General features: G+C 46.1%; 97 protein-coding genes and 1 riboswitch (2 of these 98 running past the window's edge). Of the genes, 67 read left to right on the plus strand and 30 right to left on the minus strand.

Annotation, left to right across the window (positions count from 1 at the left end; all coding sequences use genetic code 11):
* The 3 genes in view from ACSQ8O_RS08445 to ACSQ8O_RS08455 are tightly spaced (at most 26 nt apart) and all read right to left on the minus strand, a layout consistent with a single transcriptional unit that may run on beyond the window.
* Positions 1–435: the beginning of a GerAB/ArcD/ProY family transporter gene (locus ACSQ8O_RS08445; protein ID WP_436241200.1), read on the minus strand. Its footprint begins 654 nt before the window's first position; 435 of the gene's 1,089 nt are visible here — the first part of the coding sequence; the start codon lies at positions 433–435; the stop codon falls past the left edge of the window.
* 1 nt (position 436) lies between these two features.
* On the minus strand, positions 437–1,504 hold the full coding sequence (locus tag ACSQ8O_RS08450; RefSeq protein ID WP_436241201.1) for a Ger(x)C family spore germination protein: 1,068 nt from the start codon (positions 1,502–1,504) through the stop codon (positions 437–439).
* Positions 1,505–1,530: 26 nt separating this feature from the next.
* Positions 1,531–2,997, minus strand: a complete 1,467-nt coding sequence (locus ACSQ8O_RS08455; RefSeq protein ID WP_436241977.1) for a spore germination protein — start codon at positions 2,995–2,997, stop codon at positions 1,531–1,533.
* Between the two features lie 377 nt (positions 2,998–3,374).
* Here ACSQ8O_RS08455 and ACSQ8O_RS08460 point away from each other — a divergent pair, with 377 nt between their 5' ends.
* On the plus strand, positions 3,375–3,875 hold the full coding sequence (locus ACSQ8O_RS08460) for a DUF4871 domain-containing protein (RefSeq protein WP_436241202.1): 501 nt from the start codon (positions 3,375–3,377) through the stop codon (positions 3,873–3,875).
* 311 nt (positions 3,876–4,186) lie between these two features.
* Here the strand turns inward: ACSQ8O_RS08460 and ACSQ8O_RS08465 are convergent, their stop codons facing one another.
* Positions 4,187–5,611 (minus strand): hypothetical protein, encoded by a 1,425-nt coding sequence (locus ACSQ8O_RS08465; protein WP_436241203.1) that lies wholly within the window; start codon positions 5,609–5,611, stop codon positions 4,187–4,189.
* Between the two features lie 603 nt (positions 5,612–6,214).
* Here ACSQ8O_RS08465 and ACSQ8O_RS08470 point away from each other — a divergent pair.
* The gene (locus ACSQ8O_RS08470; RefSeq protein ID WP_436241204.1) at positions 6,215–7,870 is read left to right on the plus strand and encodes a carboxypeptidase-like regulatory domain-containing protein; all 1,656 of its coding nucleotides are present in this window, start codon (positions 6,215–6,217) and stop codon (positions 7,868–7,870) included.
* 883 nt (positions 7,871–8,753) lie between these two features.
* Here the strand turns inward: ACSQ8O_RS08470 and ACSQ8O_RS08475 are convergent.
* Positions 8,754–9,299 carry a helix-turn-helix domain-containing protein gene (locus ACSQ8O_RS08475; RefSeq protein ID WP_236286881.1) on the minus strand — a complete coding sequence of 182 codons (546 nt, stop codon included), beginning with the start codon at positions 9,297–9,299 and terminating at the stop codon, positions 8,754–8,756.
* Positions 9,300–9,487: 188 nt separating this feature from the next.
* Between ACSQ8O_RS08475 and ACSQ8O_RS08480 the strand changes: the two genes are divergently transcribed.
* The 3 genes from ACSQ8O_RS08480 to ACSQ8O_RS08490 are packed head-to-tail and all read left to right on the plus strand — an operon-like array spanning position 9,488 to position 11,414.
* Entirely contained in the window at positions 9,488–9,727 is a 240-nt protein-coding gene (locus ACSQ8O_RS08480; protein WP_236286879.1) for a PLD nuclease N-terminal domain-containing protein, read from the plus strand.
* A complete protein-coding gene (locus ACSQ8O_RS08485; RefSeq protein ID WP_436241205.1) occupies positions 9,724–10,629 on the plus strand; it encodes an ATP-binding cassette domain-containing protein in 906 nt (301 codons plus the stop codon). Before ACSQ8O_RS08480 ends, ACSQ8O_RS08485 begins: the two co-directional genes overlap by 4 nt.
* Positions 10,626–11,414 (plus strand): ABC transporter permease, encoded by a 789-nt coding sequence (locus tag ACSQ8O_RS08490; protein WP_436241206.1) that lies wholly within the window; start codon positions 10,626–10,628, stop codon positions 11,412–11,414. The genes ACSQ8O_RS08485 and ACSQ8O_RS08490 overlap by 4 nt, the downstream gene beginning before the upstream one ends.
* Positions 11,415–11,728: 314 nt before the next feature.
* Here ACSQ8O_RS08490 and ACSQ8O_RS08495 read toward each other — a convergent pair whose 3' ends face one another.
* Positions 11,729–14,062, minus strand: a complete 2,334-nt coding sequence (locus ACSQ8O_RS08495; protein WP_436241207.1) for a helix-turn-helix domain-containing protein — start codon at positions 14,060–14,062, stop codon at positions 11,729–11,731.
* A gap of 303 nt (positions 14,063–14,365) precedes the next feature.
* On the opposite strand from ACSQ8O_RS08495, the gene ACSQ8O_RS08500 reads away from it, so the two are divergent.
* The 13 genes from ACSQ8O_RS08500 to ACSQ8O_RS08560 all read left to right on the plus strand — a co-directional run bounded on the left by ACSQ8O_RS08500 (position 14,366) and on the right by ACSQ8O_RS08560 (position 34,532).
* The gene (locus tag ACSQ8O_RS08500) at positions 14,366–15,919 is read left to right on the plus strand and encodes an extracellular solute-binding protein (RefSeq protein ID WP_436241208.1); all 1,554 of its coding nucleotides are present in this window, start codon (positions 14,366–14,368) and stop codon (positions 15,917–15,919) included.
* Positions 15,920–16,012: 93 nt separating this feature from the next.
* Positions 16,013–16,912 (plus strand): ABC transporter permease, encoded by a 900-nt coding sequence (locus tag ACSQ8O_RS08505; protein ID WP_436241209.1) that lies wholly within the window; start codon positions 16,013–16,015, stop codon positions 16,910–16,912.
* 13 nt (positions 16,913–16,925) lie between these two features.
* On the plus strand, positions 16,926–17,795 hold the full coding sequence (locus ACSQ8O_RS08510) for a carbohydrate ABC transporter permease (RefSeq protein WP_436241210.1): 870 nt from the start codon (positions 16,926–16,928) through the stop codon (positions 17,793–17,795).
* 63 nt (positions 17,796–17,858) lie between these two features.
* Positions 17,859–22,628: an OmpL47-type beta-barrel domain-containing protein gene (locus ACSQ8O_RS08515; RefSeq protein ID WP_436241211.1), complete on the plus strand. Its 4,770-nt coding sequence runs from the start codon at positions 17,859–17,861 to the stop codon at positions 22,626–22,628.
* Between the two features lie 25 nt (positions 22,629–22,653).
* The gene (locus ACSQ8O_RS08520; protein WP_436241212.1) at positions 22,654–24,504 is read left to right on the plus strand and encodes a hypothetical protein; all 1,851 of its coding nucleotides are present in this window, start codon (positions 22,654–22,656) and stop codon (positions 24,502–24,504) included.
* 58 nt (positions 24,505–24,562) lie between these two features.
* Entirely contained in the window at positions 24,563–26,557 is a 1,995-nt protein-coding gene (locus tag ACSQ8O_RS08525) for a beta-galactosidase trimerization domain-containing protein (RefSeq protein ID WP_436241213.1), read from the plus strand.
* 106 nt (positions 26,558–26,663) lie between these two features.
* Entirely contained in the window at positions 26,664–26,891 is a 228-nt protein-coding gene (locus ACSQ8O_RS08530; RefSeq protein ID WP_436241214.1) for a spore germination protein, read from the plus strand.
* Positions 26,892–27,010: 119 nt separating this feature from the next.
* Positions 27,011–27,256 carry a hypothetical protein gene (locus ACSQ8O_RS08535; protein WP_436241215.1) on the plus strand — a complete coding sequence of 82 codons (246 nt, stop codon included), beginning with the start codon at positions 27,011–27,013 and terminating at the stop codon, positions 27,254–27,256.
* A gap of 177 nt (positions 27,257–27,433) precedes the next feature.
* Positions 27,434–29,272, plus strand: a complete 1,839-nt coding sequence (locus ACSQ8O_RS08540) for a cache domain-containing sensor histidine kinase (RefSeq protein ID WP_436241217.1) — start codon at positions 27,434–27,436, stop codon at positions 29,270–29,272.
* Positions 29,250–30,818, plus strand: coding sequence for a response regulator transcription factor (locus ACSQ8O_RS08545; protein ID WP_436241218.1), 1,569 nt, complete (start codon positions 29,250–29,252; stop codon positions 30,816–30,818). Before ACSQ8O_RS08540 ends, ACSQ8O_RS08545 begins: the two co-directional genes overlap by 23 nt.
* 221 nt (positions 30,819–31,039) lie before the next feature.
* A complete protein-coding gene (locus ACSQ8O_RS08550; RefSeq protein ID WP_436241219.1) occupies positions 31,040–32,671 on the plus strand; it encodes an extracellular solute-binding protein in 1,632 nt (543 codons plus the stop codon).
* 40 nt (positions 32,672–32,711) lie between these two features.
* A complete protein-coding gene (locus ACSQ8O_RS08555) occupies positions 32,712–33,644 on the plus strand; it encodes an ABC transporter permease (RefSeq protein ID WP_056609244.1) in 933 nt (310 codons plus the stop codon).
* Between the two features lie 15 nt (positions 33,645–33,659).
* Positions 33,660–34,532 (plus strand): carbohydrate ABC transporter permease, encoded by an 873-nt coding sequence (locus ACSQ8O_RS08560; protein WP_436241220.1) that lies wholly within the window; start codon positions 33,660–33,662, stop codon positions 34,530–34,532.
* Here ACSQ8O_RS08560 and ACSQ8O_RS08565 read toward each other — a convergent pair.
* Positions 34,529–34,822 (minus strand): hypothetical protein, encoded by a 294-nt coding sequence (locus ACSQ8O_RS08565; RefSeq protein WP_436241221.1) that lies wholly within the window; start codon positions 34,820–34,822, stop codon positions 34,529–34,531. The two genes, ACSQ8O_RS08560 and ACSQ8O_RS08565, sit on opposite strands and share 4 nt — an antisense overlap.
* Here ACSQ8O_RS08565 and ACSQ8O_RS08570 point away from each other — a divergent pair.
* Positions 34,791–36,206 carry an extracellular solute-binding protein gene (locus ACSQ8O_RS08570; protein WP_436241222.1) on the plus strand — a complete coding sequence of 472 codons (1,416 nt, stop codon included), beginning with the start codon at positions 34,791–34,793 and terminating at the stop codon, positions 36,204–36,206. The genes ACSQ8O_RS08565 and ACSQ8O_RS08570 overlap by 32 nt on opposite strands.
* Before the next feature lie 106 nt (positions 36,207–36,312).
* On the plus strand, positions 36,313–36,831 hold the full coding sequence (locus ACSQ8O_RS08575) for a DinB family protein (protein ID WP_436241223.1): 519 nt from the start codon (positions 36,313–36,315) through the stop codon (positions 36,829–36,831).
* Between the two features lie 541 nt (positions 36,832–37,372).
* Here ACSQ8O_RS08575 and ACSQ8O_RS08580 read toward each other — a convergent pair.
* The gene (locus ACSQ8O_RS08580; protein WP_436241224.1) at positions 37,373–37,804 is read right to left on the minus strand and encodes a VOC family protein; all 432 of its coding nucleotides are present in this window, start codon (positions 37,802–37,804) and stop codon (positions 37,373–37,375) included.
* A gap of 240 nt (positions 37,805–38,044) precedes the next feature.
* Between ACSQ8O_RS08580 and ACSQ8O_RS08585 the strand changes: the two genes are divergently transcribed.
* From ACSQ8O_RS08585 to ACSQ8O_RS08620, 8 genes are all read left to right on the plus strand, one after another.
* A complete protein-coding gene (locus ACSQ8O_RS08585) occupies positions 38,045–39,868 on the plus strand; it encodes a cache domain-containing sensor histidine kinase (protein WP_436241225.1) in 1,824 nt (607 codons plus the stop codon).
* Entirely contained in the window at positions 39,852–41,474 is a 1,623-nt protein-coding gene (locus ACSQ8O_RS08590) for a response regulator (RefSeq protein ID WP_436241226.1), read from the plus strand. Before ACSQ8O_RS08585 ends, ACSQ8O_RS08590 begins: the two co-directional genes overlap by 17 nt.
* A 139-nt stretch (positions 41,475–41,613) precedes the next feature.
* Entirely contained in the window at positions 41,614–43,008 is a 1,395-nt protein-coding gene (locus ACSQ8O_RS08595; RefSeq protein ID WP_436241227.1) for an ABC transporter substrate-binding protein, read from the plus strand.
* A gap of 97 nt (positions 43,009–43,105) precedes the next feature.
* A complete protein-coding gene (locus tag ACSQ8O_RS08600) occupies positions 43,106–44,002 on the plus strand; it encodes a carbohydrate ABC transporter permease (RefSeq protein WP_436241228.1) in 897 nt (298 codons plus the stop codon).
* 51 nt (positions 44,003–44,053) lie between these two features.
* The gene (locus ACSQ8O_RS08605) at positions 44,054–44,911 is read left to right on the plus strand and encodes a carbohydrate ABC transporter permease (protein WP_436241978.1); all 858 of its coding nucleotides are present in this window, start codon (positions 44,054–44,056) and stop codon (positions 44,909–44,911) included.
* Between the two features lie 14 nt (positions 44,912–44,925).
* Positions 44,926–47,028, plus strand: coding sequence for a heparinase II/III domain-containing protein (locus ACSQ8O_RS08610; protein ID WP_436241229.1), 2,103 nt, complete (start codon positions 44,926–44,928; stop codon positions 47,026–47,028).
* Positions 47,029–47,044: 16 nt separating this feature from the next.
* Entirely contained in the window at positions 47,045–49,450 is a 2,406-nt protein-coding gene (locus tag ACSQ8O_RS08615) for a hypothetical protein (protein WP_436241230.1), read from the plus strand.
* Positions 49,451–49,610: 160 nt separating this feature from the next.
* A complete protein-coding gene (locus tag ACSQ8O_RS08620; RefSeq protein WP_436241979.1) occupies positions 49,611–52,520 on the plus strand; it encodes a discoidin domain-containing protein in 2,910 nt (969 codons plus the stop codon).
* Between the two features lie 47 nt (positions 52,521–52,567).
* Here the strand turns inward: ACSQ8O_RS08620 and ACSQ8O_RS08625 are convergent, their stop codons facing one another.
* On the minus strand, positions 52,568–53,425 hold the full coding sequence (locus tag ACSQ8O_RS08625; protein ID WP_436241231.1) for a helix-turn-helix domain-containing protein: 858 nt from the start codon (positions 53,423–53,425) through the stop codon (positions 52,568–52,570).
* A gap of 127 nt (positions 53,426–53,552) precedes the next feature.
* On the opposite strand from ACSQ8O_RS08625, the gene ACSQ8O_RS08630 reads away from it, so the two are divergent.
* The 4 genes from ACSQ8O_RS08630 to ACSQ8O_RS08645 all read left to right on the plus strand — a co-directional run bounded on the left by ACSQ8O_RS08630 (position 53,553) and on the right by ACSQ8O_RS08645 (position 56,211).
* The gene (locus tag ACSQ8O_RS08630; protein ID WP_436241232.1) at positions 53,553–53,735 is read left to right on the plus strand and encodes a hypothetical protein; all 183 of its coding nucleotides are present in this window, start codon (positions 53,553–53,555) and stop codon (positions 53,733–53,735) included.
* A 21-nt stretch (positions 53,736–53,756) separates the two neighbouring features.
* A complete protein-coding gene (locus ACSQ8O_RS08635) occupies positions 53,757–54,740 on the plus strand; it encodes an aldo/keto reductase (RefSeq protein ID WP_436241233.1) in 984 nt (327 codons plus the stop codon).
* Between the two features lie 61 nt (positions 54,741–54,801).
* Positions 54,802–55,533 carry an SDR family NAD(P)-dependent oxidoreductase gene (locus ACSQ8O_RS08640; protein ID WP_436241234.1) on the plus strand — a complete coding sequence of 244 codons (732 nt, stop codon included), beginning with the start codon at positions 54,802–54,804 and terminating at the stop codon, positions 55,531–55,533.
* Positions 55,534–55,569: 36 nt separating this feature from the next.
* Positions 55,570–56,211: a ThuA domain-containing protein gene (locus ACSQ8O_RS08645; RefSeq protein ID WP_436241235.1), complete on the plus strand. Its 642-nt coding sequence runs from the start codon at positions 55,570–55,572 to the stop codon at positions 56,209–56,211.
* Positions 56,212–56,291: 80 nt separating this feature from the next.
* Here the strand turns inward: ACSQ8O_RS08645 and ACSQ8O_RS08650 are convergent, their stop codons facing one another.
* From ACSQ8O_RS08650 to ACSQ8O_RS08660, 3 genes are all read right to left on the minus strand, one after another.
* Positions 56,292–56,486, minus strand: a complete 195-nt coding sequence (locus ACSQ8O_RS08650; RefSeq protein ID WP_436241236.1) for a hypothetical protein — start codon at positions 56,484–56,486, stop codon at positions 56,292–56,294.
* A gap of 276 nt (positions 56,487–56,762) precedes the next feature.
* Positions 56,763–57,683 carry an IS3 family transposase gene (locus tag ACSQ8O_RS08655; RefSeq protein WP_436241947.1) on the minus strand — a complete coding sequence of 307 codons (921 nt, stop codon included), beginning with the start codon at positions 57,681–57,683 and terminating at the stop codon, positions 56,763–56,765.
* Between the two features lie 11 nt (positions 57,684–57,694).
* Entirely contained in the window at positions 57,695–58,015 is a 321-nt protein-coding gene (locus tag ACSQ8O_RS08660; RefSeq protein ID WP_436240722.1) for a transposase, read from the minus strand.
* A 394-nt stretch (positions 58,016–58,409) separates the two neighbouring features.
* Here ACSQ8O_RS08660 and ACSQ8O_RS08665 point away from each other — a divergent pair, with 394 nt between their 5' ends.
* From ACSQ8O_RS08665 to sdaAA, 3 genes are all read left to right on the plus strand, one after another.
* Positions 58,410–58,550 (plus strand): hypothetical protein, encoded by a 141-nt coding sequence (locus tag ACSQ8O_RS08665; protein WP_436241237.1) that lies wholly within the window; start codon positions 58,410–58,412, stop codon positions 58,548–58,550.
* A gap of 220 nt (positions 58,551–58,770) precedes the next feature.
* Positions 58,771–59,451, plus strand: coding sequence for an L-serine ammonia-lyase, iron-sulfur-dependent subunit beta (sdaAB, locus tag ACSQ8O_RS08670; protein ID WP_436241238.1), 681 nt, complete (start codon positions 58,771–58,773; stop codon positions 59,449–59,451).
* Positions 59,448–60,332: an L-serine ammonia-lyase, iron-sulfur-dependent, subunit alpha gene (sdaAA, locus tag ACSQ8O_RS08675; RefSeq protein ID WP_436241239.1), complete on the plus strand. Its 885-nt coding sequence runs from the start codon at positions 59,448–59,450 to the stop codon at positions 60,330–60,332. Before sdaAB ends, sdaAA begins: the two co-directional genes overlap by 4 nt.
* A gap of 54 nt (positions 60,333–60,386) precedes the next feature.
* Here sdaAA and ACSQ8O_RS08680 read toward each other — a convergent pair whose 3' ends face one another.
* From ACSQ8O_RS08680 to ACSQ8O_RS08700, 5 genes are read right to left on the minus strand one after another with little or no spacing between them, the layout of a single operon-like run.
* Entirely contained in the window at positions 60,387–61,301 is a 915-nt protein-coding gene (locus tag ACSQ8O_RS08680) for a TauD/TfdA dioxygenase family protein (RefSeq protein WP_436241240.1), read from the minus strand.
* 25 nt (positions 61,302–61,326) lie between these two features.
* The gene (locus ACSQ8O_RS08685) at positions 61,327–62,670 is read right to left on the minus strand and encodes an LLM class flavin-dependent oxidoreductase (RefSeq protein WP_436241241.1); all 1,344 of its coding nucleotides are present in this window, start codon (positions 62,668–62,670) and stop codon (positions 61,327–61,329) included.
* Between the two features lie 24 nt (positions 62,671–62,694).
* The gene (locus tag ACSQ8O_RS08690; RefSeq protein ID WP_056609281.1) at positions 62,695–63,531 is read right to left on the minus strand and encodes an ABC transporter permease; all 837 of its coding nucleotides are present in this window, start codon (positions 63,529–63,531) and stop codon (positions 62,695–62,697) included.
* A complete protein-coding gene (locus ACSQ8O_RS08695) occupies positions 63,524–64,402 on the minus strand; it encodes an ABC transporter ATP-binding protein (RefSeq protein ID WP_056609282.1) in 879 nt (292 codons plus the stop codon). The genes ACSQ8O_RS08690 and ACSQ8O_RS08695 overlap by 8 nt, the downstream gene beginning before the upstream one ends.
* Positions 64,403–64,437: 35 nt before the next feature.
* On the minus strand, positions 64,438–65,478 hold the full coding sequence (locus ACSQ8O_RS08700; RefSeq protein WP_436241242.1) for an ABC transporter substrate-binding protein: 1,041 nt from the start codon (positions 65,476–65,478) through the stop codon (positions 64,438–64,440).
* Between the two features lie 145 nt (positions 65,479–65,623).
* Between ACSQ8O_RS08700 and ACSQ8O_RS08705 the strand changes: the two genes are divergently transcribed.
* The 4 genes from ACSQ8O_RS08705 to ACSQ8O_RS08720 all read left to right on the plus strand — a co-directional run bounded on the left by ACSQ8O_RS08705 (position 65,624) and on the right by ACSQ8O_RS08720 (position 72,871).
* A complete protein-coding gene (locus ACSQ8O_RS08705) occupies positions 65,624–66,874 on the plus strand; it encodes a helix-turn-helix domain-containing protein (protein ID WP_436241243.1) in 1,251 nt (416 codons plus the stop codon).
* Positions 66,875–66,955: 81 nt separating this feature from the next.
* Positions 66,956–69,013 (plus strand): molybdopterin oxidoreductase family protein, encoded by a 2,058-nt coding sequence (locus ACSQ8O_RS08710; protein WP_436241244.1) that lies wholly within the window; start codon positions 66,956–66,958, stop codon positions 69,011–69,013.
* Positions 69,014–69,066: 53 nt separating this feature from the next.
* A complete protein-coding gene (locus tag ACSQ8O_RS08715) occupies positions 69,067–69,300 on the plus strand; it encodes a hypothetical protein (RefSeq protein ID WP_436241245.1) in 234 nt (77 codons plus the stop codon).
* Between the two features lie 178 nt (positions 69,301–69,478).
* Positions 69,479–72,871, plus strand: coding sequence for a cadherin-like beta sandwich domain-containing protein (locus ACSQ8O_RS08720; RefSeq protein WP_436241246.1), 3,393 nt, complete (start codon positions 69,479–69,481; stop codon positions 72,869–72,871).
* 72 nt (positions 72,872–72,943) lie between these two features.
* Here the strand turns inward: ACSQ8O_RS08720 and queF are convergent, their stop codons facing one another.
* The 3 genes from queF to ACSQ8O_RS08735 all read right to left on the minus strand — a co-directional run bounded on the left by queF (position 72,944) and on the right by ACSQ8O_RS08735 (position 75,581).
* On the minus strand, positions 72,944–73,441 hold the full coding sequence (gene queF, locus ACSQ8O_RS08725; RefSeq protein WP_056609292.1) for a preQ(1) synthase: 498 nt from the start codon (positions 73,439–73,441) through the stop codon (positions 72,944–72,946).
* 11 nt (positions 73,442–73,452) lie between these two features.
* Positions 73,453–73,496: riboswitch (PreQ1 riboswitch) on the minus strand.
* A 91-nt stretch (positions 73,497–73,587) separates the two neighbouring features.
* Complete coding sequence (locus ACSQ8O_RS08730; protein ID WP_436241247.1) at positions 73,588–74,574, minus strand: Gfo/Idh/MocA family protein; 987 nt, start codon at positions 74,572–74,574, stop codon at positions 73,588–73,590.
* Positions 74,571–75,581: a Gfo/Idh/MocA family protein gene (locus tag ACSQ8O_RS08735; protein WP_436241248.1), complete on the minus strand. Its 1,011-nt coding sequence runs from the start codon at positions 75,579–75,581 to the stop codon at positions 74,571–74,573. Before ACSQ8O_RS08735 ends, ACSQ8O_RS08730 begins: the two co-directional genes overlap by 4 nt.
* Positions 75,582–75,770: 189 nt before the next feature.
* Between ACSQ8O_RS08735 and ACSQ8O_RS08740 the strand changes: the two genes are divergently transcribed.
* From ACSQ8O_RS08740 to ACSQ8O_RS08810, 15 genes are all read left to right on the plus strand, one after another.
* The gene (locus ACSQ8O_RS08740; protein WP_436241249.1) at positions 75,771–76,610 is read left to right on the plus strand and encodes an AraC family transcriptional regulator; all 840 of its coding nucleotides are present in this window, start codon (positions 75,771–75,773) and stop codon (positions 76,608–76,610) included.
* Positions 76,611–76,791: 181 nt separating this feature from the next.
* Positions 76,792–77,937: a GNAT family N-acetyltransferase gene (locus ACSQ8O_RS08745; RefSeq protein WP_436241250.1), complete on the plus strand. Its 1,146-nt coding sequence runs from the start codon at positions 76,792–76,794 to the stop codon at positions 77,935–77,937.
* Between the two features lie 42 nt (positions 77,938–77,979).
* Positions 77,980–80,094 (plus strand): hypothetical protein, encoded by a 2,115-nt coding sequence (locus ACSQ8O_RS08750; protein WP_436241251.1) that lies wholly within the window; start codon positions 77,980–77,982, stop codon positions 80,092–80,094.
* A 247-nt stretch (positions 80,095–80,341) separates the two neighbouring features.
* Complete coding sequence (locus ACSQ8O_RS08755) at positions 80,342–81,367, plus strand: zinc-dependent alcohol dehydrogenase (RefSeq protein WP_436241252.1); 1,026 nt, start codon at positions 80,342–80,344, stop codon at positions 81,365–81,367.
* A gap of 18 nt (positions 81,368–81,385) precedes the next feature.
* Positions 81,386–82,345, plus strand: a complete 960-nt coding sequence (locus ACSQ8O_RS08760; RefSeq protein ID WP_436241253.1) for an ABC transporter permease — start codon at positions 81,386–81,388, stop codon at positions 82,343–82,345.
* 13 nt (positions 82,346–82,358) lie between these two features.
* Entirely contained in the window at positions 82,359–83,246 is an 888-nt protein-coding gene (locus tag ACSQ8O_RS08765; RefSeq protein ID WP_056609303.1) for a carbohydrate ABC transporter permease, read from the plus strand.
* Between the two features lie 194 nt (positions 83,247–83,440).
* Entirely contained in the window at positions 83,441–85,045 is a 1,605-nt protein-coding gene (locus tag ACSQ8O_RS08770) for a hypothetical protein (protein WP_436241254.1), read from the plus strand.
* A 109-nt stretch (positions 85,046–85,154) separates the two neighbouring features.
* The gene (locus tag ACSQ8O_RS08775) at positions 85,155–85,937 is read left to right on the plus strand and encodes an SDR family NAD(P)-dependent oxidoreductase (protein WP_436241255.1); all 783 of its coding nucleotides are present in this window, start codon (positions 85,155–85,157) and stop codon (positions 85,935–85,937) included.
* A gap of 48 nt (positions 85,938–85,985) precedes the next feature.
* Positions 85,986–87,713, plus strand: coding sequence for an IlvD/Edd family dehydratase (locus ACSQ8O_RS08780; RefSeq protein ID WP_436241256.1), 1,728 nt, complete (start codon positions 85,986–85,988; stop codon positions 87,711–87,713).
* A 53-nt stretch (positions 87,714–87,766) separates the two neighbouring features.
* Positions 87,767–90,205 (plus strand): hypothetical protein, encoded by a 2,439-nt coding sequence (locus ACSQ8O_RS08785; protein WP_436241257.1) that lies wholly within the window; start codon positions 87,767–87,769, stop codon positions 90,203–90,205.
* Between the two features lie 198 nt (positions 90,206–90,403).
* Entirely contained in the window at positions 90,404–91,783 is a 1,380-nt protein-coding gene (locus ACSQ8O_RS08790; protein WP_436241258.1) for an extracellular solute-binding protein, read from the plus strand.
* Positions 91,784–91,872: 89 nt separating this feature from the next.
* Positions 91,873–92,058, plus strand: coding sequence for a twin-arginine translocase TatA/TatE family subunit (locus ACSQ8O_RS08795; protein WP_436241259.1), 186 nt, complete (start codon positions 91,873–91,875; stop codon positions 92,056–92,058).
* A 144-nt stretch (positions 92,059–92,202) separates the two neighbouring features.
* Positions 92,203–93,051: an amidohydrolase family protein gene (locus ACSQ8O_RS08800; RefSeq protein ID WP_436241260.1), complete on the plus strand. Its 849-nt coding sequence runs from the start codon at positions 92,203–92,205 to the stop codon at positions 93,049–93,051.
* Between the two features lie 26 nt (positions 93,052–93,077).
* Positions 93,078–94,367 carry an aspartate aminotransferase family protein gene (locus tag ACSQ8O_RS08805; protein ID WP_436241261.1) on the plus strand — a complete coding sequence of 430 codons (1,290 nt, stop codon included), beginning with the start codon at positions 93,078–93,080 and terminating at the stop codon, positions 94,365–94,367.
* Positions 94,368–94,391: 24 nt separating this feature from the next.
* Positions 94,392–95,294 (plus strand): fumarylacetoacetate hydrolase family protein, encoded by a 903-nt coding sequence (locus ACSQ8O_RS08810; RefSeq protein ID WP_436241262.1) that lies wholly within the window; start codon positions 94,392–94,394, stop codon positions 95,292–95,294.
* Between the two features lie 77 nt (positions 95,295–95,371).
* Here ACSQ8O_RS08810 and ACSQ8O_RS08815 read toward each other — a convergent pair whose 3' ends face one another.
* Complete coding sequence (locus ACSQ8O_RS08815) at positions 95,372–95,929, minus strand: DJ-1/PfpI family protein (protein ID WP_056609321.1); 558 nt, start codon at positions 95,927–95,929, stop codon at positions 95,372–95,374.
* A gap of 148 nt (positions 95,930–96,077) precedes the next feature.
* Here ACSQ8O_RS08815 and thyA point away from each other — a divergent pair, with 148 nt between their 5' ends.
* Both thyA and ACSQ8O_RS08825 read left to right on the plus strand, forming a co-directional pair.
* Complete coding sequence (gene thyA, locus ACSQ8O_RS08820; RefSeq protein ID WP_056609324.1) at positions 96,078–96,872, plus strand: thymidylate synthase; 795 nt, start codon at positions 96,078–96,080, stop codon at positions 96,870–96,872.
* A gap of 33 nt (positions 96,873–96,905) precedes the next feature.
* Complete coding sequence (locus ACSQ8O_RS08825) at positions 96,906–97,388, plus strand: dihydrofolate reductase (RefSeq protein ID WP_436241263.1); 483 nt, start codon at positions 96,906–96,908, stop codon at positions 97,386–97,388.
* A 427-nt stretch (positions 97,389–97,815) separates the two neighbouring features.
* Here the strand turns inward: ACSQ8O_RS08825 and ACSQ8O_RS08830 are convergent, their stop codons facing one another.
* From ACSQ8O_RS08830 to ACSQ8O_RS08840, 3 genes are all read right to left on the minus strand, one after another.
* Complete coding sequence (locus ACSQ8O_RS08830; RefSeq protein WP_436241265.1) at positions 97,816–98,445, minus strand: YcnI family copper-binding membrane protein; 630 nt, start codon at positions 98,443–98,445, stop codon at positions 97,816–97,818.
* A gap of 98 nt (positions 98,446–98,543) precedes the next feature.
* Positions 98,544–99,215 (minus strand): response regulator, encoded by a 672-nt coding sequence (locus ACSQ8O_RS08835; protein WP_436241266.1) that lies wholly within the window; start codon positions 99,213–99,215, stop codon positions 98,544–98,546.
* Entirely contained in the window at positions 99,215–100,027 is an 813-nt protein-coding gene (locus tag ACSQ8O_RS08840; RefSeq protein WP_436241267.1) for a sensor histidine kinase, read from the minus strand. The genes ACSQ8O_RS08835 and ACSQ8O_RS08840 overlap by 1 nt, the downstream gene beginning before the upstream one ends.
* 206 nt (positions 100,028–100,233) lie before the next feature.
* Here ACSQ8O_RS08840 and ACSQ8O_RS08845 point away from each other — a divergent pair, with 206 nt between their 5' ends.
* The 3 genes from ACSQ8O_RS08845 to phnE all read left to right on the plus strand — a co-directional run bounded on the left by ACSQ8O_RS08845 (position 100,234) and on the right by phnE (position 103,777).
* On the plus strand, positions 100,234–101,265 hold the full coding sequence (locus ACSQ8O_RS08845) for a HoxN/HupN/NixA family nickel/cobalt transporter (protein WP_056609334.1): 1,032 nt from the start codon (positions 100,234–100,236) through the stop codon (positions 101,263–101,265).
* A 167-nt stretch (positions 101,266–101,432) separates the two neighbouring features.
* The gene (gene phnC, locus ACSQ8O_RS08850) at positions 101,433–102,206 is read left to right on the plus strand and encodes a phosphonate ABC transporter ATP-binding protein (protein WP_056609336.1); all 774 of its coding nucleotides are present in this window, start codon (positions 101,433–101,435) and stop codon (positions 102,204–102,206) included.
* Entirely contained in the window at positions 102,203–103,777 is a 1,575-nt protein-coding gene (gene phnE / locus ACSQ8O_RS08855) for a phosphonate ABC transporter, permease protein PhnE (protein WP_082595210.1), read from the plus strand. Before phnC ends, phnE begins: the two co-directional genes overlap by 4 nt.
* An 80-nt stretch (positions 103,778–103,857) precedes the next feature.
* Here the strand turns inward: phnE and ACSQ8O_RS08860 are convergent, their stop codons facing one another.
* Both ACSQ8O_RS08860 and ACSQ8O_RS08865 read right to left on the minus strand, forming a co-directional pair.
* Positions 103,858–104,109: a hypothetical protein gene (locus ACSQ8O_RS08860; protein WP_436241268.1), complete on the minus strand. Its 252-nt coding sequence runs from the start codon at positions 104,107–104,109 to the stop codon at positions 103,858–103,860.
* Between the two features lie 227 nt (positions 104,110–104,336).
* A complete protein-coding gene (locus ACSQ8O_RS08865; RefSeq protein ID WP_056609341.1) occupies positions 104,337–105,323 on the minus strand; it encodes a phosphate/phosphite/phosphonate ABC transporter substrate-binding protein in 987 nt (328 codons plus the stop codon).
* A gap of 140 nt (positions 105,324–105,463) precedes the next feature.
* On the opposite strand from ACSQ8O_RS08865, the gene ACSQ8O_RS08870 reads away from it, so the two are divergent.
* The gene (locus tag ACSQ8O_RS08870; RefSeq protein WP_436241269.1) at positions 105,464–107,068 is read left to right on the plus strand and encodes a bifunctional metallophosphatase/5'-nucleotidase; all 1,605 of its coding nucleotides are present in this window, start codon (positions 105,464–105,466) and stop codon (positions 107,066–107,068) included.
* A gap of 84 nt (positions 107,069–107,152) precedes the next feature.
* Here ACSQ8O_RS08870 and ACSQ8O_RS08875 read toward each other — a convergent pair whose 3' ends face one another.
* Together ACSQ8O_RS08875 and ACSQ8O_RS08880 are read right to left on the minus strand one after the other, a co-directional pair.
* On the minus strand, positions 107,153–107,398 hold the full coding sequence (locus tag ACSQ8O_RS08875; RefSeq protein WP_436241270.1) for an HD family phosphohydrolase: 246 nt from the start codon (positions 107,396–107,398) through the stop codon (positions 107,153–107,155).
* On the minus strand, positions 107,395–107,715 hold the full coding sequence (locus ACSQ8O_RS08880) for a YbjQ family protein (protein WP_171630093.1): 321 nt from the start codon (positions 107,713–107,715) through the stop codon (positions 107,395–107,397). The genes ACSQ8O_RS08875 and ACSQ8O_RS08880 overlap by 4 nt, the downstream gene beginning before the upstream one ends.
* Positions 107,716–107,813: 98 nt before the next feature.
* Between ACSQ8O_RS08880 and ACSQ8O_RS08885 the strand changes: the two genes are divergently transcribed.
* The 4 genes from ACSQ8O_RS08885 to ACSQ8O_RS08900 all read left to right on the plus strand — a co-directional run bounded on the left by ACSQ8O_RS08885 (position 107,814) and on the right by ACSQ8O_RS08900 (position 111,709).
* Positions 107,814–108,617 (plus strand): alpha/beta hydrolase, encoded by an 804-nt coding sequence (locus ACSQ8O_RS08885; protein ID WP_436241271.1) that lies wholly within the window; start codon positions 107,814–107,816, stop codon positions 108,615–108,617.
* Positions 108,614–109,399 (plus strand): 5-oxoprolinase subunit PxpB, encoded by a 786-nt coding sequence (gene pxpB, locus ACSQ8O_RS08890; protein ID WP_436241272.1) that lies wholly within the window; start codon positions 108,614–108,616, stop codon positions 109,397–109,399. The genes ACSQ8O_RS08885 and pxpB overlap by 4 nt, the downstream gene beginning before the upstream one ends.
* Entirely contained in the window at positions 109,389–110,378 is a 990-nt protein-coding gene (locus ACSQ8O_RS08895; RefSeq protein WP_436241273.1) for a biotin-dependent carboxyltransferase family protein, read from the plus strand. Before pxpB ends, ACSQ8O_RS08895 begins: the two co-directional genes overlap by 11 nt.
* Positions 110,379–110,947: 569 nt before the next feature.
* The gene (locus ACSQ8O_RS08900; protein WP_436241274.1) at positions 110,948–111,709 is read left to right on the plus strand and encodes a LamB/YcsF family protein; all 762 of its coding nucleotides are present in this window, start codon (positions 110,948–110,950) and stop codon (positions 111,707–111,709) included.
* Positions 111,710–112,100: 391 nt separating this feature from the next.
* Here ACSQ8O_RS08900 and ACSQ8O_RS08905 read toward each other — a convergent pair whose 3' ends face one another.
* Positions 112,101–112,964, minus strand: coding sequence for an IS3 family transposase (locus tag ACSQ8O_RS08905; protein WP_436241980.1), 864 nt, complete (start codon positions 112,962–112,964; stop codon positions 112,101–112,103).
* 11 nt (positions 112,965–112,975) lie between these two features.
* Positions 112,976–113,293: a transposase gene (locus ACSQ8O_RS08910; protein WP_436241275.1), complete on the minus strand. Its 318-nt coding sequence runs from the start codon at positions 113,291–113,293 to the stop codon at positions 112,976–112,978.
* 827 nt (positions 113,294–114,120) lie between these two features.
* Here ACSQ8O_RS08910 and ACSQ8O_RS08915 point away from each other — a divergent pair.
* The 3 genes from ACSQ8O_RS08915 to ACSQ8O_RS08925 form a co-directional block, all read left to right on the plus strand.
* Positions 114,121–114,408 carry a CD3324 family protein gene (locus ACSQ8O_RS08915; protein WP_028556449.1) on the plus strand — a complete coding sequence of 96 codons (288 nt, stop codon included), beginning with the start codon at positions 114,121–114,123 and terminating at the stop codon, positions 114,406–114,408.
* Positions 114,409–114,511: 103 nt separating this feature from the next.
* A complete protein-coding gene (locus tag ACSQ8O_RS08920; RefSeq protein WP_056609354.1) occupies positions 114,512–114,889 on the plus strand; it encodes a gamma-glutamylcyclotransferase family protein in 378 nt (125 codons plus the stop codon).
* A 96-nt stretch (positions 114,890–114,985) separates the two neighbouring features.
* Positions 114,986–115,343 carry the 5' portion of a response regulator gene (locus ACSQ8O_RS08925; RefSeq protein ID WP_056609356.1) on the plus strand. The gene runs 17 nt beyond the window's last position, so 358 of the gene's 375 nt are visible here — the first part of the coding sequence; it begins with the start codon at positions 114,986–114,988; its stop codon lies beyond the right edge, outside the window.

Raw genomic sequence — 115,343 nt, forward strand, 5'->3', positions numbered from 1 at the left:
CAAAGCAAATCCGGTTAAAACCCTGAATCCTCCGGAAACAAGATAATAAATCAAACAAATGAATAAGGCGGCCAATTCCCAAGTTCTTATGGTCGGAAATACCCATACCTGTACAATGTCAATATAAGTTAGGAAGACATATAAGGCTGAGATGAAGTAATATCCGATCATTAGCAACGAAAAGGCATTGCCCAAGAAACGTCCGAAAATCATTTGATGCAAGTCAATGATGTCCTTAGCGGGATTACCCAGCATCTTAAATATCATCCAGATAATTAAATGAAGGCTTAAACCCATGATGAACACGGAGATCCAGGCATCTTGACCCGAGTATTTAAATATTATATTTGGAGAACCTAATCCTCCAATGCCAGACTGCGTAGCAAAGATCAAGAAAAACACGAAAAATCCTGAAATCAAGTAATTCTCCTTCACACTATTCTGCACCAATGCCAACTCCCGAGTGAGAAATATTAATCTCTGAAATCACTTTAAATTTGATATTAGGGTACGTTTTATTTTTATATTCCTGCTCGTTCCAATTTCTATTCTTACTTCTGTAAATCTCACCAAAACCAATTGGGTCCACAGCATTTATTTGGAATTTTTTCAACATGTCACTAATTTCGCTTGTAAAATGTTGTTCGATGTCATGTTTAAGTTCAAGTAAATCGCTTTTACTGACAGAGCTTTTTGTTTTTGGAAGTTCTCTAAGTTGTATATGTAGTTTCAAGGAAATAACTACAGAGTCATTCTGCTCATGCGATATGCTTCTTTTTCCATGCAATATCTTAAAATAAATCGGTTTATTTTCTCTCCCCAAAAATTCGTAGGCGCCGGTCATCGTTTTCGATTTATCCTTTAGGAGTTTCAGCATGAGGGCTTCTTTATCGTTCAGTAAAAGGAGTAATTTGTCTTCTTTAAATACACCAACCCCATCCAAGCGAAATAGGCCATTTTTGTCTTGATCCAGTAGAGGTAAATATACATCTTGACCTTCTCCATAATATTGATCAAGCAACAAATGCGCATTTGTCAAAGGTGTATTCCCATTCTTCATGTTTTGATTGATTTGATCTGACAGATAGAATGGGGGATTTTTTAAGGTTTCAGAAATAATTGTGCTTACCTCTTGTTTGCTTATAACGATAGTAGCGTTATTACTCATAACTGGATCTCGAAGAAGACTGCTGGCTAGATCTTGAATGCTTCTTCTTGCAAACTTTTCACTAATAACGAGTGACCTTACTTGTCCGCTTACGATGTGTTCATTCGATTGCTTATTGTGAGGGATCCAAATTCCGGAAAATGTTTGCGCTTCTGCGCTCATCAATCGCAAACGTTCTTTCTTTTGATATGAAGCGTAAGAGCCGCTTGCCTTAAATGTATCTCCTTGGACGTCAAAACCGAGGCACTGCACAATTTTAATCTGATCTATAATTTCTCGTTTTGCACACCCGGATAAAAGGAAGCAAACGAGAAGAATGCTTACATACATTTTCATTCATGCTAGTTCCTTTACTGCGAAGTTTATTCATTATTGTAATCGTCGCCGATATCTTTATGCTTTCGGACGGTATATCTTCTAGCAAAGCGTGGACGTAAAAAACCAGGTCGATTCCATGTCAGGCTATAGGGAAGGCGTAAGAATTCTTTAAACCCTTTGGCTCGAAAAGGGAATACCGGAACAAGGTAAGGGGCACCGAAAGATTTCAAACGCAGCAGATGACCCAATAGGAACATTACTCCAATCATTATCCCCAAGCCGCCCCATGCGGCTGACAAGAAGATCATAGGAAACCTGAGGAAGCGTATCGTGTTGGCCATTTTGAAAATCGGCGTTGCGAAAGACGCTAGCGCGGAAAGCGAAACTATAATAATTAAGTTATTGCTCGTTAAGCCGGCTTGAACTGCTGCTTCGCCTAGAACGACACCACCCACGATCCCTAGCGTTTGACCTACTTTAGTGGGAAGCCTGGCTCCAGCCTCGCGTAACAGCTCAACGGTTATCTCCATAAAGAGTACTTCCAAAAAAGGAGGGAAGGGTACGTTTGTTCTTGATTCGATAATTGGACCTAACAGCGCTCTTGGAACGACTGAATAATGAAAGGTAATGACGGAAACGTATATGGGCGATGCAAAAATGGAAAATGTGACCCCCACATAACGAATGAGTCTAAAAAATGACCCCAGGACCCATGGCAAATAAAAGTCTTCTGGCGAGTAAAAAAAATCAAACATGGTGGTCGGTCCTGATATGACATAAGGGGAACCACTGCTTAAAACAGCAACATGCCCATTAATAAGGTTAAACTTCATTCGATCCACCCGTTCGGTCGACATAATTAAAGGGAACGGTGTATTGGAGTTGTCGGACATAATTTGAGCGAGTGTAGAGGTATCAAAGATCACGTCAAAGTCCAAATCCATGAGTCTTTGTCTTACTGTGTTTAGATGCTGAGGATTAACGATCCCATCCATATAGGCGATGACGACTCTTGCTTTGGAAATAGAACCTTTGATTTGTTCCTCAAAAACCAGCTTATCTGAGATAATTTCTTTTCGCAGTAAATTCAAATTGGTATCGAGATCTTCGACGAAAGCCACTTGCGGACCGATTACGCTATATTCGTTTTCGGATAAGTTATTTTTACGATAGCCCTTTTCTATATCGGCAATATTAATTAATAAGCCTTCATTTAGATTGGTATCCAATTGTATATAGATGAAACCATGAAGAAGACTGAGTGAAATCTCACTTAGGTTTGATGAAAATTTGATACCTTCAATGGGAATGACATTTTTTAGATCGTTCAAATCATGGATTTCTGCGTTTGAGTATTGAATAACGGTGAATAGATCCCGATGCAGCATTTCGTGATTAATAATGGAATTGTAAAACGACAAATGTAGAAGCATATGTCGGATCGTCATATCGGATTGCATAAAATCATCCGACTTAGAAGCTTCATTTAAAGCTTCATATATATTTTCCAGTTTCGAATACCGCCCTTCTTAAACTTTGTTCTTATGTTGTTAACTTAAATGGAAAATTATGCACTGCGTTATAACATCTCATCGGTTCCGTTTCTCAGTAAATGATGAGAGCTAATAAAATATCGTTGAACATAAAAATCAAATTGGTCTTATAGGTTCATATTATTTTTTATCAATATCAGAAAATTGGGCAGCGCTAAGCTAACGGAAAACGTTTGTTCAATATGAAATCAGTACAAGGCTGCTGGCATGAATAGGTAGCCTTATTAAAGTAACGGGGAGCATAGTCCAATTGAAATTGTTAAAAAGTGGTAATTTTGATGATTTTAGAGCATACAGTGTGCAAAATTCATCCAATTACAGGGGGGGGGGGCATTATGAGATTAAAATTAGGATATATAGTTTTACTGTTATTCTTAATCGGTTGTTCTAAAACTGATACCAGCGTAATGACCAAGGAAAGCCCAAAAGTATTAGACGAAGACAAATCATGGAAGATAAGCAGTATGTTTAAAGTCGATGATTATATGCTGTTAGGTGAACAAGGAAAGATAGGATTCATTTATAACGATCAAGAGGTAGTTCGTTTTTATCCTGGGAAAAAACAAAAGTATATGTGGCATTTTTGGGCTGATACACCACAAGAAACGCAAAATTTATTTGGTAAAAAAGTGAAGATTGTTGGAGTTAGCAAACAAATTGGTGAGAAAGTAAATGTATTTGAAGGTAGTATTGGTATTCCAAATACAAATATAAAAGATAATGATAAGGCAGGTAAAATGCCTTCAACGATGACTTTACCTTCAAAAGGTTTATGGAGACTAGAAGCTTATGTAGATGAAAAGCTATTCGGTAGCGTGGTTGTAGAAGTACACTAATACTGCTATGGTAATAAATATTAAACTAAAGGAAAACGATTGTTCAATAAAAAAGCGACAGTCAAGGACTATTTTCACGTCCATGGCTGCCGCTGATCTAAATAATATGGTCAATCTAAGACTTATTTAACGAATTGTGACGCGAAAAACCGCGTGGTTTCAATGTAGCCAGTCTAAAACTTTATTTTCCCACAACGCGGTACTTTTTAATCTACTTATAGAGATAACGATTGGATAACTCTTGAAATGCGATCCGGTGGAACTTTTTCTTATCAAGTATCAATTTCTGAGCCATTTGCTTGTAGATTCGCTTATACCGAGGGTTCGGAGAGCTGTCCGCCGCCTGTTCCAAAGCGAGTGCCATCATGGTTAGCTCCTGACCGTCGAAGGCGTCTGTCACATTTTTGTATATCAGTTTTTTCGCCAGTTCGCGGTACATTCTGGACTGAAACCGACTCTCCGTCTTCTTTGACCATTGCACCAAAACGTTCATAATAATCAGTTTGTCGTTTAACGTTAGCTTGATCTTGGCTTTTGTACAGCGCATCTAAGATACACTCCTTTGTTCTCGATTGGCTGAAGCAATTATCGAGAGCAGGAGCGACAGGAGGACGCAGCGGCGGAGCATGTGACCAATTTAAGTAATGTCGGGTCCGGCAATGCCATGACATTCGGCTACACTGTATCTTAGTATCGGCTTTATCAATCAGCACCGCTTTGCAATTACTTCCGGAATACGAAGGCTTCGCTTTGCCATCTTTGACACTAGCAGCCAAAGGCAACAGCGAGCCTACAGCTGATGCAGACGGAGGCAGCGTAGGTTCCGATGACGGTATAGTCGGGATCGTTTCTCTTTCAGGAAATTGGCTTGTTTTTGCAGACATAAATTTATTCGAGGAATTCGCGATTGCCGATTGGTGACCTTTTTCCTTGGATAAAGGCGGCGTAGGCTTCGGGATTGATTGAATTTCAGCGGTGTATGAACCTCCCGCAGTCTCCAAACGGCTCGCAACAGGCAATGAGGGGGCAGTCGAAGGTGCTATGCCCGAAGGACCAGCTTTCGGGGGCGGCGATTTATCTGCAGAGGCGCTCTCAGCGGGCGAAATATCCAAGTCCAACACCGGCGGCACACCTACCGCTTCCGCGACCGGTTGCACAACTTTGTCCGTCAGCTCCTCAGCCGCTTTCGCGATAGGCTTCAGTGGGTCCGTCACCGCTTCCGCGACCGGTTGCACAACTTTGTCCGTCAGCTCCTCAGCCGCTTTCGCGATAGGCTTCAGCGGGTCCGTCACCGCTTCTGCAACCGGTTGCACAACTTTGTCCGTCAGCTCCTCAGCTACTTTCACGATAGGCTTCAGTGGGTCCGTCACCGCTTCTGCGACCGGCTGCACAACTTTGTCCGTCAGCTCCCCAGCCGCTTCCGCGATAGGCTTCAGCGGGTCCGTCACCGCTTCTGCGACCGGTTGCACAACTTTGTCCGTCAGCTCCCCAGCCGCTTCCGCGATAGGCTTCAACGGGTCCGTCACCGCTTCTGCGACCGGCTGCACAACTTTGTCAGTCAGCTCCCCAGCCGCTCCCGCGATAGGCTTCAGCGGGTCCGTCACCGCTTCCGCTATCGGTAGAGCGATTTTATTCAATGGCTCAATGAAACCCAAGGCCCCCGTAGCATGAGCTAAATGGATTCCTACCAAAAAAGGCAATGCGAGCAAAATCAATGTGATGACGAGGCCTTTCAAAAGCTTTCACCTCTCTTTACAGTTAAGGCGAACCTCATATGGAAACATTCGCCATTTATCCACAAGTATCCTGTAAAATGTATCCAAATTGAGTCTTTCGATCTAAAAGTAGCACTTTTGTGCTATCAGTCATAACCACTCACCCGTAAACGGGTCGACCAGCTCTTTCATCGTTAACCGACGAGCTGGGGGTTTCAACTTAACTGATGAGGAAAAGCAATTATGCACGCCTCTTTCCCGAGGGTGCTTGAAATAAGCATGTTTAAGCAGCTTATTCACCACGGCTCCTAACAAAACTACAATCCATTCGACTAACTGAAGCAAATTACATCGACGTGAAGACGGACTTTGTGTATGAGATACACCATAATGAAAAATTGGTTCCATTGACTAACGAGCAGTATCGGTTTGTCTGGGACAAATCTGAGAAGTTTGAGAAGGTTGGATGCCCCTTTTTGAATTTGAGGAGGTAAATAAGCATAAAAAATGATACGATATGTATCAGTAAAATGAAAGGAGGTTGCTATGTACATGTTTCAATGATCTTCTATAGGAATAAACTCTTGATAATGTATTCTAATTGAATTAACTGGAGGAAGAAGTATGAAATTGATATTTGCAAATAACATTGATAATAGGACATGTACATATCTTCTAAAAAATACTTTTTTAATTCTCTTCATTACTTTAACCTTTCTTTTTATCACAAATAGCTCTTATGCAGCAGGAATCGATTCAAATAGTCCAGAACTAAGCGCGGCTGAGCCAGAGCTGCAAGGTACAATTACTGACGAATTTGGAGCTCCAATTAAAGGAACACAAGTTGAAGTATTTACTTACTATTTTTCTGCAACATTGCCAACTCTTGCAGTCGCAACAACAGATGAAAATGGACATTATACCATACAACAATTCGATAGAAGTGCTAGGCCAGGATATAAGGGTATAAAATTTTCTATCAAAGGTTATCAAGTATACAGATCCCTTCCTTCCTCTGTTCATATATTTAATTTCCGTTTTCCAGATGTATTATCTTCTGTGAGCGGAAACATAACGTTAGATAGATTGGGGGCAATTCCAATCCCAGGATATACTGTTTCGTATGATATATGTGTAAGTTCCGGACACTGTATGCCATTACACTCTGCTATAACTGATGATACAGGCCATTTCACAATTACTTATATTGAATCAGATTATGGAGATCCAGGGCATAGAGGTGTTAATGCCGATCCAAATCATAGTGGATTTGAAATAGGAAAAACTGCTATCTCTCCCCCTCCTGGAACGTTGTATGGTGTTGTAAATGGATTTTTAGAATTAGCAAATGCTAACGTTAGAGTGAATGGTACCGTTGAATTGGTCGATGTAGGTACTACAAAAATTAATCTTTATGGTGCGTTTGCATTTTTTAATTTACTAGATAAGGAATATAGTTTAAAAATTACACCTTCAGACTGGGATGCGCAATATTTTGTACCAATTCAAAAAAATAACGTCCGACCAAGCAATACTCCATTGGCTATAATTCTTCCGCCTGCGCCGGACCTGAAACCGCCTGTAACTACCGATGATTCGACTCTTGGCTGGCACAATGACGACCAGACTATACATTTGGGCGCAACTGATGAACGCAGTGGTGTGCAGACGACTTATTTCAGCTTAGATAACGCTACTTTTGCTGAAGGCAATGTCGTTTCCATCAATGGTGACGGTGTTCACTCCCTTCAGTATTTCAGCATAGACAAGGCAGGCAACCAAGAGGAACTCAAAACCGTAAAAGTCAAAATTGACAAAACTAAGCCATACGTAGTTCCGCCCGTATCCATGTCGTTTTACCAGACTGATGTGATTAATCTTCATTTTGATATTAACGATCCTTTAAGCGGTGTTACTTTATCGGAGATCATACTAGATAATTCAGTCATCGAAAACCCAACATCATTCGAGCCGCTAGCTTTGACGGTCGGCGATCATGCCATTCATATTACGGCATCGGATGCGGTAGGAAATAGCACTGAAATCAATTTTGTGCTACATATTTCAATTAATTCCGCCCATTTCATGGAGGTGCTCAAGATCGGGCAAGATAGAGGCTTGATCGATAATATGGGCATTTACAAAAGTTTATCGGAAAAGGCCAAGCACTCATCCTGGGATGCACTTGAGAAGGAAATAAGTGCTCAGTCCGGTAAACATATTAATTCCGATTACGCAAGGCTGCTCCTGGATGACATTAAGTATATAACGACGCATTAATGGCCGATAGATCCTGCTTGAGAGATATTCTCTTTGCAGGATTTATTTTTGTAGCAATGGATACTATAATTCCGCCTGAATACTCCGGAATAAATTGAGCCATCGTTCCGGTAGTAAGTGCTAATCAATGAAATTGAAGAAGGAAGAAGAGAAAGATGTCGGTTGACAAGAACTTGAGCCGATTCCCGATTCGTGACAAGAACATTCTCCGATTGCCGATAAGCAGTAGAATCGCCTTTAACTTGCTACGCTAACGGGCAAGATTGTTACAATATATGGTAATGTTAGATTGAGAATAAGTTGCCTAGGTAAACAAGGGTATCATCTTTTATGTAAAGGAGAGGAGTATGGTTATGGTTGGTAAAGAAATAAGGGACATAATTGAAAAATTACCGATTATAGTGTTAAAAATGACAAAGTAGAGGTCGGAATCGATTATGAAGGTATTCTTGCCGTGGATTTTCCTAATGGATTAAAGAGTGGGGATAAGCTGCATTTAAAAGGAAAGTCAACATTCGAGATTAAGGAAGGAAAAATCTCATTGATTGAAGATTACAGTTGAGTACACCACACGGTTTTTAAGCTAACGTAAGAACGTTAGTTCGATAAACAGCAACGGCGGCAGCCTAAGACATTGTTTATTCAAGTCCTAGTCCGCCGCTGTTTCTTTTTCAATGAAAATTTATATTATACAAAATAATGTTTGGCATTCGAATCAAACATAACACACTTTTGTATGGACATATGGAAAGCTTGATAAGATTGCCTGGTATAATAAAAATTCAGCTGGCACGATCCATGAAGTAGGAAGAAAGAAACCGAATGTATGGGGGTGGGATGGTTTCCTTGTAGAGCAGCATCATGTTTTTTTGAATGTTCTGTTTTAGGATTCTGGAATAATGGTAAAGGCAATAGTTCGAATTGGTGCATCTAGATCATTAATTTTGTTAGTAGTGTTGTAGTATTTTATCATTAGGTCGTTTAATTCATTTTGAAACTTTATAAAATTTTCATCATCAAGCTTTAATTCTACAAGTGAAAAAGTAGAACCATCATCTGAGCAATCTTGCTCTTCTAATTTGGTAAGATAGTTTTGATATTGAGTCATAAGCGATAACTGGTAATACGAAATATAATTCAGCTTTTCTTTACTAGAAGACTTTTTCCACTCATCTGCACTAAGTCGGGCTTCTTCTTCATTTAAAATGTAGTATTTTTCGGAAATGGATCTCACTTTTTTTTCTTTCATAATGCGAATAACTCCAGCATCTAATAAAACTTGTATATGTCTATATAAAGTTGCCTGAGGCACATCTTTAATGATTTTTACCATTTCAAGTGAAGTCAGTCCATTTTCTTTGTTTCTCATTAAAGCTTGAGAAATCTTCATCCTTACTGGGTGCAGGATAATTTCAGCTTTATTAGCCATTTTTTTCTCTCCCCAATCAAAAAAATATCCCGTTATTATCTATAATGATAATATTATCATTGTAAATAACAATAAGAATTAAAACAATATTCTTTAAAGAAAAAAATAAGTGTAACATTTCGTATTAATATGTTATCATTATCGATAATGATAACATATTAATTAAAATGACTTAGGAAGTGGTTAATTTGCAAATGCATTACGGGTGGAACGAATTAAAAGATATTGATTTCATGTCTGTATTGCCGGTTATTTTACCGGTCTTTGCTGTAGGGATGATTTTGATCCTAATAGCATTAATGGATTTATTCAAGCACAGAAAAACGAGGAAAAATGTTTTGCTATGGAGTCTCATTATTATTTTTCTAAACACGTTTGGTCCGATTCTATATTTTGTTATTGGCAGAAAGGACAATGAAAGAATATGAAATTAGAAGTCAAAAATGTTACTAAAACATATAAAGAAAAAACGGCTGTAAATAACTTTTCAATGGTTCTGCAATCTGGAGAATGTGTGGGATTGATAGGGCCGAATGGGGCTGGTAAATCGACACTCATCAAAGTTATTTCAGATATTATTAATCCTACAATGGGAGAAATATTGCTTAACGGGAAGAAAATTTCGCAAATGAAAAAGGAAATTGGCTACTTACCGCAGTACCCTAACTTTTATCATTGGATGACTGCACAAGAAACTCTTGCTTTCATGGGGGAATTATCAGGACTAAGAAAAGAAGAATTAACAAAGGCAATCCCAGAAATATTATCGAAAGTAGGGTTAAGTGGAGAAGAGAATTCAAAAGTTGGAACATTTTCAGGTGGAATGAAACAAAGACTTGGCATTGCACAGGCGTTGTTACACAAACCATCATTGATTGTAATGGATGAGCCGGTATCGGCATTAGACCCCATTGGTCGAAGAGAAGTACTGAATCTAATTGAAGAAATCAAGAGAGAGACTACGATTTTATTGTCGACACATATATTAAGCGATGCAGAAGAAATATGTGAAAGATTTATTATAATCAAAAATGGGCAAAAAATTAAAGATACAACTATCTCCGACTTGTTAAACAGCAATCGCGAAAATAAAATGATTTTTGAAGTTACGTCTATCGATCAAGAATGGATGGAAGTTTTGAAAAATTTGAACTATGTAAAGGATGTAGAAGCAGTAGGAAATAAAATAAAAATAGAAGTTGAACATATAGGTTTGAATAAAAACATGTTAATAAGAAGTGCTTTGGAACATCGGGTTGATCTCGTAAAGTTTGAAATCACCAACGATACATTAGAGGAGATATTCATAAAATTGGTGGTGGAAAAATGAATAATTTTAATGTGCTAATGAAAAAAGAATTTGTTCAAATGGTACGTGAATTTAAAGTTATTTGGCTGCCTCTTGTATTTATATTTTTAGGAGTAACTCAACCAGTTGTTAGCCATTATTTACCCTCCATATTAAAAACACTCGGTGGAGCACAAGGTATCACAATTGATCCTAGTATGGCTGCTCAACAAGGTGGGGAAGTACTCGCAACTACTTTAGCTGCTCAATTTGATCAGTTGGGGGTAATAATTATTGCTATTTCTATGATGGGGGTCTTACAGACAGATAAAGTCAACGGTATGTTGGCTTTTATTCTTACGAGACCGGTCACTATAGTATCGTACATAGGTGGTAAAATAATTGCCAATTTCATATTTGTTGCTTGTTCTGTAGTGTTAGGTTACTTGATTTCGTATGTGTATGTTAATTTGTTGTTTACAAATGTAAATTTTGTGGACGCGATAATAGCTTCTTTGTTCTATTTGTTATGGGTTCTGTTTATGGTAACCTTCACTACGATGATAAGTACTATTTTTAATAGCCAAGGTATTATTGCATTAATTTCAATTGTATTCCTACTAGGCTGTAGAATTGTACTTGGTTTGAGTACTCTTACAGATTTTATGAATCCCGCAAGTATGAGTAAACATGCCATGGAAGTATTAATTACAGGAGCAGCCAACCCCAACGTAATATGGAATGTTTTAATGGTACTTTTATGGATTGTACTAACAATCATTGTAACGATCTTTTGGATTTCTAGTAAAAAGCCCCAGTCAGACTAACGGATGGGCTCTAAGGCACCATAGTTCGACTTTGGAACAATATGGGGAGGTAACCTGTATACATACCATATCGCAATTCGAGGGATATAGTGATTGAGCTAACGGAGAACGATAGTTCAATAGCACAGCGGCAGTCTAAGACTTTATTTTCAAGTCCTAGCCTGTCGCTGTTTAATTTTTAGATCCAGAACAATTCTTAATTTTATAAACATGACAACGTTTCAATACACAAATCCCGTAACATCAAGGGGGCCGATCTAACACTATATCTTCTCATGACAGTTGTCTTTGAAGACAGCTTCTTCTTAGCATTACTACTCCGAGTGTTCCAAGCCTCCCACCGGGTTCTGATCTACCGTTTGCAGTAGCCGATATTGACCAGGCGTACTCCCCATGCGGGATTTGAACAGCTTGCTGAAGTAGCTGACGTTGGCATAGCCGATTTCACGGCATATGTCCTCGAGCGAATATTTTGGCTGTCGTAGCAGCTCACAAGCTCGTTTGATTCGCAAATGAATCAAATGGTCGTTGATCGTTGTACCTGTAGTTTCCTTGAAGATACGGCTCAAAAAGGACGTGCTTCGCTGCACGTGACCGGCAACCGTCTCGATTGTAATGTTGTTATTATAGTTCTTCTCCATAAATTCGGTAGCAAGCTGCAAGGTCATATCATTGAGCTTCAACCGCTTCTCCCGATTGTGCGCAATGATTTGGGTGCACATCTCCATCAAGCGTGCTTCCATATCACGAAGCGTCTGAATACCGGACAGCACGAACGGTCGATCACCGAGTACAGCGGTCATATCTCCGCCAGTTTGCACCAGCGTCTTTACAATCTCACCGCTTAATTGAAAAAAGAGTTGCTGCACGTTGGCTTTCCCCAGTCTGCGGGCGGTCACCTCTTTCGTAATACGGCTAATCGTCTCCGCACATTCCTCTTCGTTCAGCTGAAGCAGCGCCTGAAGCAGCTTTGTCTCTAGCTCGTATGGGTAAAAATAGGTTTCTTCATCCTGCTTCCAAGAGCTAACGATCGTATAAGGCACGATTTCGCCTTTGCCGACATACATTTTCAGGCTGAGCGCTTCGACCGATTCTTCGTAGGCAGTTTGTGCCGAAAACACACCCGTATGGATGCGGCTCAGGCCGATCGTTGCAAGTATGTTGTAGCGGCTCTCCATATTTCGTTGTAGTTTTCTCGCAAGCTCAATTGGGAAATCATCTTGGTTGGCAGGCACAGCAACAATGATGATGATGGTGCGTTCATCATCCCTAGCGAAGATTTCACCGTTGATTTCGGGTCCAAGCTCTTCAATTAAGCCATATTGAAATAGATGAAAATGGAGATTGCCAGTTGAATCATTCAGTAGGGATTGTTCCTCCAACTCGATTGTCAGGAGGGCAAATCGTTCGAAATCCAGTTTAAGTCCCAAAAGCTCTGCTGCATCCTTCTCCTGCCCACTGCTCTGCTGAGAAATCGCCCGCCCCTTGATGAGATCGCTCAAATATTTCTCCTTAATCGCTGAACGGTTGTCGCCAAGCAACGTTTCTACTCTTTCCTTTTCGCTAAGGATTGTTTCCCGGCTATGACGAAGCCGTTCGAATGCCTGCTGAATGAAGCTCGCTTCGTCGGCGGCCGGCAGGGAGGTTTCTGAGCTTGCTCTTTCTCCCCCACTAATATAGGTGAGAACGCTTTTGAGCGGCCGGTATAGTCTTTGTGAGATATAAAACAGCAGCAAAATGGCAACAGTGACGTAAAGAACGGAAACGGCAGCTACGATCAGTTTAATCCGGCTCAAGCCCTCAAGCAGGACGGATCGCTTAGTCAAATTGACAAACTTCCAGCCTGTCACATTAGACGTGGTGTAGGTCACGATCCACCGTCGATCGTCGACGTATGAGCCGCTTCCCGGAGCGGACAGCACGCTTTGATCAAACTTCCCGATTAGGGCTGCCGCTTCTTCCGTTTCACTATAGAGAGGCTCGCCTTGTGATCCGAGGACAAGCGTCAGCCCCTTCTTATTATGGTAATGGCTCAAATATTCTTTAAAGAGCAGGTCGAGCTTCAAATTGATCACAATGGCCCCATCAACTGGACCAATGAGCGGCATTTTCTGCATTAAACTGGTGGCAAGTGTCCCTTTTACCGTATTGCCAGGACGATTGGTAAGCCACAAGGTCCGGTTCGCGGTGTCTTCACTCATTGCCGTCAGCCAAGAACGGTCGGTGAAGGAAGATAAAGGGGACATTTTCATATCGGAACGTGAGGTCAGAATGAGATCGAGTTTATTGTATACGAGATAAATGGAATCGATATAAGGACTCAGTTTCTGCTGCTCCTCCAGAAATCGTGTCAAGTCAATGAGGGAAGACACACTTAGTTTATCGTTTATTTTGTGATACAGGTAGGATTGGGTCATGACCATGCTGGAGGCGATACTCTGTATCGCATTCAGTTCTTTATGAATCAGTTCCCGCTGCTGCTCCATGATGGATTGATTATATTCAATCGAATTCTGAATGCTCGTATCGGCAGAAATTGTATAGGTAACCGAAGAAATGAGGATGACAGTGACGATGACGATCGCCGTCATGGATAACAGTAGTTTGACGAAGAGAGATCGGTTGCGAATCAATTGAAGACTAGGCATCCAGACCCTCCTTTCCTAGTGTTAGCGTTTTCAATATCAGGTGGATGTCATACTCAGCACCAAGCAAATTATAGCACAGAATGAAATAAGGGGAAGGTGAGAGGCGAAAAACATACGAAAAATCGGATAACATAATACTATACAAACAGCCACGGAAAGGAAAAACATAACAAAAATCGAATGAGATGATTGTGTAGTTGTGAGCCACCAGATATCGTAAAGGATGTAACCGTTCCCAATTCCCGGCCGGGGTAGAGCGAGTTAAGGAACGGAATTCATGATGTGAAGCAGGGGGAGATTATTGTGCCTATCTATAAAATGAAACCAGTCGCACTCACCGTCTTAGCAGCAAGTATGGCTGCAAGCGTACTTAGCGGGTGTTCCACAGAAAAGAAAACAGTTGCCGAATCAAGTCAACCGAGCGCTGCTGCAAAGCCGATTGAAATTACGTGGGGCATTCAATTCCAAGCGCCAGCCGTCGTTGCTGATACCCCAGTTCAGAAGTGGTTAGAACAGAAATTCAATATTAAAATCAAGCCGGTCAAAGTGACCGACGCCAGTATCGCTTCCGGTGACGTACCAGATGTGTTCATGCTGGGTGATCCATCCAATGTCTCTGCCTACCAAGCACAAGGTGTTTTGATGGACCTGGACCCCAATATGGTGAAAGAGAAAATGCCTGAATACTATAAAGATGTTGAACAGTCGAAGGCGCTGTTCCAGACGGTAACGTTTAGCAACAAGCTATGGGCAGTCCCGATGTTTATCGATTTGAAACCTTATGACCTTACGATGTTATGGCGCAAAGACTGGCTCGACAAAGTCGGTATCACGAAGCTTCCAGAGACACTGGATGAATTCGAGCAGGCGGCTTATGCTTTCGCGAAGAAAGACCCTGATGGCAACGGTAAGAACGATACCTACGGCTTGACCGGTACGGCGACGTCGACTTGGTCAACGGGCTTTTACTCCATATTTGGCGCTTTTGGTGTACAACCAACCATGTGGCACGAAAAACAAGGACAGATCATGAACGGTTCCATTATGCCAGAAGCAAAGGCTGCTCTTGAGAAATTGCGCAAATGGTATGCAGACGGCGTGATCGATCCTGAATATATTACGGATACACAAGATTCGTACCGCAAGAAACTGTATAACAGTCGGATCGGTGTGATTGAGGAGCAAGTCGGAAAAGCAGCGCTCGCCGATGGTGCGACAATTATTGCGATGAAAGACATCAATCCGAGTGCGAAGCTCCAACTGGGTAAAAATCCGAAAGGACCTGGCGGCAGCGGCAGCTGGGATTGGGGAGTAAAAAGTAATTACATTGTCCTTGGCAACAAGGTGAAGAATGATCCAGCTAAGCTGAACAAAATTTTTGAAATATTGCGTGCAGAAAGCAATGACGAAGAAACGATCAATATGACGAGCTTGGGTGTCAAAGGAACGCAATGGGATTTTGTAGCCAGCGGAGCGACTTCTGGCGCAACGAAAGTCTTAACGGGCTTTGAAAAGCAGGAACAACGTGATGCTGTTGGCATTCGATTGTTCTCGCTTGGTAATATCACGACTCGGGCTTATAGAGATAAATATTCCAATCCGCAGATGAACGAAGCCGTTCGTACGTATTCTTCTGCGCCGAACCAGACGGATGCACTGTTGTTCGCTGCGCTTCTGTCAGATGGAAAGTATAAAAAAGACTTGACGGCACTGACGCAGAAATATTTTGCTCAAATGATTAGTGGAGAATTGCCGCTAAGTGATTTCGATAAGTATGTGGCGGAGTGGAAAGCTAAGGGTGGAGACGAGTTGACTAAGGAAGCCAACGACATGTACCAGAAGCAATTTAAAAAATAATCAGCTTGAGAAGCGAATCCGCATCCCCGGTAAGCAAGCCGTTTGCCGCTGCCGGGGGAGGAGACGCAACTGGCCCTGAGGAAGTGCAAAGACATGAAGATGATTTTGAAGAATAGGGAGCTATTTGCGCTCTATCTGTTTGCTTTTGCCTTTTTTCTCGTATTCAAATATGGCCCGATCTACGGGGTACTCATTGCATTCAAGGATTTTCGCGTTATCGATGGGATATGGGGCAGTCCTTGGGTAGGCTTTAAGCATTTCGAGGCGCTGTTTCATTCAGCCGATTTCTATCGGTTGCTGAGTAATACGCTGCTGCTGAATCTGTACTTGCTGCTGTTCGCCTTTCCCGCACCGATCGTGCTGGCGCTTCTGCTTAATGAGATCAGATCCCGCTTTTTTCAGCGCTTCGTGCAGATGACGATGTATTTGCCGCATTTCGTTTCGTGGGTCATCATGTCCGGTCTCGTCATCTATTTCCTGTCGCCGACCACGGGTATTGTGGCTGAGATCGTCAGCTGGTTCGGAGGAAAACCTGTATTTTACATGGGTAATAAGGAATATTTCCGCTCCATTGTGGTTGGCTCGGCCATCTTGAAGGATATCGGCTGGGGTTCGATTATTTATTTTGCTGCGTTGTCAGGCATTAATCCGGAACTGCACGAATCTGCGACGATCGATGGGGCGAATCGCTGGCAACGTTTGTATCATATTAATATTCCGTCGATTATGCCAACCATAGCAATTATGTTCATTCTCAGCCTAGGCGGCTTCTTGAGCGCGAACTTTGAACAAATTATCAACTTGCTTAATCCAGTCACCTTTGAAACAGGAGATGTGATTGACACTTACGTCTATCGCGTAGGACTACAGCAATTTCAATACAGTTATACGGCTGCGATCGGCTTGTTTAAGTCGCTGGTAGGTTTGCTGCTGATTCTAGGGGCTAACTTCACTGTGCGCAAACTGAGTAAGGGAGAGAGCGGCTTATGGTAGGAGGATTTGCAACATGAGAAGTAGAAACTGGCAGGATCGTTTGAGCGTCAGCTTGATTTATATCGTACTTGGCGCACTCGCCATTATTGTCGTCTACCCGTTTATTCACGTGCTGTCGGTTTCGCTAAGCGGAAGGGGAGAAGCGCTCCGCAATGGCTTTCACTGGTTTCCAAGGGATCTTACCTTGACGCCCTACAAGGAATTGCTGACCTATCCGTTCATCTGGAAAGGGTACAGCAATACGCTGTTCCGTATGGTCGTCGGCACAGCACTTACACTGATCGTTACCGTATGCGCAGCCTACCCGCTGTCTCGCAATGAAATGCCATGGAAGCGGGTTCTCGTGTTACTCCTGCTATTTACAATGATCTTCGATGGTGGGATCGTGCCGAACTATCTGCTTATAAAAGAGTTGCATCTGCTGAATACGCGGTGGGTCTACGTGCTGCCACATGCGGCAAACGCTTTCCAAGTACTGGTCATGATTTCATTCTTCCGCTCGATTCCAGATGCGCTGATTGAGGCTGCGCGGATTGACGGAGCTCGTGATCTGCGTATTCTCACTCGCATCATTTTACCGCTCTCGGTTCCCGTTTTGGTTACGATAGGCCTCTGGTCGCTTGTGTATCACATTAATGCCTTTATGGACAATTTGCTGTATGTGACTGATCAATCCAAATTCGTGTTGCAGCAGATTGTCCGGCAAATTCTGATTGAGAACAGGCTCGATCCGTTTACGACGGCAGTGAATGAAATTCCGCCTGCGCCAGAGAGTTTGAAGATGGCAGCGGTAATCGTATCCGCCCTTCCAGTGTTGGTGATGTATCCTTTCCTGCTTCGTTATTTCGAGAAAGGTACAATGATTGGTTCGGTGAAAGGATAGCGCAGTCCTGAATACGTCTCTCCAGTGACAAGTTAAATTTATTTTGCGAAGGGATGTAGAGATATGCTTAGAAAAAAAGCAATTATTCTCGCGATCACTGCCATGATGTTGAATCTGTTCGTTTTACCTGCCGTTCAGGCCGAATCCGGATTACCGGAAACGGCCTTCTATGTGGCCACAGATGGAAGCGATTCCAATGGGGGCGGAATCGATGAGCCTTTTCAAACACTAGAAAAGGCTCGAGATGCAGTTCGTCAGTTGAAGAGCACTTCCGGCTTGCCGGATGGCGGTGTGACCGTTTATTTGCGGGGCGGCACGTATAATCGAACATCCAGCTTCCAGATCGAGCAGCAGGACTCCGGCACGGCTGACAGTCCGATCACGTACAAAGCCTATCCGAACGAGAAGGTAAGTCTGTCCGGTGGTCAATCGCTCGACAAGAGTTGGTTTACACAAGTTACCAACCCGGCGATTCTGCAGCGGATCATTAGTGCCGACGCCCGTACCAAAGTGCTGCAGGTTGATCTGAGTAGTCACGGCATTTCGGATTACGGCGTGATGAGCCGACACGGTTACTATAAGGCGAACGATGTCAGTCAGGTTCCACCGATGGAGCTGTACGTGGCAGGTGAAGGTATGACACTTGCGCGCTGGCCGAATAGCGGTACGGTGCAAATGGGTGACATTATTGATGCGGGGCCGACACGTAAGGATTCTGATCTGCAGGATCGAGGAGGGACGTTCAGTTACACGTACGACAGGCCGCAATACTGGACGAATGCCGACGACATTTGGCTGGATGGTATTTTCGGTTACAGCTGGGAATGGTCGTATAACAAAATCGCTTCGATTGATACATTAAATAAGCAGATTACATTGCGCTACGGCGAAATGAGCGGCTTGTTCAAGAACTGGTATCCGGATTTCCATTTCGCGCAAAATTTGCTCGAGGAGATCGATATGCCCGGCGAATACTACATTGACCGTACGCAGGGGGTCTTGTACTTCATGCCGACAGCATCGTTTGAAGATGAGCATCCCGAGATAACCGTTACGATGCTGAAAACACCGATGATTAATTCGGTAGGGGCATCCTATGTTACGTTCGAGGATCTGACTTTGGAGAATGGGCGCGATTCGGCTGTGGTGATTATGGGTGGTGATCATGTGCTGCTATCCCATTGTGAAATCCGCAACTTTACAAACGGCGGTGTGCAGATTAATACGCCAAGCCGGTGGTTATACAATGATTTTGCGACAGCAACGGGGGTGAATCACGGAATAACAAACAGTCACATCCATCATATCGGCGGGACAGCGGTCACTTTGAACGGAGGCAGCCGTGTCACGCTGGAGCCTGGTAACAACTATGTGGAAAATTCTCATATTCACGATTTCGCTTATTATCACAAGGCGTACAATCCTAGCGTCATTCTGACCGGTGTCGGCAACCGTGTGTCACACAATGAAATTCACGATGCGCCGCATCCCGGTATTCTAATCTTTGGCAACGACCACTTAGTGGATTCCAACAACATTTATGATGTATGTAAAATGTTCTCCGATCTCGGAGCCATCTATATGAACGCAGGCGAGACACCGCAACAGCGAGGGACCGTCATTCGAGGGAATTATTTTCATAATATTGGTGAATCCAAAGCTGGGGTAGAAGGCGTTTATCCAGACAATTTCACAATGGGGCTGACGATTGAAGATAATATTTTCTACAAAATGGGCAATTCCGCAATTAAAAATAACGGTGGGGCGCACATCAAGACTCGGAATAATCTGTTTATCGATAGTGAAGTACCTTATGATTATGCCGACATCTATCTAGGTGACGCACCAGATAAGCAGATCCCGAAGAACTACATGCCGAAATGGCAGACGTTGTTTGCCCAAAATAATAATTTTGTAGGGACGCCGTATTTGGTCAAATATCCGGAGCTCGCGGACTTCTTTACGGAGAATCGGTATTATCCGACCACGAACACCTTAGAGAATAATGTGATCTATAACCCTACCAGGGCCCGCAGCAGCATTACTAATGCGCAAGGGGCTTACGATAAGTTTAATCTGCTGCAGTATGCGAATAACTGGGTGACGAACAGCGATCCTGGCTTTGTAAATCTGGCGGCTGGTGATCTCAATCTAAAAAACGATGCTGCAGTTTTCCAGCAAATACCCGGCTTCCATCCGATTCCTTTTGACGACATAGGGATTATTGGCAAAGCGGGACCGTATCTGGCGCCAGATACCATTCCAGTACAAGGTGTTCGTGCCTATGATGCAAACGTGACGATTGGAATTGGCAAAGCATATGAGCTGCACACGGCCGTGTTACCTTGGGACGCCACGAATCCAAAGCTGTTATTTACGTCCAGCGATCCGAGTGTTGTCAAAGTGGACAGCAAAGGAACGATGAAGGGGGCGGCTATCGGCCAAGCAGTCATCACAGTCACTTCAGCAGAAAACCCGCTGCTTCAAGATGAAGTCATGATTAACGTCGAGATCGGAGACGGTATTTATGAATATACCGATTTTGAGACGGGGCGAAATAGCTGGCCGGTGGATCCGAATCGGTCCGTCATCGATATGGCTGGCAATCATATGTATAAAGTGCTGAAAGGCGCAACGGCAGTTTCGCCGAACGAATATACCAATTACGAACTGACATTCAAGATGAAGACGCCGCCAACCATGCCAAGCCTAGGCACGATTTATTTCTTCGACAGGCTAGGTTCGAACGGTGGGGGACGCATCGGTTACCGCAAGCTTGAGGACGGTACGTCCAAATGGCTTCTCTATAATAAGGCCTGGGGGACCGTTAAGGAAGTGAACCTGCCATACTCGGATTTGGCACCGGATACCGAGTATAGCGTCAAGTTGCTTGTAAAAGGTGCTGACATCAGCCTCTATGTGGGTGGCGTGCTGAAGCTTAAGGCGACGGATGCGACGTATAATCCATCCGGTACGGTCGGCTTTTATGCAGGCGGCTTTGATTATCTATTGTTCGACGATATCAAGCTGTCTGTGCCGACCACGAAGGTTGCCGGGCTGCTGTTGGATCGAACCAGCGCAAATATCGGGGCGGATGAACAGCTGAAGCTGCAGGTGAGCTTTGATCCTTCAGACAGTGTAAATCACGCTGTTTATTGGACATCGAGCAATCCAAGTGTAGCCGTGGTCGATGCAAACGGCTTGGTTACCGCCGTCGGATCTGGGGAGACGGACATTACCGTGACGTCGGTCGAGACGCCTGAAGCGTCAGCGACAAGTCACATCATCGTGTCGGATGTTCTGCTGAAGACGGATTTTGAATCCGGCGGAGGCGGCTGGCCAGTGGATCCGAATCGTAGCATTATAACCGTGAATGGCGACCATAAGTATCGGCTTTTGAAAGGGGCGTCTGCCACATCTCCGCGTTCGTTCACGAACTACGATTTGACGTTCAAACTGAAGACACCGGCCACGATCCCGAGCGCAGCGACGTTTTATATATTTGATCGCTTGGTTTCCGGCAGCGGCGACCGAATCGGGTACCGGAAGACGGTGGACGGAGCGTCGCAATGGATTCTTTATAACGGTTCATGGGCGACTGTGAAACAGTCCAATTTGAACTATGAGGATTTGGCTCCTAATACGGAGTATACCCTTGAGCTGATCGTGAACGACGCGAATATCTCTCTATTCGTCAATGGGGTGCTCAAGTTAAAAGCTTCCGATCCAGCGCACAATTTGACCGGAACGATTGGGTTCTATGCAGGCGGTTTCGATAATCTGCAGTTTGACGACATCGTGGTCACGCAGCTTCGCAAACCGATCACGGAAGCAACTATCGCTCCTACTCAGCCAGATGGAGCCAATAACTGGTTCGTGCATCCGATTACGATTCAGTTGGGTCGAGGCGAAGGATCGTCCACTTTGTCACAAACGAACTACAGTCTGGACGGCGGAGCGAATTGGAGCGTGTATACATCGCCACTTACGCTCGACCAGGATAACGGAGCGATTGACTTCCGATACCGTTCAACTGATCTGGCAGCAAATATGGAGACAGCGAAGGCGATCACGCTTCATCTTGACCAGGCAGCGCCAATTACAACGTCTGTGCTGTCACCGGCGCAGCCGGACGGACCGAATGGATGGTACGTCCATCCGGTTACCCTGACACTGTCAGCGTCTGATGCGACTTCTGGCGTGACGCGTACTGTGTATAGTGAAAATGGAGGAGCGACTTGGCAGCCCTATCTGACTCCGATTGTAATCAATACGGATGGCATCCACGCTGTTTCTTATCGTTCTATCGATCAAGCAGGGAACGAGGAGACCGTTCAAACGGTAGGTGTTCAGCTAGATATGTCGGCTCCGGTTATCGCCGTTTCTACGCCAAGCGCGAATCAGGCGTTGAGTGCCAGTGAAGTGCTAATACCTCAATTTACGCTTACCGATTCTTTGTCCGGTGTAGATCAGTCCAAGACGAAGTTATGGCTTGACGATCAGCAAGTCTATGAGGGGAATCAGATTCCACTGTATACGCTCCCTCTTGGGATGCATGCGCTTATCGTGAAGGGGGTTGATACAGTAGGGAACGAACGGAATGTTACTGTCACGTTCCAAACCTATGCTGACATCCAATCGCTGCAGTCGCTAATTACTAAGTTTACAGCCATGTCATGGATTGATAATAAGGGAATCGCGAACAGTCTGGTAGAAAAGCTGCAGCATAGCAAGTTGAATGCATTTCTTCACGAAGTAGAAGCACAAAGTGGCAAGCATATCACATCAGTTGCTGCGCAGATACTCCTCAGGGTTGCGAGTGTCTTGCAGTAGACGTTAAGCCAAGAAGGAGAACAACATGATTTCGTTCCATCAGTTAAGAGAAGCGATATTAGCCGTGCAAGAAAGGCCAACAACGCTGATAGGCGGGGCCTGGACACCGGCGAAAAGAAAGGAATTGCTGGAAGCTCCGCACTTAGCAGGATTGATAGAGGAAATACATGAGGAAGCGGAGAGGGCCAGGCGTGAGCCTGTTCCTCTCCTGTCTTTTGCGGATTTCCAGGCATTTCATTCAACAGGAACTCGTAAGGAATTCGAAAAGCCTTATTTTGAGCGAAGAGGACGCTTGCTTGCTCTTGCCTTGACGATGGCACTTGATAATAGCGATACGTATAAAATGACGTTGGAAAATCTAATCTGGGAAATTTGTAATGAATATGCCTGGGCTGTACCAGCGCATCTACCCGATACAATAGAGAAAGTGTTGACGGCGCGTGTTCCTCCGAACCGCTATGTGGACTTGTTCGCCGCTGAAACGGCGCATGCTTTGGCAGAAGTGCTGTATCTCGTCGGGAACCGCTTGAATGACTGGGTAACGATCCGGGTGAAGCAAGAAATTGAGCATCGTGTGTTCCAGCCCGTGTTTGAAAGTGCTCATCATTTCATTTGGACTTCAAAGACGAACAATTGGTCGGCCGTATGCAGCGGTGCTGTCGGTATGGCGGCGCTGTTGCTGATCGATGATCAGGAGCGGCTCGCAGGTATGCAGGACAGGGTAGTGAGCGCCATGGAAAGCTTCCTTGTGGGATATGGAAATGACGGCTGCTGTCCGGAGGGGCTCGGATACTGGCGGTACGGTTTTGGTTATTTTGTTTATTGGGTTGAGATGCTTTATGAGTTTACTAACGGGACGATAGATTTGTTAAATCAGGACAAGATCAAAAGGATTGCCGAATTCCCGGCAGCCGTTTCACTCAGCGATTCTTCCTGCATCAATTATTCGGATTGCAGGCCAACCTTCAGACCGGCTACTGGACTGATCAGTCGTTTGTGCCGCAGACTCGGCATCGCTCCACCGAAAATGACGTGTGTGCCTTCGTTTCATGAAGATCATTGCTATCGCTGGCCGTTCACTTTCCGCAACATGATGTGGACAGAGACGCAATGGCTGCATGCTCCAGGAGCGGATGGGACCTTTTACTTTGCCAGTACAGATTGGCTGGTGGATAAGCGCGAAACCTCGAAGGGTTTGCTTGCCTTCTCGGCCAAAGGAGGTCATAACAACGAGCCTCACAACCATAATGACCTCGGGCATTTTATCATCCATATCGCGGGCGATACGCTGTTGGCAGATCTCGGAATGGGGGTGTACACCCGCGAATACTTCGGGAAAGAACGCTATGACCACCTGCACGCATCTTCAGGGGGTCACTCGGTTCCTATTATCAATGGAGAACAACAGGCAGCTGGTGAAGCATACAGGGCAATCGTCACGAGAAACGAAATGGATCATGGCTCCGTCAGGTTTGAACTGGATTTGACGCATGCCTATAGACCCGAGGCACGGATCCATCTGTTCCACCGGTCCTTCGAGTGGAAGGTTTGCCAAGAAGAGGCCAGCGCAAGGTTAACGTTAACGGATCATTTCGTGTTTAATGAGGGGACTGTAGAGTCAGAACGGAGCATAACGGAGCATTTCATCAGTTTCCATAAACCTGATATCAGCGGTGGCGAGGTAACCTGGCTGGGAGAGAAGGGAAACGTCGTTTTACGATTTGAACCGCTAGAGCTGTCGGCGCATGTGGAAACCGTAGAGATACCAAGTCGTGATACTCATCCATTGACGGTATATCGCTTATATCTTCACGCTGGGCAGCTAGCCCAGACGTATACATGCAGGTTAGTCCTGTCATGTTGTTGTATACACTGAACCCGTTCAATTAAGCGTTGCACATCGTGTAAGTATGAAATAGAAAGGAAGAGAACACATGCGATTTCGTCAGGTGCATCTTGATTTTCACACCTCCGAAGCCATAGCGCCGATTGGAGAACGTTTTGATAAGGGGCAGTTTCAGGAAATGCTTAAGCTTGGCCATGTGGATTCCGTTACAATTTTCTCCAAATGTCATCACGGCTGGGCTTACCATCCGTCAGAGGCGAATGAAACTCATCCTGGGCTGAGTTTCGATTTGCTTGCCGCCATGATTGAGGCTGCACATGACATTCATGTGAAAACACCTGTATACCTATCGGCTGGCTTGGATGAAAAACTGGCAAGACGACACCCGGAATGGCTTATCCGTGATGCGAACGACCAAACGAATTGGGTCAAAGGCTTTTTGCTGCCGGGTTATCACCAGTTTTGCTTAAACTCTCCCTATTTGGAAATCTTGATCGATCAGATCCGGGAAGTCGTGTCCCGATATGATTTGGACGGCCTATTTTTAGACATAATTGGCATACGCAAGTGCTACTGTCATAGCTGTGTAGAGAATGTTCGCCAGGAAGGCAAGGATCCACGTGATGAGAAGGCTATGCAAAGGTTATGGGAGAAAACTTACGCGAATTATACGACGAGGGTGAAGGAAACGGTCCAATCGATCAAACCAGGGCTGCCAATCTTCCACAATGGCGGACACATTGCGCGAGGTCGACGCGATTTGATAGATATGAACACACATTTAGAGCTGGAATCGTTGCCGACGGGTGGTTGGGGTTATGACCACTTCCCGCTATCGGCTAGATACGCGCAAACGCTTGGCGTTGATTTTCTAGGTATGACGGGGAAATTCCATACGTCTTGGGGGGAATTCGGCGGTTATAAGCACCCGAACGCACTCCGTTACGAAACTGCGCTCAGTATCGCCAATGGTGCCCGTTGTTCGATAGGCGATCAGCTGCACCCTGACGGTTATATGGATGCAGCGACCTATGCACTGATTGGCGCGGCGTATCGCGAGATCGAGGCCAAAGAGGCATGGTGCGTGAAGACGACGAGTGTTGCCGATGTGGCGCTGCTAACGTTGGAAGCAACCGGCTTGCATCCGAAGGCCAATGTGACCACGTCAGATTCCGACGCAGGGGCTGTGCGCATGCTGCTTGAGGGCAAATTCCTGTTCGATGTCATTGATCAGGAGAATGATTTTACAGCTTATAAGGTGCTCATATTACCGGATTATGTAGCGATGGAGGAAGAGCTTCAGAGCAAATTGGAGCATTTCTTACTCCAGGGTGGCAAAATTCTCGCGACGGGCTGGTCCTGTCTTAATCCGGAGGGCACCCGATTTACAATCGACCTCGGGGTACGGCATGTAGGGATAAATCCCTACCGCCCCGACTATTTCCGCCCACTGTTCAATCTTGGAAGCTGTAGAGAAGCCTCCTACATTTTCTATTCACAAGGACAAAAAATCGAACTCGCAGGCGGAACCGAGCTTGCACACCGTGAGAACCCTTATTTTAACCGTGATCTGTTTACGTTCTGCTCGCACCAGCATACGCCAAGCAGCTATGTATATGGAGGACCGGGTATGGTGGAAAGCGAAAGAGGTGTATATATCGCATGGAACATATTTGAAGATTATGCGACCAAAGGCAGCCTCATATTGAAGGAAGCGGTCCTGCATGCCTTGGATCGTTTGCTCCCTGACAAGACGCTGCAAACCAATCTTCCGGCACAAGGCGTCGTCACACTGCAGGACCAAAAAGAAGAGAATCGTCTGGTTAATCACTTGCTGTACGCAACCCCAATCCGTCGAGGGAAAAACATCGAAGTCATCGAAGATATTGTTCCTATGTATGACGTTCAGGTTTCTGTGCGAACTTCCAATCACGTGAAGAACGTATATATGGCACCGCAGATGACAGAACTCCCCTTTACGTACGAAGAACAGACGGTTTTCTATACAATACCTAAGCTGGCGTGTCATCAGATGGTTGTCATCGAGTATGAATGTTCCACGAAAGAAGAACAGGTTCATTAGGACCTGTTCTTCTTTATACTCATACAATTATCCATCCAACCAACAAGTGACCAATAGGCGCCTGAACACATACAATGGTTAAGAGTTGGAAGGGAGTGGCCGGAGCATGCCTGCAATTATTAACGGTGGAATCAAAATCCTCAATGTCGCTCAGGGTTCCAATGTCCAGATTGGCGATACTTTGGCAATTAGCCTTACCAGCAGCTCCAAAATCTTTGCGGGAGCTAACTCGTTTTCGCCAGGGGATAGCTTTGGAAGTGTTCAGAATGTACTCAATGGAAGTACCAATACAGTGGATCCGGATGTTGTGGATACGCCAAATAATACGATTTAATTGATGCTTTTCTTTTTCCATAAATTGGACGATTACTGAGTAGAGATTGACGGTCCTAAAGTGGTAGGGTGCTGCGAAAGATATACGGAACGCGAATCCATTTTAGGGGATAGAGAAGCTTGTTAAAACGAAAAGTGATTCGGATATATATTGGAAACCTAATGTGGTTTCTTCCAGTCCTAATTTTGATCATGGGGGTCAATCCATCTGTCACAGGCAGTTTTTGGTGGAAGGCGCTGGGGTTTCTACTCTTTGCTAGCATTGTTGTCGTATGTATCAGTTCCTGGCTTCAGGTACACCGTGAACAACGTGAACTTGATAAAAAACGACTTGATTATGAATCTGTTGTATACCGTCAATTCTAATAAGACTGACCGAACGTCGATGCGATACGCATGGGCGTTTTTTTCGTTTTTTTCGTACACCTAAAGATCATATCCGTTTTTCGATAATAAATAGATGTCAGCCCGTAGGGGATGTATTACACTAGTAGGTAGTATAGCAGTGGAATGATTAGGCACAATTCAGGAGGCCATCTGTAGATGAAGCATCGGCAAGTGCTACAGTACATTAATCAGCATTTTAAAGTGAAATTAATTTTGACACTGTCGATCATCATCATTCTGTGTTCCCTCATTACGGGATACATTTCGTATCGTATTTATTTAAATTTGTTTGAGAGTGAGATCAGTAAGCAGTATTTAACGACCAGTGAGCAGACGATGGAGCAAATTGGTTATAAAATACAAGATATGTATCGGATTACCGATTTTATTATTTTTCACCCCCGTGTTGAGCAAATTGTGCAAGGGATTCGTGCGGAGCCGCCAGAGGGTGAGACAAAAGCGTATCGCAGATTTATTTTGGAACGTGAATTGTCGGAAATTTTGTTGCCTTTGAAAAATGAAACACCGCAAATACGTGCGTTATATATCGTGGATTTGGAAGGGAATAATTACTACTTCAGTCATACGAACCCATCGATGCAGATTACATTTCCTGACTTTTACAATAAGGTGAAAACGGGTGTGAACCAGACTTCAGCAGAGATCGTATGGCAGCGATTAAATATTCCGGATTCCTCCGATCCTTCCGGGGAGAAAAGCAATCTGGTCGCAACCCGCTTGCTCAAATCGACGAAGCAGCAAGCAGCTTACGGGACGCTGGTTATGATTATTGATGAGTCTTTTCTGACAAGCCCCCTAGACAAGCTGATGGCTGGCAGGACAACGGGAGCGTATATTTTCGACCAATATAATAAATTGCTGTATAGTCGAGTGCCGCAGGGCAGGGCTGGGATTATTCCTGCATGGGAGAATCAGGAGCGCTCATTTATCGAGCGGAATGAAAATGAGGATTATTTGTTTGTGAAAAGCACGTACGAGGCCCGCTCTTTCAAGCTGGTTAGTGGTATTTCTTTAGCGGATATTGAGGAAAAAGGCAGGATGGTCTATCAGGTCGCCGTCATTTCTGGTCTCATCAGTGTTCTGCTGATGGCAGTCTGTGTCTCGATTTTCAGCGGCAGGATGTTGAAGCCTTTACATGGACTAGTGTCTGCCATGCATCAATTGCGCAGAGGTAATTTGGAGGTTGAAATTCCCAAAACGTCGAATGATGAGTTTGCTTTTCTAGCGGAAAGTTTCAATCGGATGGTCGAGAACATTCAATCGTTGATCAAAGAAGTGTACGTCAGCAAGCTGAGTGAACAGGAAGCGGAGCTTAAAGCGCTGCAGGCACAGTTGAATCCGCACTTTTTATACAACGCACTGAATTCAATTTATTGGAAAATCATGCTGCTGTACGACGATGTGGAGACGGCTTCCTTAGTAACAAGTTTATCTGATTTATTGCGGTATTCTTTGGAATCGGTATCTACGCCAAGTACTTTACAAGAAGAACTTACGCAAATTCGCAATTATATGACGATCCAAGAGGCACGGCACGGTGAAGGGCTGCATGTTTCCATTGAAGCAGAGGAAGAGTTATTAGCTTGTGGCATGCAGAGGCTTATCCTTCAGCCATTAGTTGAGAATGTATTCGTTCATGCGTTTCGTGATCAGCCGGACAACAAGCGGTTATGGATTCGCGCTTTCCGCCAAGACGCTGATTTACAGATTGAAATCGAGGATAATGGGAGCGGCATCGATGAGGAGACGTTTGTTCGTCTGACGGAAGAGCAGTCGGTGTATGATCATCAGAGGGAACGGGAGAGTATTGGTGTTCGGAATGTTGTACGTCGTATTTACTTGGTCTATGGCGATCCCTATCGCTTAGAAATCGAACGCTTGCCGCAGGGCACGCGGATGCGTTTGATTTTACCGTGTGAACAGATGAAGTCATTCGAAGGGGGAATGGTCAATGAACCACATCTTATTAGTTGAGGATGAGCCTTTATTTCGAAAAGGACTTGCCAAAATGATTACGGGCTCTGAAACCAACTGGCATGTTTGCGGTGAGGCAGAGAACGGGCAGGAGGCAGAGATCCTCATAGCTGAGAGGCTGCCAGACCTCGTTATTACGGACATTCGGATGCCATTGATGGATGGCTTAGAGCTTCTCAAACGAAGTAAGGCTAAATTTCCACATGTTGAGTTCATTGTCATTACAGGATTTCAAGATTTCCAATATGCCCAGGCCGCATTGCGGTACGGTGCCTTGGATCTGCTCATCAAACCGTGCGGTAAACAGGATATATATGATGCATTAGATAAAGCGGAGGTCCGTGTGTTGGAGAAGCAAGCGAATCTTCGAAAAGCGGAAACAGAGCACGCCCTATTACTGGAGAACACGCTGAGAGGGCTCTTGTTGCGCTTCCCCTATCGGGCAGAATTAGCAGCGGAGTTAGAAGTGAGCTTAGCTGAGTGCAAATTGATCTTATTCCAGATCACGGACTTTATGCCGTCACACAAACTCTATATGAAGCGGGATATGCCATTGCTGCAGTTTGCGGTGCTAAATATGATCGGCGAATTGCTTGATATATATCACAGCGATGGAAAATTGTTATTGATCGAAAATGGGCAGTTTGCCTTGCTTTGTCAGGATTCGTTTGAGGAGAAGCTGCTTTGTGAAGCGGCTTGTGAAACAGTGGAACGGTTACTTGGCTTACAGATGTCCTCCTATTGTGCAGGGGCAGCATCTGGTGTACAGGATCTTGCCGATCTATATGAGGCGGGGCGCAGGAAGTTAGGTACCACAATGGTTGCGGTAGAGGGCCAAAACGAAGTACAAGTCGATAAACAGTTATCGACGAATCGTGCGCAGCAGCAGCTTATTAGCACACAGACAATTGCGTTTATTTTAGCTGGACAAATCGAGTCGATGAAGCTGTATCTAGCCCAATTGATGAAGGACATCTATGGATTGTCCGTAGAAAATGGGAAAGTAGAGGCTTTGTCGTTCAGTTTTGCTTTACAGGATACAGCGCGTAAGCAGTTTGAGCTGGCGTATGACCCACAGTTATTGACAGAGCGCATCGCGTTGCTGCACGCCTGTGGCACGAATGATGAGGTGTCCCATTGGACGGGGATGGAATTGGACCGTTTCATGAGTAGTTTTATCGCGTGGCAGGAGAAATATAGCGAGAATGTCGTGTGGAAGGCAGCTCGATACATGGAGGAGCATTATGCGGAGCAGCTGCCGCTTCAATTGGTGGCCTCGCAGGTGCATTTGAATGCAACATACTTCAGTCATTTGTTTAAAAAAGAAACAGGGCGCAGCTTTGTTGATTATTTAATTGAACTACGGATGGAGAAAGCGAAGGGCCTGCTGGCCAATACGGATATGAAAATCACCGAGGTGTCGGGCGTCGTTGGGTACGATTTGCCGAACTATTTTGCTAAACTATTCAAGCAAACTACGGGCCTGTCGCCGAAGGATTACCGCAAGATGGTTCGACCTGATCCGATGAGCAGCGCACGGAATTAACTTGATAGCGTCCCCATCGTCTGGGTTAGATGATGGGGACGTTTTTTTTGTTCCCAATCATCCACAATCTAAAAATCGTATCCGTTTTCCCATAAATCGTAGATGTCGCACCGTCTCAATTTTCTTACAATTAACAACATAATGGTATGATAAACACAATGACAACGAGAGGGGGAAGCACTCTGCGTAATCCAATCCAACGAGCTTGCCTTCCAATATTGATGACCACTGTGGTAATCATATCCATTATGACAGGCTGCTCTACCCATACGAAGAATGCACAAGAATCCGACACGCAGAAGTCAGCGAAACGGGGCAAGGTTACTGTCACGATTTATGATCGTGGCAACATTCCTTCGGGCCAAGGAACGGTTGAAAATAATCTCATGACAAAATGGATTAACCAAGCAGGTCCCGTGGATGTCACCTTCATTCCTTTACCAAGGACGCAATCTGATCAGAAGCTGAACACGCTATTCGCAGGTGGAGGCGCGCCAGATCTCATTCTGGAGTATGCGCCGCATGTCAAGAATCCGTTGATCGATCAGGGACAGCTTCGTCCCATCGACGATATGATTGAGAGCTACAGCACGACATACAAGGCACTCTTGGCGAAATTTCCGGCATTGCGCAAAGCAGGGAAGGGCACGGATGGCAAGTTGTACCAATTTGGCCGCATTAACGAAACGATTCCTCAGCGCGGTGTTTTTATTCGCAAGGATTGGCTTGAGAAGCTGCATCTGAACATTCCGCAAACGACCGAGGAGATGTATCAGGTTGCCAAAGCATTTACGGAGCAGGACCCTGATGGGAACGGGAAAAAGGATACCTATGGACTTGCTCTTGCGTATAACGCCGTCGCAACATTGAACGAAATGTTCGGCGTTACGTATCCGGGGTTCGTTGTGCAAGACAATCAGCTCATTCATGGCTGGGAGAATATCCAAGCTGTGACGGCTTTCAAGAAGCGACTGTACGCAGAGGGATTGGTGGACAAGGATTTTTACACCGATAAGAATGGATCTAAAGCGAAGCAGGATTTTTTAAACGGGAAAATCGGCATTTATATGGACCAGTTCAATGTCCCAATTACTTTCTATAACGACTTTTATGTGGGCTTGAAAAAGAATGTACCTGATGCCGAGCTGGCTATTATGCCCTTTCCAAAAACTCCTGTGGGACGGTTTAATCCGATTTTCGTGAATCCGATCCAAATGACGGGTGTCGTCAACGCCGAGGCGAAAGATCCGGAAGCGGTGATGAAGTATGTTGATTTTGCAGCTTCCGAGACGTTTATGAAAACAATGTACTATGGGTTCGAAGGTGTGCACAGTAAGACACTGCCGGGTCAATGCCCGCAGATGACAGACTTGAATAAATGGCAGAAGGAATTCAACTATGCGTCTGGCGATTTCGGGATGTTAGCCTCACCCACACTTGCCGGTAAATGCTATTTCGGTGTGGAGAAAATGGATACGAAAGACTCTTTGCAGCAGGAAGTTACGAAGATGTTCGAAGCCAATTCTTCCTTCATCGATTTTAATTTACAAATGGCAGGTCCCACGCATTCTGAGCAAATGCCACAGCTGCCGAAAGATCTTCAGCAGATTCTCACAGATACGATGAAGCAAGTGGATGTAGGTGATGGGGACATCTGGATGAAGGCCATTCTGACACCGAATTATTCGCCAGAGCAAGCGAAGAAGGATGCCATCACTGCTTGGGAGAAAAAGGGAGGCACACAAGTGGACGCTTGGTACAAAGCCTTTTATGAGAAGGACAAGGATACGATTATTTTGAGCAAAGATATTTATGATATTTTCAAGCAACAACGTGCGCTTCAGAACAAATGAGAGGCGTATCTGACACTCAGTTAGGTGGTGACGAATCGGTATGGCATCTGAGATGGCTAGGAGTAAGACGCAGCTTGCCTTGCGCTACATCAATAAGAAGAAATATTTGTACATCCTATTGATTCCAGCTGTTGTGTACTTTCTCATTTTCAATTATGTGCCGATGTACGGCATTATCATTGCGTTTAAGGATTTTAATTTCTCCAAAGGGATTGTCGGAAGTCCATGGATTGGTTTTGAGAATTTCAAGTACATGTTCGGACTCAGTGATTTCTACACGGTGTTCTGGAACTCGTTGTACTTAAGCTTTCTACGACTTGTATTTGGGTTTCCGTTCCCCATTCTACTGGCTTTACTGCTTAATGAGATGCGTAACCGTACCTATCAACGTATTACGCAGACGATTATCTATTTGCCGCATTTTATTTCTTGGGTGGTCATTGGGGGCATTCTGGTCAACTTCTTATCCCCGTCATGGGGCGTCGTAAATATTTTCTTGAAGCAGTTTGGCTTTGAGCCGGTGTTCTTCCTTGCGGATACGAATTATTTCCGACCTTTGGTGATCCTCAGCAGCATGTGGAAAGAATCGGGTTGGGAAAGCATTTTGTACTTAGCCGCGATGGTAGGGATCAATACGGAACTGTATGAGGCCGCTAGTATCGATGGCGCGAACCGCTTCCAAAGAATTCGATACGTCACGCTGCCAGGAATCAAGTCGACGATTATTATCCTGCTGATTCTAAGGTTGGGTCAAATTATGGGTAATGGCTTTGAACAGATTTTTGTATTGCAAAATCCGTTGAACCTCAGTGTTTCCGAAGTGTTTGAGACCTATGTGTACCGCGTCGGTTTGATTGGCGGAAGGTTCTCTTTCGGTACAACCGTTGGGCTGTTCACCTCTGTGATTGGGTTGATATTCCTGCTAGCCAGCAACCAGATCGCAAAGTGGATGAAAGAAGATGGGATTTGGTAAGAGGAGGTTACAGTTGTGGGTATTCGATCGTTTGGTGATAAAGTTTTTGATGGTTTGAATTATGGCATTGTGACGCTGTTCGCAATCGTTTGCTTATTTCCATTTTTCTATGTGGCTGCATTCTCGATTACACCGTACTCTGAGTATTTGGCGAATCCCTTAAAGCTCATTCCTTATCACATTGAGCTAGCGGCGTATAAGCAGATTTTGCAGATGCCGCTCATGTGGACCGGGTATAAGAATACGCTGCTCATCACGATTATAGGTGTAGCTCTCAATATTTTCCTGCTCCTGATCTCAGCTTATCCGCTATCCAAAACGGACTTAAAGGGCAGAAATATCATTATGATTCTCATTACCTTCACGATGTTCTTCAATGGTGGCTTGATTCCTAACTTTTACTTAATCAAAACGTTGCATATATACAACACTTTATGGGCAATGATTTTACCTGGCGTCTTGGGCGCCTACAATTTGATCTTAATGAAGAACTTTGTAAGCGCTATACCGGCAAGCTTGGAGGAGTCGGCTTTTATCGATGGGGCCAATGAAATCAAGGTTTTATATAAAATTATTGTGCCACTTTCTAAGCCGGCTATTGCGACCTTTGTTATTTTCCATGCGGTGACGCAATGGAACACGTTCTTCTCCGCGATTATTTACACCTCCAAGCGAAGTCTATGGCCTTTGATGTTGATTTTGCGGGAGATGGTCGTCGATGACGGCGGCATTGCCAAAGATGCCATGGATATAAACAACAGCGGTATTACGGTATTTACGATCAAAATGGCGATCATCATATTTGCGACACTCCCGATTCTGCTCGTGTATCCTTTCCTGCAAAAGTATTTCATGAAGGGTGTACTGGTAGGTTCGATTAAAGGTTAATTTGTATTTCGTTGTGCCATCCTTCGATTAAATCTGCCATCCTGCAGTTTAATAATAGCAATCATAAAGGAGTTGTTGGTATTGAAAGGGTCCGTCAAAAGCATCGCAAGCAGTCTAATTTGCATCGGGTTACTGTCTTCCATCGTAATGGCTTGTAGTTCTAACACAGATAATACGGCAACCACAGCTGCTACGACAGCACCGAGTACAAGCACAGCGTCAACAGTACCAGCCAAAGCAGCACCTGTCAGCATCAAAATGTTTAACCGGGTCAATGCGAACGTAGTCATTGATAACAATCCCGTGATTGCAGAAGCTGAGAAGTTGGCCAATGTGAAGCTGTCGGTTGAGGCACCTCCAATTAACAACTATGTCGAGAAGCTTCAGGTGATGATGGCATCCGGTGATCTGCCAGATCTCGTGTATAACTGGGGCGGGGCTGACGCGAATCTGGAGAAATGGTCCAAGGACGGTCTACTGACGCCGCTTGATGACAAGATTGCGAAATACCCAAATTTGACCAAAAACATTACGAAAGAAATGTGGGACGCTGTTAAAGCCATCAATGATGGTAAAACGTATATTATTCCTAGAACGAACGTTGTGAATCACTGGGGCTATATGGTCAACCAGCAATGGCTGAATAAGTTGAACTTGAAAGCACCTACAACATTGGATGAGTTTACGAATGTGTGTAAAGCATTTACCAATAATGATCCAGATGGCAACGGTAAAGCCGATACCTACTGTCTGAGCTTGTCCAATCCAAGCCTTGGCAGCAATACGGTGTGGAATTCAACCTTCTTCTTGGCATCTGCTTTTGATCTCCCGATTATCAATGGCGTCAAGGATACCGATGGTGCATATAAAATCAGAGAGAAAATGTCCGGCTATATTCCTTTCTTGACGTATCTTAAAGAGTTAAATGAACAAAAGCTCATCGATCCTGAATACTTGATAAACAAGATTTATGTAGATCAAGAGAAGCTGAATCAGAATCGTGTAGGCATTATCTATTCCCATCAGTATGCGGTTATGGCCAACCTGGCCAAGGATAAAGAGTCTGACAAGAAATACGCTTACCAACCTGTTTTGAAAGATAGCAAAGGTGTGGCAACGGATCTTGTTACGCCGGCAATGTGGGGCGGCTGGATAATTCCGAAATCGTCCAAAAATGTGGATGGCGTATTGAAATTCCTAGATTGGGGTAATACGACTGAAGCGAACGCCTTGTTCCAGCTAGGTATGAAAGGGTTAACTTTTGACAGCTATGATCCTGCTACGAAAAATATTTCCCGCACAGCCGACCAAGCAACCAAACTTGCTGCTACAACGAGCACGTATATGACGCTTGCGAACGCGATTGATGGCAACCCAGCTATTATTGAGGGTGCGGATACGGTAGAGAGATTGAATACGTATAAAGCGCAATTGGATGCGGCGATGAAGCAAATGACTGTAGTCAACGTGCCTGCCGTTCGCTCACCTAAAATCTTGAACCTGAATACAGCCATTCCGGATCTCGTGAAGAAAAAAGACGATCAAGAATTAAAATACTTGATGGGCACACTTACGCTCCAACAGTTTAAGGACTTCTTGGAGAAAGAATGGTATCCAGCTACAGCGGATGCAGAGAAAGAATATGTGGACTACATGAATAAGCAAGGAAAATGAGAAAACGCGAAATAAGTACCCTGACAGATAGTTGTCAGGGTATTCCCTTTATAATAAGGGTATAACTGGAAATAAGGATAAAATCAATTAAGGGAGTGTATGTTGAATGACACAAACGGCTGAACGTATGTATGACTACCATGTATGGGCGAATCAAACACTGATAAATAGGTTGAAGGAGCTTCCACAGGAGGTGTACCGCCAAGAGATTCAGAGTGTATTTCCGACAGTCTCGAAAGTGATTGCTCATATCTACCTGACAGATCGCACTTGGTTAGACATACTTGGAGGTAGGAGTATGAAGGCAGCTATGGAAGCCTCTTGGCCGATAACTGAAGCAACAGAGAGCATAAGCTTGGATGAACTAGAGGCCAAGTATACCGAGTTGTCGCTTCGTTTTAAGGCATTTCTGAAGGAGCAGCCTGATTTGGAAAAGAAGATTATGCTCGATAATCCCTATGCAGGTGTAAGGGAAACCAGTTTGGCTGAAATGGTTTTACAGGTTGTGAATCACGCAACGTATCATCGGGGGAATGTCACGGCCATGCTGCGCCAAATGGGGCATGCTTCAGTGATGACGGAATACGCGTTGTTCTGGTATGCGGGTGCAGAGCAGTTTGCTTAAACGCTTTGAAGCTAAGGATTTGTTACGCGGTAACTTGCTCTCGCGTTGTAACCTATTCAGGAGGCTTTAAAACTTGCCGCACCTTCCAGAACTGCTCAACCATCTAAAATTTGCCCCACCTACGGGCACATCCCAGCGCCATCCACATAATAGATGGATTTTCTGATGTTAATTTGAGCGAAATCAGCTGGAAAATTGGTTTAGATGGATTTTATGTAGTTAATTTTGAGGGAATCTTATGAGTTGGCGAAAAGTGGGGATATTAACTGTAGGTAATCCATCTAATCCGCACATTTACATAAAATGCGCTGAAATAGATGGATAATTTCCATTTAATTACTTCGGTGGCCAGTTGGTGAGTCGGTTGTGTGGCCGGGGAGTCAGTCAGTCAATCAGTCAGTCAGTCAATCAGTCAGTCAGTGAGCGGTCGTGTGGTTGGCCAGCGTTCTGTCACTCAGTTGGCGACCAGTCAACGTTACCAGCCAAGCCCCAAACAAAACGGCCCTGTCGCAATCATGCGAACAGGGCCGTTCTTTCACGTTTAATTCATTGCTGCGCCTTCGGTGAACAGATGGAAAGTCACGCCAAACTTATCCTTCACTTGTCCGTATGCTGGGCTGAAGAATGCTTCATGCAGGTCCATAATCACCGTGCCGCCTTCTTTCAGTACTTCAAAAAATTGCTTGGATTTGCTGGCATCCTTCGTTGTAATACAGATCGTCACGTGATCTCCCTGTTGAACGGGTTTACCTGAGTCGGAGTCCGAAAACATCAATTGACTTTCGCCGACTTGCAGCATGGCATGGGCAATAAGCCCTTTCTGTTCATCAGCAAGCGGGTAATCAGGACTGGCAGGCATTTCACCAAAGGTTTGCTTAAATAGGACTTGCGCATCCAACGCTTTCTCATAAAAGGCAATAGCTTCACCAGCAGTACCAGGCAATACTAAATACGGAGTTAAACGAACGGACATCAATAAACAGCTCCTTAGATTTGAAGTAGTTGAATTAGTTGAAGAGTAAAAAGTCTACCTCTTATTATTACCACATTTATTCGGAAAAATAAAGAACATATGTTCTATTATTTGAGGCTATATAACGAAATAGCTGCCCTCGATCTTGAATTTTCCCCATGCCTTCGGAAAGTGACCTATACTATAATATAGTAGATAAAGACTATCCTCTCACATACAGGAAAGGTGCAAACGTCGCCTATGAATAAGCTTGCTATCTGGTCGTGGCTGTCACGCCTGTTCCATTCCTTTTCACTCAAACAACGCATCTGGTTTACTTTTGTCATCTTCATTACACTAGGTCTTGTGGCTACAGGCAGCATTGCCTATCTGATCGCCTCGAAGGAAATTCAGCGCAACGCGATGCAGTCGAGCCAAGATACCGTGAATCAATCCGCGCAAATTGTGAATGAAAGACTGAAAAATATCGGTACCGCGGTGCGGGCCTTAATGTTCAGCGACGCCTTCAAGCAGCTGATGAAGGATGTTCAGAACAAGGATAACTCAAGCTACTATAAGTCATTAACGGCTTTACAGTATGTTTTCAACCAGGTGAAATTCAATGATTCCATGATCGATAGTATATTGATCGCCACGCCAATTGGGGATTTCTATCCCACCTCCAGTGCACGAAATATTTCGAATTCCTTTTTTGAATCCGATATGTTTAATCAATTCCAGCTTTTAAAGCGCGGCTTTTGGAGCACGGGGCATGTGGATCCGTTTTTTACGGGGAAACAGCGGGTCCTATCGCTTGTGGCAGAAGGTGTAAGTGAAGATTCGTATATGCAAAATGAGTCAACGAATGTGTATGTGGTCATCAATGTGAAGGAAGACGATTTACGTGATCTCTTTATGGACAATTTGTCGGACCCGAATAAGCACTACTACTTCGTGGATTCGCAAGGGGCAGATATTAATTATTCCGAGCGTATTCAGGATAATGGGTTTATTCAACGTCCTGATTTTGTTAAGCAACTTACCAATGATAGTAAAGGATCGTTTTTTTTCGAGGATAAGGATCGGAATAACTATCTTGTTAATTATGCGCGGCTGGATATCAAGGAAGATTGGATGATTGTTGGCGTCCAAGTCAAAGATAAATTGTTGGCCAAATTGAATGGGATTAAGCAAGCCACCATGCTTGTTACGATTGGATTTGTTCTCGTGTCGTTGTTGATTACGAACAATTTGACGCTCTTACTGCTCAAGCCGTTGTATAGACTCCAAAAACTCATGAAACGAGTAGAGGAGAATGATCTGGAAGTGCGTTTTGAAAGTGCGTATAAGGATGAAGTTTCGCAGGTTGGGTTCCGTTTCAACCGGATGTTGGACGAGATTAAGCAGCTCATCGCGGATGTCACTAATCGAGAACGTGATAAACGGAAAGCGGAGATTAAAGCTTTGACAGCACAAATGGACCCGCATTTTTTCTATAACACGCTCAATACGATTTATTGTAAATCAGTACTTGGTGAAAATGAGGATGTCAATGAAATGATTCTGGCCTTATCCAATATGTTTCAATTGAGCCTAAGTGGAGGACGTGATTTGATTCCACTCGCAGATGAGCTCGATCATGTTCGTCAATATTTGGCTATTCAACAAAGGTCGTATGAGAATTTATTCGTCTGCCGGATGGAAGTCGAGCCTGAGCTTAATGCCTGCCTCGTTCCCAAAATCATTATTCAGCCGCTGATTGAAAATAGTATTTTGCACGGTTTTAAGGATATGAAATCGGGCGGTGAAATCCAACTGACAGCTCGAATAGATGGCGAATGGCTCCATATCATGGTGGAGGACAATGGGCAAGGGCTGATACCGGAGAAGCTGTTGCAAAGCATGATGCATCCAACTACTTCGAAGCATGGCTATGCCCTGCGAAATATCTATACCCGACTAGAGTTGTATTACGGGACAGAGCAACGGATGGAGATTACGACGAATGAATGGGGCGGTGCCCGCATTGAACTGTGGCTGCCACGATATGAGACGGAGGAGGATTTCCATGGACCGACTAATTAAGCTATGTGTGGTAGATGACATTCGAAGTGTTGTTGATATGATTACGAAGAAAATCCCTTGGCATGAGCACGGCATCGAAATTGTAGGCAGCGCAACCGATGGGGAGGAAGGTTTTGCTGTTATTCGAGAAACGAAACCAGATCTTATTCTAACTGACATTCGCATGCCCAAGATGGATGGTTTAGAAATGACCCGCAACATTATGGAAATTCTTCCGACGAGTAAAGTTGTCATTTTGAGTGCCTATACCGATTTCGATTATGCGCAAAAAGCAATTCAATATGGCGCCTTAGATTATGTGAAGAAGCCATTTTCTATCGATCAAATTGTGAAAGCAGTCGTCAAAGCCAAGGAAGTCTGGGAGCAAGAGAATCGTAGCCGCACCCAGCTGATCGGTCTCCAACAGAAGATTAAAGAGAGCATGCCGGCGCTTCGGCAGGAATATCTCTCCTTGCTCGTCTACCATCAAACAAATGAGGCCGAATTAGCGCGACTATCGGACTTTCTAGACATTAATGAATTGAAAGCGCCCTTTGCGGTGATGACGATTCAGATTGACCAATTTACGGACAAATATGGCGAAGTTCCTGTAAAGGAGCTCGAGCTAGTCCGTTTTTCTTTGCAAAATATCGTTGAAGAAACGATAGCCTTTTACGGGGCAGCCGTCGTGTTTCGAGAGGGGTTCAATCGCTATATTTGTATTCTCAACGTTGCGGATCAAGAGTCACCTATAGCGGTCGCAGACCAATGCTGTGCGAACATTGCCAGGCATACCAAATTTACGATTTCCATCGGCATCGGACAATGCGTAGAGACTGTGCAAGAGCTTCCTAAGAGCTATCAGCAGTCGCTTAGTGCCTTATCGTATCATTTTTACACGGGAGGCAATGGTGCGTTCAGTTACAATACGGATGCAGCCGCTCAGCCTGTAGAGTGGATTTATACAGAGGATAGCGAGAATGAGTTTCTGTTCGCTTTCCGCTCAGGTAATCGGGATGCTTGTGTGGAGTGGGCGAATACGATTTTTAATGAGATGGGGAAAGTGTCTGTACTGCCGGAACCGGGTGTCGTAGAGCGCTTGCTGCAAGGTCTTGTTCTGCGCATGCTGCGAGTGCTGATGGAGAAATTCCCACGCCCTAACCTGGCAGAATTTGAGTCGAAAAATCAAATCATTCGAACTAGTGGAGCCGATATGCAGGAGTATCGCTCGTGGTTCATTGAGCTGTGTGAGATCGGTTGTGGGATGATCCATCAGGAGCGGGCCAGTGAGTCTCAGAAGATCATTCTTCGGTCAGCTGAGTATATCAAAGCGAATTTAGATGTGGAGTTGACGTTGGAGCACTGTGCGAAGCAAGTGAACTTAAGCTGGGGCTACTATTCGAATTTGTTCAAAAAAGTAACCGGGTCTACCTTCCAACAGTTCGTTACCCATGCCAAAATGGATCGAGCGAAGTCGATGCTAATCGAAGATTTTCAAGTACAGGAAATCGCACAGCAGCTAGGCTATGAGCATCGGCGTTATTTCAGTGAGGTGTTTAAAAAGCAGACCGGTCTTACACCGACGGAATTTAAAGAAATGTCGCTGGGCAAGTCCTCCAAGCTGTGAGGGCTTGCCTGTTTTTTGGGCTGGAGAAGGGTAACATATAGAAATATCTGCCCTCATTCAAGAGTTGACCTCATTACCAGGACATGGGAATTCTTTTACTATTAGAGATGTAAACAACAGATTCAAGGGAGGCTTACACATGATTAAAAAATTAGGGACGGTCACATTAACAGTCGCACTCGCAGGCAGCTTAACAGCTTGTAGCTCCACCAAAACCGATACAGCAGCAAGCCCAGCGGCGTCCGCGAAAGCATCAACTGCACCGGGTAGTGCAGCTCCTGCCAAGGCCAAAACGAAGCTCTCCTACTGGACGGGTGACCGTCATGATATGGATTATATCAAGAGCGTTGTACAGAAATTTAACGAGACGAATGGCGAGAATATTGAAGTTGAAATGGTTGTAAAGACGGAAGACTTTAACCAAGCCATTGACCTAGCATTTGCTTCCGGTCAGGCGCCTGATATTATCCGCGTTAAGGAAAATACGATTCAGCCTTTTGCAGCGAAAGGGTACCTCAAACCAATCGATTCCTACCTGACGGATGCGATTAAGAAGGAATTCCCAGTCATTGATGATTTCAACCGCATCGGCGGCAAAATGTACAGCCTCCCGAACTATGGCTCGACACTGCGCCTTGTTTACAATAAAGAGCTTTTTGCCAAAGCTGGCATTGCCGCACCTCCGAAGACGTTGAAAGAAATGGTTGAAGATGCGAAGAAAATCACTGCTGTAGGTAAAGCGAATGGTTCTTACGGATTTGCTCAAAACTTCAAGAGCCCAGAGAGTGCACTAGGCCGTTCAGCACGGGTTATTGCAGAAGCAAGCGGCTACGGCGGGCTTGGCTTTGATTTCAAAACAGCGAAGTTTGACTTTACTAGCTACAAAGAAGTCATTCAATCGTTCAAGCAAATGGTAGACGACGGCAGCACATTGCCAGGTATGGAGTCCTTGGATATTGATCCGCTGCGTGCACAATTCGCAGAAGGCAAAATCGGGATGTACATCTCCTTCTCCTCAGAGCCAGGCGTGTACGCGAATCAGTTCCCAGCGAAGATCGAATGGGCAGCAGCACCTGTTCCAACGATTGACGGTACGATCAAAGGGGCAACATCCTTCTTGGGCGGACAATGGTTAGCGATCAGCAACACGACGAAAAATGCCGATCAAGCATGGAAATTCATGAATTTCATGTATCAAGATGAAGTGTTGAAAACGTATCATGAAAAAGGCTTTGGCTTATCCATGGTACCAGCAGTATCTTCCGTTGCGAAAAAACCAGAAATCAAAGGGATTGATGGGTTCTTGCCAATTGGAAATGACGGCACATGGCCGCTTCAACCAACCGTTACTGTGGAAGGCATGAAATTCAATGACGCCTTCTTCAAATATATGATCAGTGGCGGCAACTTGGATCAAATTATCCAAGATTTGAACAAACGCTATAATGATGCATTAGATAAAGCAGTGACAAAGGGCGACGTTAAAGTAACGCCGAACCCAAGCTTCGATCCAATGAAATTAATGATGAAATAAGAGCTAATTGAAGAGGTTCAAAGCGAGAGTGGAGCTGAAACTCCACTCTCGCGCTCTTCTTAGCTTCACTTTTTGGGGTACTTTAGGAGGGAATGGGATGAACAGGACACGCCAGATCGGTTTTTCATACTTATTTTTATTTCCAAGCTTTCTACTGACCATGGTGCTGGGCGTCTATCCGATTGCTTGGGCGATTCGTTATATGTTTTATGACTACAAAGGCTTCGGGGCACCGGATTTTATTGGGATTGATAATTTCAGACGACTCTTTCAGGATACGGAGTACTGGCATTCTGTCATTAATACATTCGTCTATGCAGGTGGCAAGCTCATCATAACCCTTCCGTTATGCTTAGTACTTGCCGTTATATTAAATTCCAAGCTGCGTGGACGCAACTGGTTAAGAGCCATCTATTTCATGCCTACGATCATTAGTTCAGCGGTTATGGCTGTCGTATTTTTTATCATTTTTAACTCGTACAACGGTATTCTTAATCAGTATTTATTAAAGTTTCATATCATCTCTGAAAGAATCGATTGGCTCGGACCCAAGCATGCGATGCTGACCACGATCATCATTGCGGTATGGGGAGCGGTAGGGAACTACATGCTGTTATTTCTAGCTGGTCTTCAAAATATCCCGAATGATGTGTACGAAAGCTCCTCCTTAGACGGTGCGAATAAATGGCAGCAGTTCTGGTATCTAACGATTCCGATGCTAGGTCCGGTACTGCAAATCGTCATTATGCTGGCGATCATCAATTCTCTCAAAGGATATGAGAGCATCATGGTTCTCACCGAAGGTGGACCGGTTGGTAAGACAGAAGTCATGTATCTGTATGTCTACAAGCTCTTTTTCCCAACACCATCAGGATCCGTTACGGATCAACAATTTGGCTACGGTAGTGCTGTTGGTTTCATGACCGCTGTCATTGTCGGCATCATCACGCTTGTTTATCATCTGATGTCGAAACGCCTAAACAAACTACAATAGGGAGGAGACCTCAGAATCATGGAAGTGACAGAAGCGATACCTGCTGTTCATATGAAGAAAAAAACGCAGTCGTTTTCAGTGGGGAGATTGGGTGGAAAAGCACTGCTCTGGGTGTTTTTACTGATAACCGCACTACTCATCGTGTTCCCAGTGGTTGTGACTTTTTTAGGCTCCTTTATGTCTAATTTGGAGATTACCAAGGGGGGCAAGATATTCCCGTCTTCCTGGCATTTTGAAAATTATAAGGAAGCCTGGGTACAGGCCAACTTCGCGAGATTTACTTGGAATAGCTTGTTTCTGAGTGGCGCAACGACGATCGGCGTACTGATCGTAGCTTCCATGGCAGCTTATGTGGTTGACCGCATCAAGTTCCCAGGGAAAGCCATTTATGTGGCGATTCAAGCATCTACGATGTTTATCTCTATCGGCGCAGTCGTGATTAGACCGCAGTTCGAGCTGATGGTTAAGCTGCACCTGAATACGAGTTTATGGGGCGTTGTCCTCATTCTGATCAGCGGGCACGCGTACATCTTCTTTATTCTACTAAGCTTTCTGCAGGGTATTTCCCGGGAGCTGGACGAGGCCGCGCGCATTGATGGCTGCTCCAACGGAGGCATTTTCTGGCGAATTATTCTGCCTCTAATGCGACCAGGACTCGGAGTTGGCGCCTTGTTTACCTTTTGTGGGGCCTGGAATGAGTACCTGCGGCCGCTCGTATTTACGATGACAAATCCGAAGCTTCAAACATTAACAGTCGGGCTATCCTACCTGCGTTATGGCTCCTCAGCAGCCGTTCAAACGCACTATATGCTGGCGGGAGCGTGCTTATCGATTCTTCCGTTATTGCTGGTTTATATGATTGCGAATCGTTCATTCATGCAAATGACGGCGGGTTCATTGAAAGGCTAGGAGGACTTCTGACCATGGACATTAAGCGTTTGGAGAGACTGCGTGGAAACGCGGTCAACACAGAATTTCAATCAGCAATGGCGCTGTTACGACGGGATGCGGAAGAAGCGGCGAAGATCACCTTCGCCATTCGCTCCCATGAGCAAGGTGAATGGATGCATTATTATTATTGTGATGAAGATGGGGCTAGGCTCACTTTCGAGTGGCTTAAGCCTCATCTTCATCGCTGTCCTACCTGTGGGAAAGAGCGGCAACATGCACTGCTCGATGGGGGTTGGACGTCATTGGCACATAGTCAGATCGGTCGCGCTGTCTATCACATCGCTCTGTTATATGCGATTGAACCGGACGCTGAGCGATTACAATTCGTTAAATCCTATCTGATGGCGTATGCCGACCACTATGAAACGTATGCTATCCATGGGAATATTCCGTATAATGGGCCTGGGAAATTATTTGCCCAAACCTTAGATGAAGCCCATTGGATCACGGATTTAGCCCTTGGCTTTGACATGATTAAGGAGCATCTGACACGAGAGGAAATCACACATATACGCCGTGGTTTGCTTGAGCCATGTGCACGTTTCCTCATTGCCCATAAGGAAGAACAGATTCATAATCATTCGGTGCTAATTACGTCTGCGATTGCGGCGTTGGGACTTTTACTTGATGATAACGAGATTTTGGGTGCTGGCCTAGAAGGAGAATATGGCTTGCGCGATCAGCTCGTGCGCGGGATATTTGAAGATGGCCAATGGTATGAGGGGAATGTACAGTATCACTTCTATGCGTTTCAATCCTTGCTGCACTACGCGTTGATTGCCGAAGGAACAGAGAGGGACGTTTGGCAAATGAACGAGCTAAAAGCGATGTTCGATTTTCCTTTGCACTTGGTTTTGCCAAATGGCGTGATGCCGACGCTCAATGATGCAGGGCTTGGCCATCATATCGGCACGTATGCACCGTATTATGAAATTGCTTACGATATTTATGGGGAAGCCAAATATCGTTCGCTGTTGCAGGCGGCCTATGGCATGGATGAGACTGGTCCGAGTATGCAAGGCGTGAACTTATCCAAGAGAGATTCGGTCTATGCGTTGATGTTCGGCGGAGATTTGGCAGGTCAGCCTGCGGAGGCTACGGACTCCCTTGGGGAGGAAGTACGGCGGACACGTTCCTTGCCAGAGAGCGGGTTGACCAAAATAGTTAATCAAGACGGCTGGCATGTGATCGTGAAGCACAGCCGGTTCGGCGGCGAGCATGATCATATGGACCGACTTGGATTGTCTATTATGCACGGCGATATTCCGTTACTCGTCGATCCAGGCACCACGGCATATGGGATTCCAGTTCATTACGGGTGGTTTAAGCATACGTATTCGCATAATACCGTAAGTATTGACGGGGCAGACCAGCCGCCACGGGATGGGCGATTGATTCAAATGCACGAAGAACCTTGGGGCGTATGGCTGGAAACGGCAGTGGATTGGCTCTCAGAGGACTATGTGATGAAGGATCGCATTATTTTGCCTGCTGAACTTCATCCATGGGATGTAGACGCCTACCAAGGCGTTAGAATTCGAAGATTAATTGTACTCGTCGAAAACCATTTGTTGGACATTGTACAGGTAATCGTTCCAGCAACACGCGAGGTTCATTTTAACAATCACATAAGTGGTGCGCTTGTAAATGATGATGAGGCGGTTGTTTGGTCGTCTACGGATGATAAGCTGAGCCGACTGGACCAGCAATGGCTCAAAGATAAGAAGAGGCTCGTGCAGGGTGCGCCAGCATTCGCGTATGAGATGCGCAAAGGAACTTTGGAGCAGCACATATGGTGCTCACAGCAAGCGGACCTATACAGCGCTTTGACACCAGATAATCCGCCGAGCGGGCAGCGGACGTCTTTGCTAGCCGTTGCATCTGTAGAGCAGAGCGTGATCTATGTTCAGACGCTCCACGTTGATGCGAAACAGCAAGAAGCACGTCAAGGTAAGCTTGAAGTGACCATGCTATCTTCGAACACGCTTCAAGTAGTGTGGAACAAGCAAGGTGATCAGCATACGTATGTTGTGAGTTTAGCCAGTGAGAAGGCGGAGCTTAATAAGTTACGCTAGGGAAAGGTGAGTTAAGATGAGAAATCGATTGTCATTCCTCAGTTTATGGTCGATTAACGATGCGTTGAATCTGGAACAGTTGAAAGTGGGGCTTGACGAACTTCGGTTAGCGGGACTTGAGGGTGTCATTTTTCATCCCCGGTTTTATCCCAATGAACCTGTTTACATGAGCGAAGAATATCTCCATATCCTATCGAACCTGATCCTGTACGCCAAATCTACAGGGATGATCTTCTGGATCTATGATGAGAACGGTTGGCCTTCAGGAACAGCAAGTGGTGAGGTTATCAAAAGGCTGCCAGACTCTACATGCAAGTACGTCAACTGGATCTCCGACGAGGAGGGAGGACGGCTCGTTTTCGGGGAGAAAGCGGCTGTTTCTTCGTTGAATGCAGCAGCTACGCAAACGTTTATTGCGATTATTCATGAGGGCTACCGCAAGGGTTTGCTTCCAGAAGCCTTTGATTATGTGACAGGTTTCTTCTCGGATGAAGTCGCCTTCTTAGATGGACATGGTATAACTGTGAAAACAGGTGCGATACCTTGGGATGAAGGATTTGTAGAACTGTATGAGGGTAAACACCATGAAGCCTTGCTTCCCAATCTTCCCCTACTGTTTACAACAGGCAAGGGCTATGAATCCTTCCGAGTACGATATTGGGAAATGTTGACGGATGCGATCATTGCGAGCTTCTACAAACCGATCGCTGATTGGTGCGAAAAGCACGGCAAGAAATTCACCGCACATTTGAAAGCGGAGGAAAGTCCATTTTTTCAGCTTTCGTATAGCGGGTCTTGTTTTCAGGTTTTAAAATACGTAGAAACGCCGGCCATTGACGCTTTAGAACGCTTCCCCGGCAATAACTTTTACCCCCGAATTGCTCACTCGATCGCGATGCAGCAAGGCAGAGATGGGGCGCTGGTTGAAGCGATGGGAGGCAGTGGCTGGGGTGTGTCGCCGGAATCCTTCACCAATTATGTCATGTGGCTGGCAGGTCACGGTGTGGAACATTTCGTGCTCCACTTGAACCAGCTGAAACTTACAACACAAGCTGTACAGGACTGGCCGCCTTCGATGCCGAGCCATATGACATGGAAGGACGCATTCCCTGCTTTGCTTGCCTCGATCAAGGAGCAGGCCGCTCAGCTCCCGGATTTGCGAGCGAATCCGGAGGTGCTGATCGTGACGCCAACCCGCGGTATCATGGCGCATTTCGATACAACTGATGCGATGCAAATGAACGAGCACGATGGCTCGAACATTCCTGCAAGCACGGCAGGGATTCTCAATGCCAAAATGCTGGCGCTCGTTGAGGCATGCCACGCGGCAGGACTTCATTATGAGTTAAGCGAGGAGCGGTTCATTGAGGAGTCTGGTCTCTTTATGGATGGTGCACTTCGGATTGGGATGCGGGACTATACGCATGTGCTGATTGCTGACGGCTGCCGATGGAAGGATCCTGCGATCGAAGAACGTCTTCGTTCTGCAGGAGTTACCGTATGTCATTCGGAGGATTGGCGGGATGTATTGCCGATAAAGGCTTTAGCCGCAGTCTCTGCAGCTGTGACTTCAGATTTGAAACAGACACCATGGGTGGCAGAATCACCGAAGTGGAATCAAATCCTTGTGGAACTGCAGCAGCAAGAGTCTGGTAAGCTGCTAGTTGAATTAAACCTAGAGGAATCCGAGTCCTTCGGGGGAATGACACTCTTACTTCTCGATGCTGTGAGTGAGGTTTGGGTGAATGGCCAGCCTATAGAGCTGTTACCGACGACTAGTGGGTACGAAGGTGACATCTCTGTTGCTCAAATCGCCGGCAAATCGATGCTGTTGCTCGAGGTAACGCGTTTGCCAGAGGGAGAAGCTTTCCCAATCGCGTTCCTGCGCGGTAATTTCGCCGTTAAGAGCAAAGCAGCTTTGATCGAGAAGGACGAGCATCAATGGATGTTGGAGGGGCCTCTCGAGCTGTCGCCGATCTCAGATGTGATCGACAGTGCTAACTTGATTGAATCCGGATTTCCGTATGCAAGTTCACCGATAGCAGTGAGGAAAACGTTATTTCTGGATGCCTCGGAACGCGGTGCCATTCAGTTGACTGATCTATGGGCAGATGCTGCAATTGTCAAATTGGGTGGGCAAGAGCTTGGTTGGTGTTGGGGACCTCATTGGTCCGTACCGCTTCCTCAATCCCTTCAGGGAGGAGCCTATGAGCTTGAGGTGCTGTTATATCCAAGTACCTTCAACATGTACGGACCCCATCACCATCTGGACGGAGATCGTTATTTAACGAGTCCAGACCAGTACAAAGGGATTAAAAATTTTGCAGATCGTCCCGATGCTCCTGAACAAACGCGAGTGAGCTGCGCTCATTTCGTCAAATGGGGCATGTCAGGCGACGTTCAGTTACTGCACTGGAAATGAGTGTGCCTGAATACCTCTAAGTTCGCAAGAAAGCTGCCCTTGATATGGAAGTTCCCGCATTGTGGGAATGAGGGCAGTTTTTATAAGATAAGAAATGTAAGCGCTTTATTATCTCGCTATGTCGAGAACAACCTGAAGGAGGGAATTTATTTTGCAAAAAATGAAGGTTTGGTTGATTAGTTTGTTTTCATTTATTTTTATCCTTGGGAGTTTAGGTGCTTTGCCTGTTCAGGTCCATGCGGCGACCATCTCGTCCTACGCATTGCCTTCGATCTACACCGCATCCACGGTGTATGGCCTCAAGGTAGATGCTACAACGATTCCCGTAGTTAGTTACACAGGTGATTACGATTATGCCCATTTCTCCATGTCGGGAGCAGCAACGATTGAGATTACGGCCATTGGGCAAGCGAGCATTACGTCCTACTCCATCTCCCCGAAGAAGCTCAATTTGACGGGAACAACGAGCGGCAATAAGCTGACGTTTACGGTCAGTGGTGACGAATATCTGATTGTCAAAATCAACGGGCAACGCGCTTTGGTCATCGCTGCTGACCCGGCGGAGACGAACAAACCCGCCTCCTCAGGGACGGGGATTTATAATGTGAAATCCTCACCTTATAACGCGGATAGCACGGGTGCTGGCATGGCGACGACCGCCATTCAGAATGCCATTAATGATGCGGCCAACTACACAGGTGGGCAAGGAATAGTCTATGTGCCTGCGGGGATCTACAAGGCTGGTAATCTGCAGCTGAAAAGCGACGTTGCTTTATATTTAGAAGGCGGAGCTGTGCTTCGTTTTACTGGGGTAGCGAGTGATTATACCGTGAATTGGCACAAGGATTCACAGAATCGAGACGTCACTTGGTGGTTATACACACCGATCGGCGCAGACAATGTGAAGATATACGGTCGAGGTACCATCGACGGCAATGGCAAGTACGCGACAACGACGAACAATTTTGCCAGTAATATTATTGTGCCGATCGGGACTACGAACTTCACTTTCGATGGACCGTTGATCCGCGACTCCGGGTCGTGGGCTGTAACGCCAGCAAGATCGAATGACCTTACGTTCAAAAATATGAAGATCTTTAACCGTTTTGATATGGGAGAGAATGACGGTATTGATGTGAATGAATCCCAAAATGTGCTCGTTCAGCATGGGATCGGTATTGGCCTGGATGATCCTTACACAACGAAATCGTGGGATCAAACTGTGGATATTAGTTTAAGCTGGCCTGGGAGCCCTGAGCCTGTCAGTAATGTCGTGTTCGATGACCTTATTTCCTGGACGGTTTGCTTTGGATTTAAAGTAGGTCAAGGTATGAGACAAAATCAAAGTGACGTTACTTTCAAAAACAGTGTAGTTTACGACTCATCTGTCGGTATCGGAGTAGACCATAAATATGGGGTTGGAACACTGACGAATGTTACCTTTGATAATATCGATATTGAGCGAGTGACCAATACCAACGATAGCACGCGTACATGGGCCTACTTTATCATTCGAAATGCCGATGGCTTCGGTGGCGGTACGATTAATACGTTGAATGTCAAAAATATTCTAGTCCGCGATGCAGGAACGACTTTAGGGACATTGAAAGGCTACAGCAGCACGAAAAACATCAGCAATATTACATTTAATAACATTGTTATGCCGGGCAGTGCGACACCTGCGCAAAATTTAGCGCAAATGAACATCCTCAATCGAGCTTATCATACACCTGTGACTATCCTGCCAACGCAAATTGCAGAACCTGTGCAACGACCAAATTTAGCGCTGAATAAACCAGCTACAGCCTCATCTTCTGCTGCTGCGCCGAGTCTTTCTTTTGATGGAAACTTTGGTACGAGATGGGGTTCGAGCTATACAGATGCCGAGTGGATCTATGTGGATCTAGGATCCCCGGTGTATGTGGATGCCGTAAAGCTTTACTGGGAAGCTGCATATGGCAAAAGTTATCAAATTCAAGTATCAAATGATGCAGTCAACTGGACAAATATATTTAGCACGACGACTGGAGATGGCGGTGTCGATGATATAAGCTTTACGCCTACTGTGGCTCGTTATGTGAAAATGAATGGCACCTTGCGAGGCTCCTCATACGGCTATTCCCTTTGGGAGTTTGAAGTGAACGGAACGGTAGGCAACTTAGCAATAGGAGCCAGTGTTTCGGCCACCAGCTCAGTTGAGAATACGAATTTCTCCACTGTGAAAATCAATGATGGGCAGCGCAATACCATAACAGGTTCTATGGGATGGAGCAGTAACAACAGCTTAACAACGAATCATACAGAGTCAGTGACGCTCGATTTGGGGGCTAGTAAGACGATTTCGAAGGTCGATCTGTATCCACGAAATGACGCAGGCAATATCGGTCAGAACTTTCCGATCGATTTCACGATTAAGACATCTACCGATAATGTGAATTGGTCGACGGTGGTTACAGATACAGGCTATGCGCAGCCGGGGAATGCTGTTCAGAGTTTTGCATTTTCTGCGGTATCTGCAAGATATGTGAAAATCGAGGGGACGAATCTACGACCGAACCCAAGCGATGCGAATCGGTATCGGATGGCTTTTCCTGAGGTGGAAATCTATGCGGCGAATTACGCAACTGGGGCGATCGTGTCAGCAAGCAGCTCATTAGAAAACAGCAATTACTCCACGAACAAAGTGAATGACGGCGGGCGCAATTCCGTAACGGGTTCGATGGGATGGACCAGCAACAATAGCTTAACTGCGAATCACACCGAATCCATGACTCTGGATATGGGGGCTAATCGCAGCGTGACGAAGGTTGATCTATATCCGCGCAATGATGCGGGAAATATCGGTCAGAATTTCCCGATTAATTTTACGATCCAAACGTCTACAGATGGCGTGAATTGGTCGACGGCTGTGACGAGAACGGGCTATGCGCAGCCGGGGAATGCTGTTCAGAGTTTTGCGTTTTCTGCGGTATCTGCAAGATATGTGAAAATCGAAGGGACGAATCTACGCCCAAATCCGAGTGATGCGAATCGGTACCGGATGGCTTTTGCTGAGGTTGAAGTGTTCTGATATTGATATTTGTAGAGATGAACACGTTAGCCTTTGGGCTGATGTGGTTATTTTTTCATTGATGGCTGGTTGGCAGTTGTAATGCCATCCCGATACTGGCTGGGTGAGATGCCATACAACTTCTTGAACATCCGACTAAGATGCAGCTGATCCGTATACCCCACAGAGTATGCGATCTCCTTTATCGAAAGTGACGTACTCGTCAGCAGCTCACATGCTTTACTCAGCCGGATCTTGCCTAAGTAGTGCTGAGGCGGTGTCCCGATGGCTGCTTTGAAAAGGCTCGTGATGTATTTACGACTGAGTCCCAGAGTTTGCGCCATTTCCTCGATCGTAATCGTTCGGGCATAGTTGTTTTTCATAAAAGAGATCGCCTGCGCCACGTATAAGTCTTTCATGGTATTCTGCTGTGAGGAGGGGGGCTCATGTTGGGAGGACTCCAGCAACAAGGCTAGAAAGGCATACAGCGCCGAAGTCAACTGTAACGGTTTGCTGTAAACCTGCTGGTTCGCATCAAACAGTTTGTTGAAGCACTGCCTGATTTCCAACTCCCGATTGCATGTAATGACGGGATTGTCTGGTGTGAAGCCAGCTTGCCGCAAATAATCTTGGACGATGGCGCCGCCGAATGCGACCCAGGAAAAGTCCCATGGCTCCTTCTCGTCCGCTTGAAAAAAAGAAACGACATAGGGAGATATCAGAAAAACATGTCCCTGAGATAAGTGATACGTTTCATCACCGACACGATAAATACCCTTGCCGCTGTGAATATAGAAAATTTTATAGCTTTGCTTAATCGCAGGACCCCAAGACTGACCCCCGACGCATTGTTCCGTGCCCGTGTAGTAGAATTGGATATCTTGTTGGGCTTCAATCGAGTACTGTGCAATTTTATGGTTGGCCATCGGCAGCTGCTCCCTATACATATTGAGAGAAAATATGTCTTTATGCTATATAGTGCTTCCATTATATTATAGCAGTGACTTCCGATATGGACTAGAATGGACTCAATTCATATGAATTCATTACAAAGTGAGGCAAACCAACGCAGATGCCGTCATTTTGCTATACAGGATTGGTGAACTACCGTCAGCAGAGAGCAGCGAGCATGAAGGCTTGGTTGAGACATTGCAAGGTTTCCAACAGCTGGAGGACGGGCTTTTCAACGCAGATAGCCATCACCCTGTCCTTATTGGCTATGCAAGTTTAAATTGACCATAAGAGGAGGTCATGCATATGGAATACAATTATTTAGGCAGGTCTGGACTGCGTGTAAGTAAGCTTTGTTTGGGTACGATGAATTTTGGTGTCGATACGGAGCAGGCCGAAGCGTTCCGCATAATGGATGCTGCATTGGATGCGGGCATTCAGTTCTTTGATACCGCTGATATTTACGGTTGGGGAGCAAACTCTGGCGCCACGGAGACGATTATCGGCAACTGGTTCGCGCAAGGCGGTAACCGCCGGGAACGAGTTGTATTGGCGACCAAAGTATATGAAAAACTTCATAAGCCACTATACGGACCCAACGATGAGAGTGGCTTATCCTTATACAAAATCCGCCGCCATTTCGAAGATTCGCTTCGCCGTCTGCAAACGGATCATGTGGAGCTTTACCAAATGCATCACATTGACCGCCGTACGCCGTGGGAGGAGATTTGGGGTGCTTTTGAGGGACTCGTCAATCAGGGCAAAATCGATTATATCGGCTCCAGCAATTTTGCGGGCTGGCACTTGATGAAGGCGCAGGCAGCAGCCAAAGAGCGCCATTTCCTGGGGCTTGTGAGCGAGCAGCATAAATATCATTTGCTGAACCGCCTCCCAGAGCTGGAAGTGTTGCCAGCCGCTCAGGATTTGGGATTGGGTGTCGTCGTGTGGAGCCCGCTAGCGGGTGGACTGCTTGGCGGCAATGCGCTTTCAGCTGACAAAGGTACGCGAAGAAGCAGACAAAGTGAGGCGCTCGTAGCTAAGCATCGCAATCAGCTGGAAGATTTTGCGAGTTTATGCGGCGATCTAGGTGAAAAACCCGCGCATGTGGCGTTAGCTTGGCTGCTCGCCAACCCGACCGTGACAGCGCCAATTATCGGGCCGCGTACGGTGGAGCAGCTGCTAGACACGCTCCGAGCGGTAGAAATAAAGTTGGATGAAGCGACACTGAAGGAGCTGGATAGGATTTTCCCAGGGCCAGGCGGAGCAGCTCCCGAGGCTTACGCTTGGTAAGGCGTCCTCTGCGGTGAGGCAAGTCGGTTACGATTACAAATAAATGCAAGGAGCTGCTCCTATGAAGAACAATCGATGGGCTCTGGTTACCGGAGCGGACCGAGGGCTTGGCCTCGCCTTGGTCAAAGGACTGTTGGCACGAGGTTATGATGTATGGGCAGGGCAGTATGCGGAGGAATGTCAGGCATTGCAAGAGTTGGAGGCAGCCTATGGTAAGCGGGTGCGTCCTATTCATCTGGACATCAGCGATGCGAAGAGCGTAGCGGAAGCACTGTGTACGGTGGCTGCTGAAACGGAGCAGCTTGATCTGCTCATTAATAATGGAGCCATTCTGGGGGACATTTCCACCACGATTCAGGATGAGTTGGATTTTGAAGACATCGAGCAAGTGTTCCGTGTAAACACATTGGGAGCATTACGTATGACGAACGGACTGATTGAACTTATTTTAAAAAGCACCGATAAGATCATTGTGAATATCTCTTCTGAAGCAGGCAGCGTCGGGGCTAGTAAGCGAACAGCTTGGTATGCTTACTGCATGTCCAAGTCTGCGCTCAACATGCAATCGCAGCTCGTTCATAACCAAATTTCTCCGCTAGGTGGCAAAGTGCTGGTTGTGCATCCCGGGCATGTACAGTCCTACATGAAGGGCGAGCTTGATGAGACTGCCAAGCTGTCGCCAGAGCAATCCGCTCAGCACATTCTCGGCCTACTTGAGCAGCGGCTTGGACCTGATTGGCCGGATCAGGCGCTGGCACTTACCGACTACCAAGGCCGACAATGGCCGTGGTAAGCTATGGTGACATGAAGTAAAAGGAGATGGATTCGTATGGCATGTATTCCTACCTTGCTTCTTGGCAATAACGACGATGCGCCGTACCATACGTTGCGGGCGGTGCAGGAGCTAATTATCGATAATCTTGGGGTGTCTTTTCAAGTGACAGCGGCAGAAGGGACTATCCACCTGAAAGTGGACGTCCTCCAGCCCTATCCGTTAGTCGTTTCCTACTTAGATATTTGGAACAAAGTACCTGCGGCGGAGGAAACAGCAGGTCTCCTCCAATATGTTGCTGGCGGAGGTGGACTGCTCGTCATCCATAACGGCATCTCGATCCAGGGCAGCCCAGAGCTTAGCCAGTTAATTGGAGCTCGATTCACGGGGCACCCGGCTTACACGACACTCCCCTTCACGAAGACGGAGAGCAATCATCCGTTGACGATCGGACTCGAGCCGTTCGAGATGGACGAAGAACCGTACCGCTTCGAACTCGACCCGTTCGCGCCAATCGAGCTCCTTCTTACGTACACGCACGAAGGCAAAGAATGGCCTGCAGCATGGACACGCACATATGGGTTGGGCAGAGTTGTTTACCTGATGCCAGGCCATCATTCGCCATCTTTTCAATCGGAGGCTTATGGGAAGTGGATTCGTTCCGCGGGCCTCTGGGCAGCAGGCGTGCCACTGACCTAAGATGACATTCGGCTCCATCTAGTAGATATGAACCAGTGCCTGTATAGGCGCTGGTTTTTTGATTGTTTTATTCATTCAGTTCACACCCGACTCCGCACTCGCAACCATACTGAACCTGAACCCCACCCCCAACCTCGCCTCGAACCCGAACCCGAACCCGAACCCGAACCCGAACCCGAACCCCAACCCCAACCCCAACCCCAACCCCAACCCCAACCCCAACCCCAACCCCAACCCCAACCCCAACCCCAACCCGATCCAACCCGACTCCGCACTCGAATATTGTCAGGTTAGGTGAGCGGGTTGCATTCCGGAAGAGCTCCTGCTTGCGTGGAGGAGGGCAGGGGTTACACGCTTTCAACTTCCTCTCCCATCACTCCGTCTACCCAATTCTCCCCTCTCCCCTTACTCAAAAATGCAAAAATACAACCTTTCGTACTAATTTATGGTCGAAATTGACAAATGCGTGCAAAAACGGCTAGGCCCCTTTAATCCGGAGTCTTAGCCTACAGTCTTTGCTCATTCTTAGAAATACTCTTTATTTCGAGCGTTTACATGGAATTATGAAATGCTGATGAGTCGTCGAGCGTCTTTACCCATTCCGAAAACTTCCTTGGTGGCATTAACTTCAAACTACCGTGCATCTTACGATTGTTGTAAAAGTCCATATAGTCGTCGAGCCCCTTATACGCTTCATCAAAGGTCATGAAATCTCTTTGACTGAAGAGATCGCGTTCTAGCAGGCTATGGAAAGACTCGATGAAGGCATTCAAGTTCGGGGTTCGTGGCGGTATGCGCTCATGGACTAGATCAAGGCTCTCGCAGGTGTCTTGAAATAACTTGCTAATGAATTGTGGCCCGTTGTCCGTTCGAACGACGGGTAACGTTTCATTTGCTGTTGTCCGGTTCTGTAACGCGTTCCACAGTGTTTGGACGGCATGTTTGGCTTCACATACCCGACCCTTGTATTGTCCAACGACGACGCGGTCGAACACATCAATAATACTGAGTACATAAAAGAAACGTTCCTGTCCAATGACATAACCATACTTAATATCCATTTGCCAGAGCTGGTTGTGCCCCGTAATGGATCTGTTTTTCGCTAATCTGCGAGGATGTGTTTGGATCCTTTTGCGTTGTTTTTGAAGGATTCCTAGCTCTTTACACAAGCGATACGACTTCTTTTTGTTCAGTATCACACCACGTTGGTTGCGAACACATTGTGCTAGAAGCTTATAGCCGTAGACATGTTCTTCGCCTTCAAGGAGTTCGAGCAGCCACTCTTTGATCTGTTCGTCACTAACCGTATCCCCCGATTCCGTAAGCGAATAGCCAGGCACTGGACGCCCCATTACAGCAACTTCCGGGCTTTTTGGTTCCAATTGTGCAGCTCGCTTTTTCCGATCATAGTAGGTGGATTCTGACAATCCAAGTATGCGCAGAACCTTTGCAGTTGGATTTCCCCGCTTAATAAATAGGTCTGCTACTTCAAATTTTTCAGATAAGCGGGGTTCTTCTTTTTTAGCAGCTCACGTAAAATCTCAATTTCTAGTTCCTTTTCACCAAGCACCTTACAGGCCTTTTCATAGCGTTCTTCAACTTTTTGTAGCCTTTGAAGTTCCTGTAAATGCTCGTCAGCCTTAGGTATTTCTTCTTGTGGAATGGAATCACGATGCTCCCTAATCCACTCCCGGATAGTTTCTGGATGAATGTCGTACATGCGGGCTAACACCCCAACCTTAACTCCAGCCAATGCTTCTTTAACAATTTTAAGACGTTCTTCTTGGTTCAACCTTTTTCCCATACCGGATCATCTCCCTTATCCCTATTTTAATAAAATGGGTAGGAAGACTCCAGTTTCTTTAGGGGGCCTAGGAGAAAAGGCAACCAATTTAACGTATTTCATCAGAATCTCCTAAAATTACTCCAAATTGATGCCTATTTGCATCAATTTCCAATATCGGTGGGGAAATCCATTCGAAAAGTGCTTTTTTGCATTTTTGACATGGGCAGAGGACTTGAGGACTTGAGGAATTGTGGACTAGAGGACTAGAAAACTAGAAAACTAGAGGAGACGTATTACACATTCAGTTCTTACTACTCACTACTCATTGTGGGAGTCGGGCCCCCACCCCCGTCCACACGTCCCCCCCGTCCACACGCACCCCTCCAGCTAACGGACACAGGGGACGTTATTTGTGAGTAATCGAGGTTTTGACATTTCTAACGGACGCAGCAGCCTCTATTCGCCAGAAACCAGACATCAAACAGCACTTTATGCCACAATAACGCCTATGGTGTCCGTTAGCTTCCCAATAAAGCCATTCCGGCAGGATTAACGTCCATGGTGTCCGTTAGCGTAGCAAACCTCCGACTCGCACCCCAAAAAAATGCCGTATAATGGCGATCCAATGTCCTACATTAGGCGACTTAACTAAGGCCCCAAGTAAACAAATAAAATTATTTATATAGTCAATTTAAAGACTTGTCTTTTATATGTCCCCTTTCATACAATAGGAGAAGATAGTAAGTAACACCTTAGGATTGGAGCGCTGTGTGATGCGTTTTAAAGATGTATTTTCCATCATCGGCCCCTCGATGATCGGTCCCTCCTCCTCGCATACCGCGGGTGCGATTCGTTTGGGACGCGTAGCCAGGCAACTGCTAGGCGAGATGCCGCTCAAAGCAGAGATCACGTTATACGGATCCTTCGCGGATACGTATCGAGGGCATGGCACGGATCTCGCGCTGGTTGGCGGGATTTTGGATTTTGAGACGGATGATCCACGTATTCCTCAAGCGGCAGATGAAGCGGAAGCGTTAGGCGTCGCTGTAGCTTTTCATATTAGTAAAGATAAAGCTGACCATCCGAACACGGTGGGTATTGTACTTGCCTCAGAATCGCGGAAAGTCAGCATGAGAGGGGCCTCGATCGGTGGAGGCAATGTAGAAATTATTAATGTTGATCAATTTGACGTGAAATTCACAGCGAATTATCCGACATTGGTCATTTCACATCATGATCGACCAGGGATGATTGCAGATATTACGACGCTGTTAGGCAGCAATCTAATCAATATTGGATTTATGGATTTGGATCGGAAAGGGCGTAACCGAGAAGCGATGACGGTCATTGAGACGGATGCATCCATTCCAGCTACTTTAGTTGAACAAATGCTGCAACTGAACAAGATCACCGACGTTAGAAAAGTGGACCTTGCAGAAAGGAGCGACGCATGAGATTCCGGACATTAAAGCAACTTGCTGAGGTATGCGCAGCGGAAGGCTTGACGATAGCAGAAGTAATGCTGGCTGATCAAAGTCAAGAATCAGGAAAACCGCCCGAGTATGTGTTTGAGAAGATGCGAGCGTACTATCAAATCATGAAAGAGGCTGTGACCAAAGGCCTGACCGAGGACACGACTTCGCGAAGCGGGTTAACGGGGAAGGATGCGCAGCGTGTCGCCTCGTATCTCACGACAACGGAGGCATCGCTCGGCGAAGAGGCTTGCAAGGCGATGGCGTATGCCCTAGCCGTTTCGGAGGTTAACGCGTCCATGGGACGAATTATTGCGACGCCAACAGCGGGCTCGTGCGGGATCATTCCAGGTGTTTTTATCAGTTCACAGCAGCGTTTTGGCTGGGAGGATGATCATCTGGTGAAGGGGCTGCTATGTGCGGGAGCGATTGGGTATGTGATCGCCAACAATTCTTTCGTTTCGGGTGCGGAAGGCGGATGTCAGGCCGAAGTTGGCTCTGCGATCGGGATGGCGGCTGGCGCACTCGTTGAACTGCGCGGCGGTACGCCAGAACAAGCGATGCATGCGGTAGGGCTTGCACTTAAGAATACACTTGGACTAATCTGTGATCCTGTAGGCGGACTGGTGGAAATCCCTTGCATCGTGCGCAACGGCTTCGGCGCGGTTAACGCCATGGCGGCAGCCGATATGGCATTGGCAGGTGTCAGATCGGTGATCCCTTCCGATGAGGTCGTCCAAGTTATGTACGAGGTGGGCACAGCCATGCCGGAGAAGCACCGGGAAACGGCTAAAGGCGGCTTAGCGCAGACACCGACTGGCCGCAAAATTATGAAGGAACTGAACCTGAATAGGAAGCAATAGCAGATATATAAATAACCGCCACCTCAATCATGAGGGGGCGGTTATTCTCACTTACTAAGATGCATTAGGCTGCTTTTTGCGTGTAACGCTTTGTCGACCATCAATGCTAACAGGGATATCCCCATCTACAGTAACTCGGCGCACAATGCGATGTTGATCGCCATAATCATTAATCGCATAATGCTGCGTTGCCCGATTATCCCAAATGACGACATCGCCAGCTGACCAGCGCCAACGAACGGTATTTTCCAGCTTGGTGATATGGGATTGAAGAAGCGCAATTAGTTGCGCAGAATCGGCAGAGGAAATGCCAAGTATTTTCTTGGCAAAATGCCCAAGCACCAAAGTGCGCTCACCCGTTTCTGGATGCACACGAACGAGAGGATGTTCGGTTTCATACACGGTGGAGGCAAACACGTCCCGATGATGCTGCTTCGCGGAGTCTGATACTTGCGGACGATGCGCAGCATAGTCGTAATCATTACTATGTAGTGCCCAGAGCTGATCAACCAGGTTGCGAAGTTCGGCTGGTAGGTGCTCATATGCAGCAGCTGTATTCGCCCAGACGGTATCTCCGCCAGAGAGCGGCACAACGACGGCACGGAGGACAGATGCTTGTGGATAAGCATCCACGAAAGTTACGTCTGTGTGCCAGGAATCAGCTCTTCCCCCATGATTGGAGTCTAGCTCTAACACATAGTCGGTCCCTTGTTTAATAGGAACCGTAGGATGAGCGACAGGAGCACCTAACAAGCGGGCGAATGCTTCTTGACCAGCGTCATCCAGCTGGTGCTGTCCACGAAAGAAAAGCACTTTATGCTGCAATAAGGCTTCTCGGATCGCTGAAACCGAGTGAGTGTCCAATTCAGCATGAAGGCTTACTCCTTTAATTTCTGCGCCAATTCTTCCAGCAATCGGCAATACCTCAATGTCCCCAGCTGTTTGCTTAACTTGCTCATTTGTACTCATCGTCTTGGCCTCCAATATTATAGTTTTATGCGCCTTCTACGGCAACAGTCGCATACTGGTTAACAGGTCTTGCGAGTCCCAAATGCCCCCGAAGTGTGGAGCTGGAATACTCAGTTCGGAACAAGCCTCTGCGCTGCAGTTCTGGAATGACAAACTCTGCGAATTCTTCGATCCCTGCAGGTAAATACGGCGGCATCACATTAAAGCCATCACTGCCCCCATGAAGGAACCATTCTTCGAGTTGATCGGCAATTTGGATAGGGGTGCCAGCGAATGTGCGATGCCCACGACCTCCGGCTAGACGGTGAAGCAGCGCGCGAATGGATAAATTCTCGCGCCCTGCGAGGTCAACGACAAGCTGAAAGCGGCTTTTATTGCCGTTGATGTCGGACAAGCTAGGAAGCTCCGGTAACGGACCATCCAAAGGGTACGAGTGCAAATCGACGCCTAGCATATTTGACAGCTGATTGAGACCATATTCAGGAACAGTTAATTCGTTTAATTGTTGCTCTTTCTCTTTCGCCTCTGATTCGGTCCTACCGATGATGGGGCAGATGCCAGGTAGTATTTTCAACTGCTCAGGAGAGCGGCCATACTTCACTAATCGAGCTTTGACATCGGAGTAAAATTGCTGGGCTTCGATGAGGGTTTGCTGTGCAGTAAATATCGCCTCAGCGTATTGCGCAGCGAATTCTTTGCCATCCTCAGAAGAACCGGCTTGAACGAGCACAGGATACCCCTGCGGAGACCTAGGAATATTCAAGGGACCGCGAACTTTGAACGTGTCGCCGACATGATTGATCTCTCGGACTTTACTCCGATCCGCGAAGGTGCCAGACTCCCGATCGATGATGAGAGCTTCATCTTCCCAGCTATCCCACAAGCTCGTTGTGACATCTAAGAATTCTTTCGCTCGCTCATAGCGCTTGCTGTGCTCTAGATGGGTATCTTTGCTGAAATTGCTGGCTTCAAAGGAGCTGCCCGACGTAACAATATTCCATCCAGCGCGACCTTTGCTGATATGATCCAGCGAAGCAAATTTACGAGCAACATGAAACGGTTCGTTATACGTCGTGGAGACGGTACCAATCAGTCCAATATGCTCCGTAACAGCGGCTAACGCCGAAAGTAGAGTAAAAGGCTCGAGGCCGACAAACGCGCCATGCTTAATATTTTGACTTACGGCCAACCCATCTGCGAGAAAGAGAGAGTCGAACTTCGCCTTTTCCGCAATTTGAGCGATCCGTTGAAAATATCGAATATCGGTTATGTTCTCAGGCTCTGTATTCTGATGCCTCCATGAAGCTTCGTGATGTCCAGTATTCATGAGAAAAACATTTAAATGTAGTTGTCTTTTGGATTGACTCATAGTCATTCACGCCACCTTTTTCGTTTATTCGCTGTAAGTTTGCTTCCAGCCGGTCAATCTTTTCTCAAGCGTAACAAGAAGAAAATTAATAATGACACCAATCACGGAAATCGAAATAATACCTGCGTACATGTTCGTAATCTGGAAGCTGAATTGTGTGTATTGAATTAAGTAACCCAGGCCAGATTTGGCTCCGACCATTTCAGCCGCGACAAGTACGAGTATAGAGCTTGCACCTGCCTGCCGAATGCCTACGAAAATCGTGGGAATTGCAGCAGGGATGATAACCTTGCGAAATAGTTGAATAGAAGACAAGCCCATGGAACGGGCCGATTTAATTAAAAGGGGTTCCACATTTTTCACACCGCTGATGGTGTTCAGTAGGAGCGGGAAGGCGCAAGCATAGAGCACGATGGCTACCTTAGAGGTTTCACCTAGCCCCAATAAGAGGATGAATACGGGTAGAATAGCCAATGCTGCGGTATTCCGAAGCAACTCAAGCAAAGGGTTGAGATACTCCGAGACGGGTTTCCACCAGCCTATCGCAAGTCCGAGGGGAATACTCAGCAATATGGCTAACAAGAATCCACCGAGAGAGCGCGATAAGCTTGCAGTCGTATGCTCAGCTAGATCACCGGAGAGCAGAAGTTGCCACCAGGCCGTAGCGATTTCGGAGATCGGAGGGAAGAATGTGGCATCGACGAGCCCGAGGCGCGGGGCAAATTCCCATAAGAGCAGCAAGGCGATAATCACAATGCTGTTTTTAAATGCTTTTCGCAGCTTTGTTACGATCCAACCGATGGCATCAAAGCTTTCCTTTCTACCCAAGATCAGGGCTTTACCTGCATTTACACTAGCCATTGATAACGCCTCCTTTTATCACTGATTTACTAGGCTCAAAGCTATCCAAGGTCTTACTTTTCTCTTGTTCTTGCGCTCTGCTTACTTCATCTTTGAGTAAATCCCATACTTCATGCCGCAGCTTGACGAAATCAGGGTTGGATCTCAAATCTTCTTCACTTCTCCTCGATTCAAAAGGAATATCAAGCACCGTCTTGATTCGCCCAGGACGAGAGGTCATCACAGCTACTCTTTGCCCCAAATAAACCGCTTCTTCGATACCGTGCGTAATAAAAATGATCGTTTTCTTCGTGGCTTCCCAAATGCGCAAGAGCTCGCTTTGCAAGGTTTCTCGTGTTTGTGCATCTAGCGCTGCGAAAGGCTCATCCATCAGCAGTACTTCAGGGTCATATGCTAAGCTTCTTGCGATCGCAACGCGCTGCTTCATGCCGCCGGAAATTTCGTGGGGGTATCTATTTTCGAAGCCAGATAGACCTACTAACTGAATAAACTCTAAGGCGATTTTACGTCGTTCCTTACGAGGTACGCCCTTAGCCTCCAAGCCAAATTCCACATTGGCAAGTGTTGTTTTCCAAGGGAATAAGGCATATTGCTGGAACACAATCCCACGATCAAGATTAGGCCCTGTGATGGGCTTCCCATCTAGTAGAATTTGTCCGCTGCTAGGCTTCGTTAACCCTGCGAGGAGATCCAACAGTGTTGATTTGCCGCAGCCGCTGGGCCCAACAATGACCATGAATTCTCCTTGTTTGACGTCCAAGTTAATATCCTGTAAGGCGGAGATGGGCTGTGAATCTTCTTTCAGGTGCCCCAAGTTTCGCTGAATACGAAATGATTTCTGCACATGCTGAATGCTAATTTTAGCTGTCATTGACTTGCCTCCTTCACGTTTTCTTTAGATGATGTTTACTTTTTCTCATTGACAAAAGGGTTAAATTCATTCGTATAAAGGCCTTTGACACTCAACTGTCCCTCTTTAATCACACCTTCGTTGACAAGCCAATGGATCCAGGTGTCGAATTCTTTGTCAGAAATGAGCCCTCCTTTACCTGCAATGCCCGTACTTTTCCAGAACTTAACGGTAGAGGCGTCTTCTTTGCGATCGCGTGCGTTGATGATTTTTTCATAACGAGCCACGACTTCGGTCTGAGGTGTTGTGCGAGCCCATTCAATGGCTTTGGCTGTCGCTTCAACAAATTTATGAGAGGCATTGGGATTGTTCTTGATGAATTTGTCAGTCAGCACATAGCTTCCAGCACTAAAATTGCCAAATAAATCTTTATCTTTGAATAAAGGCTGAATGCCGCCGCGTTCCAGCGCTTTATCACGAAGGGTGCCTCCAAGTGCGGCTACATCAATTTGTGCAGCACGCAGTGTTTGCTCTGATGTCACTGGTGGAACGACAACTAAGGTGACTTGCTTAATTTCCTCAGCTGTAAGTCCGGCTCTGTGCAAATACTCCTTAATGACGAATTCATGATGTGCACCTAACGTATTTACCGCAATTTTTTTGCCGATAAGATCCTTTGCTGTTTTAATCGGACTGCCATCTAGCACGTAATATCCAGTCCACGTATTATCATCGACACCATAGTAAGAAATAACGGGCTTAATTGGTGCCTTCGCAGCGATCAGCTTCACAATGGCACCATTGAATGCTCCGCCAAAATCCGTATCACCGGTTACGACTGCTTGAATATCTTGGGGACCGCTAATGGTATTGCCGATAAACTTTAACTTCAAGGGGGCGAGGTAGCCCAAATCTTCAGCTAATTCGGGATATGTAACGGAACCGACGCTACCTTGATAGCGAAGCTCAGAAACTTCTGGCGTCTGGCCTTTTGCTGAAACGGTTTGATCTTTGTTGCCACAAGCGGATACGACGAAGGATGAGGCAAGAACGAAAGATAAGGCTGTCACATAACTTCTTTTCAATGGTATGGTCATAATCCAATTCCCCCTTACGATAATTTCCAATCCTTAAACTTATAATTCCTATAGACTTACTGTGTATTGGTTTATATAATGAAATATACGATTACACCCATTTTCTGTCAATAAATTGGCGACACATGAACAGGAATGACGATGAATGACCATTATGAACCCAATCGAGGTGACTTTGATGTCCATGCAGCGATTCAATCTGATACCCTTGCAGGAAGCGATTGATTTACTCGGTGTTAGCCGTTCGACCTTTGATCGGTGGCGTAAATTAAAGCAACTTCCTTTTGTGAAAATTGGCAAAGAGATCTTAATTGATAAGAAAGAATTAGAGCAATGGGTACGTCTCCATGCGGTTAGTCTACAAAATCCTGTATTTACAGCAGGAGCATCGTCTACCATATCTACGCAAGAAAGCCCAACATTAACGGTTGGTTATCAGAGTGGAACAGCTCATATGTGGACATCTCTCATCATGAAAGAGCTGGGTTGGTTGGAAGAAGAGCTTGCCGCAGCCAATCCAAGTCGTGTGGTTCAGGTGAAATGGTTCGATGGTGCTAACGGTGCGGTGCTTCTGCAAGGGATGGTAGGCGGCAGCATTCAGATTGCGTCGTTGGGAGACTATCCGATTGTCCTAGGTGCTTCGCTGTGTCAGACGTTCCCGGCTTTTAAACCAGTTCTAATTGCTTTTGATGGTAAAACCTCCGGTGGACAAGGGATTTCGCTCATTTTACGCAAAGGGCTGGAGCCAAGTGATATTTCGGAAATTTGTGGTTGGTCACTCACGTCGGCCGCACAATCGAGTGCAGGTAGACGGTTATCGAAGCTGCTCCAATCACTGGGAGGGGGCGGAGATCAGGTCATTCACAAAGAAATGGATGAGAGTATGGCGGGGATTGTAAAAAGGAAAATTGCAGGATGTGCCATGTGGGAGCCTTATATCTCTTTGGTTAACTATAATGGAGTCGGCAACGTGCTTTTTCAAGAAGGAATTGGGGAAGATTACCTTACGGGTGTCGTCGCAGACGAGAGGTGGGTTCATCATCATGAAGGAGATACCATCGCTTATTTGAAAGCACATCTCCGAGTACACGCCTTTATTCGCAATGATCCCGATGCAGCGGCAGAGCTAATTTCCCGAATTAAAGGGATCCCCGTTGAGATTGCCGTTGCCATTATGACCAAAGTCAGATGGGACGCTTCATTTTATACAAAAGATATGAATTCGCTCGCACAGTTGTATCAAGAGAATGGCGCTGTTCACACGTCCACATTATCCAAATTACAGGACACTCGTTGGAATGGTGACTATTTACAGCAAGCGATTAAGGCTTTAAAGCTACCTCATTTGAGCGGTCATCCCTTAGAGGGAGATTGGTCAGCTGAACAATTGTACTAAAAGTGCGCGGTTTCACTTCCATTCCATTTCGGTATATAGTAAAGAAATGATGTATGTGGAAGGGAGCTACGAAAGAAGATCATGCGCACAACAATGACGACCACGATGACGGAAGAACAACAAGGTATCTTTCCAGCCGTTTGCCCACTGGACTGTCCAGATCAGTGCGGTTTACTGCTTCATAAAGAAGACGGGAAGATTGTTAAAATAGAAGGAGACCCTGATCACCCCGTGACACAGGGAGCCATATGCAACAAAGTTCGCAACATGACGGCACGTATTTATGATGATAAAAGGCTGCAGTATCCCATGAAACGAGTCGGCCCCAAGGGGGAGGAGGCCTCTTTTAGGCGGATTTCCTGGGATGAGGCATTGGAAACGATCACGAGTCGCTGGAAAGAATTGATTGCCTCGGAAGGCCCAGAAGCCATATTGCCTTATAGTTTCTATGGCAATATGGGACGGATTGGGACGGAAGGTATGGATCGTCGCTTCTTCCATCGGATGGGAGCCAGCCGTCTGCTGTATGCCATTTGCGAATCTGCCGGCACCGAGGGCTACAAATATACGATGGGCGGCAGCTATGGGACCGATCCCGAGGATACGGTGCATGCGAAGCTGATCATCATGTGGGGCATCAATGCGGTCAGCACGAATATGCATCAGGTTATGCTGGCTGAGAAAGCCCGCAAACAGGGCGCGCAAATCATCGTCATTGATGCGCATAAAAACCAAACAGGCCGCTGGGCGGACTGGTTCATTCCCATTTTGCCGGGAACGGACGCGGCTCTGGCACTTGGCATGATGCACATTCTGTTCGCTGAGAATCTGACGGATCAGGCTTTCCTAGAGCAATACACGCTAGGGTATGAGGAGCTTAGGGAGCATGTGAAGTCATATGATCCTGACAGCGTATCCGAGATTACAGGCGTGCCTGTCGAGGACATTTATCGCCTTGCTCGTTTATATGGTGAGACATCCCCTTCCTTTATTCGTATAGGGAACGGGATTCAGCATCATGATAACGGCGGCATGTGCGTGCGGACTATCGCTTGCTTGCCAGCTCTAACAGGACAGTGGCTGCATCAAGGCGGCGGTGCAATCAAAGGGAATGGCGCCTATTTGGAGCATAATTTGCCGGCCTTGCAGCGACCGGATTTGCGTAAGAAGGAAGCTCGACAAATCAATATGAACTTGCTTGGCAGCGCTTTGCTCGAGCTAGATCCGCCAATCCATGCGTTATACGTGTATAATTCCAACCCAGCGTTGGTCGCTCCCCATGCGAATAAAGTGAAAGAAGGACTGGAGCGAGAAGATTTATTCACTGTCGTGCATGATCTGTTCTTAACGGAAACAGCCAAGTATGCGGATATTGTGCTGCCAGCGACGTCCTCTTTTGAAAATACAGACTTCTATCGCTCCTATTGGCATCACTATGTGCATCTTCAACTGCCAGTAATTGCGCCGTATGGCGAGAGCAAAGCGAATGTGGATGTGTTCCGACTGCTTGCTTCGATGATGGGCTACGAAGATGAAGCGCTGCGGGACAGCGATGAGGATATGGTTCGTCAGGCTTTGAATCATCCTGGCAATCCGGCTATAGCTGAAATAACCTATGATGCGTTGCTGGACACAGGATTCATGAAGGCGGAGATTACTCCATTATTTCCTGGGAAACTTCGGACGCCTAGCGGCAAAATCGAGCTCTATTCGGCCGACATGGCGAGTAAGGGGTTTCCAGCGCTTCCAACGTATGTGCCACTTGCTGAGGTCAGTGATTTGCCATTTATGTTCATTCCGGCGCCGAATCATAACTTCTTGAATTCAACTTTTGCTCATAACGAAAAGCATGTTCGCATGGAGAAAGTGCCTAAGCTGCATATGCATGAAGACGATGCATCGGCTTTGGGCTTGGCCAGCGGTGATCTCGCACGGGTGTGGAACGAGCGCGGCGAGTGCGAGCTTGTCGTTATGGCTGGTCGCGATGTGCAGCGCGGGGTAGCTGTCAGTCAAGGGCTATGGGCGGATACGCCAGGCAGCAAGACGCGCGTGAATGTCCTGACGCCAGATCGCGTGGCGGATATGGGCGGTGGGGCTACCTTTTTCTCCGGACGGGTGGGCGTGGAAAAGTTAACTTGAGCTTGAACCTTTGGGCGCGGGACGGCATACGGTACATCAGGAGATGATGTCTTATGCCTATTCAGCAAAAAGCTTACGCCTTAATCGGAAGGCCCGTTGGTGTTTCCCTGATGGATGGTACCGGGGTATCTGGCATTCTGTGCAGTGTACAAGGCGGCTCGATCTACGTCATTGAATATTTATACCATACGCAATTCGCTACGAAGCACTATACGTTTAATCAAGTGAGAGATATTTTGCCGTACCCGCAATGTCCGCAGCCGTATACGCCACAGCCTTTGTACTAAGATAACGTGGATGAATGAACTTGAACCGATCCTTTTGGGATCGGTTTTTTTGTGAAAATCCGAATTTAGTCACTCCCGAACCTAAATAAATGACAATTAAATCGAGCGGAAAGCATGTATCATCATTTATGTATACGCTTACAAATATATCATTTTAAGGATAAGGAGTTTTGCTACAATGAAATTTCATAATGTCCAAAAAAAGTTTGCAATCATGCTTATGTTTTCCATGATATTGTCGTTGCTCCTTCCTGTAGCAGGAATGGCAGCAGATCTTGAGGTTGAGGTTGTGAAACTTCCCCCTGCGGCGGATGCAGCGATCGCGTGGAAGAGCGGGGATACGGCTACGCCAACACTCGCGGATACGAATTACGATAGAAGGAATGGTACAACGGACGGACTCTTCAGTATCTCTTCTACGAGTACCCAAAAGAAATACATGTATTTTAAATTTGATGTGACGGCAGCTTCAGATCCGAGTTATAAATTTATTTTGCAAGTATCTGCTAAATTAGGAACCAACCTGACGACAGCGGATTTTCAGGTTTTTGGATTAAACGATAATTCGTGGCAGGAAAATACGTTTACATGGAACAATGCTTCTGCCCTTCAAAAAGATCTTCAGCAAATGGAGCAGGTCGGTCAATTTACGATTACTACCTTAAATGGCGCTAAGCCGATTTATCATGACATTGATGTCTCTGACTATGTGAGGCAACATTTAGCGGATGGCATTGTATCCTTTGTGGTTGCAGATTCGCTATCATCAGGGAAATCAGTCAACATCTATTCCAAAGATAATACCTCCGTCTCTAATCCGGAAACGCAGCTTCTTGTGAAGCGCATTGTGCAAAGCGATACTACGCCGCCACAATGGCCTGCAGGTGCTGCCTTAAAGTCAATTAATCTAGGTACAGACTTTGTGCAGCTTGTTTGGCCAGCAGCAACAGATGATAGCTCCGTAGCAAACTATAAGCTTTACCAAGATGGCGCACTTACAGCAACCATTGCGGGCAGTAACACGTATACGGCTCAAGGCCTGACACCGAATACTAGTGTATCTTATGCCGTCTATGCTGGAGACGTAGCTGGAAACTACTCGACAGAACCTTTGACCTACAATACAACAACCTTGTCAGCGCCTGTTACACCGATTCCGATTGTCGATGTAAATGCGAGCAGCAGTGACGGGAATGTGGAGAGCAATACATTAGATAATAACCTATACAGTCGCTGGTCAGCATCAGGTGATGGTCAGTATATCATGTTTGATTTAGGTCAAACCAAACGAATCGGCTATGTAGGTATCGCATTTTATAAAGGTGATCTGCGCTCCACTCGAATTGATATTGAGACTTCTAATGATGCTATAGCATGGACAAATATATGGAGTGGAAACAGCCGTGCGACCACAGCAAATATGCAAGCTTTTGATATTCCAGATACGGATGCTCGTTTCGTGCGTATCATAGGACATGGGAACTCAGATGGCAGCACGTTTACCAGCTTAACGGATGTCATGATCTATGCACCCTATCTAACAGGCGACACTCCAGTTGCCATAGTACCGAACATTACACCAACTGCTCCTCCAGGGACGGTTCCTTTCACCAAAGCAGGATTAACGAATCCAGATGGCACTGTACATGCGCTGCATACACCGAACCCTGTCACAGGAGCAACCCTTAATGTAACTAGTTATGGTGCGGATCCTGCAGATAATGCGAATGATGACCGTGTTGCGATTCAAAATGCCATTAATGCTGCTTCTCCAGGAGACGAAGTTTACCTGCCAAACGGTGTGTATAACTTAATCACTTCGCCTGATGGCTTTGTGAATTTGAAGTTGAAGTCCGGCGTGAATTTACGTGGTGAAAGTGAAAGTGGCACTATCTTGAAATCCAGCATCGATGATATTAAAAATAGTTCCGTTGTGAAGTCATCAAGTCAACACGATATTAAGGTTTCAAACTTGACGATCACATCGACTTGGAATCGTAACTTTTCGTTAGAGCATGCAACGAACAATCCCGATGCAGGTGGTCCCGATAGCAGCATTGCTATAGCTAACTATGGAGAAATTCCATCCTATAATGTGACGATTGATCATGTTACGGTGGAACGTTTTAGACGGATGGCTATCCGTATTGAGAACAGTCATGATGTGGTTGTTCGCCACAGCACATTCCGAAATGCAACAGATCTAGGTGGAGGCGGAGCAGGTTACGGAACCTCCATTCAAGGGATGCCGAAGGTGGATCGACTTGGTTTCGACAATGATACGTATTGGAATGTTGTTGAAGATTCAACGTTTGAAGGACCGTATTTACGTCATGGTTCCCTAATCCAAAATGTCGCGCACAATAACGTTTTGCGTAACAATCATTATATGAATACCAAATTAGACGCCATTGATCTTCATGGTGAGTTAGAATATTTAAATGAGGTGTACGGCAACACCATCGAGAATATTTTGACAGGCGGAGGTGTGGGCCTTGGTAATACGGGGGGAACAGCTCCTTCTAATCATAGTAAATCCGGCCCAAATAACCACATTCATGACAATGTGATCCGTAATTCGCGAGAAGGCATTGTTGTCACGATGGGTACGCCAGAAACGTTGATTGAGAACAATATTATCGAAAATACAACATCGGTCGAAAATGCAGTAGGTATCAATATTCTAAATGGGCCGGGAACTCGTATTGTTAATAACATTATTCGAAATAATACGGCGTCTAATTATTGGGGCATTTTGCTGGAGCATGATAGAGGGGATCAGAATGCTAACTTTATCGGCGCTGGTGATCCTCAGAATGTGCAAATTGAAGGAAATGTCCTTACTGGAAATGCAAATGGCATTCAATTACAAGCTGGTGCTAACATTTTGGTAAATAAGAATCGCTTAAACAATTTGGGCACCAATTATGATAAGGCAGCTGGAGTTACTGCGACAGAGGTATGGCCTTCTACGGACAGTACGTTAAGTGGTTTGGAGGTAAATGCTGGTACATTAAGCCCGGCATTTGATCCAGCAGTGACGGAGTATGTGTCTTCTGTTCCAAAAAGCACGTCTGAGCTTATCATTACACCAACGACAGGAAGCGGCGAGGCTGCTTTGACCGTAAACGGTACTCCAGTTGTTAGTGGATCACCTTCCAAAGCCGTTCAACTGCAGGTTGGTGAAAATGTCATAGTACTTGTCGTTACCGCAGAAGATACAACGACGAAGACTTATCGACTAGTGGTAACGCGTTTACTCTCAGACAATGCGAATTTAAGTGACCTAACTATCGACGCGGGTACGTTTGTATTTAACCCTTTGCTTACAACCCAAACGGTCAATGTATCTACTGGGAATTCTAAAATACAAGTAACACCAACCACATCAGATAGCACAGCTACTGTGACCGTAGACGGAGAAACTGTTGTAAGCGGTTCTCCTTCTAAAACAATCAAATTGCATCCTGGTCCGAATGAAATTGCTATTGTCGTTACCGCAGAAGATTCGTCCATGAAGTCTTATCTCTTGACGGTAATCCGGGGCAAGGACAAAGACAAGGATATATAAGATTGAAAAAAGCTTGATCAAGCCCAGTGCACTACTGGGAATTGATCAAGCTTTTCTATTTCTGCTGGTATCCTAGCGATTATCAATCTTCTCTGGATATAGATCATGATTCATCAAGCGATGCTCAGCCATGGCTTCGTACTTCGTACCTGGTTGACCCCAGTTACAGTAAGGATCAATGGAGATGCCGCCGCGAGGCGTGAACTTGCCCCATACTTCGATATAGCGCGGATTCATCAAATCGATGAGATCATTCATAATAATATTGACACAATCCTCATGGAAATCACCGTGATTGCGGAAGCTGAATAGGTAAAGTTTCAAGGATTTGCTCTCCACCATTTTGATCGTAGGAATATACGAAATGTAGAGGGTAGCGAAATCCGGTTGTCCAGTTACAGGACATAAGCTTGTGAACTCCGGGAAGTTAAATTTGACGAAATAAGCCCGATCGGGGTGCTTATTATCAAATGCTTCTAAGAGTGTAGGGTCATAATTGAACACATACTTCGTGCCTTGATTGCCCAGAAGGGTAATCTCTTTCAAGTCTTCATTACTTCTTCCTGCCATGGGTAAATCCTCATTTCATAGTTTTTTAGAGAGGGAGTTTGCGAACCTCTTCTTATCTGTACAAAATGTATCATACTCCGCAGGAAAAAGCACCTTGCAACGAGGTGGCAATTATTACAGACTTGTGTAGATCGTCTAGCTCACACTTACAGCACAACGGGTTGCCCCAGAGCCACGGATTTGTAACCCGCTAAGGCGACAACGGTTGAACGTAATCCATCTTCCCCTGTGATCGGCACCTGTTCGCCATTCAGCAACGCTTGAACAAATGCTTTCACTAAGTAAGCATCCATGGAGTCACCCCAGAAATTCCATTGGCCCTTCCCGTTATCTAGGCTATATAGTTCGTTCTTTTGAGCAAAAGCATCGATGGAGAGCGTTCCTTTCGTACCTACAATCGTCATCGTCACATCTCCCCAAGTAGGGAAAGCCGCATTCCGCGACCAGCTTGTGTCTAAGACGCCGACGACTCCACTCGCGAATTTGACATGGATCATACCCGCATCATCGATCGCTAAGTCTTCATTAAATAATGTTGCAGCATAAGCGTAGACTTCTTTCACTTCGGATTGGGTCATCCAATTCATCAAGTCCATGACGTGTACGGTATGATCTAATAAGGCACCGCCACCGGATAGCTCGGATTGAAGGAACCAGCCGGAAGGGAGTGAGCCGCGATTGGTTCCCTTAATGGCAACGATCTCCCCGATTTCGCCTTGCTCGATAGCCTCCTTAGCTTTAACCACTGAGGCCAAATAGCGGCATGGGAATGCTGTCATCAACTGAACGCCATTTTCTTTACACGCGGCAATCATCGCTTCCATTTCCGAGAGTGAAACGCCAAGCGGCTTTTCACAAAGCACGTGTTTGCCGGCTTTCGCTGCTGCTATCGTGATCTCTGCGTGATGCACGTTCTCGGAACAAATGACGACAGCATCCAGATCCGTAGCGAGTAAATCCTGATAACGCTCATAATGAGGCAATCCATATGCAGCGATTACTTTCTCCACGCGGCTATGACTCTCATCTGCAAAACCCGTGACTTCCACCTGCGAGATCGCTCGTAGTGAATCCAAATAAGAGTATGCATGGCCGTGCGCAAAACTGATCATACCTACTTTTAATTTCTTCATACTGTTTCCTCCCCAAACGTTGAGCTCGTCTTCAGCTGGACAGATTTCCCCGTGCGAACTGATTCCAGTGCAGCCATCGTAATTTCTAGTGCTTTATAGGCATCCTTCGCAGTCACGATGGGCTCACTTCCATCTCGGATGCACTGAATGAAATGTGCAATCTCCAAATCATAAGGACTAGCGTATCCCGGACTTTGCGGAACTTCTGCGAAACGTCTGCCTTCTGAATCGGAAGGGGCTTTACAGATATGCAGGGAACTGCTTTTTTGGCTGTCGCTGCGGATAATGCCTTTGCTTCCTGCAATTTCCACGGCGGTTTGGAACGGTCCTTGGTAACCCCAGAAGGCTTCCACGTTGGCAACGGCTCCATTTTCAAAAAGAAGAGTAACTAGCGCATAATCAATGTTATTGACGCGTTGGTTCAAGCCATATACGGACTTCACTTCGCCGATGGCCCAACGTAGAAAATCAATATCGTGGATCATGAGATCGGTAATGACGCCTCCGCTTTTCTCGGAATCTTTGAACCATGGTCTGACATCACCAGGGTGTGAACCGATTCGTTTGGCATGAATGACGCCGACTCGTCCTAACTTGCCCTCATCGATGGCTTGCTTCATTTGTACATATTCGGGGAAAAAACGAACGACATGTCCGACAAATAAGCGGACGCCGTAGTGCTCGCAACCTTGGATCATGGCTGCTGCATCTTCTAAGTTAAGAGCAAGTGGTTTTTCACATATCACATGTTTGCCGGCTTGTGCCGCTTTTAACGTATATTCCTTATGTAAGTAGCTTGGCAGTGTCACGCTGACGACATCGAAATCAGCCTCGTTCAGCATAGTTTCAAAAGATGTAAAAGCAGGCGCCCCTGTCGTAAGGGAAAGTGCTTGGGCTAGCTCGATATCCAGATCGCATACACCTGTCAACTCCACATCAGGCATATTGACATAGCTGAGGGCGTGCACATTCCCCATCCCCCCGCAACCAACGATCGCTATTTTCATGCCAAATTCACTCCTCATATTATCGTATGAAAATATGTAACTAAGTAATATGATATAGGTATTGTGAGGTAGCGTATATGCGGACATTTATTCAGTTTATATCCAAATTTGTTATTAGTGGAAGCGTGGTGTTTGAAAGACATGGACATTTATAAAGAACCAATCCCCTATCAAAACCCATCTTTATGCATGAAAGTATGGCGTTTCGCCCAATCGGGGGCAGAGGGGGAGTACGGAAACACCTGGCATTATCATAAAGAAATTGAATTCATTTTAGTTGAGCAAGGTATCCACGAAATTCAAACACCGAATCATATTTACTCGCTCAAAGCCGGAGATGTCCTGTTGATTGGCTCCTCGCAATTGCATAGAGGACGCAAAATAAGCGATAAGGACCTCGTCTATATCGTGCTTCACATTGATCTTGAGCCGTATTTCGATCGGGCTATGATGAGGTATTACCGGGATTTTCTGGAGATTTTTCATCCGTTAGAAGCGCTAAATTATATTTTCCAAGAAAACGAACATGTGAAGAAAGAAATTGCCAGGATTATTACGGATACCCATGATGAAGTGATGGGGACTGGGAAGGGTTATGAAATTGCAGTCAGCATGCATATCAAACATCTGCTCTTAATGCTGCTTCGCCATGACAATCGAGGGTTGTTAACGACACAGGGCAATGTGGATGGGGATGCGGATATCATTCGGTCACTTGTTGCCTATGTGGACGAGCATTTGACGGAGAAGATTGATATGGGCGCGGTCAGTCGAATCGCCGGTATGAGTTACTCCTACTTTTCGAAATATTTTAAGAAAAAGATGGGAGCCTCATTTATCGACTATGTTAACCAGAAGCGTATTTCGAAAGCGGAGCGGCTGCTCGTTACTGAAAAACGCAGTGTGAACGAAATTGCAGAGACTGTTGGTATAGGGAATATGGCGCATTTCTATGAGTTATTCAAACGGTTCAATGGCTGTACACCTAAGCAATATCTGCACAAAATGAATGTAAGTGATAACAAATAGGCGTAGGTCGATGCTTTAAAAAAAGGTTGACAACGGACTGAAATTAATCAATTATGGATTTGAAAACAAATCTGAAACAAACCAGAAGAAACTAAACCCGATAGATTTGATTTCAAAATAAACTAGATAAGAATCAGAACGGATGAGAATTGTGATTCCGTATCGCCGGGGAGGACATTTCATGATCGAGGTTCGTCGTGTGCGTGCAAACGAAATGGAGCAAGCGGTTCGCCTTTCGGATGAGACTTTTCGTGATGCAGGCCAGAAATCAATGTTGAAAGCGTTTCCGAATGTGTTCGATCCTCGCCTTAATCAGTCATTCGGCGCATTTGAAAATGGGAAACTGGTCGCTTTCATGGGACTTGTCCCTTCTGTTGTACATGTCTCGGCTGCTAAACTCAATGTGCTGTCTCTGGGCTCTGTATGCACACACCCGAACTATCGGGGAAAGAAGATCGCTTCTAACATGCTACGAGACGTACATACGCACGCTGAACGTATTGGCGCGAGTATGCTCCTGGTTTCGGGGGATGGTCCGCTATATATGCGAAGCGGTTGCCATTATTTTGGACGGGTCACACGATACGAAATAACGAATGACCATGAGGCCTTTCAATCATTCATTGCCAATCCCGGCATCGAGATCCGACGTGTTCATGCAGAGGATTGCTTCCGACTTCATGCTGCGGCTGAAAGCCGTGAAGTTCGTTATGTACAAGGAGTGAATGAGCTCCCAATCTTGATAGACAGTGAGGCTATCGCAAGTTGCTATCATATGCATCATGCTGTATACGCAGTGTTTGAATCTGACCGAGTCACGGCGTATGCCATCGTTGCCATACCTGATCAAGGTAGAGTGATGGAAGCTGCGGCTCCTTTTGTTGTAGAGCGGGGCGGCAGCCCGGAAGCGTTAGCGGCTATTCTACAGTTTACGTTGCAGGAACAGGAGTTGGACGTATTAGAAATTCCAGTGATGTGGAATGAAACTAGGATGCTCCAGGTGTTCTCGCATTTCCCATCGAAGAGGATGCGCAACCATGGCACTGTGCATATCCTTAATCCGGAACGGCTGTTCAGTGAGTTGCTGCCGTATTTGTCAGAGAAAGCGCCTGCCGCTGCGTCTAGATTGCTGATGCGCCAAGCGCCGGAAGATGGAGCTGTTCTGTTGTTGGATGGTAAGGAAATGGCAAGCTTGACTGCGCAGGAGGTTGTTGCTGTATTGTTTGATCCGGAAGCTGAGTTGAACGTTCCCGAACCACTGAATGATGTGCTGAATCAACTGTTTCCCGTTCCGTTCCCTCATGCAGGAGGGTTGAATTTTGTTTGATATTGGCTTGGAAGGCAAAGTGAAGTAAACGGAGGCCATAGGATGATACAACTATCAAATCTGGAAGAGTTATTAGCGTATCAAGTTAATACGATTAAGGATGGGCAGCTTGTCTATGTGGATGGGTATTATCAAAAGGGAGACGGTGGCTCCAAGCTAGTTCGTTGGATGATTGGCAGCACGGAAGCCGACAACGGCGGCACGATTCATGATCCTAGACATGGTGGGAGCGGTCGATGGAAGACCGTACATAACGGGGTAGGAGATTTTCGGTGGTTCGGCATTCTAGACGCAACCAAGCATGCAGATGATGCTTTAGATGCGATGGTGAATGATGTATCGATTTACCGGATTGAATCGCATTCTGATATTAACTTTGTCAGAAGACATACGTATGACAGAAGTCATATCGAACTCGATTTTGGAGGTCATTGTGTCACAACGATCGGAATCGAGCTGAATGCGAAAAGCAATCCATTCGGAGCCGTTATTTTTTTTCAGGGGAAAGCAACGGGCGAAACACAGACCCATACACTCTCTGTTGATCTTCCAGAGCAATCCGATGTACTGGAGGTGCTAGACGCGGCTTCTTTTAAGGTGGAAGACTGGTGGGTAGCGAGGATCCAGAACCACCCAGAAGGCTATGCGCAGCGCGAGCTGGATTATATGTTACAGGTCACAGAAATCATAGACGATAGCCATATTCGTGTGAATTATAAGCTCGGGTGGACGCTTGCTGCGGGAAGGGAAATCACGTTCAAGAAAATGCATCCTGTCTTCCGCAGTCACATCAGGAATATGAATTTTATAGGTGTTTCTGTGCCTGACAATGGATCGACGAGCGCAAAACCATCTGAGGATTGGGATCAGATCGGATCACATCCCATTGCCTATGAATTCGCCGTAGCTTGCAATGTTAGCGACGTCACAGCCAGCAAGGTTTTCTGGCCGGTCATTGAGCGGCGTTACTGTACCCATTTTGTGACAGAGCGTTGCAGGCTAATGAACCCAGAGGAAGTGATTTGGGGAGGAACCGGATACCTGACGCAGCAACTCAACGTGTTGTACGGTCATGTCCGAGATTGTCATACAAGCAACGCACGTCACTTAAACGATTTCACATGTGGAGCTTATTGCATGGTGGAGAACTGCCATGGTGATGGCGATGAACATGGTTCTTTTGTCACGCACGGTCAATATGAGCATGATCTCACTTTTATCGGGAATTCGGGTTTGTTGTCGTTTGCCAACAGTGGTACAACGTGGGGGGATAGTGCAAAACGGATCACCGTGAAGAAACATGTTGCCTCGCGTGTAGTTGCGCACAAGCGAATTACGGATTTGACACTGGAGGATGTTCATGCCGTCTGGAAAGAAGGGTTGGTCGATTCCGGTACGATTTGGGCCAACACAGATGGGCTGCATATGCGCGGTTGTACGGCTGACACGATGCTTACACTTTCGCAGAGCTCATCACGCTCAAAGCGGAGTAATCTCGCTGACGGCTGTTCCTTTGGCATGTCGAAGGGGGCTGAAATCGCTCGTGCGCCTGTTCATACCCAAGTGGGTTTTCGCCCGGTTACGGCGGATTTCACTATGCAGAACTGCCAATTTCACAACGTTGATGATAATTCCCTAGGGAGTATTAACAAACTTGTTCTGATCAATACTTGGTTTAGAGGTGCTTCTCCAGAAGCAGAACCCATTCAAGTTTGGTGTTCGGAAGTGGTTATGCAAGGCGGTGGTTGTGAGAATAGCGGCATGATATTCATGGGCGCATTTCATCCAGATGATAAGAGGGCGAACGATCAGTCCATCACGGTTGATGGCGGCGCTGTGTTCAGTGGAACGAATGCAGCAAAGGCCTATTTGAAACGGGGAGACGTGTCAGGAATCGTAACGTGGGTGATCGGCGAGTGCAAAAGCTCAGCAATGGATGCCGAGACGGCGCATTTCAACATACATAGCGGCCCTAATAAAATGAGAGCGATAGGTTCTCGTTTCTCTGGAGGCAAGTATGAGATTGCGGAGGGAGCGTTCAGCCATGATTCCTATTTACTCATGATGGCCTGTGTAGAAGAAGGAGTCGATAGGTCATCTCTTCCAGTTGAATCGGATAAGGTGAGACATAAAGAGGGAAACATCATAATTGAATAACCGTTGGAGCCTGTCTTTTCATAGATAGGCTTATTTTATGTCATATTCATGTTATGTAATAAAGCGGAAATGGTTATTGAGTGTTAGATTAACTGACATTGTAAGCGATTCCAAATTAAAAAGTTATTGACAACACGCATGGCAGCTACTTATAATAAAAAACATCAGAAACAAACCACAACAAACTAAAATAGTCATTGTGGTGTACTTTACAAATTAGAAATAAACCAGAAAAGAGGTAGGGGTTATGAAAGCAGTAAAGGGCATCAATGGGTCAGCACAAGTGTTGGAGCTTCCGAACCCGGAAATGATTCCTCAATTTGTCAAAGTGAAAACGGAATACTCAGTCGTTAGTGTAGGTACCGAGCTAATGATGATAACTAATAATGGGGATGCCAATTTAGGCTATAGTGCCAGCGGTATTGTTATGGAAATAGGGGAAGGTGTTACACACGTCATCCCTGGACAACGAGTAGCTTGTTATGGAGTGCCAGCCCATAGGGAACTCCTGCTTGTACCCAAGCATTTGGTCGTACCTGTGCCAGAAGGCGTGACTCAGGAGGAAGCGGCATTTGTCGGTATTGGTGCCATTGCGATACATGCTTTGCGTCAAGCACAACTAAGCTTCGGGGAAACGATTATCATCGCGGGACTTGGCATACTTGGGCAAGTGATCGCCCGTATTGCACATGCAGCGTCCTATAAAGTGATTGGTTTAGAGTTAATAGAGGAGCGCTGCCGAACGCTTGAGGCTATTGGAGCGATAGCCTGTCGCACCAAGGAAGAACTTCAGAGGGCAGTGGAGTCTGATCCTTCTTGTAAAGGTGCAGATGCGGTCATGCTTTGTGCGAGTAATAGGAAGTTTAGTATGATAGATGATGCAATTGGTTGGCTGCGGGATCGCGGTCGCGTTGTGATCGTCGGGGATACTGGAACGGAATTTGATCGGGATCTGCTATTTATGAAAGAAGCGAGTGTTCATATTTCACGTGCGGGCGGTCCTGGTCGCTATGAGGAAACCTATGAGCAGCAAGGTGTCGATTACCCGATAGGCTATGTTCGTTGGACGGAAGGCAGGAACATGGGGGAGTTTTTACGTTTGATCGCACAGAAAAGGATTGATATTCAATCGCTGATTACCAATGAGTGCGCACTCGAAGAGTTACCTACCATGTATCAAAGCTGTTTTGAAAAGCCGCAGAAATCGATGGGTATTGTCGTGCGATATGAACAACCCAATCCCGCCGGAGTAGCAGATTCCTTTAACAATTAATAAAGGAGGTGATGGGGTATGCGAGCAAGTGTGAAGTCGATATCCGGTGAACACATAGGAAGAAGACGAATGACCACGCATGTTTGGAAAACGTTTCTCCGATACAAATGGTTGTATTTACTTATGGTCCCGGGCATCGCGTATTACATTATTTATCACTATGTGCCGATGTTCGGACTCGTGATTGCATTTAAGAAGTATAACCTCATGAAGGGATTATGGGGGAGTGAATGGGTTGGCTTCGATAATTTTCGAACGATATTCGCCTCGCCAGAATTTCCTAGTCTAGTTCGAAATACGCTGCTGATCAGTGTGTATCGTATTTTGTTCAACATGCTACCTGATGTGATGCTGGCACTTATTTTAAATGAAATTCGTGCTCCTTGGTTTAAAAGGATTGTACAAACGATCACTTATGGGCCTCATTTCTTATCGTGGATTATCGTGTACGGTCTTGTGTTTTCATTCTTTGCGCCTGGTGCAGGACTAATTACGACGTTCTTTCGAGATATGGGTTGGGGAGAACTAGATGTATTGACCAACTCGGACTATTTCCGTTCCCTGCTAGTGACGTCAGATATTTGGAAAAGTACTGGTTTCGGAGCCATCATCTATTTGGCAGCACTGGCCTCGATCAACCATGAATTATATGAAGCGGCCGTTGTTGATGGCGCAGGTCGTTGGCGGCAATTGTGGCATATTACGCTCCCCGGTATTCGTGAAGTGTTCATCTTACTGTTAATCTTGCGAATCGGACATATTATGGATGCTGGTTTCGAACAAGTATACATATTCCTGAACGCACGCGTTTATGATGTGGGGGATATTCTTGACACCTGGATCTTCCGCAGAGGTATTGAACAAATGGAATTCAGTGTTCCAGCGGCAATGGGTGTATTCAAATCAGTAATCGGTCTGGTACTTGTGATTGGAGCGAATAAACTGGCCAAAAAAGTCGGCGGGTCCGGCATCTGGTAAAGGAGGCATCGTTATGCCATTCATGCTTAAGAAAACCAAATCAGACCGCATTGTAGATGCCGTTCTTTACACCGTACTCGGACTTTTCTGTTTAGCAACGCTGTTTCCAATCTACTTTGTCTTCATTATGTCCATCACACCCTATACGGAAGTGCTCAAGAACGGTGGATTTGTCATCGTACCGCATGCGATTACATTCGAAGCATTCAAAACGATTTTCTCCAGCAACACCGTCCCCAAAGCTCTGCAAGTATCGATATTCGTAACGGTCGTTGGTACAGCGTGCAATTTAGCCATTACGACGATGCTGGCCTATCCGTTATCGAAGAAATTTTTGCCGGGGCGCAATATCGTCCTGATGGGCATTGTGTTTACCATGTTGTTCTCAGGGGGGATCATCCCCATGTATTTGACCGTGAAAGCCACGGGGTTGATGGATTCATTATGGGCACTTATCATTCCAGGTCTTGTATCGTCCTTTAATATTCTCATCATGAAGACCTTCTTCGAAGGCCTACCCTATGAAATTGAAGAGGCGGCGAAAGTGGATGGCTGCAGCGACATTGGTACACTTATGCGAATTGTGCTGCCGCTCTCGATGCCGATTATGGCAACGTTGGGATTGTTCTACGGTGTGAATCACTGGAATGCTTACTTCGGCGGGGTCATGTATTTAAATGATCGCAGTCTTTATCCGATACAGGTTGTGTTGCGGAATATGATTGTGTCACCGGCCATTAGTCAGGAGCTTGCCATTTCTCAATCTTCATTAAATACAATGCCGCCAGAAACCATCAAGATGGCAACCGTTGTGGTGGCAATCATACCAGTTCTTATCGTGTATCCGTTTCTACAAAAATATTTCGTCAAAGGCATGCTGTTAGGCGCTGTTAAAGGATAAGTCTTACAGCAGCTCTACCCCAATTGGCTATAAGCCAGTTACGTATTAAGTACGAGGAGGTGACAACGGGAAGTAGATCTGCAGTGGTTATTTCGACGCAAGATTCGTATCCAATGATTTGACGGAAGTAAATGGCTTGATCGTAGTTTCATACTCGTTCTCATTCTTCTAAAACGAACAGGGGGGTCTTTCATTTGAAAACGTTATCAAAAGTAACTACGCTATTATTAGCATCTTCGCTGGTCCTTGTCGCATGCACGAGTTCGAAAGAGGAGGCTTCTACTTCCCCAGCGAACACGGCGGCGACAACGTCGTCGAGCCCAGATGCCAAGAAGGAAAAACTAGACCTGAGTTGGATGGTTATCGCAGATGCAAGCGCCCAACTTCCTTCGGCCGATAAAGACTTCGTGAAGAAAGCGATTGAAGAGAAATTCAATGTCTCACTGAAAATGACCTACTTGCCGTTTGGCCAAGACTATACCAATAAATTGAATACGATGATCGCATCTGGCGACATTCCCGATGTGTTCTACGCTGACGGTGTACCTTCTAATAATTACATCCGAGATGGTGTTGCAAGAGATTTGACGGGGATTGTCACGCCGGCCAAAATGCCGAACTACTTCAAAAATTGGGTGTCGGAAGCAACTTTGAAGTCGTATCAGGTACAAGGTGCGTTCAAGCGTGCACCCGTGCCGTACGAAACAAGCTACTACCGTACCTTCTATATTCGGAAAGACTGGTTGGATAAGCTTAACTTGAAAATGCCAACGAACTACGACGAGCTTGTAAGTGTCATGAAAGCTTTTACGTTCAATGATCCAGACGGTAATGGCAAGAATGATACGTATGGTTTTACAGCGGCAGGCGGCGGTGCAAGCGTATCGATGGACTTCCCAGAATTCCTGAAAAACGGCTTTGCTGGTGACACGTATGTAGAAAATGATCAGTTCATAGATGTTCGAACGGATATCCGTATGCAAAATGTTCTTACTGATATTAAGACGCTACTGGATATGAAAGTTGTCGATCCAGACTGGTTCCTGAACAAGTATGGTCAACATTTTGACAAAGCTGCACAAGGTAAAGCGGGTATTGTGATCGGTCAAGGCAGAGACCTTGCTTTTGATAACAATCCGGCTGGATTGCAAATGAAAGCGAAGGCTGCAGGTCAAACAACAGCAGACTGGGAGCCGTTTCATCCGTGGGAAAAAACCGGTACTTGGGTTGAAACAATTCCACAAAATCCGTTCTTGATCAGCTCCAAAAGCTCAGATGCCAAAGTACAGCGCTCTATTGAAATTCTGGATTGGCTCGCTGGAGAAGAAGGCTTCTTGCTGACGCGTTACGGGAAAGAAAATGTTGATTACAAACGCAATGGGAAAGACATTGAAGTCAATCAAGATGCCTATAAGAAAGATGTGATCGACAATAACAACTTTATTGAAGTGTATGGTTGGTTTACACCGCGTAAACCGGAAGTGTTCGGTTTGAATATCATTGATCCTAAAGTAACCGAGCGAGATAAGAAAATTGTTGAGAAAATCAACTCATATAAGATTCTTCCATCAGTGGGTACCGCTCTTACTGTTAAAGAAGGCATGGATATCGGAGCCATGCGCAAACGGATGAATGAACTTCATGTTCAAATTTTGTATAAAGAGAAGGACGCTGCTAACTGGCCGCAATATCGCCAAGAGGTGATGACGAAGTTCGGAGGCAAAGCGATTTTCGATAACTATGCGGAACTTACATCCACAGCGAAAGGCAAAACCATCAAGTTCAAATCGGATAATTAATTGAAGTCGTTCTTCGGATCAAGCAACTCAGACTGGTGAATGCAAGGGAGTTTTTGTCAGTCTGAGTTACTAGGTATGCGAACTACCTATGGAATGGAGGGCTTCCCGCGTGCGATTGCAAGGAAAACGGGCATTGATTACAGGTAGTGCCAGAGGCATTGGCCAAGGCATTGCAGATAAATTTGTGCAAGAAGGGGCAAGTGTCGTATTGCTTGATTACAAGGCGGATCAGCTGGAAGCATCTGCAGACACAATCCGGAAGCGAGCAATAGATAAGGGGCAAACGGCTCATGTTGCAACCGTCGTCTGTGACTTGAGTGTGCCCGAGCAAGTGGACCAGGCTGCTGAAAAAGCGTGGGCTTACTGGGATGGCATCGACATTTTGGTCAATAACGCTGGCATTGCAACACGGGAATCGTTCATCGACATTCCGCTCTCTCGATGGCAGCAGGTGATCAACATAAATTTGACTGCGGCGTTCCAACTGAGCCAATGGGTGGCAAAGTGGATGATTGCAAGTGGGATTCACGGTTCGATCGTCAACATGGCCTCGAAAAATGGCTTAGCTGGAAGTGCCGTATTGGCTCATTACAATGCATCCAAAGGCGGCGTTGTTTTGCTAACGCAGTCGATGGCTGTTGATTTGGCTCAGAATAACATTCGTGTTAATAGCGTTGCGCCTGGCTTCATCGATACACCGCTCGATCGCGAGCTGAAAGAGAGATCGGAAGTCACACTTTCATTGACAGAACGAACCCCGATGCGCAGGCTCGGTACCATTGAAGAAGTGGCGAACGCATTTCTATTCTTGGCATCAGACGAAGCATCCTACATAACGGGCACGACACTGGTTGTGGACGGAGGTCATCTCGCCAATGCTTGTGATTTGTAAACTTTTGTAACCATACATCAGGATTGCGTGCAAGGAGGACTTACTAACATGGCAGATGAGGACAACAATCATGGGGTAAATGAGGAAGATAAACTTCGAAGTGACAAATATTTTAACGACACAGGGCTTTGGGGGTTTATCCACCGTTCATTTACGAAATCCATGGGCTACACAGATGATGATTTGAAAAAGCCGGTCATCGGCATTTGCAACACGTTCAGCGAATTGAATAAATGTCACTCTCACTTTAGGGAATTGACGGACTATGTGAAGCGTGGTGTCTGGCAAGCCGGTGGTCTGCCAATGGAATTTCCGACTATTTCGATCGGGGAGCCCTATGTGAAGCCGACGACGATGTTGCTTCGAAACCTGATGGCGATGGATACAGAAGAAATGGTCAAAGCGCATCCAATCGATGGTGTCGTGCTCCTTGGCGGCTGTGACAAGACAGTGCCTGCGCAGCTGATGGCTGCTGTGAGTGCGAATATTCCAGCGATTGTCCTTACCGGCGGACCGATGCTGAACGGCAAATTAAACGGCCAGACGCTAGGCGCCTGTACCGATTGTTATCAGTTTACGCTTGAGCACAAAGCGGGCAATATCTCAGACGAGCAGCTCACCATTGCCGAGAATGCCATTTGCCGCAGTGATGGTCACTGCATGGTAATGGGGACAGCTAGCACGATGGCGGCGATTGCCGAAGCGCTTGGTATGGCACTCCCTGGCTGTGCGGCTATTCCTGCCCCAGATTCCAGGCGGCGCCATATGTCGGAGCAGACGGGTAAGCAGATCGTGGAGCTCGTCCGACGCAACATCCGGCCTCGTGACATTATTACAAAGGAATCACTGGATAATGCGATTCGAGTTACGATGGCATGTGCAGGTTCAACCAACGCTATCATCCATCTGGTAGCTATTGCTGGACGACTAGGCTACCGGTTACCGCTTGAAAGGTTCGATGAAATTAGCGCAACGACGCCGTTTATCCTGAACGTTCGCCCATCCGGCAAATATCAGATGGAAGAGTTCTTCGAAGCAGGCGGTGTACCGTCCCTGATGAAGGAGATTGAACCGCTGCTGAATGGCAATTGTTTGACCGTTACGGGTCAAACCGTTAGCGAGAACCTGCGAGGTGTGAAGGTCACTGACCGCGAGCTGATCTATCCGCTTGAGCAGCCTATTGCTCCGCAAGGCGGTATTGCTGTGCTGCGCGGAAACCTCTCTCCGAACGGGGCGCTGATCAAGCAAACAGCCGTTTCACCGCATCTCAAAAAGCACCGTGGACGCGCCGTCGTCTTCGAATCGCCGTCCGATCTGAATGCAAGGATTGACGATCCAAATTTGGACGTCGATGAGAACAGTGTCCTCGTGTTGAAAAATGCGGGACCGAAAGGCGCGCCGGCGATGCCGGAAATCGGGCAAATCCCGATTCCGAAGAAGCTGCTCATGCAAGGGGTGCGCGACATGGTACGCATTTCGGATGCCCGCATCAGCGGCACTTCGTACGGCACTTTGATTGTGCATGTTGCTCCTGAAGCAGCCATTGGTGGACCTCTGGGGCTCGTGCAGAACGGCGATGAGATCGAGCTCGACATCGACATGCGCAAGCTGGAGTTACATGTAGATGAAGAAACTCTTCGAGAACGCAAAACAAAGTGGGAGGCTCCTCCACCTGCCTATGATCGAGGGTATGGTCTCCTGTTCCTGGAACGTGTGCTGCAAGCGGATGAGGGCTGCGATTTCGACTTCTTACTGCCGCCTGAGCTTCGCAAGTAGTGATGTAAATAGTTGTCTTACCTATCCCCCTTACGAAGAGGAGTTGTTCAACGATGTTCTTCCTAGATGACAAGAAGAGAAAATCGAATGCGACGAACGTAAGCAACGAGGAGAATCAAACGAACAGTAAGTCAAATGAGGCCATCAGTAGACGTAAAGTTTTGGCTACGATAGGGCTTGGCGGCGTCATGTTGGCTGGCAGTGTTTTAGGCCCACGATTCGCCTCGGCGGATAACGGGTCGTCGAACGACAAAGATGGCCAAGACGATAAGGACAGTAAGGATGGCGATCGCGTACAGCAAGTTAACAATGTGGCTGAACTAAAGTCTCTCCCGCCAGGGCAGTTGAAGGATGGCCAGCATGTGTTCGTTGGCGGTTACAATAAGAACGGTGACGGAGGCGGTAAGTTGGTTCGCTTTGTAGCGGACAGTACCAAGGCTGACAATGGCGGTACCGTGCATAGGCCGACGAATGGCGGCAATGGACGCGAGTCGAATGATGCAGGCAAGGGAAACAAACCTCCCAAAGGAGGAGGTTGCTTTGAAGTCGTACATCATGGTGTGGGTGATTTCCGGTGGTTTGGTATTTTCGATACGAGTCGAAATGCGGATGATGCGCTGGACGCACTGATCAACGATCTTTCAATCCACCGTGTCGAAGCACACTCAGATCTCAATTTCGTGAAGCGTCATGTGTATCACCGCAGCGACATCGAAATTGATTTCCATGGCCACACGGTCACGACCGAAGGAATCGAACTAAATACGTTAGACAACCCGTTCGGAGCGGTCATGTTTTTCCAAGGTGTCGTAACTGGTGTGGCGCAAACAGTTACGCTGACAGAAGATATATCTGAATATTCAGATATATTCGAGGTGGCTGATTCGTCAATCTTTGAGGTCGATAGCTGGTGGCACGCACAGATTAAGAATAACGCGGCTGGCGGTGCCCAGCGTGAGCTCGATTACCTCATCAAAGTAACGGAAATTTTCGATGCTACTCACGTCAGATTCAACTATAAGCTCGGCTGGCTGCTGGCCAAGGGACGTCCGATTACTTACAAAAAAATCAACCCAGCTTTCCGCTGCCATGTGCGCAACATGAGTTTTATCGGCATACCTGTGCCGCCTAACGGCACTAGTCTCAGGCCTTTTCCGACATGGGATCAGATTGGTTCGAATCCGGTCGCTTATGAATTCGCTGTAGAATGCGATGCATCGGGTATCAAGGCTAGCAAAGTATTCTGGCCTGTCGTTATGCGGAGATACAATACGCATTATGTGACAGAACGCTGCCAATTGATGAACCCCGAAGAACGCGATTGGGGCGGAACTGGCTATTTGACACAGCAGATCAACGTGTTGTATGGGCATATCCGAGATTGCAATACGAGCAATGCACGTCACTTGAATGATTTTACCTGTGCAGCTTATTGTATGGTTGAGAACTGTCACGGTGATGGCGATGAGTATGGTCCGTTCGTTACGCACGGTCAATACGAACATGATCTGACTTACATCAACAACTCAGGTCTTTTGTCATTTGCAAACAGCGGCACGACCTGGGGGGACAGCGCGAAGCGTGTGACCGTCAAGAAGCATATCGCATCGCGAATTGTCGCGAGCAAGCGGTTAACGGACTTGACACTTGAGGATTGCCATGCCGTCGTTACGTACACCAAACCTGGGGTGAAAATGGCTAATTCGGGCTCATTCTGGGTGAATATGGACGGCTTGCAAATGAGAGGCTGCACAGCACAAGAGATGGTGACGATATCCAAAGGCTCCTCGCGTGCCAAAAGGAAAAACATCATCGATAGCTGCTCCTTCGGCATGCTGAAGGGCTACGAAATCGCTCGTCCGATCCGTAGTGGGACTACTCAAGTGGGGTACACGCCGAGTAATGGGGAACTGACGATCTTGAACAGCGAATTCTACAACATTGAAGAGGTCACGCTCGGAAGCATTAATAAACTTACTCTCATTAATACGTGGTTCAAAGGCCTCCCTCAGGTAGGAGGTACTGTGAAGGTGGGTACGCGTGAAATCATCATGCAAGGTGGTGGTCTCGTGGATTGCTGCTTCTTGCTCACGGGTGCTTGGGATAAAGTGGGGGACGTCAACAATCCGAAGAATAAGCCTGACCAATGGATCACCATTGACGGCAGTGCGATATTCAGCGGAGTAAATGGTGAGAAGGCGTTTTTGAAAAGTGTAGATGCAACGAATGTCGTTACTTGGAATTTCGGAAACTGTACGAGTATGGCCTCGGATGCTAGTACAGCACATTTCTCCATTCAAGGTGGAATGAATAAATTGAAAGCGATCGGCTCTCAATTTACTGGAGGGAAGTATGAAGTATCTGCTGGCGCATTTGGCAACGGTACCTACTTCTTCATGACTTCTTGCGTGGAAGAAGGCGTCAATCGGACTGCACTTCCAGCAGAAAGTGATAAGGTGAAACATAGTGTAGGCAATTTATCGATTTCTTGATAGTAGGCATAAGAAAAATAGTCAGAATTAAAGGATTGAAGGGTTTCATCGCATATCCGGTAACGTTATGTTGTGAAACCTGATGTACATTGACATGTGATGGTGGGTCGTTGCTATAATACAAATAACAATGCAGATACAGGATGTGCCCATGTTTCCTGATCTTGTCAGTGTATCGGATGGAAATGAGGTTTATAGATGGAAAAACGGACAACTCGCAGCTCATCTCGCACGCGCCTGAGCGAACTCGTCAACACATTGAGAGAAGATATTTTGACAGGAAAGCGGCCGGTAGGGGAATATTTACCTTCCGAGAAAACATTCGCCGCGGAATACAATTTAAGTAATCAATCGGTACGAAAAGGGCTGGACGTTCTGGTTGCAGAGGGACTTATTGAGAAAATTCCTCGTGTTGGTACAAAAGTTGTCGGTGCTCCTGAAGGCGCTTTCGTCACAGTGAAGCTTGGCTTCCATAGTTCCGTTACGGATGAGGCGGATATCCATAGGCTGCTATCCAGTTTTCAAAAAGAAAACCCGCATATTCGGGTGCAAGCTGTACCTACCTCAAGCAATAATTACAGTTATATCAGTGAGTACTTGTCCAGCGGTCTTCTCGACGTGGTCATGATGAACTTTAAGGATTTTCAGGAATGTGTGGAAACGGGTGAAGAAGGTATGCTGGAGCCGACGGAACGGAATCCAGAACTGTATTCATTCTTATCGGATGCTTTTGTGGCAGATGGTCGACAGCTCGTGCAACCTTTTATTTATTCACCGCTTATTCTTTGTTATAACCGGGAACATTTCCATGAGGCGAACTTGCCGGAGCCGGATAGCAGCTGGCAGTGGAAGGATCTGATCACCTATTCGTCAAAACTGGCAATTCCAAATGAACGCCTCGGTTTTCACTGTGACTTGTATTCGCCAAATCGTTGGCCACTGCTTCTGTTGCAGACAGGCGGAAAGTTCGAGCGTCATGAAGATGGCAGACTTAAACTTGCTGGTACAGCTATGATGGATGCGCTTCGCTATTGTGGTGAGATGAAGCACAGTATTCCTTCTTTATCAGAAGGCATTACAACGGGTGAATCCGAGCTGCTCTTAGCCAAAGGCAAAGCATCGATCATCATGACCAGTTACTTCTACTTAAATTACTTACTCGGTGAGAGGCTGTCCTTTGACATTGCCCCTGTACCGCATTTTGGTACGCCGATGACGATGCTGCTTAACACGGGACTTGCTGTTAATCGGAAGTCACAAGTGAAGGACGCGGCGGTCAAGTTAGTGGAATATCTAACTAGCTATAAGGCCCAACTTTTCGTTCGTCAGCACACGTACAGTCTTCCCGCCAGAAAATCTGCCGCAGAGTGGGTCGGGGAAGAGAAACGCTATCTGCCGTCCAGATTTTCACTATTTCGCGAGACGATACCTGGTTTTCGATATTTCACGGATTTAGCTATTAGTGCAAGAGAGCTATTGGAAATAAACCAAGAACTCAAAATGTATTGGGCTGGCTTGGAAACAGAAGAGGTACTGTGTTCTCATATCGAAGAGCGTCTTACTGTTAGTTCTGTGTGAGAACAGCATCCAATCACGAACGTTGTCGTTCAAAAGTTGTCTAACCAGAAGGAGTGAGTTATGTGCCGCATTTTAGTGCTTCAACTATTATGTTACTAATTATAACTGCACTGGTATTGTTCGGTCCCAAGAAGCTGCCTGAATTAGGTCGTGCGTTTGGCAAGACCTTAAGGGAGTTCAAGAAAGGAACCAAGGGCTTCATGGAGGAAGATGAGACACACCCTTCCCTGCAGTCACGTAAGGATTCCCGTATGGATGAGGCCAATAAACGATAAATAATTCCCTTAAAAATATAGCAATGAAACAGATCGACTCGATAGGGCTATTGCCGGATGGAGTACGGTCTCTTTCCGATGCCATAAAAACGGCATTAACGCATTTTTGACTGACTACATGTTAGCTAAAAGGTGGTGCAGAAGATGATTTTTGATTGTCATACGCATTTATTTCTTCCTGGTCAAACTAATGGCCCTTTCCTAGCTGCGGTAAAACGCAGTTGGGGTGAGCATATGGACATCCTTGCAACTCCAGAGATGCACGAAGAAAATATTCATTCTTTTGATGGGGCTATCGTGCTTGCTTTTGACGCTCCTGCTACCGGCATCCAAGTACCTAATCAGGTTGTTGCTGAGTATGTAGCTAAGCATCGTGGACGATTATTCGGCTTTGCAAGCATCGACCCAAACAGGCCAGCTGCGGATCGGCTGCTAGAAGAGGCTATCAAGGAATATGACCTTAGCGGACTTAAACTAGGTCCGATCTATCAGAATTTTTATCCTGGTGAACAACGTCATTTTGAGTTGTATGCCAAAGCGGATGAATTGGGATTGCCCATTATGTGGCATCAAGGCACCTCTTTTGTACCCGAAGGATACCTCGATGCGTCCAGGCCAGCAGCATTGGATCCGATAGCCCGTGCATTTCCTAATCTGAAAATGGTTATTGCACATATGGGTCATCCTTGGGTGGATGAATGTATTGCCGTAGTTCGCAAAAATGCCAATATGTATATGGATTTATCGGCATTAGGTTCACGACCATGGCAGTTCTATAACGCACTCGTTTCAGCCATGGAGTATGGGGTCACACATAAGATTTTATTCGGCTCCGATTATCCTTTCTTCACTACACAACAAACCATTGACTCCTTTCGGAATATTAATCACTTGGTCGAAGGCACGAAGATGCCGCACATTCCAGAGCAGATCATCGAAGACATCATTCATCGCAACACACCAGAGATACTCGGCCTGACCGCATCCCTATAATAATTCATTTTCAGGAGGTATGAGAGATGTCAAAGAATATTGAGCTGTATGAGGAATCGAAATTATACTCGCCAGGCGGGGTACATACGTCCATTCGTAACGTGAATCCTATGAAGGTGTTTACGAAAGGTGAGGGCGCTTATATTTATGATGCAGATGGCAAGAAATACATCGATTATCAAGGTGCATTTGGCCCGATTATTTTGGGTCACAGCCATCCTTACGTCAATCGTAAAGTGATTGAAGCAATTGAGCGAACGGATTTGTACGGCGTCGGCTGTACAGATCTAGAAGTAGAATTAGCTCGCAAAATTTGTACGCACGTCCCTTCGTCAGAGCAAGTGCTTTTTTGTAATTCAGGATCTGAAGCCACCTACCATGCGATTCGTTTAACCCGTGCGATTACAGGACGTAACAAGCTGATCAAATTTCAAGGCTGCTATCATGGCTGGCACGATTATGTTGCTCGTAACATGCTTAGTTCTTGGGATATGATTGGCAAAAGGGATCCGGGCTCTGCTGGTATGTTAGATGAAGCCATCGATAATACCTTGGTCTGTACGTTTAATGATCTGGATGATGTTGAGAGGACCTTCCGTGAAAATAAAGGGCAAATCGCATCGTTGATTGTCGAGCCGATTCCTCATAATATCGGTTGCGTAATGCCGCAGCCTGGCTTCTTGGAAGGGCTTCGTGAGCTTTGCACGGCACATGGTGCACTGCTCATCTTTGATGAAGTGATTACGGGCTTCCGCCATGATATTGGCGGCTATCAGAAGGTTGCTGGCGTTACCCCCGATTTGACAACGATGGGTAAAGCGATGGCGAATGGTTATCCAATCGCCGCTGTAGCGGGTAAGCGTGAATATATGCAGCGTTTCAATACTTACCCAGGTGGGGATGTGTGGTTTGCAGGCACTTATAACGGGCATGCCGTAGGGACGGCCGCTTCGATTGCAACACTTGAACTGATGGAGAACGAACCCGTACATGAGCATATTTTCCGGTTGGGCGAGAAGATGCGTTCGGGCATACGTGGCATTCATGAACGACTTGGCATCGAGGCTTATGTGGCAGGTTTCGGTTCCGTATGGACGACATATTTTATGAATAGCGAGCCGAAGAACTACTCGGATTTGCAGCAAAATGATACAGAGCTGTACGTAACCTATCGTAAGAAGTTGATCGAGAAGGGCATCTTCAAAATGCCGATGAACATTAAACGCAATCATATTAGTTATTCTCATACCGATGAGGACGTCGATACAACACTTACGATCATCGAGTCCGTGTTGAAGGAACTTGTTAATCAATAATCTAATGATAGGAGTATACGGCACATGAAATTCCTTTCGTTTCTTCATAAAGGTGACTACCGATTAGGTGTCAAAATAGAGCAAGGTGTGGTCGATGTTGTGGCGGCACTCTCCGCAGTTACGGAAGAGAAAGCAATTCCGACAACCATCCATGAGGTTATTTATGGCGGTGCCGAGGCTTTGAACCATCTACTTTCATTTATAGAATGGGTTCTTGTTTCGGATGCAGATCAAACCGCTTATCTATTGGATGAATCTACATTAACCCTTGGACCATGCGTTACGTATCCGAATAAAATCATATGCGTGGGACTTAATTATCGCAGACATGCGGAGGAAACGAATGCACAAATCCCGCAATTTCCTATTCTGTTCAACAAGTTCAATAACGCCTTAGCGAGTCATGGGGAGGACATTTCGTTACCTAAGGTTTCGGAGAAAGTGGATTATGAAGCGGAATTAGCCATTGTCATTGGTAAAACAGCGAAATATATTTCGAAGGAACAAGCACTTTCTCACGTCTTTGGGTACTGTAATGCGAATGATTTGTCTGCCCGCGATTTACAGGTAAGGACGCAGCAATGGCTATTGGGGAAATCGTGTGATCAATTTGCGCCTATCGGTCCCTATATTGTGACAGCTGATGAAATTGGCAACCCGAACGATCTTGAGATTAAAACGGTTGTAAATGGAGAGGTAAGGCAGCATTCGAATACATCGGATATGATCTTCTATTGCGATGAAATCGTCAGCTACATTTCACAGCATATGACGTTAATGCCGGGAGATATCATTTTAACAGGGACACCTGAGGGGGTTGTGTTAGGGTATCCGCCAGACAGGCAGGTATATTTGAAAGATGGGGATATCGTGACAATTGAGATTGAGAAACTCGGAGCACTGACCAATCGGATGGTGGCGGAATAAGGAAATGGGACTGTCCCACGAGTAGTGTAGACTACTTAGGAGACAGTCCCGTTTCTTTTATAATCTATGTAATCTGATTAGGCCAATAATTTCAAAAACTCCCGCATAAAGCCTGGTAAATCCGGCCATGCATGACCGCTGACGAGCTTCCCATCGACATGAAGCGTATCGGTTGTATAGGTTGCGCCAAGTGCTTCAACATCCAAGCGACATGCGTTATACGCCGTTAATGTGCGCCCCTCGAAGAGGGATCTGTCTTTCAGAGCGGCGAATACTTGTGCACCATGGCAGATGGCACCAATTGGCTTATCCGCTTCAAGGAAATGACGAAGGATGCGTGGCACATCTTCACTCGAACGAATGTATTCGGGAGCTCTGCCGCCAGGAATGATGAGCCCATCGAACTGGCTAGGATCAACATCGGCGAAAGCGACGTGGGAGGGAAGAAGATGTCCTGGTTTCTCGGTGTACGTTTCCCAATCTTCTACGAAATCGTGAACGACGGTACGAAGTACTTTCTTCGTTGGAGACGCTATGACGGCCTCGTATCCCTCTTCAAGTACACGGTAGTAGGGATAGTATACTTCCAATACTTCAACAGCATCACCAGTTAGAAATAAGATCCTTTTGGACACGATATCACTCCTTGGAAATAGATGGTAATCCATATTTAATTATGAACAAATCTGGTTTTCTTGTATACGGGTGGAATTTGAGATGAATTGTCGAATTGGATGATGTTATAATAGAAGATATGTCGAAAATGTGGGGAATGATTAAATTATGAAAGCTTATTTAGAATTGCTTAAGGATGTCTTAGATCAAGGTGTCGAAAAGGGAGATCGCACGGGAACAGGAACGATTTCTGTTTTTGGACGTCAGATGCGAATCAACTTGAGCGAAGGGTTCCCTCTTTTAACAACGAAGAAGCTGCACATCAAGTCCATTGTTCATGAGCTGCTGTGGTTCATAAGCGGCAGCACGAATGTTCAATATTTGCGCGATAATGGTGTTTCGATCTGGGATGAGTGGGCTGACGAAAATGGAAATCTTGGCCGCGTATACGGTGCACAGTGGCGTACATGGCTGGCGCCAAATGGGCAAATTATCGATCAAATTGAGAAGCTGATTCATCAAATCAAGACGAATCCAGATTCACGCAGACACTTAGTCAGCGCTTGGAACCCTGCGGAAGTGGATAACATGGCGTTACCGCCTTGCCACTATGCGTTTCAATTTTATGTAGCGAACGGTCGGTTATCATGCATGTTTCAAATGAGGTCCGTGGACACGTTCTTGGGTCTGCCTTTTAATCTGGCGTCGTATGCCCTGTTAACCCATATGATTGCTCAGCAGTGTGATCTGGAAGTAGGGGATCTGATCTGGAACGGCGGCGACGTGCACATTTATCAGAATCATGTTGAACAAGTGAATAAACAATTACTGAGAGAGCCGCAAGAGCTGCCAACGCTTCAAATCAAAAGGAAGCCAGCTTCCATCTTCGAATACCAATTCGATGATTTTGAATTTCTTAATTACACACCGCTGCCGGGCATTAAGGCGCCGATTGCGATCTAAGGAACTTGCTGTAACGAAAGGAGTATTCGCCGTATGAGTATCTCATTTATTTTTGCCATGGATCGTAACCGCGCCATTGGCGTCAATAATAAGCTGCCTTGGCATCTGCCAGGCGATTTGAAATTTTTCAAAAACGTGACGATGGGGCACCCCATCCTGATGGGACGCAAAACATACGAGTCCATCGGCAAGCCGCTTCCCGGAAGACGCAACGTCATTCTCACGCAAAATACCGCGTACCAGGCTGAAGGCTGCGAAGTTATTCACTCGGAAGACGAAGCGATTGATGCATTCCGTGACCAGGAGTTGTTCGTCATCGGCGGAGCAGAGATCTTCAAACTATTTGCCTCCCATGTGAATCGTATGTACATCACTTACATCGAGGATGAGTTTGAAGCGGATACCTTTATGTCGGATCTCGACTTGTCCAATTGGACTTTGGTATCGTCGGAGCAAGGCGAGCGTAACGAGAAGAATCCGTATGAGTACTATTTCCGAATTTACGAACGGAATTAGGTCATCTGACAAAAAAAGCCTTGAGCACTCCCACTGTTTCGCACAGATGGGCGCTCAAGGCTTTTTGATTGATAAGTAACAAATACGGCTTCACTGGATAATTGGAGTGTAGTTAGTCGATGAAACCGACTAACTCGAGCGCGCTAGAGGTAATTGGGGTGGAGTTAGTCGATGAAACCGACTAACTCGAGCGCGCTAGAGGTAATTGGGGTGTAGTTAGTCGATGAAACCGACTAACTCGAGCGCACCAGAGGCAGTTGGAGAGGAGTTAGTCGATGAAACCGACTAACTCGAGCGCGTTAGAGGCAATTGGAGTGTAGTTAGTCGATGAAACCGACTAACTCGAGCGCAAAAGCCCCCAGTAGTTACTCTGTTCTAAATAGAGTAATCACTGGGGGCTTTCGTTTATGAAGATGTTTCACTCACTTTATTTACGTTTTCTAACCAACGATACGATTAACGCTAACGCGCCAAGCACAACAGCAGCAATGGACAGGTACAGCGACGTATTTGATTCCGAACTATCCCCAGCAGATGCTGTACCAGCCGTTACATTTCCGTGACTGTCCGTAGTTGCACCAGCGGCAGCTTTTGCTTTAACGGTAGTGACAGAAGCGGGTTTGTCCGAGCCATTCGCCCCAACCCATTCCACGACAGTGCCGTCCTTGTAAGTTTGGTAGGCTTTCCAGATGATTTGCGTAGCGGTATCAGCGACTTTACCCTGCATGCTGAAATCACCGAATTCAGTTGCTCCTAGTCCATCACCCGTTGCTGTCCAAGTAACGCCAGTGATTTTGCCGGCAGCGTCTTTGGCGATATCGTACTTCCAACCTGCTTTAGGTTCAAAACGAGAAACAGCTACGGAATCAACTGGGAATTTGACTTCGATTTTCGTAGTCGCACTTTCCTTCTCCGAAGGTACACGTACAGTGAAAACTTCATAGCTGCCTTGGGTAGCTTCTTTCGGATATACAGTGACGTGAGCACTAGCAATTCCCACAAGTAGCAAGGATGCGATCATCATCGAGCTTGCGGTTAACATGAACTTTTTAAACATGGCATTTATTTCCCCTTTCGATATCAACTCTTACCATGTTGTCCATCTTACCTGATAGACAAGCATAAGAGTATGACTCGACTGGGCTATTTTTTCGACTAGTTTTGTCCTTTTCGTGTCAGTCCGTGTTTAATAGCGAATGCGGTGAGCTGCACGCGATTCTCTAAGGATAGCTTCACGAGAATATTTTTCATGTGATTTTTCACAGTATGCTCGGAGATGAGCAGCTTCTCGGCAATGACTCGATTATTATCCCCTTGTGCGACATAGGCGGTAATTTCTTGTTCGCGTGACGTCAGCATGTGAGGGCTCGGGCCTTCTGTTTGCGCGCCAACCGGAGAACGGAAACGTCCGAATAGTTTGTCTGCCATGCCGCGCGCCACCTCTGAATTATCATCAAGCAGGGCACGCAGATAGCTGAGCCATTCATCGGGATCCATATTTTTGAGCAAATACCCTTGTGCGCCGAATTGCAAAGCCGTGAAGAGATCAGCAACATCATCCGAAACGGTGAGCATAACGATGCGTATCCCGCCATAGGCTTGTTTAATGTGCCGTGTAGCCTGTAATCCGTCCATCGGTGACATATGGATATCCATCAAGACGACATCGGGAGCAAGCTCTCCACAAAGTCGAATGGCATCTTCTCCTGTACTTGCTTCTCCAACAATGAAGAAATCAGCGCATGGCGCAAGCATGCTTTGTATCGCTTTGCGTGCTAAGGGATGATCATCAACAATAAGAACGCGAAACGGCATAAGATCGGGCATTAGCTGTTCACCTTTCTTTCAGCTTGTACAATCAGTTCCGTGCCAGCGTCTTTCTCACTCAGAAGCTCAAGCGTAGCCCCAAGCTCGGAAGCTCGTTTTTGCATGAGATCGATGCCGTAAGTCGTGCTCTTAGCATTAGCTTTCGTATCGGGCTGCAGTCCGCACCCATTGTCCGTGATGCGCATTCGCCAGTGATTGTTGTCATCTTCCAAATGGAAAGTAGCATCTGTTGCCATCGAATGCTTGCGGATGTTAGTGAAAGCCTCTTGTATAATGCCGAAAAGGAGGATTTCCTCATTAGGTGAGAAGCTGTTTTCGGTGATTTTCACGGTTTCTTGGAGTTCAATGCCTGTGACTAACCGCCAATTGTCTAAGTAGGTATGAATGCGTTGCCCAAAGGAAGTACCTTCTTCTGGCGGTGTTCTCAGATTGAAAATAGCTTGGCGAAGTGAATTGTCGATTTCGGAAACAGCGGCTTTTGCTTCTTCGATGTCACCTTGACGCAGCTTCACATTCAAGAAGAAGAGGGTCTGCGCCAAATCGTCATGCAGCTCCCGAGCCAGACGCTCACGCTCTTCGAAGACCGCTCTGCGGGCTTCACTGAGCAGGATTTTCTCGTTGCTGCGTTCCATGCTGGTAAACATCCAGGAAGCGAAGAGATACGAGAGGAGCAGCGTAATTACTGTTATCGTGAAATTGCCGGCTTCCATTGTCAAATAGCGCAGTAAAAATTCATGACGAATATATTCAAAGCCGCCAATAATAAAGACGGGCACCAGCACCGTAAAAAGCTTGTATTTTCGCATACTCATGCAGAGGATCAGCTCCTTAATAAAATAAAAGAATGGAATAGACTTCCTAAGAAATGATAGCTGTAGGATTGGAACGGTTTCTATTATATCAGATCTCATTTAGAATTCTTCACAAAAAATAGATGCGGTACTTCTCAATTCCCACACGCTTGTGCTACATTATTAGTAAATCGTAACACGGATGGGGAAGGTGGGGTTAATTTACCATGTGGAAATCTTTGCTGGAGGATAGGAAAAGCTGGGCCGGATACGTTGGCTTTATCATCCTTCTACACGTATTAGGGCTGATCGGTTTATATACCGTGGCCAAAACATCTCCCGCTTTCTGGGGGATCGGACTACTGGCTTACACGTTAGGGATGCGTCATGCGTTCGATGTTGATCATATTGCTGCCATCGACAATACGGTACGTAAGCTAGTACAACAGAAGAAAAATCCACTTGGCGTCGGTTTTTACTTTTCATTAGGCCATTCGTCAGTCGTATTCGTCATGGCGATTGTAACGGCTTTCTCCGTGCAATGGGCAGCTCGTGAGCTTCCATGGATGCAGCGTTTTGGCGGTGTGATCGGCGCTTCTGTCTCTGGACTATTCCTGGTCATCATTGGTATTATCAATCTGTTAATCCTTATTAGCCTCTATAAAATGTTTCTGAAGTTTCGCGGCGGCAAATACGATAACGACGAGTTTGAAGAGTTGTTAGAATCGCGTGGGTTCATTGCGCGACTCATTAAACCGTTATTCTCGTTCATCACTAAAAGCTGGCATGTTTATCCGTTAGGCTTCCTATTCGGTTTAGGCTTTGATACGGCAAGTGAAATCGCCTTACTGGCTATTTCCGCGCATGCGGCGAAGGATGCAATTCCGTTCATTGGAGTGATTTCGCTGCCTCTCTTGTTCGCAGCTGGGATGAGCCTATTCGATACGGCAGATGGTATGTTTATGACGAAAGCGTACAAATGGGCTTTTCATACGCCAGTGCGCAAGTTATATTACAATTTGACCGTTACCGCACTTGCGGTTGTAGCGGCGTTAATAATTGGTGTGATCGAGCTTGGACAGGTGCTTTCCGAGGAATTCAGTATGGAAGGCACGTTCTGGACGTGGCTGCAAGAGATTGATTTTGGTACGTTAGGCTTTATTCTGGTTGGGATGTTCGTCGTCGCGTGGATCGTTTCGATTGCCGTCTGGAGAGGCATGAAGATTGAGGAGCGCTGGGGTGCAAAGTACAATCCATAAAAGAGATGGGGCCTCTGCGCAAGCGCATGAGGTCATTTTTTGTGCATGGTGAACAATGGAATATGAATTTTTTCTAAAGGTAATGATAGAAAAAAGGATTTTTCAATTATTCGTTGAAAGTAGTCTGTCTAGCACTTGAAATTGTGTAAAAGAAAGTAGGACGAATCATGATTGAGTTTAAACATCTTTCAAAGGTATATCCAAATGGTACTGTTGGCCTAAATGACATTAACCTTACCATACACCCCGGGGAGTTCGTTGTAATCGTAGGTTTATCAGGCGCTGGTAAATCCACACTGCTACGTTCAATTAATCGTCTGCATGAGACGACAAGCGGTGAGATTCTAATCGATGGGAAATCCATTACCAAAGCGAATGGCGCACAGTTGCGTCGGATGCGTAGAGACATCGGGATGATTTTCCAGACCTTTAATTTAGTCAAAAGATCCACGGTTATTCGTAACGTCCTTTCCGGTCGCGTTGGCTATCATTCCACACTTCGCACGATGTTTGGATTGTTCCCTAAAGCGGACCTTGAGCTTTCGCTCAAAGCACTGGAGCGGGTTAATATCCGTGAAAAAGCGTATTCGCGCGCCGATGAATTGTCCGGCGGTCAACAGCAACGTGTTTCCATTGCAAGAGCGCTCGCACAGGAAGCTAAGATCATCTTGGCGGACGAGCCGGTCGCGTCATTGGATCCGCTTACGACTCGTCAAGTGATGGATGACCTGAAACGGATTAACAAAGACCTCGGGATAACAACCGTCGTCAACCTTCACTTTATCGATTTGGCACGTGAGTACGCGACACGCATTATCGGACTTCGTGCAGGGAAGGTCGTGTACGATGGACCTGTTGCTGATGCGACGGATGATGTGTTCTCCGAGATCTACGGCCGCGCCATCAAGAAAGATGAGCTGCTGGGGGTGCAGGAGGGATGAGTGTAGCAACCGTCAAAAAGCCTCCGCGCACCAAGTTTTATATGATCATCGCAATCATGGTGCTTTTCTTAATCGGCAGCATTTATCAGACAGATGCGACGCTGACAAGATTAGCTACTGGTACGCCGGAGATCATGAAATTCATCGCAGAAATGTTTCCGCCAGATTGGCTATTCTTCGCTGATATTTGGAAGCCGATGGCCCAAACCATACAAATGTCCATCCTAGGCACAATTGTTGGAGCGTTATTCGCGTTCCCCATGGCGTTGTTGGCTGCACGAAACGTAACATCGTCACCGTGGTTGTCCTATCCTGCTCGATTTATTATGAATTTTGTTCGTACCATTCCTGATTTGCTCTATGCAGCCTTATTTGCCGTATTAGTAGGCTTTGGTCCAACAGCAGGTACGTTAGCTCTAATTTTCTTTACTTTTGGTATTATTTCAAAACTTTCTTATGAATCAACGGAAGCGATCGACCCAGGTCCTCTTGAAGCGATGACAGCAGTTGGAGCTAATAAACTGAAGCTGATCCGCTTTGGGGTTCTGCCACAAGTTGCTCCTACGTACTTGGCCCATTTTTTGTACACTTTTGAAGTGAGTATTCGTGCATCTGCAATCCTCGGTCTGGTTGGCGCAGGTGGTATCGGCTTATTGCTCAAAAACACACTCGATCTGTTCCGTTATGATCAGTCTTGTGCCATTGTTATTTATACGTTATTGATCGTCGTCATCATTGATTTAGTGAGCACACGATTCCGTACGTATTTGCTAAAAGGCAGTGCCAAACCGATGTCTGAAACACAAGCTAACACGTATAAAATTATTGGCGTAGTAGCAGTGATCGGTCTTCTTGTATGGGCGTTAACTGGCTTGGAGCTAACTGGATTCCAACCAACCACTTGGATTCTTACAAAAGCGATGATCAGTGGATTATTCCATCCAGACTGGGCATATGTCTATATCCCAGAAGGCGAAGATTTACTTCGTTCCTTGCTTGAAACCTTATCGATTTCCTATCTAGGTAACTTCGTATCCGCGATCGTTTGTCTTCCTTTTGCTTTCTGGGCCGCGGCGAATATGAGCAAGTACCGTGCTGTTTCTGGTACTGGCAAGCTATTCCTAAGCGTCGTTCGTACGATTCCAGAAATCATTATGGCCTTGATCTTTATTAAAGCAGTTGGACCGAACGCCTACGCGGGCGTAATGGCTCTTGGCTTGCATTCTGTTGGGATGTTGGGCAAATTGTATGCCGAGGCCATTGAGAACATGGATATGGGGCCTACCGAGGCCATGACAGCCGTTGGAGCGAATTTCTGGCAGCGGATGTCATTCGCCGTCATTCCGCAGGTCATACCAGATTTCATTTCGTATACATTGTACCGTTTTGAAATTAATGTCCGTTCAGCGACCTTACTTGGCGTCATTGGTGCTGGAGGAATCGGGACACCGCTAATCTTCGCATTGAATGCAAGGCAGTGGCCGCGTGTAGGTATTATCTTAATTGGGATTATCGTCACTGTATCGGTTATTGACTATATCTCGGGAACACTGCGGAAACGAATCGTATAACCTATGAGCTAGACGAACAAAAAAGGCAGTTCCTGAAGGTTATAACCTTCAGGAACTGCCTTTTTACTTCAAGAGCCACTTTACTTACAAATGATTCCACCTTGCGCAACCAAATGGAGGATACGAGGCTCACGTAGCCGATGCGTAGCTTGCGTGAGGGGTTCATCCGGCCCTATAATTTCAATTTGTTCAATTAAGGTGATTGGGATCATAATGTTGTTTATTTTTAAAAGCTGAAATTCTGGGTAATACTGCGCAATGACGCCTCGAACTTCATCGGTGCCGCACCGAATAATCACTTCTGTTTTACGCATGATCAGCATTTCGTACATCCCGTTTTTCACCCCACAATGAGTTATGACACGACCGACTTAGTAAACGTTTGATAGATGAAAGTAAACGATGAGCTTGGACGGGCGTGCCACATTCATAATATGCAAGGAAAGTCTGGTATAGAATGTAAATTTTAGAAGGGAAAAACCACCGCGTCATGGATGTTAGACACATGCTGCGGTGGTTTGTTCTGTCGTGTGTAATTTAATTTACAATTATTTCGAAATTATTTCAAGCCCATTGCTTTATTAGCTTCACGAACGATGTTGAATTTATCATCAGTCGTAGCTACATAACCTTGGTGTGTGTATACATCGATGATCACTTTTTTACCTTCTGGATCGTTGCCGATCGCGATGAAAGCATCTTGAATTTTCTTCTTCCAAGCCGCATCCATATCGGAACGAACAGCGATTGTATCGTTTGGAATTTTGTCGGAGAAAGAAAGAACTTTCGTTTGTTTGAAGATTTCAGGGTAATCTTTCAACATGTTAGTACGGATATCTTGGAACACGCCTACTGCATCAACTTGGCCGTTAAGAAGTGCGATAACCGCTTTGTCATGTCCTTGGAATTGAACACCTGTAACATCTTTCACTGGATCCACACCAGCTTGCTTCAATACAAGACCTGGGTATACATAACCAGCTGCGGAAGTAACACCTTGCCAGCCCATTTTCTTACCTTTCAAATCAGCAACGGATTTAATTGGTGAATCGGCTTTAACAAGAATTTCGGATTTGTAGAAATCAACAAGTTCTTTCGTTGGTTGACCTGTTGCATCATCAACGCCAAAACGTTGTGCTTGTACAAGAAGATCAGCAGCTTTACGGTTATCGTGGGCAACAACATAGTTACTTGGTGGCAAGAAACCAACATCAACTTGTTTGGAGGACATCGCTTCGATAACAACGTTGTAATCTGTGGAAACGGAAACCTTTACTGGGATTCCTAGTTTATCTCCAAGCAATTTTTCAAGCGGCTTAGCTTTTGCTTCAAGTGTCTCTGCATTTTGGGAAGGTACGAATTGTACTTTAAGTTCTTTAGGAATGAAACCTGCAGCTGCCGCCGGAGTAGCCGTTGCCGCCGCTGTTGCTGCAGCAGTCGCTTTAGCAGTTGATGAAGCAGCTGGAGTTTCGTCCTTTTTCGCGCAGCCAACAAGTGCACCTGCAGCTACAACCATGGACAAACTTAGTACTGTTAATTTTTTCATGTTTTTTTGACCTCCGTTTAAATATTTACTTTTTATCTATGTTGTACTATAACATTATCATAAGAGATATGGAAGATAGTGTGAAGTATTTGTTAAACTGACAACTGATATGTAAAACTTTACAATAATTATGAACTGGAGTGAATCGCTTGACGCAGATTGGACAAGCACGAACAAGTCATATTACGGTTTTAGAAACAAGCGACCTCCATGGGAATATGTTTCCCATTCATTATGCAAATAATCATCCCAATGATGTGGGATTGTCCAAAATCGCGACCCTAATCTCACAGGAACGCGCCAAGGAAGCGCATGTCATTGTGTTGGATAACGGGGACCTGATTCAAGGAACGCCTCTCGCCTATCACCACGCACGCTTGGACAATGAACCTATGAATCCCATGGTGTTAGGGCTGAACTATTTGAAATATGATGGTGCGGTACTCGGGAATCACGAATTCAATTATGGCATGGACGTACTCCAGAAGGCAGTTCGAGAATCTAATTTCCCTTGGTTGTGCGCCAATATTGTGAATGAGGAGACGGGAGAACCATTCTTTGGTAAACCATATTTGATTAAGCAATCTGCGGATGGCGTGCGTGTAGGGATTCTTGGCTTAATAACGCCGTATATTCCGAATTGGGAAGACCCGAAGCATATTGTAGGCTTAAGGTTTGAAGATCCTATTACAGCAGCTCGTACGTGGATACAATTTCTCAAGGAGCAGGAACAGGTAGATGTCGTTGTTGTGTCCTACCATGGAGGATTTGAAAGAGATATTACAACTGGTGAACCTACGGAACCGTTGACAGGCGAGAATCAAGGGTACCAACTGTGTATGGAAGTTGAAGGGATAGACGTTCTACTCACAGGTCATCAGCATCGAAGCATTGCTGGGGCCCAAATTAACGGAGTAACCATCGTTCAACCTGGCACAGCTGGCGTAACGCTTGGAAAGGTGGACATCGTGCTAGAGCAGGTAGAAGGGAAGTGGCGCATTGCTTCTAAGCAGTCCGAGCTTTTATCTGTTGCGAATGTGGAGCCAGACAGGGTGCTGCTCGCGCAGATCAGTTCTTATGAGGTGAAGACACAGCTATGGTTGGATCAACCCATCGGGAAGCTTACGGGGGACATGCTCGTGAAAGATCCTATGCAGATTCGTACTGAGGACAATGCGCTGATTGAGTTTATTAACAAGGTCCAGATGGAGCTGTCAGGTGCCCAGATTTCAAATACGGCGTTATTCGATAACGTTTCACCTGGATTTCCATCGGATATTACCATGCGGGATATCGTTTCCAACTATATCTATCCGAACACGCTCAAGGTCATTCGAATCTCAGGTCAAGATATTAAGGATGCCTTGGAGCAGTCTGCGGAGTATTTTGAATTAGCGGAAAATGGAGAGCTGCAAGTAAGCAAGTCCTTCATGGAACCGAAGCCTGCCCATTACAATTACGATATGTGGGAGGGAATCTCTTACAAGTTAAATGTTTCTCGTCCAGTCGGGGATCGGGTTGTGCAGCTGGATTATGAGGGGGAACCGATTAAGCTCGAAGCCACTTTCGATGTGGTCATGAACAATTATCGGGCTGCTGGCGGAGGCAATTATGCGATGTTCCAGAATAAACCAGTTGTCAAAGATATTCCAACAGACGTAGCAGAGCTGCTGGCAGGCTACATTATGGAACGAGGTACCATCGAGGCGAGCGTAAATCATAACTGGAAAGTGATTTGGACGTAGTACGTGTTGCATATAAAAAGCCTGACAAGAGCGAGAGAATCGTAAGATCCTCGGCTTTTGCCAGGCTTTTTCTTTCTCAAAAAGCTACTTTTCACGAATATAAGCACGATCTCCCGTCCGAGGATTGTAGTAAACCCGATAGGTGAATCCGTCTTTGGGATCTATGAAAACTTCAGGTGTAAAAAGAAAGCCGTTTGGAGGCGATTGCGGTGTCGCGGCCCCATCTGTTTTGTAACGTTTGTCGTAAACGAGATAACCCAGAAGAAGTAGTATAAAGAAGCCTATAACCCACAAACCATATACGAGCAAAATAGAAAATTCCCCGCTCATAGCCTTCGCGTCCGAACGGCAGTGCCATACGCGACGATTTCGCTCATATTTTGACCAATATCCCCGCTGTCGAACCGCATCATGACAATCGCATCTCCGCCCATGGCAGCCGCATTCTTGACCAGTCGGTCCATGGCTTGCCTGCGGCCGTCCTCCACCATTTGCGTATATTGCGTGACTTCTCCGCCGATTAATCCTTTCAAAGAGGCCATAATATCCCCGCCAATGCCTCTAGCCCGCACGACGACGCCAAAGGTACTGCCCAAAACTTCTGTAACCTCATAACCGGCAATGTTTTCTGTTGTAACTACAATCATGTCGAATCGCTCCTTCAAAGTTGAAATAGATGCTTTTCTACTGGATCTGGATTGGCTATTATTAACTTAGTACGTTAATCACATGAGGGGGTTTCACATTGAACACAGGGACAACGATTGAATTATGGCCAGGAGCTACACAAGACAGTCAAGGTGAGGAAAACCAAGGTTGCCCAAGCTTAACCTTATATCCAGCAGAGGGAGACGGCTTGCGTGCAGCAGTTATTGTATGTCCAGGCGGTGGTTACGGCAGACGTGCCCCTCATGAAGGCGAGCCTATTGCCAAATGGCTGAATGGACTAGGCATATCCGCTTACGTGTTAAACTATCGCGTAGCACCATATAAACATCCTGTTCCCTTGCAAGATGCGCAGCGGGCCATTCGAACTGTGAGACATCATGCCGAGTCATGGGGAGTCGATGCTAACCGCATTGGTATTCTTGGTTTTTCTGCAGGCGGGCATTTGGCTGCAACAGCGGGTACGCATTACGATGCGGGCGATCAGACCTCCGTGGATCCAATTGAACAGCACAGCTCCCGTCCGAATCTGATGGTGCTGTGTTATCCGGTTATTTCATTTGGTGTGAACGCGCACCAAGGTTCACGAATTAATTTGATAGGCGCAGATGCTAGTGAAGAATTAGCCAATAACTTAAGCAATGAACTTCAAGTAACGACAGATACGCCACCAACCTTCTTATGGCACACAGCAGATGATGCAGCCGTTTCGGTTGAAAATAGTTTGCTTTTTGCCAGCGCGCTTAGCCGTAATAACATTCCTTTCGACCTGCATGTCTTCGAATCAGGACGACACGGCATTGGAATCGCAGCCGATCATCCAGAAGCGTATGTTTGGCCTGATGTTTGCGCTAATTGGTTGAAAAAGCAGCATTTCGCATGACCAAACTTGCCTACGAATGCCATCCGCTTGGAGACTCAGCGATTGTGATTCGCATAGGTGCAGACATTTCGTTAACGAATCTACATAAGGTCAGGCAAGTAGTGAATTATTTGGAAAATAACTGGCGAGATGGCTTCATTGAGCTAGTCGCCGCTTATACAACCATTACAATTTATTATGATGCATTCCGCATTTATAACTATTCTTCTGACGTTGTGTTAAAAAGTGGGCGATCCAATGGGACAGCAGAATGGCTTCCATATGACGATGTCCTGCAAAGCATTGAGCAGTTATTAGATGCCTATATGCAGGAAGATAGTGAAGGGTTAGCCGGGAAGTTAGGAGCTATCAGGGAAATTCCAGTTTGTTATGAGGCTACATTCGGACCTGATCTGGCAGATGTAGCGGAATATCATCAGGTGAGCACGGAAGAAATTGTGTCTTGGCATACTTCTCGTGTGTATCCCGTTTATATGATTGGTTTCGCACCTGGTTTTCCTTATTTGGGCGGGATGGATGAAAGGCTTGCTACACCGCGTAAATCAGTGCCGCGCACACAAATTCCAGCCGGTTCAGTCGGTATTGGCGGGGCGCAGACGGGGATTTATCCTTTTGAAACACCTGGAGGCTGGCAGCTTATCGGTCGAACGCCACTTCGTATGTTTCGTCCGGATAACGTTCCCCCATCCTTACTCAAGGTTGGCGATCAAGTGAAATTTGTGGCGATCACATCCGAAAAGTTTCATGCGTTAGAGGAAGGGAATGCGAGTCATGAGCTTTGAGGTCATTAAACCTGGTCTATTGTCCACCATTCAGGATGAGGGCCGCTATGGTTTTCGCAAACATGGTGTCATTGTGTCTGGACCGATGGATCGGTTTGCACACCGGGCAGCCAATCTATTGGTTGGTAATGGTCCGGAAGCAGCTACCTTGGAAATGACACTTCAGGGGCCAATTCTAATTGCACAGAGTGATATGCTGGTGGCCATTTGTGGAGCAGACATGGGGGCAGAAGTGGATGGTATGGCAGCACCCTTATGGCAGCCATTTATACTTTATTCAGGCAATGAGCTGCACCTCCAATATGCAGCCCATGGGTGTAGAGCGTATCTAGCTGTGTATGGTGGGTTCAAGTCGGATTACGTACTCGGAAGTCGCAGCACCTATCAGCGAGCGGCTATTGGTGGATATGAAGGAAGGGCACTTCGTGCAGGGGATGTATTGGAAGTAGAGAAGGAAGGGCTGGCTTTAGAAGTTGTGAACGAGGTTGAACGAGGTAGCAAGTTCGTGAGTTCAATGATTCGTCCTGATTATCGCAACAATCCGATAATACGGATTGTGAAGGGGAAGGAAGCCTCTTCATTTACACCTAACAGCTGGTCGAGATTGCTTTCTCAAAGCTTTCTTGTTACCTCACAATCGGATCGAATGGGGTATCGGTTATCGAGTGAACCTAAGCTTGAGCTTGAGTCTGGCTTATCCTACGAAATGATCTCTGAGGCTGTCGTTGCAGGCACGATCCAGGTTCCCTCAAGTGGACAACCCATTCTCTTGATGGCTGATTGCCAAACAACAGGTGGATATCCCCGCATCGGTCACGTAATCACGGCAGATCTGCCGCTGGTGGCACAGGTGAAGCCAGGTGGACAGCTTCGCTTTCAGGAGGTTACACATCTGGAAGCACAGGAGCAGTTGTTGCTTCAGGCGATGGATCTTAAGGTGATGGGGGCGGGGATAATGGCTTGGTTAAGGGGTTTGTGAACATTACGAATCCATAGCCCAAGGAACCTTACGAAGCCTAAGAAGCTGACTAACTTGACGTACCCGACTAAATTTAAGAACCCTATGAGCCTGACGAGCCCTACCTGCCTCCTCCTTAGCAACTTAACTGGAAAAACTCCAGCTATTTTCGGCGCTTTGTAATGTTTCTGGCATTTAAATGGAAAAACTCCAGTTAATTTCCCTTAAATCATCCAATGGGAAGGAAATGGTTAAAATTAACTGGAGAATATACAGTTAACTCGTAAATTTGCCCAAATGCTCCTTGATTAGATGGAGAAAATACAGTTATTTCGTAAATTTACTCAAATGATCTTCAATTATCTGAATGACTCCCATGAAATCTGCCGATAGTACCCCCACGCGCTCTCTACTCCCACACTCCGATGCACTTTGCAGTGGGTTGAGTAGGAAATGTATGAATGGGATGAGTAAGTGTAAGTGTTAGAGTGATTTGAGAGAAGATTGAAATGAGTAAAGAAAGAAATGAGTAAAAAATGAGTGAATAGTGATGCTGAGTGGCATTCATCTAAGTGGGGAGTGGAATCGTCTTGCTGCGCATTGACTTGAATTGTGACATGGGCGAAGGCTTCGGCGCCTATCGCCTCGGCCGCGACGCGGAGCTCCTCGACTACGTCAGCTCCGCCAACATCGCCTGCGGGTTCCACGCAGGCGACCCCGCAACCATGCGCAGCACAGTTCAGCTGTGCTTGCGCAAGGGCGTTGCGATCGGGGCCCATCCGGGCCTTCCCGATCTGCAAGGCTTCGGCCGGCGCGAGATCGCGATCACGCCGGCAGAGGCTTACGAGCTGACGTTGTATCAGCTCGGGGCGCTGCAGGCGTTCGTCCACGCCGAAGGCGGACGCCTGCAGCATGTCAAGCCGCATGGCGCGCTCTACCACATGGCTGCGAAGCGCCATGAGATAGCCGCCGCGATTGCGGCTGCAACGGCCAGCGTCAGCACGGAGCTGACGCTGTATGGCCCGCCCGGCAGCGAGCTGCTGCGGGCGGGCACCGCCGCGGGGCTGCGGACCGCGAGCGAGGCTTTCGCGGACCGCAGCTACCAGCGGGACGGCTCTTTGACGCCCCGCGATCAAGCGGGGGCGTTGCTTGAAAGCGCCGCCGAGGCTGCGGCGCAGGTGGAGCGGCTTGTCCGCGAAGGGAAGGTTCTCTCCCGTGAGGGAGAGGACATCAGTATGCGCGCGGACACGATCTGTATCCACGGCGATGGGGTGCACGCCGTGGAGTTCGCGCGCGATATCCGCGCGCTGTTAAACAAAAGCGGCATCGAAATCAAGCCGCTGGGGACCTAGCGAATTCGCTAGGTCTTTTTTTACGTATCCCTACAAACTGTCCCCACCAACATCACTAACTAGTCAACACAACAATTCCCACCAGCCCCCTCATCTACATAACTAAACTCTACGCCAGCCAGTCCTAATCGTCCCAAACTCATACTCAGTCGGCTAACATCAATCACTTACCACTCATCATACAGTTCTACTCCTAATACATCCTCCAACAACTTGCAGAAACACTCTACAAATCCCAACCGTCCTGCTCGTATTGTCAATACTCGGACCTAATTGTTGTAAAGTAGAATAGCTGGAAAACCTACAGCTAATCACAGGGTTTTATCTCTTTCTTAGAAAATAACTGGATTTCTGGACCTCTGTCAAGAAAGTAGACACCTACTAAGAGAAATTAACTAACGCTTTTGTAATATAGTTCTTCAAATCGATCAGGCGAGACATAGCCCAAAGAACCATGGATTCTTTTACGGTTGTAAAAGAGTTCAATGTACTCGAACATGTCCTGTTGAGCCTGTGCCTTTGTCCAAAATTTCGTACAGTAAACAAACTCCTTCTTTAATACGCTGTGGAAGGATTCGATGCAGGCATTATCGTAGCAGTTGCCTTTTCGGCTCATACTTGCTTTCATTTTGTAGGTTTCAAGTCTTTCGCGGTAATCTTCCGAGGCATATTGTGAGCCTCGATCTGAGTGATGCACAAGCCCTACTGGGGGTTGCTGCGCCACATAAGCTTGGTCTAGTGCAGCCAGGACTAACTCTGTTGTCATGCGGTCTCCGAGCTTCCAACCTACAATTTTGCGCGTGTAAAGATCTAAAACACTAGCTAAATACAACCGGCCTTCACGGCACGGAATATAGGTAATGTCAGTGACCCAGACTTTGTTAGGTGCGGTTGTTTGAAAATTTTGATTTAGCAAGTTAGGTGCAATCGGTGAATCGTGGTTTGAATCCGTCGTGTTCACTCGAAACTTCTTAGAAACGCAGGAACGAAGCCCATTGGCTTTCATTAGTGAACCAACTAGTCGTTCAGATACCGTCCAGCCTTCACGCACGAGTGTCTCTGTGATTTTAGGGCTGCCATACCTACCAAAATGGTCATGAAATATGAACGTGATTCGAGCTAAGAGCGCAGTTCTGCGCTTCTGGTAGCTATTCACCGCCTCTTTTCCAAGTAACCATTTATAGTAACCGCTCCGGGAAACCTCAAGCGTCTGGCACATCTTCTCCATTGAAAATTCGGAACGATGCTTTTCAATGAACTGGAACCTTAGTTCTTTGGTTTGCTGAAGATGTGTACGGCCTTTTTTACGATCGCAAGTTCTTCTTGAGCATCTGCAATGAGGCGATCTTTATCTGCAAGTTCGCGGTCTTTCTCTTTCAAAAGCTGTTCTAACTGGCGGAGTCTTTCTGGTGTTGCAATGGATTCACTTTCAAACTGTCTATATTTCGCTACCCATTGGTGCAGGGTTCCTGCCGGAATGTTCAATTCCTCGGCTATCTGCGTTACCGACTTCGTTTGTTCTTGAATAAATTTTACCGTCTGTTGTTTAAATTCATCATTATACCGTTGCCGCTGTTCACCCAAAATGAACACCTCCTGATAAGATTATTATCCTCATCTCTTAACAAGGTGTCTACTTTTTATTCTAGTTCCATTCCTGTAGCTAATTTCTCCGATTTCATCATAATCGAGTTAAATTCGAAATTTAGCTGTAGGTTTTCCCGTTAAATCTGTTTTTTACCGAAAAATGAGGAAATTAACTGGAGTTTTTCCAGCTAACTCGCCAATTCGCGATTTTCCTCCGACTTATCGAGAAACCGAGCTCGATCCGCGCTAAGCTGGACTTTCTCCGCTCATTTCCCCACACATAAGGAAAGAATCCCTATAACCATTCTTTCACTTGAGACCTGCTCGGCAATATGAGTTAATAGGTATGTAGCCGGCCGGCTAATTCCTTCGGAAAGGAGTGATCAAGGTGATTACAACGCAAACAGAGGTGATCTCTGCGTAAGCAGAGGTCACTGTTCCAAGCGGGGGCCACTAGGCCCTCGCATAACTTTTACGAACGAGTAGACAGCGAGAAGCTTTTTACATATAATGAGAAATGTGAACACGAAGTGAACACAACAATAAACTACGGTGAAGGGAGTGCTTTTTAATGAACACAATGACAATGACAGTAGCGATGAATGTTGCGGCCGCCGCAGAGGTACTCGTCTCCTAACTGAATATCATTCGTGGAATAACCGTTCACCTGAATTGTATAATTGCATATACAACCGACAGGCACGATTATGATCGTGTTTTTTTTATTCCATTTTTGAGAATGGTAGGAGGTTAAGGGGCGATGAAGATACTCTCTGCAAATCAGTCAAAGTTAAGCTTTGCACAATTTGAGGAGGTTTTCATCCATGAGTTACAAGAACGGGAAAGATGTTCTTCCCCCTAACCTATTAAAACAATTACAAGAATATATCCAAGGCGAAATCGTCTATATCCCTAAAAAAGAGCAGAAACGTGCTGGTTGGGGAGAAAATAACGGCACTCGCATCATCATTGAGCGGAGAAATCGTGAGATTTTCCGTTTGTATCAAACGGGTTCGACGGTGTTGGAGCTGATCAAGGTATTTCATTTGTCCGAAGACAGCATCCGCAAAATTATCGTCAAAACACGTGAATTAACAGCCAATCAGGCATAGCAGCAGCATCCATCGTGATGCTGCTTTTTTTTTGTAGGAAATCCTAGATTACATGCCGAAATTATTCATACAGAGGATGTAAATGTATAGGAGGAACAGAGAGATGATATCTGTATTTGTATATGGCACGTTACTGGTGGGGGAAAGCAATCATCATGTTGTCTCTCCGTATTTATTGGGAGTGCAACCTGGCGCGATCTATGGACGTTTATATGATGTAGGGCCTTATCCTGCGTTAGTACTTACAGACGATGAACATAAGGTTGAAGGGGAATGGATTGAAGTAACCGAAGAGGGACTGGCTGCTATGGACATTTTGGAAACGTATTACGGTCCAGATCACGCGGACAATGAATACGAGCGTATTTGGGTTAAAGACGCCATTTTGGAGAAGGAAGGTTGGGTGTATTGTTATCCTAATCCGCGTGGACTTCCAGCTATTCATGGCTCCTCATGGAAATATCACCTGCATAATAAGTAGGCGTGACTCTATTCGAGTTTTTCCGACATTTTCCTGTCATGGCCTCAGATATGATGCTATAATTAGTACTAATTTATGGACTCGAGGAGAGAGAACATGTCAGCTTACAAAATTTTGCTAGCCGATGATGAATTGGCACTTCGCTTTCTGCTGACGGAGACGTTATCGGATGAGGGATACGTCATCACCGAGGTTGAGGATGGTCAACAAGCGATTGAGCAGCTCAGCAAGGAAGCCTACGATTTAATTATCCTGGATTACATGATGCCGGAGCGTACGGGTGTAGAGGTTTGCTCCTGGTTGAGACAAAGTGATAATGTGAACAAGGACTTGCCGGTGATTCTGCTGACAGCCAAAGCGCTGGAGAAAGATAAAGAGAAAGCGAAGGCAGCGGGTGTTACCACATACATTGTAAAGCCTTTCAGTCCACTTCAATTATTAGATACCATCGGGC

Origin of the sequence: Paenibacillus sp. LjRoot56 (assembly GCF_964253335.1) — a bacterium.
Taxonomy (GTDB): domain Bacteria; phylum Bacillota; class Bacilli; order Paenibacillales; family NBRC-103111; genus Paenibacillus_E; species Paenibacillus_E allorhizoplanae.

Bases quoted from the DNA above. Each gene is read 5' to 3' on its own strand.
- ACSQ8O_RS08795 (WP_436241259.1), top strand. From the start codon at position 91,873: ATGTTACTAATTATAACTGCACTGGTATTGTTCGGTCCCAAGAAGCTG.
- ACSQ8O_RS08450 (WP_436241201.1), bottom strand. From the start codon at position 1,504: ATGAAAATGTATGTAAGCATTCTTCTCGTTTGCTTCCTTTTATCCGGG.
- sdaAA (WP_436241239.1), top strand. From the start codon at position 59,448: ATGAGATTCCGGACATTAAAGCAACTTGCTGAGGTATGCGCAGCGGAA.
- ACSQ8O_RS08460 (WP_436241202.1), top strand. From the start codon at position 3,375: ATGAGATTAAAATTAGGATATATAGTTTTACTGTTATTCTTAATCGGT.
- ACSQ8O_RS08915 (WP_028556449.1), top strand. From the start codon at position 114,121: ATGAGTTACAAGAACGGGAAAGATGTTCTTCCCCCTAACCTATTAAAA.
- ACSQ8O_RS08695 (WP_056609282.1), bottom strand. From the start codon at position 64,402: ATGACAGCTAAAATTAGCATTCAGCATGTGCAGAAATCATTTCGTATT.
- ACSQ8O_RS08840 (WP_436241267.1), bottom strand. From the start codon at position 100,027: ATGAGTATGCGAAAATACAAGCTTTTTACGGTGCTGGTGCCCGTCTTT.
- ACSQ8O_RS08490 (WP_436241206.1), top strand. From the start codon at position 10,626: ATGAATAATTTTAATGTGCTAATGAAAAAAGAATTTGTTCAAATGGTA.
- ACSQ8O_RS08880 (WP_171630093.1), bottom strand. From the start codon at position 107,715: ATGATTGTAGTTACAACAGAAAACATTGCCGGTTATGAGGTTACAGAA.
- ACSQ8O_RS08645 (WP_436241235.1), top strand. From the start codon at position 55,570: ATGGCATGTATTCCTACCTTGCTTCTTGGCAATAACGACGATGCGCCG.
- ACSQ8O_RS08660 (WP_436240722.1), bottom strand. From the start codon at position 58,015: ATGGGAAAAAGGTTGAACCAAGAAGAACGTCTTAAAATTGTTAAAGAA.
- ACSQ8O_RS08580 (WP_436241224.1), bottom strand. From the start codon at position 37,804: ATGTCCGTTCGTTTAACTCCGTATTTAGTATTGCCTGGTACTGCTGGT.
- phnE (WP_082595210.1), top strand. From the start codon at position 102,203: ATGAGTGTAGCAACCGTCAAAAAGCCTCCGCGCACCAAGTTTTATATG.
- ACSQ8O_RS08470 (WP_436241204.1), top strand. From the start codon at position 6,215: ATGAAATTGATATTTGCAAATAACATTGATAATAGGACATGTACATAT.
- ACSQ8O_RS08825 (WP_436241263.1), top strand. From the start codon at position 96,906: ATGAGTATCTCATTTATTTTTGCCATGGATCGTAACCGCGCCATTGGC.
- ACSQ8O_RS08805 (WP_436241261.1), top strand. From the start codon at position 93,078: ATGTCAAAGAATATTGAGCTGTATGAGGAATCGAAATTATACTCGCCA.
- ACSQ8O_RS08475 (WP_236286881.1), bottom strand. From the start codon at position 9,299: ATGGCTAATAAAGCTGAAATTATCCTGCACCCAGTAAGGATGAAGATT.
- ACSQ8O_RS08865 (WP_056609341.1), bottom strand. From the start codon at position 105,323: ATGAAAAAATTAACAGTACTAAGTTTGTCCATGGTTGTAGCTGCAGGT.
- ACSQ8O_RS08860 (WP_436241268.1), bottom strand. From the start codon at position 104,109: ATGTACGAAATGCTGATCATGCGTAAAACAGAAGTGATTATTCGGTGC.
- ACSQ8O_RS08515 (WP_436241211.1), top strand. From the start codon at position 17,859: ATGCTTAGAAAAAAAGCAATTATTCTCGCGATCACTGCCATGATGTTG.
- ACSQ8O_RS08830 (WP_436241265.1), bottom strand. From the start codon at position 98,445: ATGTTTAAAAAGTTCATGTTAACCGCAAGCTCGATGATGATCGCATCC.
- ACSQ8O_RS08760 (WP_436241253.1), top strand. From the start codon at position 81,386: ATGCGAGCAAGTGTGAAGTCGATATCCGGTGAACACATAGGAAGAAGA.
- ACSQ8O_RS08525 (WP_436241213.1), top strand. From the start codon at position 24,563: ATGCGATTTCGTCAGGTGCATCTTGATTTTCACACCTCCGAAGCCATA.
- ACSQ8O_RS08585 (WP_436241225.1), top strand. From the start codon at position 38,045: ATGAATAAGCTTGCTATCTGGTCGTGGCTGTCACGCCTGTTCCATTCC.
- ACSQ8O_RS08845 (WP_056609334.1), top strand. From the start codon at position 100,234: ATGTGGAAATCTTTGCTGGAGGATAGGAAAAGCTGGGCCGGATACGTT.
- ACSQ8O_RS08700 (WP_436241242.1), bottom strand. From the start codon at position 65,478: ATGACCATACCATTGAAAAGAAGTTATGTGACAGCCTTATCTTTCGTT.
- ACSQ8O_RS08485 (WP_436241205.1), top strand. From the start codon at position 9,724: ATGAAATTAGAAGTCAAAAATGTTACTAAAACATATAAAGAAAAAACG.
- ACSQ8O_RS08610 (WP_436241229.1), top strand. From the start codon at position 44,926: ATGGACATTAAGCGTTTGGAGAGACTGCGTGGAAACGCGGTCAACACA.
- ACSQ8O_RS08495 (WP_436241207.1), bottom strand. From the start codon at position 14,062: ATGCCTAGTCTTCAATTGATTCGCAACCGATCTCTCTTCGTCAAACTA.
- ACSQ8O_RS08605 (WP_436241978.1), top strand. From the start codon at position 44,054: ATGAAGAAAAAAACGCAGTCGTTTTCAGTGGGGAGATTGGGTGGAAAA.
- ACSQ8O_RS08710 (WP_436241244.1), top strand. From the start codon at position 66,956: ATGCGCACAACAATGACGACCACGATGACGGAAGAACAACAAGGTATC.
- phnC (WP_056609336.1), top strand. From the start codon at position 101,433: ATGATTGAGTTTAAACATCTTTCAAAGGTATATCCAAATGGTACTGTT.
- ACSQ8O_RS08785 (WP_436241257.1), top strand. From the start codon at position 87,767: ATGTTCTTCCTAGATGACAAGAAGAGAAAATCGAATGCGACGAACGTA.
- ACSQ8O_RS08720 (WP_436241246.1), top strand. From the start codon at position 69,479: ATGAAATTTCATAATGTCCAAAAAAAGTTTGCAATCATGCTTATGTTT.
- ACSQ8O_RS08750 (WP_436241251.1), top strand. From the start codon at position 77,980: ATGATACAACTATCAAATCTGGAAGAGTTATTAGCGTATCAAGTTAAT.
- ACSQ8O_RS08565 (WP_436241221.1), bottom strand. From the start codon at position 34,822: ATGACTACGTTCGCATTGACCCGGTTAAACATTTTGATGCTGACAGGT.
- ACSQ8O_RS08715 (WP_436241245.1), top strand. From the start codon at position 69,067: ATGCCTATTCAGCAAAAAGCTTACGCCTTAATCGGAAGGCCCGTTGGT.
- ACSQ8O_RS08875 (WP_436241270.1), bottom strand. From the start codon at position 107,398: ATGAGCGGGGAATTTTCTATTTTGCTCGTATATGGTTTGTGGGTTATA.
- ACSQ8O_RS08550 (WP_436241219.1), top strand. From the start codon at position 31,040: ATGACCACTGTGGTAATCATATCCATTATGACAGGCTGCTCTACCCAT.
- ACSQ8O_RS08810 (WP_436241262.1), top strand. From the start codon at position 94,392: ATGAAATTCCTTTCGTTTCTTCATAAAGGTGACTACCGATTAGGTGTC.
- ACSQ8O_RS08765 (WP_056609303.1), top strand. From the start codon at position 82,359: ATGCCATTCATGCTTAAGAAAACCAAATCAGACCGCATTGTAGATGCC.
- queF (WP_056609292.1), bottom strand. From the start codon at position 73,441: ATGGCAGGAAGAAGTAATGAAGACTTGAAAGAGATTACCCTTCTGGGC.
- ACSQ8O_RS08640 (WP_436241234.1), top strand. From the start codon at position 54,802: ATGAAGAACAATCGATGGGCTCTGGTTACCGGAGCGGACCGAGGGCTT.
- ACSQ8O_RS08600 (WP_436241228.1), top strand. From the start codon at position 43,106: ATGAACAGGACACGCCAGATCGGTTTTTCATACTTATTTTTATTTCCA.
- ACSQ8O_RS08635 (WP_436241233.1), top strand. From the start codon at position 53,757: ATGGAATACAATTATTTAGGCAGGTCTGGACTGCGTGTAAGTAAGCTT.
- thyA (WP_056609324.1), top strand. From the start codon at position 96,078: ATGAAAGCTTATTTAGAATTGCTTAAGGATGTCTTAGATCAAGGTGTC.
- ACSQ8O_RS08685 (WP_436241241.1), bottom strand. From the start codon at position 62,670: ATGAGTCAATCCAAAAGACAACTACATTTAAATGTTTTTCTCATGAAT.
- ACSQ8O_RS08620 (WP_436241979.1), top strand. From the start codon at position 49,611: ATGAAGGTTTGGTTGATTAGTTTGTTTTCATTTATTTTTATCCTTGGG.
- ACSQ8O_RS08575 (WP_436241223.1), top strand. From the start codon at position 36,313: ATGACACAAACGGCTGAACGTATGTATGACTACCATGTATGGGCGAAT.
- ACSQ8O_RS08615 (WP_436241230.1), top strand. From the start codon at position 47,045: ATGAGAAATCGATTGTCATTCCTCAGTTTATGGTCGATTAACGATGCG.
- ACSQ8O_RS08520 (WP_436241212.1), top strand. From the start codon at position 22,654: ATGATTTCGTTCCATCAGTTAAGAGAAGCGATATTAGCCGTGCAAGAA.
- ACSQ8O_RS08835 (WP_436241266.1), bottom strand. From the start codon at position 99,215: ATGCCCGATCTTATGCCGTTTCGCGTTCTTATTGTTGATGATCATCCC.
- ACSQ8O_RS08895 (WP_436241273.1), top strand. From the start codon at position 109,389: ATGAGCTTTGAGGTCATTAAACCTGGTCTATTGTCCACCATTCAGGAT.
- ACSQ8O_RS08625 (WP_436241231.1), bottom strand. From the start codon at position 53,425: ATGGCCAACCATAAAATTGCACAGTACTCGATTGAAGCCCAACAAGAT.
- ACSQ8O_RS08730 (WP_436241247.1), bottom strand. From the start codon at position 74,574: ATGAAGAAATTAAAAGTAGGTATGATCAGTTTTGCGCACGGCCATGCA.
- ACSQ8O_RS08680 (WP_436241240.1), bottom strand. From the start codon at position 61,301: ATGAGTACAAATGAGCAAGTTAAGCAAACAGCTGGGGACATTGAGGTA.
- ACSQ8O_RS08920 (WP_056609354.1), top strand. From the start codon at position 114,512: ATGATATCTGTATTTGTATATGGCACGTTACTGGTGGGGGAAAGCAAT.
- ACSQ8O_RS08505 (WP_436241209.1), top strand. From the start codon at position 16,013: ATGAAGATGATTTTGAAGAATAGGGAGCTATTTGCGCTCTATCTGTTT.
- ACSQ8O_RS08690 (WP_056609281.1), bottom strand. From the start codon at position 63,531: ATGGCTAGTGTAAATGCAGGTAAAGCCCTGATCTTGGGTAGAAAGGAA.
- ACSQ8O_RS08740 (WP_436241249.1), top strand. From the start codon at position 75,771: ATGAAAGTATGGCGTTTCGCCCAATCGGGGGCAGAGGGGGAGTACGGA.
- ACSQ8O_RS08780 (WP_436241256.1), top strand. From the start codon at position 85,986: ATGGCAGATGAGGACAACAATCATGGGGTAAATGAGGAAGATAAACTT.
- ACSQ8O_RS08545 (WP_436241218.1), top strand. From the start codon at position 29,250: ATGAACCACATCTTATTAGTTGAGGATGAGCCTTTATTTCGAAAAGGA.
- ACSQ8O_RS08530 (WP_436241214.1), top strand. From the start codon at position 26,664: ATGCCTGCAATTATTAACGGTGGAATCAAAATCCTCAATGTCGCTCAG.
- ACSQ8O_RS08790 (WP_436241258.1), top strand. From the start codon at position 90,404: ATGGAAAAACGGACAACTCGCAGCTCATCTCGCACGCGCCTGAGCGAA.
- ACSQ8O_RS08705 (WP_436241243.1), top strand. From the start codon at position 65,624: ATGACCATTATGAACCCAATCGAGGTGACTTTGATGTCCATGCAGCGA.
- ACSQ8O_RS08555 (WP_056609244.1), top strand. From the start codon at position 32,712: ATGGCATCTGAGATGGCTAGGAGTAAGACGCAGCTTGCCTTGCGCTAC.
- sdaAB (WP_436241238.1), top strand. From the start codon at position 58,771: ATGCGTTTTAAAGATGTATTTTCCATCATCGGCCCCTCGATGATCGGT.
- ACSQ8O_RS08540 (WP_436241217.1), top strand. From the start codon at position 27,434: ATGAAGCATCGGCAAGTGCTACAGTACATTAATCAGCATTTTAAAGTG.
- ACSQ8O_RS08735 (WP_436241248.1), bottom strand. From the start codon at position 75,581: ATGAAAATAGCGATCGTTGGTTGCGGGGGGATGGGGAATGTGCACGCC.
- ACSQ8O_RS08590 (WP_436241226.1), top strand. From the start codon at position 39,852: ATGGACCGACTAATTAAGCTATGTGTGGTAGATGACATTCGAAGTGTT.
- ACSQ8O_RS08800 (WP_436241260.1), top strand. From the start codon at position 92,203: ATGATTTTTGATTGTCATACGCATTTATTTCTTCCTGGTCAAACTAAT.
- ACSQ8O_RS08510 (WP_436241210.1), top strand. From the start codon at position 16,926: ATGAGAAGTAGAAACTGGCAGGATCGTTTGAGCGTCAGCTTGATTTAT.
- ACSQ8O_RS08755 (WP_436241252.1), top strand. From the start codon at position 80,342: ATGAAAGCAGTAAAGGGCATCAATGGGTCAGCACAAGTGTTGGAGCTT.
- ACSQ8O_RS08745 (WP_436241250.1), top strand. From the start codon at position 76,792: ATGATCGAGGTTCGTCGTGTGCGTGCAAACGAAATGGAGCAAGCGGTT.
- ACSQ8O_RS08570 (WP_436241222.1), top strand. From the start codon at position 34,791: ATGTTTAACCGGGTCAATGCGAACGTAGTCATTGATAACAATCCCGTG.
- ACSQ8O_RS08595 (WP_436241227.1), top strand. From the start codon at position 41,614: ATGATTAAAAAATTAGGGACGGTCACATTAACAGTCGCACTCGCAGGC.
- pxpB (WP_436241272.1), top strand. From the start codon at position 108,614: ATGACCAAACTTGCCTACGAATGCCATCCGCTTGGAGACTCAGCGATT.